The 104,921-nt window shown below is 43.0% G+C and carries 83 protein-coding genes; 66 read left to right on the top strand and 17 right to left on the bottom strand.

Going from position 1 to position 104,921, the window contains the following annotated elements; genetic code table 11:
- Positions 1 to 289: 289 nt before the first annotated feature.
- The 11 genes from CZ434_RS11425 (at position 290) to dgoD (ending at position 18,839) form a co-directional block, all read left to right on the top strand.
- Positions 290 to 1,831: a response regulator transcription factor gene (locus CZ434_RS11425; protein ID WP_077623266.1), complete on the top strand. Its 1,542-nt coding sequence runs from the start codon at positions 290 to 292 to the stop codon at positions 1,829 to 1,831.
- A gap of 11 nt (positions 1,832 to 1,842) precedes the next feature.
- Positions 1,843 to 3,663 (top strand): sensor histidine kinase, encoded by a 1,821-nt coding sequence (locus CZ434_RS11420; protein ID WP_077623265.1) that lies wholly within the window; start codon positions 1,843 to 1,845, stop codon positions 3,661 to 3,663.
- 110 nt (positions 3,664 to 3,773) lie between these two features.
- Complete coding sequence (locus tag CZ434_RS11415) at positions 3,774 to 5,075, top strand: ABC transporter substrate-binding protein (RefSeq protein ID WP_077623264.1); 1,302 nt, start codon at positions 3,774 to 3,776, stop codon at positions 5,073 to 5,075.
- Between the two features lie 239 nt (positions 5,076 to 5,314).
- The gene (locus tag CZ434_RS11410; RefSeq protein WP_245831067.1) at positions 5,315 to 6,160 is read left to right on the top strand and encodes a carbohydrate ABC transporter permease; all 846 of its coding nucleotides are present in this window, start codon (positions 5,315 to 5,317) and stop codon (positions 6,158 to 6,160) included.
- Positions 6,157 to 6,984, top strand: coding sequence for a carbohydrate ABC transporter permease (locus CZ434_RS11405; protein WP_077623262.1), 828 nt, complete (start codon positions 6,157 to 6,159; stop codon positions 6,982 to 6,984). Before CZ434_RS11410 ends, CZ434_RS11405 begins: the two co-directional genes overlap by 4 nt.
- 41 nt (positions 6,985 to 7,025) lie before the next feature.
- Positions 7,026 to 10,145 carry a beta-galactosidase subunit alpha gene (ebgA, locus tag CZ434_RS11400; protein WP_077623261.1) on the top strand — a complete coding sequence of 1,040 codons (3,120 nt, stop codon included), beginning with the start codon at positions 7,026 to 7,028 and terminating at the stop codon, positions 10,143 to 10,145.
- Between the two features lie 305 nt (positions 10,146 to 10,450).
- Positions 10,451 to 13,075: a glycosyl hydrolase 53 family protein gene (locus CZ434_RS11395; protein ID WP_077623260.1), complete on the top strand. Its 2,625-nt coding sequence runs from the start codon at positions 10,451 to 10,453 to the stop codon at positions 13,073 to 13,075.
- 92 nt (positions 13,076 to 13,167) lie between these two features.
- Positions 13,168 to 15,231: a beta-galactosidase gene (locus tag CZ434_RS11390; RefSeq protein WP_077623259.1), complete on the top strand. Its 2,064-nt coding sequence runs from the start codon at positions 13,168 to 13,170 to the stop codon at positions 15,229 to 15,231.
- A 19-nt stretch (positions 15,232 to 15,250) separates the two neighbouring features.
- A complete protein-coding gene (locus tag CZ434_RS11385; protein ID WP_077623258.1) occupies positions 15,251 to 17,005 on the top strand; it encodes a glycoside hydrolase family 35 protein in 1,755 nt (584 codons plus the stop codon).
- Between the two features lie 26 nt (positions 17,006 to 17,031).
- On the top strand, positions 17,032 to 17,688 hold the full coding sequence (locus tag CZ434_RS11380; RefSeq protein ID WP_077623257.1) for a bifunctional 4-hydroxy-2-oxoglutarate aldolase/2-dehydro-3-deoxy-phosphogluconate aldolase: 657 nt from the start codon (positions 17,032 to 17,034) through the stop codon (positions 17,686 to 17,688).
- A gap of 2 nt (positions 17,689 to 17,690) precedes the next feature.
- On the top strand, positions 17,691 to 18,839 hold the full coding sequence (dgoD, locus tag CZ434_RS11375) for a galactonate dehydratase (protein ID WP_077623256.1): 1,149 nt from the start codon (positions 17,691 to 17,693) through the stop codon (positions 18,837 to 18,839).
- Between the two features lie 454 nt (positions 18,840 to 19,293).
- On the opposite strand, the gene CZ434_RS11365 is transcribed toward dgoD, so the two are convergent.
- On the bottom strand, positions 19,294 to 20,052 hold the full coding sequence (locus CZ434_RS11365; RefSeq protein WP_077623254.1) for an AAA family ATPase: 759 nt from the start codon (positions 20,050 to 20,052) through the stop codon (positions 19,294 to 19,296).
- A 150-nt stretch (positions 20,053 to 20,202) separates the two neighbouring features.
- On the opposite strand from CZ434_RS11365, the gene CZ434_RS11360 reads away from it, so the two are divergent.
- The 6 genes from CZ434_RS11360 to CZ434_RS11335 all read left to right on the top strand — a co-directional run bounded on the left by CZ434_RS11360 (position 20,203) and on the right by CZ434_RS11335 (position 26,601).
- A complete protein-coding gene (locus CZ434_RS11360) occupies positions 20,203 to 20,883 on the top strand; it encodes a GntR family transcriptional regulator (RefSeq protein WP_077623253.1) in 681 nt (226 codons plus the stop codon).
- A 222-nt stretch (positions 20,884 to 21,105) separates the two neighbouring features.
- Positions 21,106 to 22,119 carry a zinc-dependent alcohol dehydrogenase gene (locus CZ434_RS11355; RefSeq protein ID WP_077623252.1) on the top strand — a complete coding sequence of 338 codons (1,014 nt, stop codon included), beginning with the start codon at positions 21,106 to 21,108 and terminating at the stop codon, positions 22,117 to 22,119.
- Positions 22,120 to 22,137: 18 nt separating this feature from the next.
- Entirely contained in the window at positions 22,138 to 22,896 is a 759-nt protein-coding gene (locus tag CZ434_RS11350) for an SDR family oxidoreductase (protein WP_077623251.1), read from the top strand.
- Positions 22,897 to 23,010: 114 nt separating this feature from the next.
- Entirely contained in the window at positions 23,011 to 24,360 is a 1,350-nt protein-coding gene (locus CZ434_RS11345) for a GntP family permease (protein WP_077623250.1), read from the top strand.
- A gap of 147 nt (positions 24,361 to 24,507) precedes the next feature.
- Positions 24,508 to 25,677, top strand: a complete 1,170-nt coding sequence (gene trpB, locus CZ434_RS11340; RefSeq protein ID WP_095742917.1) for a tryptophan synthase subunit beta — start codon at positions 24,508 to 24,510, stop codon at positions 25,675 to 25,677.
- A gap of 96 nt (positions 25,678 to 25,773) precedes the next feature.
- The gene (locus tag CZ434_RS11335) at positions 25,774 to 26,601 is read left to right on the top strand and encodes a dihydrodipicolinate synthase family protein (protein ID WP_077623248.1); all 828 of its coding nucleotides are present in this window, start codon (positions 25,774 to 25,776) and stop codon (positions 26,599 to 26,601) included.
- Positions 26,602 to 26,668: 67 nt separating this feature from the next.
- Here CZ434_RS11335 and CZ434_RS11330 read toward each other — a convergent pair whose 3' ends face one another.
- Genes CZ434_RS11330 through CZ434_RS11320 form a run of 3 tightly spaced genes read right to left on the bottom strand, consistent with a single transcriptional unit; the run spans position 26,669 to position 29,573 of the window.
- Positions 26,669 to 28,102: an amidohydrolase gene (locus CZ434_RS11330; RefSeq protein WP_077623247.1), complete on the bottom strand. Its 1,434-nt coding sequence runs from the start codon at positions 28,100 to 28,102 to the stop codon at positions 26,669 to 26,671.
- 33 nt (positions 28,103 to 28,135) lie between these two features.
- Entirely contained in the window at positions 28,136 to 28,852 is a 717-nt protein-coding gene (locus CZ434_RS11325; RefSeq protein ID WP_077623246.1) for a small-conductance mechanosensitive channel, read from the bottom strand.
- Positions 28,853 to 28,874: 22 nt separating this feature from the next.
- Positions 28,875 to 29,573, bottom strand: a complete 699-nt coding sequence (locus CZ434_RS11320) for a DUF5058 family protein (RefSeq protein WP_077623245.1) — start codon at positions 29,571 to 29,573, stop codon at positions 28,875 to 28,877.
- Between the two features lie 339 nt (positions 29,574 to 29,912).
- On the opposite strand from CZ434_RS11320, the gene CZ434_RS11315 reads away from it, so the two are divergent.
- Positions 29,913 to 30,425, top strand: coding sequence for a hypothetical protein (locus CZ434_RS11315; protein ID WP_077623244.1), 513 nt, complete (start codon positions 29,913 to 29,915; stop codon positions 30,423 to 30,425).
- Positions 30,426 to 30,718: 293 nt separating this feature from the next.
- Positions 30,719 to 31,435 carry an HAD family hydrolase gene (locus CZ434_RS11310; protein ID WP_077623243.1) on the top strand — a complete coding sequence of 239 codons (717 nt, stop codon included), beginning with the start codon at positions 30,719 to 30,721 and terminating at the stop codon, positions 31,433 to 31,435.
- Positions 31,436 to 31,537: 102 nt separating this feature from the next.
- Here CZ434_RS11310 and CZ434_RS11305 read toward each other — a convergent pair whose 3' ends face one another.
- Positions 31,538 to 31,867: a hypothetical protein gene (locus CZ434_RS11305; RefSeq protein WP_077623242.1), complete on the bottom strand. Its 330-nt coding sequence runs from the start codon at positions 31,865 to 31,867 to the stop codon at positions 31,538 to 31,540.
- A gap of 130 nt (positions 31,868 to 31,997) precedes the next feature.
- Between CZ434_RS11305 and CZ434_RS11300 the strand changes: the two genes are divergently transcribed.
- Positions 31,998 to 33,251, top strand: coding sequence for an esterase/lipase family protein (locus CZ434_RS11300; RefSeq protein ID WP_077623241.1), 1,254 nt, complete (start codon positions 31,998 to 32,000; stop codon positions 33,249 to 33,251).
- 114 nt (positions 33,252 to 33,365) lie between these two features.
- Here the strand turns inward: CZ434_RS11300 and CZ434_RS11295 are convergent, their stop codons facing one another.
- Positions 33,366 to 34,481, bottom strand: a complete 1,116-nt coding sequence (locus CZ434_RS11295; RefSeq protein WP_077623240.1) for an NAD(P)/FAD-dependent oxidoreductase — start codon at positions 34,479 to 34,481, stop codon at positions 33,366 to 33,368.
- A 151-nt stretch (positions 34,482 to 34,632) separates the two neighbouring features.
- Here CZ434_RS11295 and CZ434_RS11290 point away from each other — a divergent pair, with 151 nt between their 5' ends.
- From CZ434_RS11290 to CZ434_RS11280, 3 genes are read left to right on the top strand one after another with little or no spacing between them, the layout of a single operon-like run.
- Positions 34,633 to 35,478, top strand: coding sequence for an ABC transporter ATP-binding protein (locus tag CZ434_RS11290; protein ID WP_077623239.1), 846 nt, complete (start codon positions 34,633 to 34,635; stop codon positions 35,476 to 35,478).
- 56 nt (positions 35,479 to 35,534) lie between these two features.
- Entirely contained in the window at positions 35,535 to 36,539 is a 1,005-nt protein-coding gene (locus tag CZ434_RS11285) for a FecCD family ABC transporter permease (RefSeq protein ID WP_077623238.1), read from the top strand.
- A complete protein-coding gene (locus tag CZ434_RS11280) occupies positions 36,536 to 37,546 on the top strand; it encodes a FecCD family ABC transporter permease (protein ID WP_077623237.1) in 1,011 nt (336 codons plus the stop codon). Before CZ434_RS11285 ends, CZ434_RS11280 begins: the two co-directional genes overlap by 4 nt.
- Positions 37,547 to 37,662: 116 nt before the next feature.
- Here the strand turns inward: CZ434_RS11280 and CZ434_RS11275 are convergent, their stop codons facing one another.
- Positions 37,663 to 38,280, bottom strand: coding sequence for a DUF3298 and DUF4163 domain-containing protein (locus CZ434_RS11275; protein WP_077623236.1), 618 nt, complete (start codon positions 38,278 to 38,280; stop codon positions 37,663 to 37,665).
- Between the two features lie 232 nt (positions 38,281 to 38,512).
- Between CZ434_RS11275 and CZ434_RS11270 the strand changes: the two genes are divergently transcribed.
- Complete coding sequence (locus CZ434_RS11270) at positions 38,513 to 39,160, top strand: hypothetical protein (protein ID WP_077623235.1); 648 nt, start codon at positions 38,513 to 38,515, stop codon at positions 39,158 to 39,160.
- Positions 39,161 to 39,251: 91 nt separating this feature from the next.
- On the opposite strand, the gene CZ434_RS11265 is transcribed toward CZ434_RS11270, so the two are convergent.
- The 4 genes from CZ434_RS11265 to CZ434_RS22380 form a co-directional block, all read right to left on the bottom strand.
- Complete coding sequence (locus CZ434_RS11265) at positions 39,252 to 40,076, bottom strand: carbohydrate ABC transporter permease (protein WP_077623234.1); 825 nt, start codon at positions 40,074 to 40,076, stop codon at positions 39,252 to 39,254.
- A gap of 14 nt (positions 40,077 to 40,090) precedes the next feature.
- Positions 40,091 to 40,984 carry a carbohydrate ABC transporter permease gene (locus CZ434_RS11260; RefSeq protein ID WP_077623233.1) on the bottom strand — a complete coding sequence of 298 codons (894 nt, stop codon included), beginning with the start codon at positions 40,982 to 40,984 and terminating at the stop codon, positions 40,091 to 40,093.
- Positions 40,985 to 41,047: 63 nt separating this feature from the next.
- The gene (locus CZ434_RS11255; RefSeq protein ID WP_179107248.1) at positions 41,048 to 42,394 is read right to left on the bottom strand and encodes an extracellular solute-binding protein; all 1,347 of its coding nucleotides are present in this window, start codon (positions 42,392 to 42,394) and stop codon (positions 41,048 to 41,050) included.
- 11 nt (positions 42,395 to 42,405) lie between these two features.
- Positions 42,406 to 43,419 (bottom strand): LacI family DNA-binding transcriptional regulator, encoded by a 1,014-nt coding sequence (locus CZ434_RS22380; protein ID WP_281252300.1) that lies wholly within the window; start codon positions 43,417 to 43,419, stop codon positions 42,406 to 42,408.
- A 344-nt stretch (positions 43,420 to 43,763) separates the two neighbouring features.
- Between CZ434_RS22380 and CZ434_RS11245 the strand changes: the two genes are divergently transcribed.
- Positions 43,764 to 44,726 carry a formylglycine-generating enzyme family protein gene (locus CZ434_RS11245; RefSeq protein ID WP_077623231.1) on the top strand — a complete coding sequence of 321 codons (963 nt, stop codon included), beginning with the start codon at positions 43,764 to 43,766 and terminating at the stop codon, positions 44,724 to 44,726.
- A gap of 204 nt (positions 44,727 to 44,930) precedes the next feature.
- Here the strand turns inward: CZ434_RS11245 and CZ434_RS11240 are convergent, their stop codons facing one another.
- Positions 44,931 to 45,731: a helix-turn-helix domain-containing protein gene (locus tag CZ434_RS11240; protein WP_077623230.1), complete on the bottom strand. Its 801-nt coding sequence runs from the start codon at positions 45,729 to 45,731 to the stop codon at positions 44,931 to 44,933.
- A 176-nt stretch (positions 45,732 to 45,907) separates the two neighbouring features.
- On the opposite strand from CZ434_RS11240, the gene CZ434_RS11235 reads away from it, so the two are divergent.
- Positions 45,908 to 48,082, top strand: coding sequence for a glycoside hydrolase family 3 C-terminal domain-containing protein (locus tag CZ434_RS11235; protein ID WP_077623229.1), 2,175 nt, complete (start codon positions 45,908 to 45,910; stop codon positions 48,080 to 48,082).
- 111 nt (positions 48,083 to 48,193) lie between these two features.
- Here CZ434_RS11235 and CZ434_RS11230 read toward each other — a convergent pair whose 3' ends face one another.
- A complete protein-coding gene (locus CZ434_RS11230; RefSeq protein ID WP_077623228.1) occupies positions 48,194 to 48,991 on the bottom strand; it encodes a DeoR/GlpR family DNA-binding transcription regulator in 798 nt (265 codons plus the stop codon).
- Positions 48,992 to 49,335: 344 nt separating this feature from the next.
- On the opposite strand from CZ434_RS11230, the gene CZ434_RS11225 reads away from it, so the two are divergent.
- From CZ434_RS11225 to CZ434_RS11130, 20 genes are all read left to right on the top strand, one after another.
- Positions 49,336 to 50,004, top strand: a complete 669-nt coding sequence (locus CZ434_RS11225; RefSeq protein WP_179107247.1) for an aspartate/glutamate racemase family protein — start codon at positions 49,336 to 49,338, stop codon at positions 50,002 to 50,004.
- Entirely contained in the window at positions 50,005 to 51,498 is a 1,494-nt protein-coding gene (locus tag CZ434_RS11220) for an FGGY-family carbohydrate kinase (protein ID WP_077623226.1), read from the top strand. It begins immediately after the preceding gene.
- A gap of 25 nt (positions 51,499 to 51,523) precedes the next feature.
- On the top strand, positions 51,524 to 52,441 hold the full coding sequence (locus CZ434_RS11215) for a class II fructose-bisphosphate aldolase (protein WP_077623225.1): 918 nt from the start codon (positions 51,524 to 51,526) through the stop codon (positions 52,439 to 52,441).
- A gap of 49 nt (positions 52,442 to 52,490) precedes the next feature.
- Entirely contained in the window at positions 52,491 to 53,144 is a 654-nt protein-coding gene (locus tag CZ434_RS11210; protein WP_245830972.1) for a class II aldolase/adducin family protein, read from the top strand.
- On the top strand, positions 53,141 to 54,448 hold the full coding sequence (locus tag CZ434_RS11205; RefSeq protein ID WP_077623223.1) for a four-carbon acid sugar kinase family protein: 1,308 nt from the start codon (positions 53,141 to 53,143) through the stop codon (positions 54,446 to 54,448). The genes CZ434_RS11210 and CZ434_RS11205 overlap by 4 nt, the downstream gene beginning before the upstream one ends.
- A 20-nt stretch (positions 54,449 to 54,468) precedes the next feature.
- Complete coding sequence (locus CZ434_RS11200; protein ID WP_179107246.1) at positions 54,469 to 55,104, top strand: D-sedoheptulose-7-phosphate isomerase; 636 nt, start codon at positions 54,469 to 54,471, stop codon at positions 55,102 to 55,104.
- A complete protein-coding gene (locus tag CZ434_RS11195; protein ID WP_077623221.1) occupies positions 55,101 to 56,099 on the top strand; it encodes an ROK family protein in 999 nt (332 codons plus the stop codon). Before CZ434_RS11200 ends, CZ434_RS11195 begins: the two co-directional genes overlap by 4 nt.
- Positions 56,100 to 56,124: 25 nt before the next feature.
- Positions 56,125 to 57,198 carry a Gfo/Idh/MocA family protein gene (locus CZ434_RS11190; protein WP_179107245.1) on the top strand — a complete coding sequence of 358 codons (1,074 nt, stop codon included), beginning with the start codon at positions 56,125 to 56,127 and terminating at the stop codon, positions 57,196 to 57,198.
- 24 nt (positions 57,199 to 57,222) lie between these two features.
- Positions 57,223 to 57,978 (top strand): sugar phosphate isomerase/epimerase family protein, encoded by a 756-nt coding sequence (locus CZ434_RS11185; RefSeq protein ID WP_077623220.1) that lies wholly within the window; start codon positions 57,223 to 57,225, stop codon positions 57,976 to 57,978.
- A gap of 33 nt (positions 57,979 to 58,011) precedes the next feature.
- Positions 58,012 to 61,230 carry an FAD-dependent oxidoreductase gene (locus CZ434_RS11180; RefSeq protein WP_077623219.1) on the top strand — a complete coding sequence of 1,073 codons (3,219 nt, stop codon included), beginning with the start codon at positions 58,012 to 58,014 and terminating at the stop codon, positions 61,228 to 61,230.
- A gap of 18 nt (positions 61,231 to 61,248) precedes the next feature.
- On the top strand, positions 61,249 to 63,672 hold the full coding sequence (locus CZ434_RS11175; RefSeq protein ID WP_077623218.1) for an alpha-mannosidase: 2,424 nt from the start codon (positions 61,249 to 61,251) through the stop codon (positions 63,670 to 63,672).
- 323 nt (positions 63,673 to 63,995) lie between these two features.
- Positions 63,996 to 65,081: a LacI family DNA-binding transcriptional regulator gene (locus tag CZ434_RS11170; RefSeq protein WP_077623217.1), complete on the top strand. Its 1,086-nt coding sequence runs from the start codon at positions 63,996 to 63,998 to the stop codon at positions 65,079 to 65,081.
- 22 nt (positions 65,082 to 65,103) lie between these two features.
- Complete coding sequence (locus tag CZ434_RS11165) at positions 65,104 to 65,991, top strand: carbohydrate ABC transporter permease (protein WP_077623216.1); 888 nt, start codon at positions 65,104 to 65,106, stop codon at positions 65,989 to 65,991.
- Between the two features lie 3 nt (positions 65,992 to 65,994).
- Positions 65,995 to 66,879, top strand: coding sequence for a carbohydrate ABC transporter permease (locus tag CZ434_RS11160; protein WP_245830971.1), 885 nt, complete (start codon positions 65,995 to 65,997; stop codon positions 66,877 to 66,879).
- A gap of 102 nt (positions 66,880 to 66,981) precedes the next feature.
- Positions 66,982 to 68,292, top strand: coding sequence for an ABC transporter substrate-binding protein (locus tag CZ434_RS11155; protein ID WP_077623215.1), 1,311 nt, complete (start codon positions 66,982 to 66,984; stop codon positions 68,290 to 68,292).
- A gap of 55 nt (positions 68,293 to 68,347) precedes the next feature.
- Positions 68,348 to 69,652, top strand: coding sequence for an amidohydrolase family protein (locus CZ434_RS11150; protein WP_077623214.1), 1,305 nt, complete (start codon positions 68,348 to 68,350; stop codon positions 69,650 to 69,652).
- Positions 69,633 to 71,771 carry a Sip1-related alpha-galactosidase gene (locus CZ434_RS11145; RefSeq protein ID WP_077623213.1) on the top strand — a complete coding sequence of 713 codons (2,139 nt, stop codon included), beginning with the start codon at positions 69,633 to 69,635 and terminating at the stop codon, positions 71,769 to 71,771. Before CZ434_RS11150 ends, CZ434_RS11145 begins: the two co-directional genes overlap by 20 nt.
- A 35-nt stretch (positions 71,772 to 71,806) precedes the next feature.
- Positions 71,807 to 72,454 carry a YesL family protein gene (locus CZ434_RS11140; RefSeq protein WP_077623212.1) on the top strand — a complete coding sequence of 216 codons (648 nt, stop codon included), beginning with the start codon at positions 71,807 to 71,809 and terminating at the stop codon, positions 72,452 to 72,454.
- Between the two features lie 246 nt (positions 72,455 to 72,700).
- Complete coding sequence (gene betC / locus CZ434_RS11135) at positions 72,701 to 74,161, top strand: choline-sulfatase (RefSeq protein WP_077623211.1); 1,461 nt, start codon at positions 72,701 to 72,703, stop codon at positions 74,159 to 74,161.
- A 50-nt stretch (positions 74,162 to 74,211) separates the two neighbouring features.
- A complete protein-coding gene (locus tag CZ434_RS11130) occupies positions 74,212 to 76,095 on the top strand; it encodes a beta-N-acetylhexosaminidase (protein ID WP_077623210.1) in 1,884 nt (627 codons plus the stop codon).
- 54 nt (positions 76,096 to 76,149) lie between these two features.
- Here CZ434_RS11130 and gtfA read toward each other — a convergent pair whose 3' ends face one another.
- Entirely contained in the window at positions 76,150 to 77,619 is a 1,470-nt protein-coding gene (gene gtfA / locus CZ434_RS11125) for a sucrose phosphorylase (RefSeq protein WP_077623209.1), read from the bottom strand.
- Between the two features lie 585 nt (positions 77,620 to 78,204).
- On the opposite strand from gtfA, the gene CZ434_RS11120 reads away from it, so the two are divergent.
- The 6 genes from CZ434_RS11120 to CZ434_RS11095 all read left to right on the top strand — a co-directional run bounded on the left by CZ434_RS11120 (position 78,205) and on the right by CZ434_RS11095 (position 88,672).
- Positions 78,205 to 79,500, top strand: coding sequence for an ABC transporter substrate-binding protein (locus tag CZ434_RS11120; RefSeq protein WP_077623208.1), 1,296 nt, complete (start codon positions 78,205 to 78,207; stop codon positions 79,498 to 79,500).
- A gap of 467 nt (positions 79,501 to 79,967) precedes the next feature.
- A complete protein-coding gene (locus CZ434_RS11115; RefSeq protein WP_077623207.1) occupies positions 79,968 to 80,888 on the top strand; it encodes a carbohydrate ABC transporter permease in 921 nt (306 codons plus the stop codon).
- The gene (locus CZ434_RS11110) at positions 80,888 to 81,793 is read left to right on the top strand and encodes a carbohydrate ABC transporter permease (RefSeq protein WP_281252265.1); all 906 of its coding nucleotides are present in this window, start codon (positions 80,888 to 80,890) and stop codon (positions 81,791 to 81,793) included. Before CZ434_RS11115 ends, CZ434_RS11110 begins: the two co-directional genes overlap by 1 nt.
- A 121-nt stretch (positions 81,794 to 81,914) precedes the next feature.
- Complete coding sequence (locus CZ434_RS11105; protein ID WP_077623206.1) at positions 81,915 to 84,389, top strand: alpha-mannosidase; 2,475 nt, start codon at positions 81,915 to 81,917, stop codon at positions 84,387 to 84,389.
- Positions 84,390 to 84,437: 48 nt separating this feature from the next.
- Positions 84,438 to 85,244: a DeoR/GlpR family DNA-binding transcription regulator gene (locus CZ434_RS11100; protein WP_077623205.1), complete on the top strand. Its 807-nt coding sequence runs from the start codon at positions 84,438 to 84,440 to the stop codon at positions 85,242 to 85,244.
- A 281-nt stretch (positions 85,245 to 85,525) separates the two neighbouring features.
- Positions 85,526 to 88,672 (top strand): alpha-mannosidase, encoded by a 3,147-nt coding sequence (locus CZ434_RS11095; RefSeq protein WP_077623204.1) that lies wholly within the window; start codon positions 85,526 to 85,528, stop codon positions 88,670 to 88,672.
- A gap of 337 nt (positions 88,673 to 89,009) precedes the next feature.
- Here the strand turns inward: CZ434_RS11095 and CZ434_RS11090 are convergent, their stop codons facing one another.
- The gene (locus CZ434_RS11090) at positions 89,010 to 89,534 is read right to left on the bottom strand and encodes a competence protein ComK (protein ID WP_077623203.1); all 525 of its coding nucleotides are present in this window, start codon (positions 89,532 to 89,534) and stop codon (positions 89,010 to 89,012) included.
- A gap of 28 nt (positions 89,535 to 89,562) precedes the next feature.
- On the bottom strand, positions 89,563 to 89,826 hold the full coding sequence (locus tag CZ434_RS11085) for a helix-turn-helix domain-containing protein (RefSeq protein ID WP_077623202.1): 264 nt from the start codon (positions 89,824 to 89,826) through the stop codon (positions 89,563 to 89,565).
- 506 nt (positions 89,827 to 90,332) lie between these two features.
- Between CZ434_RS11085 and CZ434_RS22645 the strand changes: the two genes are divergently transcribed.
- From CZ434_RS22645 to CZ434_RS11015, 14 genes are all read left to right on the top strand, one after another.
- Positions 90,333 to 92,453, top strand: a complete 2,121-nt coding sequence (locus tag CZ434_RS22645; RefSeq protein WP_281252264.1) for a LuxR C-terminal-related transcriptional regulator — start codon at positions 90,333 to 90,335, stop codon at positions 92,451 to 92,453.
- A 172-nt stretch (positions 92,454 to 92,625) separates the two neighbouring features.
- Positions 92,626 to 92,874 carry a hypothetical protein gene (locus tag CZ434_RS11075; protein WP_077623201.1) on the top strand — a complete coding sequence of 83 codons (249 nt, stop codon included), beginning with the start codon at positions 92,626 to 92,628 and terminating at the stop codon, positions 92,872 to 92,874.
- A gap of 226 nt (positions 92,875 to 93,100) precedes the next feature.
- Complete coding sequence (locus CZ434_RS11070) at positions 93,101 to 93,487, top strand: DUF192 domain-containing protein (protein WP_245830970.1); 387 nt, start codon at positions 93,101 to 93,103, stop codon at positions 93,485 to 93,487.
- Positions 93,488 to 93,508: 21 nt separating this feature from the next.
- Positions 93,509 to 93,700 (top strand): Flp family type IVb pilin, encoded by a 192-nt coding sequence (locus CZ434_RS11065; protein ID WP_077625155.1) that lies wholly within the window; start codon positions 93,509 to 93,511, stop codon positions 93,698 to 93,700.
- A 68-nt stretch (positions 93,701 to 93,768) separates the two neighbouring features.
- Positions 93,769 to 94,275, top strand: a complete 507-nt coding sequence (locus tag CZ434_RS11060) for an A24 family peptidase (protein ID WP_245830969.1) — start codon at positions 93,769 to 93,771, stop codon at positions 94,273 to 94,275.
- Complete coding sequence (locus tag CZ434_RS11055; protein WP_077623199.1) at positions 94,272 to 94,646, top strand: TadE/TadG family type IV pilus assembly protein; 375 nt, start codon at positions 94,272 to 94,274, stop codon at positions 94,644 to 94,646. Before CZ434_RS11060 ends, CZ434_RS11055 begins: the two co-directional genes overlap by 4 nt.
- Before the next feature lie 10 nt (positions 94,647 to 94,656).
- On the top strand, positions 94,657 to 95,577 hold the full coding sequence (locus CZ434_RS11050) for a pilus assembly protein TadG-related protein (RefSeq protein WP_245830968.1): 921 nt from the start codon (positions 94,657 to 94,659) through the stop codon (positions 95,575 to 95,577).
- An 11-nt stretch (positions 95,578 to 95,588) separates the two neighbouring features.
- Positions 95,589 to 96,506, top strand: coding sequence for a Flp pilus assembly protein CpaB (gene cpaB, locus CZ434_RS11045; protein WP_077623197.1), 918 nt, complete (start codon positions 95,589 to 95,591; stop codon positions 96,504 to 96,506).
- A 20-nt stretch (positions 96,507 to 96,526) separates the two neighbouring features.
- Positions 96,527 to 97,390, top strand: a complete 864-nt coding sequence (locus CZ434_RS11040) for a CpaE/TadZ family protein (RefSeq protein ID WP_077623196.1) — start codon at positions 96,527 to 96,529, stop codon at positions 97,388 to 97,390.
- Positions 97,338 to 98,777 (top strand): TadA family conjugal transfer-associated ATPase, encoded by a 1,440-nt coding sequence (locus CZ434_RS11035; RefSeq protein ID WP_077623195.1) that lies wholly within the window; start codon positions 97,338 to 97,340, stop codon positions 98,775 to 98,777. The genes CZ434_RS11040 and CZ434_RS11035 overlap by 53 nt, the downstream gene beginning before the upstream one ends.
- A gap of 5 nt (positions 98,778 to 98,782) precedes the next feature.
- Positions 98,783 to 99,703 (top strand): type II secretion system F family protein, encoded by a 921-nt coding sequence (locus CZ434_RS11030; protein WP_077623194.1) that lies wholly within the window; start codon positions 98,783 to 98,785, stop codon positions 99,701 to 99,703.
- Between the two features lie 2 nt (positions 99,704 to 99,705).
- Positions 99,706 to 100,626: a type II secretion system F family protein gene (locus CZ434_RS11025; protein ID WP_179107244.1), complete on the top strand. Its 921-nt coding sequence runs from the start codon at positions 99,706 to 99,708 to the stop codon at positions 100,624 to 100,626.
- Positions 100,627 to 100,808: 182 nt separating this feature from the next.
- Positions 100,809 to 101,678, top strand: coding sequence for an aldose epimerase family protein (locus CZ434_RS11020; RefSeq protein ID WP_077623193.1), 870 nt, complete (start codon positions 100,809 to 100,811; stop codon positions 101,676 to 101,678).
- A 215-nt stretch (positions 101,679 to 101,893) separates the two neighbouring features.
- Positions 101,894 to 103,483: an ATP-binding protein gene (locus CZ434_RS11015; protein WP_077623192.1), complete on the top strand. Its 1,590-nt coding sequence runs from the start codon at positions 101,894 to 101,896 to the stop codon at positions 103,481 to 103,483.
- A 39-nt stretch (positions 103,484 to 103,522) separates the two neighbouring features.
- On the opposite strand, the gene CZ434_RS11010 is transcribed toward CZ434_RS11015, so the two are convergent.
- Positions 103,523 to 104,035, bottom strand: a complete 513-nt coding sequence (locus CZ434_RS11010; RefSeq protein ID WP_077623191.1) for a DoxX family protein — start codon at positions 104,033 to 104,035, stop codon at positions 103,523 to 103,525.
- Positions 104,036 to 104,921 lie beyond the last annotated feature (886 nt).

The following is a 104,921-nucleotide window of genomic DNA, read 5'->3' as shown; positions in this document are numbered from 1 at the left end:
CCACCCGCCCCACCCAGTCAACCAGCCAAACCACCCGGCCGAAGGCACTGCACCCTGCCCAAATCCACGACTCCGCATCTTCAGAGGTATATACTGCCATTCCCTGCCAAATAAAACAGGTTTACGCCCAGTCCAAAAGTCTTTAAAATATAGGTAACAGTACTCTTCATTTGCTGTCATAATTAAGAAAACACTATTGCCTGTCATAAAATAGGCATTTGCCGGGATGATAGGTTCGATGTCTCCGCTTGTCCAAAGACAATGCGATCTCTTAAGGAGGAAGGTTGTTATGAGCGGTCTGTATGGGGTTTTAGTAGTTGATGATGAAATGTTGATCAGGCAGGGGATCATCAATTATATAGATTGGGAAAAAGAGGGATTCCAAATTCTTGGTCAAGCTTCCAATGGAGATGAGGCGCTGACATTAGTCGAGGAATTAAGCCCTCATATTGTTATTACTGATATTGTGATGCCTGGAATGGATGGAATCGAGTTTGTGAAAATCGTGAAAGAACGTTACCCATCGATAGAAATTATTGTTTTAAGCAGTTTTGAGAATTTTGATTATGTTCGATCCACGTTCCAAAGCGGTGTTGCCGATTATATTTTAAAACCAAAGCTTAACGGGGAAGAATTGATCAAAACATTGCGTAAAGTGGTGCCGGATCAAATGACAGAAATTGAATGGAAGCAAAAGCCGGTTTCTATCGAAGAAGCATTGAAAAAGAGTATCTTGGGATATTCGTTGATTACTAGTGAAAAAGCAGTGCTGGACAGCCTTCCGTATGGTCAATTCAGTATAGTTGGAGTTTGTGGCGTCGATAAGTCCAATATGGATGCTGTGTTCGGAAATATCAATGAGCAGCTGGAGGGGCAGATCAACCAAGTGGAGTCTAGGTTAATACCTGTAATTGAAAGCGATACCATGGTTGTCGTTTTGAATTTCGCTCCGGATTGTCTGGAAGCCGTTAAGCAGAAACTGACCGGGCTGGCTGCTGAGTACCGACAGTCAGGACGTAGCTCCAGCTGGTTAATGAGTATTCCGTTTAAAGCAATCGATGAATTGAATGCTGTCTATGAGGAACACCTTCTGAAGATGAAGGACTACGCGTTTTATCTGACAGAGGAACCAATTTTACTCTATGACAGCCTGCCCGAGCCGGTGAAAACGAATAAGTCCTTTAATTTGGGCAAATTTATGGATTTGTTCAAACAGAGAAAATTTCCTGTGGCGATCGAATCATTAACAGAACACGTTGATTTATTAACGCGTGATTATCAAGAAGATATATTTGAATTTAAATCATGGTTGGAAAATATCATTTTTAATATCACTGTCCTGTTAGGGAACATGGACTTTGATGTAGAGGAATTAGAGGAAGCAAAATATGATTATTTCGCTGATATCAATGAGGCGAAGCATGCCAAAGAAGCGGTTGCCCGTTTTCATGATTTTCTGGAAAAAGTGCAAGCGATTGTGGCAGCGGACGACAGCAGGGCTTTTCCGCCTAACATGCAGCGGTTGCTGACATATATAGAAGAACATTATGCGGAATCTTTGTCTCTTACAACTTTGGCTGAGTATTTTCACTTTAACCCTTCTTACTTATCCAGCAATTTCAAAACCCATTTAAAAGTAGGCTTCAGTGATTATCTCAATCAAGTAAGAATAGCAAAGGCAAAAGATATTCTGGCATCGAGTTCTGCATCGGTCAGTGAGGTCGGTGAAATGGTCGGTTATTCTGAGACAAGTTATTTCTGTAAGGTATTCAAACGATTGGAAGGATCATCGCCAGGCAGTTACCGGAAGGAAACGTCTGCTGCAAAGTGAGGACATTTAAAATGAAAAAGCTTCTGAGGACAATTCAAAACAACAATTTATTCATTAAAATGTTTTTGGTAATGGTAATCAGCATCATTACTGTCTCGGTTCTGATTACTTTCAGTACGATCCGGATGTCGCATAATTTGTTCATGGACACTTTCAGCATTACCAATACGAAAGTACTTCAACAGATTAAACAGCAATTCGAATCATATAGTTATTCTGTCACGTTTACCACTTTAAACGTACAGAACAACGGGACTATCAAACGGATGCTGACACAGGACGATTTGAGTTCAATAGACGCGTCCACTTCTTTTTATACAATCACAGAACAAATGGATCGGATTTATTCAGACAATCCGAATGAAGCGAATATGATCGTATTGGGCAAAAACAGGCGTTTGTTCAATATGAAATATATTAACTGGCCTGTCGACGCTGACACCTTGATCAACCATCGGATTACGCAGAATATGAATGAAAATCCGAATGAAATCCTGTATCAATATGTCAAAGGCGATGACATCACAGGTGGCAGGCCGATGATCGTGGCCACGAAGGCATTGACGGAAAGGTCGTCCGATTATATTTACGGATACGTATATATCCCCATCCGGGAACGCGATTTAAGGGCGTTTTATGAAGGCTATACGAGTGAAGGAAACAGTGTACTCATTGTAAATGGCAATGGAGAGATTATTTCCAGCAATGACCAGGGTCTGATTGGTCAAAATGCTCCGGAGATCCTGAAATTGGCGAAAGAAACGGAAGAAAGCAGTCTTGACTATCAAGATGTCCATGTGCTTGATAAAGATTATATGCTGCTGTCGGCTTCCTTGCCGGCACTCGATATGTATCTTGTCAATCTTGTCGATAAAGACATGGTTATCGGAAACATGATCAATACAAAAGTGATTGTCCTGATTAGTATCGCCATTGTCTTGATTGCAGTTATTATAGTCTTCATGATATCACGAAGAATGACTAATTCGTTAAGCAGGCTCATCAAACAAATTTCGGATATGGCGAAGTATGATTTCACCAAACCGATCGATGAGAATGGCGGTTATGAGGCAAGGAAAATCGCCCATGCATTCAATTACATGCTTAATGAATTGCAAGAATATATGAATGAACTGGTGAAAACACAACGGAAACAGAGAAAATCCGAATTGGAAGCTCTTCAGCACCAGATCAACCCGCATTTTCTCTACAATACACTTACTTCTGTGAAATTTCTGGTCAAAGAAGGGAAAAAAGAGGCGGCATTCGATACGATCGATGCCCTGATTCCTTTGTTGCAGAATGCTCTGGGCAACGTCGATGAGACGATAACGGTGGATCAAGAAGTGACGAATATCAAAAACTATGTGCTGATCAATCAGACAAGGTATGGGGACCGAATTAAAGTCAACACGCTCATTTCTCCTGATTGTCTTCATTACCATTTGCCGAAACTGGTCATACAGCCGTTTATCGAAAATGCTTTTTTTCATGCATTTACGGAAAAGAAGCGGGGTTTTATTCAAATTTTGATTGCCCGGCGGGATGAAAAACTTATTTGTGAAGTAGTCGATACCGGTGACGGCATTACAGTGGACAAGAAGCAGAACGATAAAGGGAGGAAACAGCTGTTCAGCGGAATTGGCGTGCGCAATGTCCATGAGCGGATCCAGTTGTTGTTCGGTCAAGAATACGGAGTGGATCTATCAAGCGAACCAAAAAAGGGGACCAAAGTGAAAATCAGTTTACCTTTGATTGAAGATGACCCTAAAAATAATATCATTTCTAAAAATAATACAAATAATCGTTCTGTCGGCGGAGAGAACTTCTAAAAATAGTTAAATAAATTTCTAAAGATCGTTCTAACGGTCTTTTTTTTCTGGGTGTTATGATATAACCAAGCGATATGATAACGCTTACAAAAATAGAGGGGGTTTTGGTTATGAGTTTTTTCAAGCGATTCAAAAAGAACTGGCTGCTAATGGCAGCGCTTGTCTCTGTCCTTGTTCTGGCTGCTTGTTCTTCGGATGATGCAAGCGGAGGATCCGGTGACGGGGGAGAAGAACCCGATAAATTAACAGCTTGGGCATGGGATCCACATTTTAATATTGCGGCACTGGAAATCGCCAAGGAATCTTATGAAGGAGATTTGAACCTGGAAATCATCGAAAATGCACAGGATGACATTGTACAGAAGTTGAACACAGGGTTAAGCTCCGGCAGTATGAAAGGGATGCCGAATATCGTTTTGATTGAAGATCAGCGTGCACAAAGCTTTTTGCAATCTTATCCAGATGCTTTTTATCCAATTGATGACTACTTCAATACAGAAGATTTCGCTCAATACAAGCTGGCGCCTACCAGCCTTGACGGAAAACAATACGGCCTGCCGTTTGACACAGGTGTAACTGGTTTGTTCTTCCGTACAGACTATCTTGAAGAAGCTGGATATACAATGGAAGATTTAACGAACATCACGTGGGAAGAATACATCGAAATCGGTAAAGATGTAAAAGAAAAAACAGGAAAAGATATGATTTCCCTTGATCCAAATGATTTGGGACTTCTTCGTGTCATGATTCAAAGTGCAGGTTCCTGGTATGTGAAAGAAGATGGAAAAACTGTAAACCTGGTTGACAACGAACCATTGAAAAAAGCCTTCGAAAATTATAAGGCAATGATTGAAGCAGACTTCGTAAAAGCTAACTCTGACTGGAGCCAGTTCATTGCTGCCTTCAACAGTGGCGATATTGCAACTGTTCCAAGTGGTAACTGGATTGCTGCTAGTATCGAAGCAGAAGAATCACAAGCAGGTAAATGGGCGGTTGCTCCGATTCCGAAACTAAACATGGAAGGTGCTGTAAACGCATCCAACCAAGGTGGAAGCTCCTTCTACGTTCTTAATGTCCCTGGTAAAGAAAAGGCAGCTGAATTTCTTGGTGAAACGTTCGGCTCGAATGAAGAGTTCTATCAAAATCTAGTAAGCGAAGTCGGTGCCCTTGGAACATACACACCAGCTACCGATGGAGAAGCTTACCAGTCTGAGAATGAATTCTTCAACAATCAAAAAGTTACTTCTGACTTCTCGACATGGATGGAAGAAATTCCGCCTGTAAACTATGGTTTGCATACTTATGCTATTGAAGATATTTTGGCAGCTGAAATGCAAAACTACCTAAAAGGCAAGCCCCTTGAGGATGTCTTGGCAGATGCCCAGGCACAAGCAGAAGCACAACTTAAATAACACTGCTGTAACAATAAGAGCCGCAACCTCTTATATGGGCAGCTAAGTTACTTGAAAAATGTTTCAAAAGATAAAGGGATTCTGCGAAAGCTGAAACTTTCAAAGAATCCCTTTCTTTCAAAGACGGGCTTATCTTATCTGTGAGGAGGAGTAGAAAATTGAGTAAAGTCTTGAATAGATCAAATGCCTCTTATACAACCGAGAAAAAATCGCTCGGCAAACGACTAAAGAACAACTATATTGGATGGTTATTTATCCTGATAGCTGCTGCCGGGATTTCTTTGTTTTATTTCTATCCGATGATTAAAGCCTTGCTTCTTTCGTTCCAATCCGGAATGGGGGCAAATCTTGAATACGTCGGTTTACAAAACTATGCACGACTATTTAATGATCCAACCTTTATTGCAGCACTTACGAATACGTTCATTTATTTGCTGGTCCAAGTTCCAGTGATGATTGTTCTGGCATTATTCTTTTCCGTGCTTTTGAATGATGCAACATTGAAATTCAAAGGTTTCTTCCGTACAGCTATCTTCTTACCTTGTGTAACTTCTCTTGTAGCTTACGCGGTTATTTTTAAATACTTATTTGCAGTTGATGGATTGGTTAACAAGTTTCTTCTTAATTTGTCGATTATATCGGAGCCGCTCGATTGGCTGGCCGACCCTTTGCTGGCTAAAATAACGATTATCCTGGCTATTACGTGGAGATGGACAGGATACAATATGATTTTTTATTTATCTGCTTTGCAGAACGTCGATAAATCGATGTATGAGGCAGCAAAAATTGACGGAGCGTCCGCTGTACAGCAATTTTTCTACATTACGGTTCCGATGCTTAAACCAATTATCTTGTTTACTTCCATTGTTTCCACAATCGGAACTTTGCAGTTATTTGATGAAGTAATGAATATCACGAATGGCGGACCTGGAAATGCGACACTTTCCATTTCCATGTACATTTACAACCTTTCGTTCGAATATAGCCCTGATTTCGGATACGCAGCAACCGTATCTTACGTGATTGTTATCCTGATTGTAATTCTATCTCTCATTCAATTTAAAGTGGCAGGTGATGACAAATGAAACAATTAAAGAGAATAGGCACGTACACGTTCCTGGGCATTGCTTCATTTGTGTCGATTTTCCCGTTCTTGTGGATGCTCGTCAGTATGACCAATAAATCAGTGGATGTTACACAGGGCCGCTTGTTGCCGGGTGGACATTTGATTGAAAATCTAAAGGGATTGTTTGCAACCGTTGACATGATGACAGCTCTTGCCAATTCAATGATCATCGCCGTGATCACGACCGTGTTGACACTGTTAATCGGATCCCTTGCAGGTTATGGCTTTGAAATTTACCGCACACCTGGGAAAGACCGGGTCTTTAACATTCTTTTGTTATCGATGATGATTCCTTTTGCAGCGATCATGATTCCTTTATACCGCTTGTTTGGCGGCATTTCTGGAAGTGCACCTTTCCTTGGGATCGATACATTGGCTGCTGCGATCTTGCCGACTATCATAACAGCGTTCTTTATCTTTTTCTTCCGTCAGAACACCAAGATGTTCGCAAAAGACCTGGTGGAAGCAGGCAGAATTGACGGTCTAAGTGAATTGGGAATCTTTTTCCGTATTTATTTGCCAACCATGAAAACAACCTATGCGGCAGCTGCGATAATCGCCTTTATGAACAGCTGGAACAACTACTTATGGCCATTGGTAATCTTGCAGTCACCAGACAAACAAACAATTCCATTGCTTATTTCCAACCTTGGTGCCGGCTATTCACCAGACTATGGTCTGATCATGACAGCGATTGTAATCGCGACCCTCCCAACAGCAATTGTGTTCTTCGTGATGCAGAAACATTTCGTAGCAGGAATGATGGGATCGGTCAAAGGCTAATCTTTTTAGTAAAATTTGCACTTTTATAGGAGGTAGGAACCTTGGGACGAAATACAAACGACTGGGAAAACTTACAAATACTGCAACGTAACCGAAAAGCAGCACGTGCGCACTTCATATCTTTTGCAGATAAGCAGAGTGCGCTGACATTCGACCGTAACAATGCTGCATCTTTTAAACTATTGAATGGAATATGGAAGTTTCACTATGCGGAGAGTCCAAGCCTTGCGCCGGAAGCGTTCTATCAGGAAGACTATCAAACAAGCAGCTGGGATGATTTATATGTCCCGTCTTCCTGGCAAATGCACGGCTACGGCAAACCTGCTTATACGAATGTCGTCTATCCTTTTCCGATAGATCCGCCATTCGTTCCTAGTGAAAATCCGACCGGCTCTTATGTGAGGGAATTCTGGATCACGGAAGAATGGCTCGATAAACAAGTGTCGGTGAAATTCGAAGGAGTCGACAGTGCCTTTCATGTTTGGGTGAACGGAAGGGAAGTAGGCTACAGCCAGGGAAGCCGTATCCCATCCGAATTTGACCTTACCGATTATATTAAGGAAGGAAAGAACCGGATTGCCGTTCAAGTCTATCAATGGTCAGACGGGTCTTATATTGAAGACCAGGATATGTGGTGGTTAAGCGGTATTTTCCGGGATGTATATTTGCTGGCAGTTCCAAAGGTAAATGTGGAGGATTATTTTGTTAAAACTAGTTTTGACGAAAACTATGAAAATGCCACCCTCCATGTGGAGACGATTCTGGAAAACAACAGTGATACGGACGTAACAGATTACAAGCTTGAATATTTGCTCAAGCAAGATAATGGAGACGTTGTTTTTAAAGAAGAGAGTAAGAAAATCTCCATTGCTGCGGGCAGCAGAGAAACAATCGTACAGACCTTCCAGGTGGAAACTCCGAATAAATGGTCTGCTGAAGATCCCTATTTATATGCATTGCTGCTTTCGTTGAAAGAGGGAGCAGGCGAAAGTACCGAGGTAATTCCGACCAGAGTCGGGTTCAGGCACGTGGAGCTCAAGGATGGTTTATTCTATGTCAATGGCGTTGCCATCAAGCTGAAGGGTGTCAACCGCCATGACCATCACCCTGACCTGGGCCGCGCTGTTCCGATGGAATGGATGGAGGAAGATGTGAAGCTTATGAAGCAGCACAACATCAATGCCGTTCGTACTGCCCACTATCCGAATGATCCACGCTTCTATGATTTATGTGACAGGTACGGCCTGTATGTAATTGATGAGGCAGACTTGGAAACGCATGGATATGCTGTCATCGATGAGTGGAGTAAGCTCAGCGATGACCCGGAGTGGGAAGAAGCTTATCTGGACAGGATGAAGCGCATGGTGGAACGGGATAAAAACCATGCTTCTATTATCATGTGGTCCCTTGGGAATGAGTCCGGCTACGGAAGGAACCATTTGGAAATGGCTGAATGGGCGAGGAGACACGATGATACAAGGTTGATCCACTATGAAGGGGAGTGCCGTGCGATCACTAGGTCGGAAAGCGACTATGACCCGCAGCGTGATCCGGAAGCTTCCGATGTATTTACGACAATGTACACTGCAGTGGAAGTGATGGACAGACTCGGACAGCGGAATGATCTTACCAAGCCGCATATCCTTTGTGAATATGCTCATGCGATGGGCAATGGTCCTGGAGGGCTAAAAGAATATTGGGACACTTTTTACAAGCATGACCGCTTGCAGGGCGGATTTGTCTGGGAATGGCTCGATCATGGCATCCGTCAGCAGACAGAAGATGGGGAAGAGTATTTCGCTTATGGCGGGGACTTTGGAGAGAAGCCTCATGACTCCAACTTTGTCATCGATGGGCTTGTCATGGCAGACCACACTCCGTCACCTGCCCTGACAGAATACAAAAAGGTCATCGAGCCAGTGTTGATCGAATCGGCAGACTTGGAAAGTGGAAAAATCAAGGTAACCAATCGATATGACTTTGTATCGCTTGATCACCTGCAGGCGTCCTGGTCGATTAAGTCAGGTACTTCAATTGTCGATAGTGGCACAGTCCAGCTCAGCGGTGTGGCTGCCCATAGCAGTAAAGAGATTACATTGCCGTATGATCTGGAACGCTATCACGGTGCTGAGGAAGATTACTGGTTAACGGTTGAATTCACCCTTACGAATAACACGGCATGGGCGAAGACAGGACACCAAGTTGCATGGGAGCAGTTCGAACTGCCGGTACAAAAGGCCGAAAAAGTGGAACCGATTTTGTCTGGAAGGCCGCTTCATGTCGAAGAAGGCAGGAACAGCCTGTTTGTGGAAGGCGGAGATTTCCTTATACGCTTCGATACGATTACAGGAAGGCTGGCCGAGTGGAAATACCAAGGGGTCGAGTTAATCAACACAGGGCCGTCGCTCCATTTATGGCGGGCACCGATCGATAATGATCTGTGGGCGCAGGAACATTGGAAAGCAATACCATCGATCAAGGAATGGAAAGATCATGGCCTGCATTGGCTGCAGGAGCGCACCAAATCAGTCAGCTATCAGACATCTGGAGAACACCGGGTGGAAATAACCATTGAAACACGAGTGGCTCCGCCAGTTTTATCATGGGGCATCAAGACTACTTACACTTATTCCATCGATTCAAACGGAACCATTGGAATCGATGTTAAAGGTAAACCATATGGAAAGCTGCCGCAAACTTTCCCTCGGATTGGGCTGAAAATGGAAGTACCATCACTGCTTGATCGGGTGAAATGGTATGGTCGCGGACCAGGAGAGGCCTATGTCGACAGCAAACAAGCCAATCCAGTCGGGGTTTGGACGAAGAAAGTAGAAGATTTCTATACTCCGTATGTCTATCCGCAGGAAAACGGAAGCAGACATGAGGTCCGCTGGGCGGAACTTACTGACGAAAACAGTGTCGGCATCAAGTTCCAAGGTAAGCCAGTGTTTGACTTTAATGCTCAATACTATACGCTGGAAAACCTGGAAAAAGCACAGCACACGTATGACCTCGTCAAACAGGATTTCGTGACGGTTCTGCTTGATCATAAACAGCATGGACTCGGCTCGGCAAGCTGCGGTCCTGACGTACTGGAGAAATACCGGTTGAAAAGCGGGGCCTTCCAGTTTGGCCTTGAGCTTGGGCCGAGTTTGAAATAACGGGTCTCGAATAAAAGGCAACCATCTTCATCTCTGATTTTCAAAAGTTCATAGTGGCTTGATACTCCAGGTGCAGGAACAGGTATGAAACCTTCACCGCTGATTGAAGCATATAGCACTAATGACCAAACTGCCTGTTCCCTGTCCCGTTACAGGGCAGGCGGTTTTGTTGTTTGAAAGGTTAGCAGACTTCCCTAAGGAGGTGAACATGCAGCTTTCAAGAGTGAAGGAGAAAATAAGAGGGTTTTCACCTTTCCAAACAAGTGACAGGAATTTAACCATTTTTGTAGAAGGAGATAAGAGAAATGAAATTGGGTAAAGTACTAAGCTTGATAATAGCCTTGGTGATGTTGTTTGCGCTAGTTCCTCCGGTATCAGCGGCTGCATCGCCTGTTGCCATCAAAGGCGGCGACTTCACGATGGTTCCTGGTGATTTTTCTGTATTGCAGTTCACTACGGATGAAGAAGTAACGATTAAAGATTATAGCTGGCAAGTAAGCAATGAAAACGTGGTAGAACTAGACTCGAAGACTGGCAGAATCGATGCCATAGGTACGGGGAAAGCCACTATCACCTTAAATGCAGTGGATGAGAAAGGACAGGAATACCAGGCCAGCAGTGAAGTGGCCGTTACAGGTGGCCCAACGCCAATAGTGGAGCCTATTCCTGAACTGCAAAACAACAACAGACCCGACTTCATGATGGGAGCAGATGTTTCTTCCTTGTATCAAATCATGAAGGAAGGTAAAACGTTTTATGATACGGATGGGCAGGAAGCCCACTTATTTGATGTTTTGGAGGAAAACGGTGTCAACTGGGTACGTCTTCGAGTTTGGAATGACCCGAATGATGAATTCGGCAACCAATATGGCGGCGGTAACAGCAACTTGGCATCCACCATATCGCTAGCAAAGCAGGCAAAAGAAAGAGGTATGAAGCTGTTTGTCACTTTCCATTACAGCGATTTCTGGGCTCACCCAGGTCAGCAAATCAAACCGAAAGAATGGGCAGACCTGACAGGACAGGAACTGGTTGATGCAGTAAGCGAATTTACGACAAAGTCTTTAGAAAAAATGAAGGATGCCGGGGTTTACCCGAATATGGTAGGAATCGGCAATGAAACAAACACAGATATTTTGGAGCAGCAATTCAACCTTGACGGTAAGGGGTACATGAATCCTGTTGCAGTGGACATTTTCAAAGCAGGAGCGGCAGCGGTGAGAAACACGGATCCGAATGCCGGTAACCCTTCGAAGGAAACGCTGGTTTCTTTCCATCTTGCCAATGGAAACAACACATGGCTTTATAACAGTTTTGCTTCCGCTTTGGAAAAAAATGATGTCGACTATGATGCGATCGGTGCATCTTATTATCCATCATGGCATGGTACTTACGATCAAGTGCTTGATAATTTGAACGATATAACCGAGAAATACGGGAAATATGCGTTCATCGCCGAAACAGCTTATCCATGGACAATCCAGGAAGATGCCGGTGATGATACGCCGCAAAACTTTAAGCATGGCGATGTTAGTACGGTTGGTTTGGCTGCTTCCATACAGGGACAAGCAACCGCTCTCCGAGAAGTGCTCAATGTGGCCGCAAACATCGACAATGAAAAAGGGCTTGGAGCATTTTACTGGGAACCGGCATGGCTGCCTGGCAATACGACAGGATGGGCAGCTCCTTATGGTACAGGTTGGGAAGTTGCAGGTCTATTTGATATTAATGGCTATGCGCTTCCATCCTTGAAAACATTCGATCTTGTAAGGGGAACTCAATCTGTCCCGGCAGATGCTCAGGATTACAGTTATGGTTGGGAAACACAAGTGGTAGTGGAAAAAGGAAACAGACTGAACATGCCTGAAGAAATCGTTGCAGTGAAGAACAATGGCATGATGGGTGATACCAAACGTACCATTACCAAGCAGCCGGTTGTCTGGAACGAGGAAGATGTCACGGCAGTTAACGTCCAAGTTCCGGGCGAATACATCGTCTTTGGAAGTGTCGCAGGTAAAGAAGACAATGCATTTGCCCATGTAATTGTCAGAGAATCCCCTTCTGCCGTGGCAGAAGCCCCGACTTTTAGTTTGCCGGCCGACAGTGAAGTGAATGTTGTCGACGGGGATGGCTATTCTTACTCGACTAGACATGTTGCCGAAGGCGGAGAGTACATTGAATTGGATACAGGAACTGCCAATGCAGGGATTTACTTTACACTTGATGGAGCAAATCCGGTAACTGGAGAGGGATCGACAAAAGAGCTCGTAGGAGCGCCGTATATTAAAGCTTATGATTCGATCCGTGTCTATTCCGGCCCAATCCAGATTTCCCGAAACGTCCAAATCAAAGCGACTGCCAAGCGTACCGGCTATCAATATGCTTCAGGCTCATGGGGATCGGAAAGGACGTTGCTGAGCTACAGTCCAATAGTAAACGCAAGCTACAAAGCTGTGTACGATTACAGTGACGACTTGCTTGAAAACGGCGGGTTTGAAAGTGGTGACCTTGCTGGCTGGAAATTGAAAACGAAATCTAAAACAGCCGGTGTTATCTCGCCGGAAGATTACGTGACAGAAGCTTATGCGGGTGACAACTCGTTCAAGTTCTCGCTTGATCCAGGAGAAAGCGTGAATCTCAGACAGAAAGCGAAGAAGCTACCGGATGGTGTATATACATTGTCCCTTTACGCACGAGGCGATAATCAGACAACAGGCGAAACAGAAATGGAATTGTCTGCCTTTACCCAGGGCAGGGAATACAGCAGTGCCGTGAAAACCGTCAAAGTTCCGGATGGCAAAATGATCTGGCGGAAATACACAGTCGAAGACATAAAAGTCGAAAACGGCAATCTGGAGATCAACTTCGATGCAACAACAAGCGGCTCCTATACCGGTTATCTCGACCATGTAGTTTTAGAAAAACAGTAATATCCATATCTCCCCCTTGTTTTCCGTGCAGGGGAACAAGGGGCTTTTTACATATCGGCCATGCAAATAAGATGGAAAGACAGGTGATTCCTATGACAAAGAAATACGAACCCGTAAGCGCAAAAATCCCAAAAATGCTGCACGGAGCGGATTATAATCCGGAACAGTGGGAGAAGTATCCAGGCATATTTGAAGAAGATATCCGATTAATGAAGAAGGCAAAATGCAATGTCATGTCGGTTGGCATTTTTTCCTGGACAAAGCTTGAGCCGGAGGAAGGCGTTTTTCGCTTCGAGTGGCTTGATCATGTCCTTGATACGCTGGCTGAGAACTGGATCTATGCATTCCTTGCCACCCCGACAGGAGCACGTCCGGCATGGATGTCCGAAAAATACAAAGAAGTGCTCCGGGTAGGCCCGAACCGGGTCAGAAACCTGCATGGGTTAAGGCATAATCATTGTTACAGCTCTCCTGTATACAGGGAGAAAGTGTCAATCATGAACAGCAAACTGGCCGACAGATATTCGGAACACCCGGCAGTAATCGGCTGGCATATATCCAATGAATATGGCGGCGAATGTCATTGTGATTATTGTCAGGAAGCATTCCGCGACTGGCTCGAGCAAAAATATCAAACATTGGATAACCTGAACGATGCCTGGTGGACGACGTTCTGGAGCCATACATACACCTCCTGGTCACAAGTCGAGTCGCCGGCACCGCACGGAGAATCGATGGTCCATGGGTTGAACCTTGACTGGAAGCGGTTTGTGACAGACCAAACGCTCGATTTTTATCAACATGAAGTCAAACCTCTCAAGGCAGTCAACCCAGATCTGCCTGTCACCACCAATTTTATGGAAGCGTTTGAAGGGCTTAACTATGCCAAATTCGCCGATGCCCTCGATTTTGTCTCCTGGGATTCCTATCCGACCTGGCATGATGCGGAAGGTGATGTCAACCAGGCCGCATGGGTGGGGATGAATCATGACATGTTCCGTTCCATCAAAGGCGGCAAGCCATTTTTACTGATGGAAAGCACACCGAGCCAGACAAACTGGCAGCCGGTCAGCAAGCTCAAGCGACCTGGCATGCACTTGCTTTCTTCCATGCAGGCTGTGGCCCACGGTTCCGATTCTGTCCAGTACTTCCAGTGGCGGAAAAGCCGGGGGTCGAGCGAGAAATTCCATGGTGCGGTCGTCGATCATGTCGGGCATGAGCATACCAGAGTGTTCAAAGATGTCACCGAAGTCGGCGCTATCCTTGAACAACTCGATTCCATTGTCGGCACGACGGTGGAAGCGGAAGTGGCAATTATTTTTGATACCGAAAACAGATGGGCGGTCAAAGATGCACAAGGACCGCGCAACCAAGGTGTGAAATATGAAAAGACGGTTGCCGAACATTACCAGTCGTTCTGGAAAAACGGCGTCCCTGTAGATGTGATCGACATGGACAGTGATATTTCCAAATATAAATTAGTCGTTGCACCGATGCTGTATATGGTCCGACCTGGTGTCGGCGAGAAAATAGAAGAATTTGTGAACCAGGGCGGCACATTTGTGACCACCTATTGGTCTGGTATCGTCAACGGGAATGACTTGACCTTTTTAGAGGGCTTTCCAGGACCGCTCCGTAAGACACTCGGTATCTGGTCGGAGGAAATCGACGGACTGCATGACGGCCAGACGAACAGCATCAAAACGGGGGCAAATGCTTTGAATTTGAACGGTGAATTTACAGCCTTTGAGTTATGCGATTTGATTCATTTAGAAGGGGCAGAAGCAATAGCTTCTTATCAGGATGACTTTTATGCAGGGCGGCCGGCGCTTACGGTCAACGAGCACGGGCAAGGCAAAGCCTATTATATCGCTTCAAGGAATAAGCAGCCTTTCCATGACGAATTTTACAGCAGGCTTATCGAGGATATCGGCATCAGGAAAGCCATCGATGCCAGCCTGCCGGAAGGGGTATCCGCCCAATCCAGGACAGATGGCCGCAATGATTACATCTTCCTGATGAATTTTACGGAAGAAAAACGGACAGTCGCATTGCCCGGGGCGGGTTTTACAGACTTGATAAACGAAGCAAAGGCGGAACGGGAAATCGTACTCGAAGCTTTTGGGCTCGTAATACTGAAACAGGAAAAACAATAGGTGAATCGGAGGGAGAACCATGCTGCAAGCGAAGAATGGGCAATTTTATCTAGATGACGAAGTCTTTCAAATTCTGTCCGGTGCGGTCCATTATTTCCGCACCGTGCCGGAACATTGGGAAGACAGGCTGCAGAAACTGAAAGCATTGGGGTTAAATACTGTTGAGACGTATATTCCATGGAATTTTCATGAACCGAAAAAGGGAGAGTATCATTTTGACGGGATGGCGGATGTCGAGCGGTTCATCCAGCTTGCCCACGAATTGGGATTATATGTGATTATCCGCCCTTCCCCTTATATTTGTGCAGAATGGGAAATGGGTGGACTTCCGGCCTGGCTGCTGAAGGAAGATGACCTTGTACTGCGCAGCAGCAATCCTGCTTATTTAAAACATGTCGAAGAATATTATGACGTGTTGCTTCCTAAATTCCGTCCGTATTTGTCTCAAAACGGCGGTCCGGTCATCGCGATGCAGATTGAGAACGAATACGGAGCATACGGCAACGACCAGGAATACTTGGCCTTTTTCAAAGGGCAGTATGAAAAACATGGCCTCGATACTTTCTTGTTTACATCGGATGGTCCTGAATTCATCCACCAAGGTTCCCTGCCTGACGTGACCACTACCTTGAATTTTGGTTCCAAGGTAGAGAGTGCTTTTGAACAACTGGAAAAATTCAAGCCCGGTTCCCCGAAGATGGTTGCCGAGTTCTGGATCGGCTGGTTCGATTATTGGACCGGTGAACATCATACAAGGGATGCCGGAGATGCTGCGGATGTGTTTAAGGAACTGCTGGAAAAGGGAAGCTCCGTCAATTTCTATATGTTCCACGGCGGGACCAATTTCGGTTTCATGAACGGCGCCAATCATTATGATATCTATTATCCGACCATCACCAGTTACGACTATGATAGTCTGCTTACGGAAAACGGCGAAATCACGGACAAATACCGTGCTGCCAAAAAAGTGCTCAGCGAATATAGACAAGTGCCGGAAGACTATGTGAGTACGATTTCTTCTAAAAGTTACGGGGCTGTTGCCTTGGAGGAATCGGTGAGCCTTTTCGATACTTTATCCCAAATCAGCAGGAAGGTCGAGGCGATTGTTCCGCAGTCGATGGAAGCGATCGATCAAGCATATGGTTATACGCTCTACAGGACCGAGATAAACAGACAAGGCGATTTAGGAATGAAAATCGATGATATCCATGACCGGGCCTTTATTTATATAAACGGAAAATATCAGTCTACTATCTATAAAAATGATGAGGAACGAAAGATAACACTCCATTTCCCTGACCAGATCAACACGCTGGAAATCCTGACAGAGAACATGGGAAGAGCAAATTATGGCGAACATTTATCAGACAAAAAGGGAATCACCCGCAACATCTGGCTTGGGAATCAATACTTTTTCAACTGGGAAATGTATGCGATCGAACTTGATCGATTGCCTGAAGACTATGAGGTGGAAGGAGATTCCCGCTACCCGAAATTTTTCCGAGGCACTTTCGATGCCGACGGCTTGCACGATACGTTTGTCGATAGTACTGGTTTCACAAAAGGGAACATTTTCATCAACGGCTTCAATCTTGGAAGGTATTGGAACACAGCTGGTCCCCAGCAGCGGCTGTACTTGCCGGGGCCATTATTGAAAGAGAAGGATAACGAAATAGTTATTCTCGAGCTGGAACACACAACAACACATGAAGTTCAACTGCTTGATCAGCATAAATTGGACGGTGTTGATATAACGGACAGTCAGGCAGTGTAGTACAAGGCTGAAGGGAGAGAAGTGAAGTGGAAAAATGGACGAACCTTATCAAATTGAAAGAATCCGGACTCGTAGCGGTAATCCGGAAACCGAAGGAAAACCAGGCCGTTCCTATTGCTGAAGCACTTGTCGAGGGTGGTGTCGGTGCACTGGAAATCACTGTAGATACAAAAGGTTCTTACCAGCTCATCGAGCGCATAAAAGAGAAGTTTGGTAAAGAGGTGTTGGTCGGAGCAGGCACCGTATTGGATGCAGAGACAGCGAAAATGGCAATCGACGCGGGAGCGGATTTTATTTTTTCTCCAAACTTCGATGAACCAACGGTAAGGATGGCCAATCGCTACGGGAAAATTTCCATACCCGGCGTGATGACACCGACAGAAGCAGTCAACGCTTACACGGCCGGAGCCGATTTGTTGAAGGTGTTCCCGGGGGACTCGCTGAACCAGAACTTCATTAAAAACCTGCAAGGACCGCTCAGCCATATTCCGGTCATGCCGACTGGCGGAATCACGGTGGATAATGCGGAATTTTTCATTCGAAGCGGAGCAGTGGCATTAGGTGTCGGCGGCTCTCTAGTAGACAAGAAGGCAATCAAAGCAGAGGATTATGGCAAATTGACAGAAATCGCCAGACATTTCAAGGCGGCGATCGAGCGCGGCCGATCAAATGAGGAGGAATAGAAATGAAAATCACCAGCTTTGAATTATTTCAAGTCCCGCCGAGATGGCTGTTTCTGAAAATCGAGACAGATGAAGGAATCACCGGCTGGGGAGAGCCGGTCATCGAGGGCAGGGCGCATTCGGTAAAAGCGGCAGTAGAAGAATTGATGGAAGGACTTGTCGGAGAAGACCCGCTCCCGATTGAAGATCACTGGAACAAGATGTACCGGTCTGGCTTTTACAGGGGCGGCCCGATTTTGATGAGTGCGATTGCCGGCATCGATCAGGCGCTCTGGGATATCAAAGGGAAATATTACAATGCCCCTGTCTACGATTTGATGGGCGGCAAGTGCCGGGATACGATCAAGGTATATTCCTGGATTGGCGGAGACCGTCCGGCAGAAGTGGGACAAGCGGCCAAAGAAGTAGTCGGGGCCGGGTTTACAGCCGTGAAAATGAACGGGACCGAAGAATTGCAGTATATTGACTCCCTGGAAAAAATCGATGAGGCGGTCAGCCGGATAGCTGCTGTCAGGGAAGCAGTCGGCAACAGCGTCGGCATTGGCATCGATTTTCACGGCAGGGTCCATAAACCGATGGCCAAGATTCTGGCAAAAGAGCTGGAAGCTTACCGGCCAATGTTCATCGAGGAGCCCGTATTGTCCCAAAATAATGAAGCCCTGAAAGAAATCGCGCAGCACACTTATATTCCAATCGCGACTGGTGAGCGGATGTTCTCGAGATGGGATTTCAAAGGCGTACTTGCAGGAGGCTATGTTGACATTATTCAGCCTGACCTCTCGCACGCCGGAGGCATCACCGAAACGAAGAAAATCGCTTCGATGGCGGAAGCATACGATGTGGCACTTGCTCCGCACTGCCCACTCGGCCCGATCGCACTCGCGGCTTGCCTGCAGGTGGACGCTACATCACACAACGCGTTCATCCAGGAGCAAAGCCTTGGCATCCACTATAATCAGGAAAACGACATCCTTGATTACATCAAAGATCGCAGCGTATTTGCCTACAAAGACGGTTATGTAAAGATACCGGATGGCCCGGGACTCGGCATCGAAATCGATGAAGAGTATGTCCGGGAGAAAGCAAAAGACGTCAAGCACTGGCGCAATCCGATTTGGAGGCATCAGGATGGCAGTATTGCAGAGTGGTAGATTAGTGTTGGCTCTGGGCGTCGCGACGCCGGCCTAGGGTGCCGCGGGGCTCCGGTGGCGGCGCGGTTCGGGGAGAAAAATGAGTGTTTGCGGGAAATTAATCCTGTTTTTGGGGAGATTATCGCCATGAACGGGGCGATTCACCTTGAAAAAGGGGAGATTCGGGGTTGTTTGGAACGATTAGGTAGTCGAAGGGGAAATTCCCGCTTTCTGAGACAGTAGGACGCCGGTGTTTTCTCTCATGATGGGCGTCGGGGAGAAAGATGAGTGTTTGTGGGAAATTAATCCTGTTTTTGGGGAAATTTTCGTAATAAACGGGGCGATTCACCTTGAAAAAGGGGAGATTCCGAGCCGTTCGGAACGATTCTTAGTCCGTAGGGGAAATCCCCCTACATATCACGATGCAACAACCGCATCATAAAAAAAGTGGCATGCATACCAGCACGCCACTTTTCTACTGAAAGAGGTGGTGCAGCAATCGGCCTCTGTCTTCAAAAAACTGTTTCATAAGCGAATAATGGCTGGTATCTTCCAATGCCGACTCGCTCATTCCATCTTCAGTCAACTGGATGATTTTGGCATGGGGGTATGCCATCAGAATCGGTGAATGGGTGGAAATGATAAACTGGGATCCTTGATGGACGAGCTCATTGATTCTGGCGAGCATCGACATTTGTCTTAAAGGAGATAAAGCGGCTTCCGGTTCATCAAGTATATATAAGCCTTCTCCCTGGAATCGTTCCATGAACGCAGCAAAAAAAGACTCACCATGGGACTGTTCGTGCAAGGACTTCCCACCGAAAGAATCGATTATTTTTCCGCCGCCCAATACCTCTTTGTCTAATTCCTCGATGTTTGTTGCGACATTGTAAAATGTTTCAGCCCGGAAGAAAAAGTGATCTTTTGCCCGAAATACTCCTTTGACCAGACGCAGGTACTCGTCCAGTTCTGAGTGTGAATCATAGCTGGAAAAGTTGAAATTCAAGGTGCCACCTTCAGGGTTAAAACCAAATGCGATAGCAATCGCTTCCAGCAAAGTGGATTTTCCCATTCCGTTTTCTCCGACAATATATGTCACATTTGGATGAAAGGTTATCTTGTCGAAGTTTCTGACGACTGGGAGATCAAGCGGAAAATGATTGTATGATTTAATTTTCTCTTTTTTGAGATCGGCGGCTCTGATATATTGCAAGTCTTCTGTTAACATAACCATTTTTCAAGCCCTCCATTGGAAGAGTACTATATTTTAAACTTATTATAAGGGATGGGTATTAATACAGGCTACAATCCAACGCATTTCTTGCCAAAAAATAGTAACTAAGGTAATATAAACACAAAATTCAGCTTAGAAAGTAGGTGTGTTATGGAGGATCATTCATCATGGTTTATCGGTGGGACCCTCGGTGAAAAGATTGCCTATAACCTCCGGTTTAAAATCATCAATGGGACGATAAAAAAAGGTGTTACTCTTTCTGAAAACCAAATTGCCAAAGAGTATGGGACGAGCAGGTCTCCTGTAAGAGAGGCATTGAAAACCCTGGAAAACGAAGGCATTATCCAATTGGAGCGTATGGGAGCGATAGTGCTGGGGCTAACAACTAAAAACTTACACGAACTCTATGATGTCAGATTATTGATTGAGAATTTTGCAATTATGCGACTGGGCAGCTCTGATTGTGAAGAAATTGCGAAAAGACTTCATATGATTATCGATAAAATGGAAATGGCAGCAAAACACAAGGATTCCGAGGAGTTTTCCCGATATGATCTTATTTTTCATGAAACAATCATCAGGGAGTCTGAACATACAAGAATATTTCATTTATGGAAAAGTATTAGGCAGATTGTGTTGGCAGCTTTGATGGTTGCAACAGAAAAACGATTTTCCAGTAAAGCACATCAAATAGATCCTCTCATTCAAAAACACAGAGTAATAGTGGAGGCACTAGTAGCCGGAAAACAAGAAATGATGGAGGAAGCGGTTAATGAACATTTTGAGGACACCAGAAAAACTGTCGATGAGAGCATTTCAAAAGGGGATTGAAGCTATTTGAATTATGTGTTGACAGATTGTTTTTTTGGTGATATAAAAAAGATAGTCCGATGAAAGCGTAATCAAAATTCAGGTCGAGCTTTAATTTTGTTACGCTTTATAAAATTAATAACTTGTCGACAAGTACACAACCTAGATACGGTGATTTTGTCCGAGGTTTTATTTTTAACTAACTTGTCGACAAGTATACAAACAAAAAGAGGTGCTGTAAAAATGAGAGCAGGCATTTATCAAGCTGCTGCTAATATAGCAGTAGGAGAGTTGGAAAAGCCGGCAATTCACGAGGGAGAAGCATTAATCCGAGTTGTCAAGGCAGGCATTTGTGGAACAGATATGATGATTTATGCCGGGAAGCACCCTAGGGCAAAAGCCCCGCTGGCAATGGGGCATGAATTTAGCGGTGTAATTGAAGAAATCAAGGGTCAAGGCTTTCAAATTGGTGACAGGGTAGTAGTAGAACCGACTTTGAGTTGTGGGCAATGCGAAGCATGTAAAAGTGGACAGACTCATGTTTGTAAGAATCTCAAATTGATCGGGATTGACCGGCATGGGGGTTTTGCTGAATATGTATCGGTACCTGTAGATCGGTTACATAGGGTGCCAGATGAATTATCGGACAGCCATGCTGCTCTTGCTGAACCTGTAGCAGTTGCTGTCCACACAGTTAGACGTTCCGATTTAAAGGTTGCTGATAATGTAGTTATTTTGGGAGCTGGCCCGATAGGATTGCTCATCGGATTGATTGCAAAAGAAGCAGGAGCAAGCCAAATAGTCATTTCTGATATAAGTCCGTATCGTCTTAAAGTGGCAAGAGAGATGGGTTTCACCGCCATCGACGCTAAAGGAGAAAATGTAGAAGAAATAGTAGCATCACTAACAGATAATGTGGGAGCAGATATTGTATTCGAAGTAGCTGGCAGTCAAATTACAGCCGATCAAATGGTCAATATTGCAAGAATACAAGGCCAAATTGTTGTAGTCAGTGTCTATAAAACTGCTCCGAAAGTAGAATTGTCTGCAATGCATTTTAAAGAACTTTCTCTGACAACGACTAGATGTTATTCACATGAAGATTTTAAAAAGGCCATTCAGCTAATGGCCGGGCAAAAAATCGATGTTAGTCCATTAATTTCTCATGAACTGCCCATTGAGGAAATAGAAGAAGGATTTAAATTAATGGAGAATCCTGATGAGTCACTCAAAGTGTTATTTCAACCTAATAATTAGGAAAGGGGATGTTTTCTCATGAGAAATCTATTCGACTTGACTGGAAAAATTGCAGCGATTACTGGAGCAACAAGAGGAATTGGGAAATCAATGGCAATAGCTCTTGCCGAAGCAGGGGCTGATATAGCCCTGTTGCAAAGAGATGGGTCAAATACTGAAGTGAAAACAGAAATCGAAGGATTAGGCAGAAGATGTGAGATAATTGCTTGCGATTTGGAAAAGATGGACCAAGTTAAATTAGCTGTACCGACCGTTGTGGAAAGGTTTGGAAAGATTGATATTTTGGTGAATAATGCCGGTATCCAAAGAAGAGCGCCATCTGTTGATTTTCCTGAAGCAGATTGGGATGATGTTCTCCATGTCAATTTGAAAACTGTATGGATTCTTTGTCAGGAGGCCGGTAGGTATATGGTCGAACAAGAATCAGGGAAAATCATCAACATGGCTTCTTTACTTACTTATCAGGGTGGATTTACTGTTCCTGCTTATGCAGCTGCTAAAGGTGCAGTTGGACAATTAACAAAAGCCTTATCCAATGAATGGTCTAAACATCATGTTAATGTGAATGCAATTGTTCCAGGGTATATTGCTACAGACATGAATACGGCATTAATCAATGATCCTGTAAGAGGTAGACAAATATTAGAGCGCATTCCTGCCGGCCGGTGGGGAAACCCTGATGATTTTAAGGGAACAGTAATCTTCCTAGCTTCAGACGCTTCCAATTATGTCGATGGTCATCTGCTGGCTGTTGATGGAGGTTGGCTGGGACGATAGCAATTGAATCAAAGTTGTTGGGGCGGTGTATCGTCAGAGACGCGCACCGTTCCACAAACAATTATATGAAAGCGCTTTTAAAGTGAAATACTTTTCTATATAGGAGGAATTTATGTGTCTGGTGTTGGTTTAATTCTAGTAACCGTTGTGTCGATCATTTTCTTGTTATTTCTAGTAATTAAATTAAAGGTTCAAGCATTTGTCGCATTATTGTTGACAAGTATCTTAGTTGGTTTGATGGCAGGTATGCCGTTTTCTGATATCATCGAATCGATTGAGTCTGGAATGGGTGGAACATTAGGATTTGTTGCTACAGTAGTCGGTTTGGGTGCTATGTTTGGTGCGATGCTAGAGGTTTCAGGCGGAGCAGAGCGGATTGCACAGACGCTGTTGAAAAAATTTGGTGAAGGTAAAGCTCAATGGGCCCTTGTTTTGACAGGGTTTTTAGTTGCAATTCCTGTTTTCTTTGATGTCGGCTTTATTATTTTGATGCCGTTGGTTTACACAATAGCAAAAAAAGCCAAAAAATCTCTCTTGTATTACGGCATTCCTTTACTAGCGGGACTATCTGTCACCCACACATTCATCCCTCCCACACCAGGACCAATTGCAGTGGCAGATTTATTAGGTGCTGATTTGGGGTGGGTTATTTTATTCGGTACCTTTGCAGCCATTCCAGCTGCGATAGTGGCAGGTCCCGTCTTCGGTAAGTACATAGCAAAAAAAATATACGTGGAGCAGCCGGATTACATGGCTTCCATCTCCCAAGAAGCAAAAGAGTACGATAAAGACCTACCGAAATTCTCATTGATCGTTTCAATAATTTTAATACCATTGGTCCTCATTCTTTTGAATACTGTTTCCGGATTAGTCCTGCCGGAGGGAAGCCAAATTGCTAGTATCTTAGGATTTCTGGGTAATCCGATCGTGGCATTGATCATCACTACTTTATTCGCTTTTTATGCCTTAGGAAAACTGAGAGGTTATACCAAAGAAGACGTTCAAAAGATCGCGACCAAATCACTGGAGCCTGCCGGAATTATCATTTTAGTCACAGGGGCCGGTGGCGTGTTTAAACAGGTGTTAATTGACAGTGGGGTTGGTGACTACCTTGGTGGTGTCATGGCAGAATCCAGTTTACCTCCTGTCATCCTAGCTTTTTTGATATCGGCAGCAGTTCGGATTATTCAAGGATCGGCTACAGTGGCCATGATAACGGCAGCTGGTTTGATGTCGCCAATAATCCAGACATTCGGTATGGATGGTGCAGAACTTGGATTGATGACGATAGCAGTTGCCTCCGGCTCTTTAATTCTGTCACATGTAAATGATTCCGGATTTTGGCTGTTTAATAGATACTTCGGAATGAGTGAAAAAGATACATTGAAATCCTGGACAATAATGGATACATTGATTTCCTTGGTCGGCTTTGCCGCGGTACTCGTTATGAGTATTTTTGTCTAGAATTAAGATAACACTGTGGTCTGTCTTCTTAACTTTCAAATTGCATTGAACTCTAAAATTGAGAATTTTGTTTATAAATCTATCAATTTTCTGGTAATGAAATGTTAAAATAAAGAAAGTTCAGATTTAAAGGAGATGAGCATAGTTATGACAGAAAGAGCAGAGAGAGTAGAGACAGGATTGTTTGGGGAATTCGGCGGGAGTTATTTGCCGGAGGATCTGCAGAAAGTTTTATCCATGCTAGCGGATGAATTCGAAAAGTACCGGAACGATCCGGAGTTTGAAGAAGAATTCCGTTTTTATTTAAAAGAATATGTCGGACGCGACAATCCGTTGACGTTTGCCGGCAATTTGACTGAAAAGGCCGGCGGGGCCAAAATCTATTTGAAACGTGAAGACTTAAATCATACAGGAGCTCACAAGATTAATAATGTCATCGGCCAAATATTGTTGGCCAAGCGGATGGGAGTAAAACGCGTCATTGCGGAAACGGGAGCAGGACAGCACGGTGTGGCAACTGCGACAGCGTGTGCCATGTTTGGAATGGAGTGTACGGTTTACATGGGGAAAGTCGACACTGAAAGGCAAGCCCTCAATGTTTTTCGGATGGAATTATTAGGTGCCAATGTAGTTGCAGTGGAAAAAGGGCAGGGCCGCTTGAAAGATGCTGTCGATGAGGCATTGAACGACCTGGTCGAAAACTACGAAAACACTTTTTATCTGTTAGGTTCTGCGGTAGGGCCTCATCCGTTCCCGACGATGGTCAAGCATTTCCAATCCATCATCAGTGAAGAATCGAAACGCCAGATCATGGAAAAAGAAGGAAAGCTGCCAGCAGCTGTAGTTGCCTGTGTCGGCGGCGGAAGCAATGCGATCGGCGCATTTTCTCACTATATAGACGAGCCTGATGTTCGCTTGATCGGTGTAGAACCGGAGGAAGCCGCCACCATCACAAACGGTGTGCCTGCTGTCATTCACGGGTTCAAGTGTTTGACATTGCTAGATGAAAATGGCAATCCACAGCCGACCAACTCGATTGCAGCCGGCCTGGACTATCCTGGCGTAGGACCGGAGCACAGCTACCTGAGCACGAGCGGCAGGGCAGAATATGTAACGGTTTCCGGGCAAGAATCGCTTGAGGCATTCCAGGAGTTGTCCAAAACTGAAGGGATTATTCCAGCTTTGGAGAGCGCACACGCTGTTGCACATGCCACCAAGCTTGCAAAAGTACTGCCGAAAGACGATGTGATTATCGTCAATCTTTCCGGCCGCGGGGATAAGGATGTCGCCCAGGTCTATGAAATGTTGAAGAAATAAAAGGAGGAGAGGTACGATCGCAAGCCGGTTGTGCCTCTTTTTTGTAGAGTTGTAGGAAAGTCATTTTATTTCAGAAAGAGAGTGGAGGTAAAGATTATGTTAAAAGAACCCTTTCATGTAGCAGTGCCGACAGGATTTTTTGAAGATGAATCTCTGAATACCGAAGCAACGATAGAGCATATAAGAAACCTGTACAAACAGGGTGTTAAATCTGTTCTTGTCTCTGGAACTACAGGAGAACAGCATAGCTTGACTCTTGGCGAGAAATTACATCTCCTCGATCGATTAGTAGCCGAAGACGAACTGCTCGATAATATGGAAGTCCTTTTTGGCGTGTCGTCGATCAGGCAGTTGGAGGCGGAGGAGTTGGCAAAAAGTATCGGCCAAACAAAGGTATCGGGAATTTTGCTGGGGTATCCGCCCTATGTCCTTCCATCTCAGGAAGAGGCGTTAGCATACACCACAAAGATCATTGATCTATCTGGGAAACCTACCATCCTTTACAACAATCCTGCAAGAACTGGTTTTGACTTGTCCTTTCACAGTGTTATTCAATTAAGTAAAAGGAACCTGGTAATTGGTTTGAAAGAAGCAGGCAGTAAAGAAAGAGTGCCGATGCTTAAGAATGAAGTGGACAGGCGGGACTTTTATTTTTATGCTGGAGGAGAAGTGGGATTGGAAGAAAAAGCAGCCAAGGATTTTAACCGGCTTTCTTCCATCGCTGGAAATGTATCCCCCGTTGAAATAAAACAATATTCTCATAAGGTTTTTACCGGCCAAACAATAACGACGCAAGAGAGAACGAATATAGAAAAAATCATAAAACAAATCTATCAGGGTTCCCCTTTAGTCAATCTGAAAAAATGCATCAATCAAAAAGGCATTTCGATTGGAAGTTGTCGCAGTCCGATCGGAAATAGTTAATTTGTTATATAGGATAAAAAGCGCTTGTTGAAAAACAAGAAGCTTTTCAACAAGCGGAGATTCTTTTTTATGACGTCATCACAACGGGATCTTTCACCCTTTCTGCTCCATCGGGCTTCACGTTCTCCGGAATACCTGGAACATATGGTTTGCCTTTTGTCTTTTCTGCGAATTCCTTCTTGGCTTTTTCCAATAATTCTTCGTTCTCTAATAAGTCCAATGCGGTCCAGGCCATTGTTTTGGCGGCAAGATGCATCCCTTTAAATCCGATGGAAGAACCAAATGATGCGGTGGCCTGCCATGAATGGACTTGGACACCGACTGGGGCGCACGTTGTCATCACTTGGCCCATCGGGGTAATCCAGCTGACATCGCCGATATCGGATGAGCCGCCCATCGTTTTTCCGAACAGGCTTTTATCGTTTTCGACGGAAGTAGGCAGCATTTCATCGATAGGCTTACCAAACATCTTCTTGGACATCTCGACTACCTTCGAATCGACCGTATCTACTAATGCCTGGGCAAATGACTGTTCATCGGGTGTGAATGGTTCGAGACCCAACTCGTTCATATTTTCATACATCGCATCATTCAATGCTTCATTCGGAAGTGTTTCATATGCGAAGGCGAGGATTTCCGAATCTACTTGAGTTTCCGTCATTAAAGAAGCTCCCTCAGCAATCTTTTCTACTCGTTGGAGCATATCTTCTACTTGGTCCTTGGTAGCCGCCCTTAAGTAATACCAGACACTCGCATCATCTGGAACAACGTTAGGGGCCAAACCGCCGTTTGTGATCACATAGTGAATGCGCGAGCCATCCAGAACGTGTTCGCGAAGATAATTAGCTCCGACGTTCATCAGCTCTACTGCATCAAGAGCACTTCTGCCGGCATGTGGAGCTCCAGCCGCATGTGCTGTTGTCCCTTTAAAATGGAATTTCACGGAAACCATCGCTTGCATGCTTAAATTGACCGCCATGTTGGAGGTGCCGGGGTGCCAGGTTAAAGCACAGTCCAGGTCATCGAACACCCCTTCACGGGCCATGAATGTCTTACCTGACAACACTTCTTCCGCAGGACATCCATAGTAACGGATGGTACCTTTAAGTTCTTCTGAATCCATAATGTTTTTCAGTGCAAAAGCCGCTTCCACTCCTGCCGTCCCTAATAAATTATGCCCGCAGCCATGTCCCGGGCCGCCTGGAACAACTTCGTCATGGGTGGTGCTGACGGTTTGTGACAACCCTGGCAGGGCATCGTATTCTCCCAATATACCAATAATCGGTTTTCCAGAACCATACTCTGCGACGAAAGCGGTTGGTGAATCCCCCACAGGTGTCTGGATGGCAAAGCCTTCTTCTTTCAAAGCGGACATTTGCAACTCGGAGGCAAATTGTTCTTCATAGGCAATTTGCGGATTCTCCCATATTTCTTTTGCCATTTCCGTGAATACAGACTGGTTGTTTTCCATCCATTGAGAAATAGTTTGTTTACTATTCATCAATCATCACTCCTTTAAATAATATAGGGTTGCTTATGACTTTGCTTCTTTCCATTTTTCCATATACATACATATCGTGATGGTCAAGGCGATGGTGAGAAAGGCTTTCAGCAATATGGTGATAGGGGCAAGGTTTACCGTTATACCCAGGATTATTGCAATCACAGCATAGCTTGGTTTTTTGACGGCAAATTGAGCAAGGATTCCTCCAAAAATGGCAGGGACAATAAAGGTGAATACCTCTTGAACCGGTTCAGGGATCAGAGAAACAATGAAAGATCCGCTTAATATAATCGGAATTAATATGGCAATGTTGACAAGTGAAGCTGCTGCGATGCCTAGCGTGGCGGCAAGTTCCCCTTTTTTCGTGCCAGGCTCGGCGTTGATTGCATTCTGGGCTGCTGCAGATGATGGTAGGCACATGTTAGATATGTTTCCGGTAAGAAAACTGATATAGGTTCCGGATATTCCTAAACTTGGATAGTAGGAGACAGGTTCGATGATCCAGGCAAAGCCTACTAATGCCGCGTAGGCTGTGTAACCGGCTATAATGGGTCCCCAGCCTGGATGGTATCCCAGGACAAAGGATAGATACAGAGGAAGAGAAACGGAGATTAATATAGCAATCCATATCGTCAGGCGTCCCCAAAAATGCGCTCTGTTATGGAACTCTCCCATCGTAAGAGCAGGGGATGAAGCAACTTCAAATTCCAATTCTTTCTGTTTAACGGCTTCTGGACTCATTCCCATTGAACATCATCTCCTTGTTTTTTTATAATAAAAAGTAACCTACGCATAAAGAGGCAAGTATTGATATGCCAAGCGACCATTCTTTTAACCAATTCATCTTCCATTTGTTGGCGATGAGCAAGATGATGACCATCGTAATGCCGGAAGCAATAATGACAATCGTATGGCCCATACCTTTGATCATTTCACTTCCTGAAAAGTAGCCGAACGCGCCCAGCATAGCCGCGGTGGCGACAATAGACATTAATTTGGGATTTGAGGTTTTTGTGGAAGCTTTATGATGTATCTTTCCAAGCGATTTTGTGAAAAGGGCCGTGACAATTAACCATCCCATACCGCCAAGACACAATGTCCAAACGACAGTGGTAAATGCTTTTTCCGTAAATTCCTGAGAACCTAATTCTGCTCCAAAGGCATCGGCAGCAAGGCTTGCTCCCATTGATTCGGTCGGTGCTGAACCGATAATGCCGATTCTCATTAACGTTAACGGATCACCAATCAATGTAATGAGGGAGACTGCCACAATCATAATGCCCAGCGATGGACCGATAGCGGATATCGCGCCGGTTTTCAGGGCGCTTTTTGCTTCTTCCCCGGTCATCCCGGCACTTGGCAGGGTTTTTAAGGTTATCCTGATGAAAGTGATACCTTGGAAGACAACAACTGCAACAATTGACAGGGCGAATATCCATATTGCTGTGTGACTAAACAATTCGAGCAATGTAAATCCCTCCTTTTGATAATGGATAGAAATAAAAATAGTTGCAGGAATAGTAATTTGATAGTTTTCAGAATAGTTAAAATTATTTTCTTCATCAATGTTTTTGTCAAAAAATATTACGAACAAATTTGTGATATACTAGATTGATAATTCGTTTCTTGGCAATATCCGTTATAGAAACAACCGCCATACCAGCACAGAAGATAGGGAAAGCAGTCTTTTGTAAAATTACGTCGATAAATGCAAAACGATTCTAACAGGGATTTTGTATGCTTTTAGCGAATTGATAGTTAAGATACTTGATCACCAAAAAACATAACGAAAAGGAAGGTGAAGGGTGTGCTCAAGAATATTTTTAAGAGGATCCCATACAAAGAACAAAGCATGTGTGAAAGAAAATTGACCAGGGTGATGAAGGGATTAAAAGTAGAGGAGTACACGTTTAACTGGGACCGCAATAGCTGCTTCATCGAATTCCATTACCAGGATCAAGTGTACAGGCTGGACCACTCTATTGACGAAGCGAAAAAGAGGGGAATCATTTTAAGGAATGGGCTGGATTGTCTGGCCGAGCTGACTCAGTCCCTTGAAGATCTTTGCAGTATCATTGATCGGGGCACATATAAATTGGAGACATGGATATCCGGTATGAAACGGATATCAGATGAAGAAGAGGTTCCTGAATATGAAGAAGAATTCCATATCAGATACAAATCATCGGGAAGACAGCATCACTTTGATCCTGAGGAAGAGTTTGGTCCATTTGCACAGGAATCTGAGTCAAGGGATATGGAGATAGATTACCCAAGTCAGTTCCTGAGACAGAGAGAGCGACAACGGCAACGAAATTAGCGTATCTCCAGGCCATAGGATTCTTCATCGTTCCCTCACAACCAATCTAACACTACTAATCACGACAAATACTCCAGCCGGGAAAAAAAGCTTCTAATTACTCAACTGTATTGTAAATAACATAAATCAATCCCTAAAACCCCGAAAGGAATACAACTCCTTTGCGGGGTTTCCCTTTTATGGCTGCTTGTTTTTTTGGCTCTGAGCAATTTATTCTTGCCATATATCGTCATAGTCTTCCGTTTCCTGACATGATATGATAGTAGCACAACATACGAAAGAGGCTGATAGATATGGATACAATCATCTTTGATGTTGATGATACATTATATGATCAAGCACTGTCCTTGAAAAAGACGATAAAAAGAATGATCTCACAACCACTTACCGACGAGGAAATGGACCAGTTCTATATCATAAGCCGGCAGTACAGTGATTCCTTATTTGATAAAAGCGAAGATGGGGAGGTCTCTAAACAAGAGATGCACATTCGCCGGGTGACGGGAGCTTGTGAGGCATTCGGCATTCCGATGACGCGTGAACAGGCAATTGAGTTCCAGGAAGCGTATGTGGAGGAACAACAGCGGATAACCTTGTTTGAAGAAGTGGAAGAATTGTTGGAATCTCTTCATAATCAAAACAAGCAGCTGGCTATCCTCACGAATGGGGAAGAGAACCATCAGTCCATGAAAATAAAACAGCTCGATCTGGCCAGATGGATACCGGAGGAAAACATTTTTATTTCGGGAGCGCTTGGAATTGCCAAACCGAAACGGGAAGTTTTTCAAATTCTTGAAGACAAGCTGCAGCTGGATAAAGAAAAAACAGTCTATGTAGGAGATTCTTTTGATAACGATATTGTAGGAGCGAAGCAGGCAGGCTGGAATGCATACTGGATGAATCACCGCAAAAGAGACATGCCTGATACCCCGTTCAAGCCGGACAAGACGTTCTATGATGCAAAAGAACTGTTAGACACATTGATTCAAGATATTTCATATTCTAAATAGACACAATCACACACCTTCAGACTGCCGGAATGTCCCGGCAGTCTCTTTTTTACGGATACGGTTTGTAGCCCCTTCTGCGAAATTGATTAAGTTGCTGACTAGTCAAATATCTCTAATAACAGAACTGTTCATTTGCTGTTGAAGGACTTTGAATTTAAAAAGCGTTTCCCTTGCTGCATGTGCCTCTTTTTTTGGAACTTTTATAATGAATTTACCTTCCCGGTATTCATGGAACGTGAGCGAAAGGTTCATCGGATTCATTTTATAAGAGTAAGAGGTTTTGATGTTATTTCCTTTAAAAAGGTAATAGATGGTTTGGGCGTCTCCGACGTTGGTTTCGTTCGTTTCATAAGCGACTACCCACTCATCATTTTCCAAATACATCAAAATAAAGGAAAGAAGCAGCCCGACAACTAATACAACACTTATCATAAAAATTCTCCTCCCCACATTTATAGATAGCGCTTACAAAAATCGGTTAATAGATGAATTAAATAAATGATACTATAGAGAAAAATGAGATGGAAGTAGTAAAAAATACTATTTTAGGAGGAGCAAAGCGGTGTATATCTTTATTAATGGAATACCGCATGAAGCCGACAATAAAGAAAGCTCGCCAATCCGGGTGAAGCAGGAAAAAATCGATAGTCATATGTTCATCACAACCAATCCGACACTTATACAGAAATACACGGTAGAAATCGAGTCTGAGTTCCTCAGTCAAAACGAGGTGGAATTGGGGTTGGAAGTAAAGGAAGATGAGATAGCCTTTGCAATGGAAAAAGATTTTTATGAAAATGATTTACGACAAGCCATGGAAAACTTTCAGGAAGAGGGCATCATTCCGAAAAATCCTCCGTTTTTCTTGTTTAAAAACAAGACTGATATGGTACGGCTTGATATAAATGCAAAAGGAAACAGGCTGACAGACTGGATACGTGACAAGTTGGGTGATTTTCATGAAGTTGCCGTTTTCGTTGCTAAGTTGCTGGGGTTAAAAGATGAACTCCTTGTCCCACAGGTAAATATGGTACGTCTGAACAACGGAAGTATCGATTTGGTAGAGGGCGAATTGGATTTGAGACCGGACAAGAAGACTGCAGTGCTTGTGCATGGTTTATGTTCGGTGGTCGGGGATAACTTTGTGGAATTGTACGGCTTGCTGGAGGCTGAATTTAATGTTGTGGCATTTTCCTATCCGACTGTCCGCCCGGCAATAACAGAAAACGCCAGTATCCTAGCTGAAAAAATTGCTGAAATAAACGATGGAAGTGAAGGTGTTATTGTCTTTGCCCATAGTATGGGCGGTATTGTGTCCAGAAGCGCGATTGTCGAAGAGGAAGCAGATATCTCTTCCTTAATCATGGCAGGAACACCAAACAATGGATCCTTCCTGGCGAAGAGTATGGTCAATCAATTTGAAGATAAGTGGTTTTTTATGGCCATACTCGATGAATTCAACCCGAAGAACTGGCGCATGGCCGATCTGGCCGATTTAAAGTACGAGTCGAATCAAGGCATCCTAGATCTATGCCAGGAAAGTCCGTTTATTAAAGAACTGAATGAACTTGAACAAAGCTATCATCATGTAAATAAGTATTTCGTTTTGGCTGGCAATAAATTTTGGGGCAGGTCCGACTATATAGTATCAGCTGCGAACGTTACAAGTTTGAAGGCAGGCGATTCTGCAATCAACCTGCCAGGCATGACCTGTGCTTGGCACCATTGGGGTTATTATTCTGACACGGATTATCTAAAGACATCGATCAAAAATGCTTTTCAATACTTGAATGTTCCCGTCCAGTCAACTTTGTGAGGAGGATTTGTTCCCTGAGAAAAGTACAACTCGCACTAGCTGCCGCGCTCAAGTATATGTCCCCGGCGCCCGAGTTACTCTCTCCCCCCGCTCTAGTGAAAGCATATATTAATCTTAACAGACAATAAACACTTCCCAACGACCGGCAGTTACCAACTGGCGGTTTAATTTTAGCCTGGATTTTCTGACAATACCTTTAACCAATTTCTTGTTTCTTTCTGCAAATATTTCATTATGGGAGGAAACCATGCCATATTCAGTTGCTTCCGGCTCGATAAACTGCTTGGCTTTGTTGACTGCATTGGCAGCATCTTGAAAGGCACCTGCAATCAGATGGAGTTTGCCGTCGTGCTTCAGGATATCTCCCGCCCCGTATAAACCCGGTATGGAAGATTCGCCCATCGGACTGGCGGCAATAAAATAATCGTCAATTAATTGGATGTCTATCCTGCTGTTTTTCATCAACGAGGAATCACGATCATATCCATGGTTGATGACGACATCATCAACAGAAAGGTAACTAATATCACCTGTCCGGGTATTGGCTAATTCTATACTTTCAATTTTTTTGTGGTTCTTGTCGGCTACTAACTTTGTAATGGTTGTATGGAAACAGCAGGTTACAGAACTGTTCATTAAGCGGGATATCTGGGCCTCGTGGCCGGTGAACTGGTCCTTGCGGTACGTGATATACACTTTCTTTGCAATAGACTCCAGCTCGTTTGCCCAATCAATGGCAGAATTGCCGCCGCCAGATATGATGACCGTCTTGTCTTTAAATTGTTTCAATGATTTGACCGTATAATGCAAATTGGTGATTTCGAATTTTTCTGCACCTTCTATTGGCAGTTTTTGAGGTTTCAATATCCCGCCACCCACGGCCATAATTACAGTACGCGAAAGATGCTTTCTGCCGGAAGGCCCTCTTAACTCGAATATTCCTTCTTCGGTCCGGCGGATCGATTCGATTTTTTCGTTGAGAATTACTTCCGGGTCAAAGGTAAGTCCTTGTGCGACCAAATTTTCCATCAGTTCAGCCCCCGGGACTGGGGGAAGCCCGCCGACATCCCAGACGATTTTCTCCGGATAGACATGCACTTTTCCGCCTAGTGTTGGCTGGTATTCAATGATTTTGGTCTTCATTTCCCTCAACCCGCTGTAAAATGCCGAAAAAAGCCCGGCAGGTCCACCACCGATTATGGTCACATCAAAGCATTCTATTCTATCCACTTATAGTTCCTCCCCTGTATAAGTAATTCTGTTTATTTTCTGAAAATAGTTGACACGATTATGATACTCGATTATATTGTCAATGTAAATGATATTGAAAATCATTCTCACTTAATTGCGCTCAATAGATAAATTCATGGGAGGCTGAAGAATGGTTCGTCTATATACAGAAGATTTGACTGTTGGTTACGGAGAGAAATCGATTATAAAAGAAATGACATTGGAAATCCCCGACAACAAAATTACCACTATTATTGGTGCGAACGGGTGTGGAAAGTCGACGTTATTAAAGGCTGTTACCAGAATTCTTACACCACATGGAGGCTCAATCGTATTGGACGGGAGAAGTATATCCAAGGAAAATACCAGACAGCTTGCCAAAAAGATGGCCATCCTTCCTCAATCTCCGGAGAGTGCAGGGGGATTGACTGTAGCCGAATTGGTGGCATACGGACGGTTTCCTTATCAGAAAGGATTCGGCAGAGTAACCAAGCAAGACAGGCGGATTATTGACTGGGCTATGGAAGTTACCGGCATTTTAGCGTTTAAATACCGCTCTGTCGATGATTTATCAGGCGGTCAGCGGCAGCGGGTCTGGATTGCGATGGCGCTCGCCCAGGAAACGGAATTGATTTTTCTTGATGAACCGACGACATATCTGGACATGGCCCATCAATTGGAAGTCTTGGAGCTCATCGATCAACTGAATAAACAAGAAGGTCGGACAATCGTCATGGTCCTTCACGATCTAAACCAGGCGGCCCGCTTTGCAGACCATATCATTGCCTTGAAGGATGGGAAAATCGTAAAGAAAGGGTCCAGCAATGAGGTGATTCAACGGGACGTTTTAAAACAAGTTTTTCAAATCGACGCAGAAATCGGCCGAGACCCTCGGACAAACAAGCCGATGTGCATTACTTACAATTTATTGCGCAAGGAGACTGGCGGGAAAAGCGCGGTTGATTCTATGTCTCGACTCACTAGCGGGATTTGCTGATGTTAGGTAGGTTATGGAGAGCCTGAAAATTTCTATTGAGAAAGAATTGGTGCAACATGAAATCTGTAAGCAATATAACATTTATATATAAGATGACAGCGGCTATGCTGGTTTTGGGTGCTACGTTTGCAATGGCTCTGGTGCTTGGCGCCGCTGATATCAGCTTACGGGATGTATGGCTGGCACTGTCATCAAGTATGACGTCGGATGCGGCTGATATTATCCGTGACATCCGTCTGCCTCGTGAAGTTGCCGCTGTATTTGTCGGAGCAGGACTTGCGGTTGCAGGTGCGATCATGCAGGGGTTGACGCGTAATCCGCTGGCGGATCCCGGACTCCTGGGCCTGACTGCCGGTGCCAATGCTGCTCTAGCACTGACGCTTGTATTCTTTCCAGTTGCTGGCTTCATGGGGTTAATGATTTCCTGCTTTATAGGGGCCGCAGCAGGCGCTGCCCTAGTATTTGGGATCAGTTCGATGAAAAGAGGAGGATTTTCGCCTTTCCGGATCGTTTTGGCAGGTGCGGCAATCACCGCATTCCTCCAGGCAGCAGCAGAAGGACTTGGCTTATACTTTCATATCTCCAAGGATATCTCGATGTGGACGGCGGGTGGAATGGTTGGTACATCCTGGAGTCAGTTGAAAGTCATCATCCCATTTATTTTGATAGGCATTATCGTTTCTACATACTTTTCCAGACAACTGACGATTTTAAGCTTGAATGAAGAAGTGGCAATCGGGCTCGGCCAGAAAACAAGGATGATCAAGGCGATTCTGTTCGTGGTCATTATTTTCCTTGTGGGTGCTTCCGTGGCTCTTGTCGGAAATATGACATTCATAGGGCTTATGATTCCACATATTGTCCGGTTCCTAGTCGGGACCGATTACCGGTTCATTTTGCCGATGTCTGCTGTTGTCGGGGCAAGCTTCATGTTGATTGCCGACACGCTTGGCCGAACCATCCATGCTCCATATGAAACGCCTGTTGCTGCGATTGTTGCCATGCTCGGCCTGCCTTTCTTCCTGTTTATCGTAAATAAAGGAGGGAAAGCATTCTCGTGATACATCCTGCTGTTATCAGAAAACAACGGATTACCATCATTGTTTTAGTCCTCCTAGTTCTTACAACAATCATTACAGGTATGGGAATGGGATATTCTTCTGTTTCCTATGATCGGATTATTCCGATCCTTTCCGGCCAGGGAACGTTCAAAGAGGATTTTGTTCTTTTTACAATCAGGCTTCCCCGTATTTTGATTACCCTTCTTGCAGGAATGGCACTCGCTGTAGCTGGTGCTGTTTTGCAAGGAGTGACAAGGAATGAACTAGCTGACCCGGGCATCGTTGGAATCAATGCCGGGGCAGGAGTAGGTGTTGCCATTTTCTTTTTGTATTTTCCGATTGAGGTCGGGTCTTTTGTCTATGCAATTCCGATTGTAGCCTTTATTAGTGGATGTCTCACAGCTTGCCTCATTTATGTGTTTTCCTACAGCAGAGCAAGCGGATTGCAGCCGGTCAAATTTGTCTTGACTGGTATTGGGTTTTCCATGGCTCTTTCCGGGATCATGATCATCCTTATTTCCTCTGCAGAAAGGGAGAAAGTCGATTTCATTGCCAAGTGGCTCGCGGGAAATATATGGGGCACCGACTGGCCGTATATTTGGGCGGTCCTCCCATGGCTGGTCATTTTGCTTCCTGTAGTCTTTTATAAAGCAAATCGTTTAAACCTTCTGGAATTAAGTGATTCTGTTTCGATTGGCTTAGGTGTCTCGCTTGAAAAAGAAAGGCTTACGCTTATCCTTACTGCCGTCGGGCTGGCTTCTGCCGCTGTTTCCGTTACCGGCGGAATAGCGTTTGTGGGTTTGATGGCTCCACATATTGCAAAAAGGCTTGTCGGTTCCAGACATCAATTGTTTCTGCCGGTTTGCCTGCTTATCGGCGCCTGGTTATTACTGGTTGCGGACACGATTGGCCGGAATGTCGCAGATCCGGAGGGTATTGCTGCCGGTATTGTAACAGCACTGATTGGAGCACCTTATTTCATTTATTTATTATTGAAAAAAGCTTGAGAGCTTACAATGATGCTAGTAAGCTCTCTTTCTGCTTCAAACCTGGACGCTCAAGTTTCATCAAGGGCCGATCCAACGCTCCATTCTTGCCATCTGGCCGTCTTGCGTCGAGCCCTTTAATTGTTCTCGGCCATTCTTCCGAGCGGGCCGTCTTCCCTGATAATGTCCTGTAAATCATAGACAGAAATAGGGAACATCGGAAAACCGTAAACATAGGGGGTCAGATCATAAAGCTGAAAATAAATAACCAGACACTTATCTGCGATATAAAAGTCCTGATCAGGTTTTATTCCTGGGAAATCTTCCAAAAGCGGGACGTCCCGCTCAATGATCTGTTCACTGATCAGGGTGTTCAGCCGTTCTTCGTAATTGCTTCCAGGTGTAAATAAGTCAGATAACGAATCAAGCTTACCTTCTTTCAAATCAAATGTCAGTGATTTAATAAAAGTCATGCCATGAGCGGCTTGATAGTGGTACGTATAGTTGGAAAGAGACAGGCTGAGGACTTGACGCTGATTGTTTTTTAGTTCGTAAGTTCCGAGCATTTCCTCCACCGTTGATGGCATATTGCCTACCTGGAGATCAATGAGCTGCTGGGTTTGAGACTCGATGGCTTGGTTGATATACCGCTCCAATCTTGTGTCGGCCATATTAACTGCCCTTGGATAAAAAACTTGTATCGGTTCTTTGCCGACCTTCACGGTTTCAGTACGGACCGGGAATGAAATAGGCATATTCCTCCCCCTTTATCGATTTTTTTCTATACTATTCACCCGGGTATGGAGAAGTGCGTGAAAAACCCTTACGCAATTGCATAAAGGGGAGGGGGAAGAGCCATTCTTACCGTGCCTCTTCTGGAATCCTATTTTTACATTCCTACATAATATAATTCATCAACTTGACTCCAGTGCTTATAATAGAAATAGAACTTTTGCTTCATGTATGAAGAGGCGGCGGGGTTGCGAAATGAAAATTTACCAAAATAAACAAAAGAAAGAAATAGTTTATGAAATATTTATGATCTTACTTGCTTCCTTTTCTGTCGCTACGCTATGGAAAAGTACCGGATATGACGGGGTCATTGTTTGGGTTACCTGGGGAATATTTTTCATAGACTTTCTTTACCGCTTTGTCAAAAGTGACAGCAAACTTGATTTTATCAAGCAAAATCCTTTTCTGGTGATTGCCGTCATTCCGTTGGATGCGGTTTTCCAATTTGCAAGGTTTGCGCGGATCCTTCACCTTCTCCGGCTGAAGACGATTACCAAGTACTATACGATGCCGTTTATCAAGTTTTTTAAAAGACAGCATTTGGGATTGGTAGCATCGATAACAATGCTTGTAATCTTTCTATCTATTATTCCGTTATACTTGCTTGAGCCGGAACTAGACAGTTATTGGGATGCATTTATCGGCAGTTTGATGACTATCACTTTTTTCGGCCAGTCTGATTTTGATCCGACAACAGGAGCAGGGCATGCGATTACGGTATTGTTGACCATTTTCGGAGTGGTTTTGCATGGGTTGATCATTAGTACGTGTATTGATTATGTGTATCAGTCCAGGTTGTTTAAAGTGGCTGTGACCAAGTTAAAGCGGAAAGCAGGGGGGTAAGCTTTAATAGACTTGTTCAAAAGAAAAGCATTTTACCCACTAAAAACAGCGAGCAGATACACATAAGTGTCCTGCCCGCTTTGTCTCTTGTCTAACCTTTAGCTGCCCCGCCCATGGTGAAGCCCTTGGACATATGGTTTTGGGCGAAGTAATATAGGATGAACGTGGGAAGCATATACAAGATAGAGTATGCTGCAAGCTGCCCGTATGCTGCATAACCATACTGTCCGAAAAATTGGAATATGGTTACAGATGCCGGCAGCTTTTCAGGAGACTGCAGCAGGATATATGGAACGAAGAAGTTCCCCCAGCTTCCGATGAATACAAATATGCTGACCGTGAATATCCCCGGTATCATCAGGGGAGCGACTACTTTTCGCAGTCCAGTCAAGAGGGAGGCGCCATCAATCCAGGCAGCTTCTTCCAATTCTACCGATACTCCGTCGATAAAATTTTTAATAATCCAGATACCAAATGGAAGTTGGGATGCAGTAAGAAAAAGAAGCGTCCCAAACAAGGAGTCTTGCAGATTCAAAAAGGTGAACAATTGATAGACTGGTACCATAACAGCTGTAATGGGCAGTGAAGTCATAAACAGGATGGCCAGTAATATCTTTTGTTTGTTTTTCATTGGGAATCTCGACAATGGATATGCCGCTAACAAGGAAAAGATGACAACTAAAATCGTCTGCCCGCCGGACAAGAATATACCAATCAGAAAAGCCCGCTGATTGACCGGGTTCATGATTACTTCCTTGAAATTATCCAGTGTTGGGTTTTCAGGCAGCTTGATAACCTGTGTTGCATTGGCATCAAATGAAGCAAAAATAACCCATAACAACGGGATAATAAATAATATACCGATGATTGCCAAAACTGCATAGGCAAGGAATGTTTCGAATTTATTATTTTTCACTTTTCAGCCCTCCTTTAATCTTCTGCCTTCAGTAGTCTGATATAAGCTAAACTTAGTACTATTCCGATTAAGAGAATGACTAGTGAAATTGCTGTACCATAACCCAATTGATAATTAACGAATGCCTGCTCGTACATAAACACAGGTAAAGTCGATGTCGCTCTGGCAGGGCCGCCGCCCGTCATGGTATAGATCAAAGTAAACACGCCGAGAGTACCTAAAGTAATGATAACCAGGTTCGTAAAAATCGTGTTCTTTATCATTGGAATAGTTATTTTACATAAACGCTGCCATCGATTTGCCCCATCTATTTTTGCTGATTCCTCGACGCTGACAGGCACGTTGTCCAGTGCAGCCTGGAACATCAACATAGACAGTGCGGACCCTTGCCAAATGTTGGCGATAATCACAGACACCATTGGAAAAGTAAAAAGCCAGGATATAGGTTCTATTCCGATGGTTCCAAGGATTTGATTTAATGTCCCATTATCGTGTAAAAAAGAGACAAAGGTGAAAGCGACAATGATTTCCGGTGTTACCCATCCAGCCATGACGGTGCCTCCGACAAATTTCCGGAAGGTTTTATTTTTCTGCTTCATTAAGAATGCAAGCAAAAACCCGAGAACCTGCTGTCCGATGACTCCCGAGAATATCAAAAATATCATGGTGGCAGTAAAGGATGTTTTGAAGTTTGGATCCTTGAACATCTGTACGAAGTTTTGAAATCCTACAAATTCAATATTTTGTGCCGCGGCGCCGGTCAATGACATATTAGTAAAGGCGAAAAAAAAGGTCATGAAAATGGGACCAACAAAAAAGATCAATAATAGAATGATGGTTGGCGCCAAGAATAAAAGTGCTTTTTGAAAATTATTGTTATTTTTTGCAGCTTGTGTGTTTGCCAACATGAGTTCTTGCCCCCCCGATGGAAAGTGAGAGACCAAAACCGGTCAGGAATTGGTCTCATTAAGTTATTTTGTCATCACGTTTTCTTCACCGACAATCCGCTTCAATCCTGTTTCGTAATTTTTGACTGCTTCTTCCGGTGACAGACTGCCGGAAGCGACACTTTCCATCACTTCCTGAATATGTGTAGAAACAGCTGGATAATCATCCACAGCTGGTCTGAAATTCGTGTACTTCAAAATCTCTCCAGCTTCCCGGTAGTTGCTGACAGGCTGGTTCAGGTATTCTTCCTTTTCCGCTACATCTGTACGAACAGTCATGTCACCGGTTTGTTTGACATAATCAAATTGGTGCTCTTCATCAACGGCCATTTTAATAAACTCAGCCGCTAAGTCTTGTTGATCGGAATGTTTAGGTATGGATAGTGCCCATCCCCCAGACATAGAGGTATAGCCCGGTTCCTGCCCATTTTGTGTTGGGAATGGGATGAATCCCCATGTATCCAGAGCTTCTGGCCAAGGCGTTGCCCGTCCTTCTCGCCAGCTTCCTGCAACCCAGTTTCCATCCATCACCATCGCAACTTTATTATTGATCATCAAGTCTTCAGATAACTGATTTGCCACCTGGCTGTTCGAAGCAACACTAAGGGAAGGGCCTATTTCCTTTTTAAAGACCTGGTCAATAAATCCAAAAGTATCCTTAAGTGCATTCGGATCCACTACCCATTTTTTCTCGTCAAAATTGTATAGTTCAGAACCAGTACCGTTGTATAAAACTTGGAAGCTTCTCATCGAAGTAGCCTCCCCGGTTGCTTTGGAAACATAAGTGAAAAGAGGGATGACATCTTCTGCACTATCCCCTTTTATAGATTCAGCAGCATTTAAAACATCATCCCAGGATTGTGGATCGAAAGGCACTGGCAGGCCTGCACTTTCAAACAACTCTTTGTTGTACCATAATCCTTGGACATCCGTGCTGAATGGAACACCGTACACTTTACCATCAACAGCAGTAACCCCTTGTTTTGTAGTAGATTCGAAGTTATCCCATTCATCCCAGGCCTCTAACATGTCATCCATAGGTGACAGATAGCCTGCGTTGACATCGGAATTCAGGATAAAGGTATCCTCGACGGCAACGTCCGGGGAGGTTTCTGCTGACTTCATCATCATAGCTTGTTTGGTTGTCACATCGTCGTGAAGAGGTATGAGTTCGACATCGATATCTTCATGTTCTGCTTCAAAATCTTTTTCCAAGTCTTTGAACCAGTCTTCCCACCATGTAGGATAGGTTACTTTCAAAATTTCTCCGTCTCCGCTTGAATCAGCAGATGAACTCGGAGAATCACTGCAAGCTGCCAAGGCAGCGGTTGTAAGCAATGCCATACCTGCAATCCCTATTTTTTTTAGCATTTCCATTCCTCCTATTGATTGTAGTTAGGTTTTTCGACATCATTCCATGATTTTGTGCTCTCCCTGACAACTAATCGAAATGGAATATAGTTTCCCTTAAACGGTATCGGCCGTTCTTTAATTTGATCGATTAATAATCGTGCTGCTGTGGTTCCTATGTCTACAGGATTTTGCTTTATGGTTGTCAACTTGGGCTTGAAGACGCTGGCCAAGTCAATGTCGTCGAATCCGACAACAGAAATATCGCCAGGAACATCATAACCATGTTCATGTAAATAATTGATTGCTCCTAAGGCTTGCTGATCGGAACATGCAAAAATGGCTGTGGGTCGCTCTTGTTGGGACATGATCTGTGCTGCTGCCTGGTAGCCATCCTCGATGGTATGGTATCTTCTTGTCTGCCATCTTGGATTGATTGGCAAGTTGGCCTCCTTTAGTGCTTCCAAGTAGCCTTGCAGACGATTGTCACCCGTCGCGATATCGAAGTCAGGACCTGCTAGAATAGCTATCTTTTGGTGTTTTTGGTTAATTAAGAATCTAGTAGCCTCACAAGAAGCCTTTACGTTGTCAATGGTGACATAAGGGTATTTCCCTTTATCAAGCTGCTGTCCCATAAACACGGTTGGAATAGTTGTCTTTTCAAAGAATGACTTGTGTTGGTCTGAGAAGTCTGTTACAGCCAAAATAATGCCATCAAGTTGTCTGTCTACGAAGATGTTTAGATACTCCAGTTCTTTCTGAAGATTGTTGTAAGAGGTGCTAAGTAGTATATTGTAGCCGTAATTTTCCGCTACTTCATTGATGCCTTCAATTAACTGGGAAAAAAAGTTGTTGGAAATTCTCGGGATAAGGACCCCGATTAAATTTGTTTTTTTGTTTACAAGTCCTCTGGCAAGCAAATTTGGTTTGAAATTTGTTTCCTCTACAACAGAGAGGACTCGCTCTTTCAATTCCTCGCTTACATGCTTACTATTGTTGAGGACCCTTGACACAGTTGAAACGGAAACATTTGATCTTTTCGCAATATCCTTGATGGAAACTTTTATAATAATCCTCCTCTCTCCGAACTTATGCTTGAAAACGTTTTCCTGAAAAAGGTAAAAAAAGCTTTGTAGTATGGAAATCCAGGTGCTTAAAGCTTTGATGTAATGGGTTTTATGTATTGTTCATTCTTCGTTGAGGAACATAAGCTGAAAACGCTTTCCTTGAATAAACCAGATTATACATACGCTATTCTATCTAGTCAATGTATAAAATTACCAATAACGAGGACTTACCAAAGGGATGTTGCTTAAAAAGATGGTGTATGTTTAAGATATTAAAAAGTGTTTTATGAAATCGTTTTTTCTTAAAAAGGAGTGAACAGTTAATGGAGCAAACCAATTCACCCAGTCCTTGCTGTGTATCAAGTCGGTCATCATTTGAATCAAAAACAAATCAATACGAAAGAAAGGTTGTGACCGCAAAAAAAGAATTGAAGTTTACAAAAAAGATGACTTATGTCCCTGGAGGAGAATTTTTCATGGGAACGGATTACCCGGATGGTTTTCCTGCTGACGGAGAAGGGCCTGTAAGAAAGGTTAAAATCAATTCTTTTTATATGGATAAATATTCGGTCACCAATTCGGAATTTAAACAATTTATTGATGAAACCGGCTACGAGACGGATGCGGAAAGATTCAATTGGTCTTTCGTATTTCATCTGTTTGTACGACCAGAGTGGAGAATTGCTGAAAGGCGGCTGCCGCAAACCCCGTGGTGGTATGCAGTAGAAGATGCGAACTGGTTTCAACCAGAGGGACCGGGCTCATCAGTCGAAAATAGAATGAATCACCCTGTAATACACGTGTCTTGGAATGATGCTGTTGCTTTTTGTAATTGGGCCGGCAAAAGACTGCCGACCGAGGCAGAGTGGGAGTTCGCTGCCAGAGGCGGTCTGGAGAAGAAAAAGTTTCCGTGGGGGGAGGAGTTAATGCCTGATGGAAAGCATTTATGCAACATTTGGCAAGGGCATTTTCCTTGTGAGAATACAGAGGATGACGGTTATCTTGGTACAGCACCGGCCCAATCTTTCCCGCCGAATGGGTATGATTTGTATAATGTAGTAGGCAATGTATGGGAATGGTGTTCAGATTGGTTTACCAAGAATCCTGGTAAAAGCGGGTATATGAAACAGCGCGGTCCTGCACGGGGCCAGTCAAAGGTCATTAAAGGGGGATCTTATTTATGTCATGACTCTTACTGCAACCGATACCGTGTGGCAGCAAGGAGTTCCAATACAATCGACAGTTCGACGGGGAACATGGGGTTCCGATGTGTAAGAGATGTCTGAAGTACTGAGTGTGGCTTTTTTAAAGAAAGCAGTATCTAACGGCTTGCTGGCGGAAAATTAATCGGACCTCTTAGACATTTATGCTGACAATGGGGAAGCTTATACAGGGAATTACCTGGCTAAACACATACAGAGAAACCTCCGATGCTTTCCTGTTTAACAGGATTCCCTGCAACCTGAAAGAAGCAGGCCAGTAATTCTTTCTTAAGTTGCGTCAATAGAAAATCTTCCAGGCGACTGGCCATGATGCTTTCGAAATACCCTGTGAAAGTATGTATAACTCCCGAAACCGGATATCTCTGCAATTTGTTCCAATGGGATATCGCTGTACTTTATCAATTTCACTGCAGTATTCAATCTGATTTCAACGGCATATTCGATGATTGTTTTTCCGAATCTTTCTTTAAAAAGGTGGGAAGCACGCGACACGCTGAAACCGGCATGATTTGCTACATCTTGAATCTTAATGGATTGAGTGGCATGCTCTTCAATGTATCTTTTCATCGCAAGAACCGGAGATGTCAGCCGGTTTTGATAAAGATGAGTATCCTTAATGGCTATATCAACGGAAAGACACAAAGAGCGAGTCAAATAATCTAACAACTCCGCGTCTTTATCATAGATTCTGCGTTTCTCCAGGATTATTTCTTTCCAGAGGACGGTAAGTTTTTTTGTATCATGAATGTGCTGGATGGTTGGTCGGTCCTCCCTTTTCCACCACTCATCCAGCCAAATTCCTCTGGCAAGGAGGAAATAGTCCCCGCTGCTGATGGACCTTTCTCCTGATTTGTCTGTATATTCTTCAATAAACAATTCACATCTGTCTTCGGGTTTGCATAACAGCAGATCGCCTGGGTAAAGTTGTTTTGTTATCCCGTTCAGCTTTACCGTGCAATTTCCTTCTGTCTGTAACCGGATAAAATAGTAATCTAATCCATCCTGCCAGCTGACGTGCTTTTTTTCGGCGTGATAGGAGTATTCACAAAGCAAGATATCACTCTTCATTAAATCCCTCCTTCATTTGTTTAGCAGAATTGTATATTCATATTTTACATCATTTATAAGGAGAAAAGACAAAATAATTCATGATTACAGCAAAATAATTCATGTGAAATTGTAACCCCTTCCACTAAAATGGATTACAAAGAAATTTCTAAACTATTGATTTAGGAGGCAGAAAAATGCAGGAAAAACTGGATTATATGGATGATAGTCTTAGTTTCGAAGATCGTGCAAGAGATCTTGTTTCCCGGATGACCGTCAAGGAAAAAGCATCACAATTGATACACAAGGCTTGCGCGGTCCCGAGGCTTGGCATTCCTACGTATAATTGGTGGAATGAGAGTCTTCATGGAGTTGCCCGTGCAGGTGTTTCGACTATGTTTCCCCAGGCAATTGGGATGGCTGCTACATTTGATGAGGAGCTTATCCATCAAGTGGCCGATATCATTTCAACAGAAGGACGAGCCAAATACCACGAATTTGCCAGGAAAAATGACCGAGGTATTTACAAGGGACTCACTTTCTGGGCGCCGAATATTAATATTTTCCGTGATCCGAGATGGGGACGAGGACATGAAACTTATGGAGAGGACCCTTATTTATCTGGAAAGCTCGGTGTTGCTTATATCAAGGGATTGCAGGGAGATGACCCGAAGTATATGAAGGCGGCAGCATGCGCGAAACACTATGCCGTGCACAGTGGCCCGGAAGAAGAACGACACTCATTTGATGCAATAGTAAACAAGAAAGATCTTTATGAAACTTATTTGCCTGCTTTTCGAGATAGTGTCAAAGAAGCCGGGGTCGAGTCGGTTATGGGGGCATACAATCGTGTGAACGGGGAGCCGTGCTGCGGGAGTGAAACACTGCTAGAACAAATTCTGAGAGAAGAATGGGACTTTAAAGGGCATGTTGTTTCGGATTGCTGGGCAGTCGTTGATTTTCATGAAAGCCACGGCGTAACACGATCAAAGGTGGAATCCGCAGCCCTTGCACTGAACAATGGCTGTGATTTGAACTGCGGTTCGATGTATAAGTATTTAGTGCAGGCATTTGAAGAAGGATTGGTTAAGGAGGAAGCATTGGACAAAGCAGTTACACGATTAATGATGACAAGGTTCAAGTTAGGGATGTTCGATGATCCGGAAAAGGTGCCGTACACCAAAATTCCGTATGAAATGAATAACTGTCCGGAACACAAAGAGGCGGCCCTTGAGGTGAGTAAGAAAAGCATGGTTTTGTTAAAAAATGAAAACAACTTCCTTCCATTAGACAAAGAGAAAATCCATAATATTGCTGTTATCGGTCCGAATGCTGACAGTAGGGCTGCTTTGACAGGCAACTACGAAGGAACGGCCTCTGAGTATGTAACGGTACTGGAAGGAATCCGGGAAGCGCTGAAGGACGAAGTAAGGGTTTATTATGCCGAGGGGTGTGAATTATACAATAAGAAAAAAAGCAGTCTGGATGATCCGAAAGATAGATTCATTGAAGCCGTCTCTGCCGCTGAACGAGCCGACGCTGTAATATTGTGCTTAGGCTTGGATGCGACGATCGAAGGGGAAGAAATGCATGAATCCAATGCATTTGGAAGTGGCGACAAGTCGGATTTGAATCTTCCCGGCCTTCAACAGGAATTGTTGGAAACCATTTACTCGACAGGCAAGCCGGTCATTTTGGTTCACTTATCGGGAAGCGCAATTGCATTAAACTGGGCAGATGAACATCTTCCGGCTATAGTACAAGGTTGGTATCCGGGAGCCCAAGGGGGGAGGGCTGTTGCTTCCCTGTTATTTGGAGAATACAGCCCATCCGGTAAACTACCTGTGACTTTTTACCGGTCGACAGAAGAACTTCCAGACTTCCGGGATTATTCCATGAAAAACCGCACCTATCGTTATATGGAGCAGGATGCCTTGTACCCATTTGGTTATGGTCTTAGTTATACGACATTCACTTATGAAAAAACAGGTTCATCGTCTTCTGCAATAAGTGCTGGTGAGTCAATCACGTTGAAAGCAAAAGTGAAAAATTCGGGAAAACGGACATCTGAAGAAGTAGTGCAAATGTATGTGAAGGATACCGAGGCTTCCTTGGATATACCTAAATGGCAGTTAAAAGGAGTTGAAAAAATTTCCCTTGAAGCAGGGGGAGAAAAAGAAGTGAGTTTCACCGTTTCTCCAAGGGACATGGCTCTCATTGATGAAAATGGAAAGTGTATCGTCGAACCTGGAAAGTATAAAGTTTTTATCGGAGGCTCTCAGCCTGATCAAAGGAGCCTTGAATTAACAGGAACCGATATTATAGAGTTTGAGTTCGAAGTAATCGGCAACAGATTGGAAGTTGAGTATTAAGAACGTTTATGAGTTTGGGGAGGAAATCTTGTAAACGCATAACCAATACCAATGGGTAGAGGCTATTATAAAAGACACAAAAAAGACCCCGAAGGAGTTCGGGGTCGATGATTAGCTGGGTGAATCTGCAGGTTCTTTGGTGGATACGACCAATACTTCTACACCAGCCTGCTCTATCTGACGAAGGATGCTTTCGTCAGCCAGGTCGCTTGTGATGAAAATATCAACCTGGTCAAAGTCACAGAACGAAGTAAGACCGGCTTTTTGTAATTTGCTGTGATCAGCAAGCACCACAATTTTTTGTCCAGCCGACACCATTGCCTTTTTCATTTCCGCTTCATACAAGTCGGAACTCGTGAATCCCTGACGAATGGAAATTCCTGAAGTGCCTAAGAAAACATAATTTGCATTATATTTTTTCAGCTCCATTTCAGCCTGTGGTCCAACGGTACTCAGTGTGTTTCTTCTCAGTTTGCCACCTAAAAGATAAATGGAGGCAGCTTCGTTTTTGGTGCACTCCTCTGCAATGTTCATAGCATTGGTAATAACCGTTAATTTGCCAGCTTGTTGTAAACCTTTAGAGACATGCCATGTTGTAGTGCCAGCATCAAGTATCACGGTTTGTTCCGCACTGATTAACTCTGCCGCTTTTCTGCCGATTCGCTCTTTTTCTTCATAAAACTGCTGATGTCTCTCATGGATAGGGATAATCTGATTAGGCGATTGCTTTTCAATCAAGATAGCTCCACCATAATTTTTTTCGAGGACCCCTTCTTTCTCCAGCTGGTTTAAATCACGGCGGATGGTTTCCTCCGAAACATTGAATAAGTTAACTAGCTCCGAAACTTTGACACTCTTATTTTTATACAATAACTCTTTTATTGTATTTCTTCTTTCTGCTGCAATCATCTATCCGTACCTCATTTCCAGTTAGTAAATGTACCTGGGATCAACCTATCGTCAAATGTTGTTTTGTTGTTAGTTTTTGAAATAGAGTACTTTGTATATTCATCATTATTCCAACTAATACCATAATAATATTCAAGTTGAAGTGTTTTCAACTAATAAGATTGATTTTCTGTAGTTGATTGTTAAGGATTATAACAGAAATGGAAGTTGGTTATCATGCATATATTTCGGGAAACTGGTTGACTGGTTGGTGGTTTTACCTCATAATATAGTGAAAACAACAGAAATGTTCAAAAAACCACAATATACCACTAATGGGTGATGCAAATGAAGGAGAGGGTAACATGAATAAGAAATTGGCTATAGTTCACACCACCCCTTTGACGGTTGAACCTTTAAAGGCGCTTGCAAAAGATTATATACCGGACTATCAAATCGTGAATTTTGTGGATGATTCTATTTTACCCCAGCTAAATGAAAACGGGGGAAACACGGAAGAGGTAGAAGAACGGCTCATTCAATACATGAGGTATGCAGAACAGGCTGGGGCGGATGTTATCTTGAATGCCTGCTCATCGGTAGGTGAGGTCGCCGCCAAAGCACGTGAACAAATCAATACTCCAGTCGTAAGAATAGATGAACCGATGGCAGAGTTGGCGATTGAAAAAGGAGAAAAAATTGGAGTTGCGGCTACGCTTGCCACCACACTGAACCCGACGATTGCTTTGTTGAGGTCTAAGAGTTATGAATTGAATAAGCAAGTAGAATTCCAGTCACGTATAGCAGGAGAAGCTTATCAATGTTTGCTTGCAGGCGACAAGGATGGCCACGACGAAAAATTGAAAGCGGTTTTATCGGATTTGGCGAGTGAGTCAGATGTCGTAGTTCTGGCACAAGCTTCCATGGCCCGGGTCGTGACGAGTCTTCCTGAAGAAATGCAAGACAAATTTCTATCTAGTCCTGCTTTAGGCATGCAACGTGTGAAGGAGACGATAGAAGGGGCCAAGAGTTAAATGAACCTGTTAGGAATCGATATTGGTACAACACATATAAAAGCCGGTTTGTTTCATGCTGATGGGGAACTGATCCGGCTTGCAATCAGCAACAACCATTCATTTGAAAACGAGGACGGCTGTCATTTCCGCCCCGATGAAATGTGGAAGACTGCTAGACAGGTTATAAACGAGGTGACAGTCGATTTTCAGGACGAAATAGCTTCTATCGGGATAACCAGCATGGCTGAAAGCGGATTGCTTCTGAATAAAGATACTGGTGAATATCTTTCTGAGATTATACCGTGGTTTGACAGGAGGACGGAAAGGATTTCCGAAGAAATTGGTAAAGAGATAGATTCATTGAAACAATTTCAAAAAACCGGTCTCCGTAATAACTATAAGCATGGATTGGCAAAAATTCTGTGGCTGAAAAAGAACAGACCCAATTGTTTAACGAATGCAAAATGGCTGTCGACTTCCGACTTCCTTGCTTACAAATTGACAGGTGAAATCGGGACCGATTATACACTTGCAGCTAGAACGTTTGCATTTCGAATGGACAAAAAGGAATGGGATATTCCCTTGATCCGCCACTTCGGCTTGGATAGTTCCCTTTTTCCTGATGCGAAGCCTTCCGGAACAAAAATGGGAGTATTATCGCCTGAGGCTGCTGGGATGCTCGGTTTGAAACAAGGAGTTCCTGTAGCTGTGTCTGGACATGACCATGTATGTGCAGCCCTGGCAGCAGGAGCTGTAAAGCCGGGGATTGTGCTGGATTCGATGGGGACCGCAGAAACAATCGTAGGTTCACTAGAGGAGAAGAAATTGACACAGGAGGACTATGAATCCGGTTTCAACTTTGGCTGTCACGTACTGTCCGGCCGTTACTTTTGGATGGGAGCGATTCAATCTTCAGGCGGGTCCGTGGAATGGATAAGAAACCAGCTTTCAGATAATCAATTGACTTATGATGCCATTGCTTCATATCTTGATCAGTTCCCAAGTGAACCTACAGGAATTCTGTATTATCCATATCTTGCAGGCAGCGGTTCACCACAGCCAGATGCACAAGCTAAAGGAGCCTTTATTGGATTGAAATCGACCCATCGAAAGGGTGAACTACTAAGAGCCGTTTTGGAAGGAACTGCTTATGAATTTGAACACATGAAAAGAACTGCTGCAGCGCTTGGAATATCAAGGGTTTCTGAATTAATCGCTGTAGGTGGCGGCAGCAAAAACAAGCATTGGTTAAAGATAAAGGCAGATGTATCCAATTGCCCATTGAGCATTCCTTCTTTAGAAGAAGCGTCCTTGTTGGGGGCGGCTGCCATTGCAGGACTGGGCTGTGGGATATATAAGAATGAAGATGAATTGTTGAGCCAGCTGAGCCGGGAAGATGTCCGCTTTGTCACCCCGGATGTCGACAATTATCACAAGTATCGGATTATATTTGAAGAAGGATATATGTCTCTTCAACAACCATTAAGAACCTTTTATCAAAAGAATTTATAAAACCATGAACAAAGGAGCAATCTTTATGACTAAAACAAAATCCAAAAACATTATTACGCTTAAGCAAGCATTAGAACAAGCGGAGAAAGGCAAGTTTGCCATCGGCTCTTTTTCTCCCAGATATACTGATATGATTCTTCCAATTGTAAGGGCAGGTGAAAAAACTAAATCTCCTATTATTGTCCAAATTTCACAAAAAGAATTGGACCGATATGGTATTACTCCAGCAGAATTTGGCGATGTATTCTATCAAACTATGAAAGACGAAAAGATTACGGTGCCCACTGTCCTGCACCTCGATCATACAAAAGAGCTTCAAGTAATCAAGAACGCGATCGAGGCGGGATTTACTTCTGTCATGATGGATGCTTCCGAACATCCGCTTGATAAAAATATCGAAATCAGTGCCGAGGCTGCCGAATTTGCACACTCCAAAGGGGTTTCGATAGAAGCGGAGCTTGGCATGATCGGTACAACCGATTATATCGAAACAGACCGGGATGAGGAGTTGTACACAAATCCTGAGGAGGCTTTGGAATTTGTGAACAGAACTAAGATTGATGCATTAGCTGTGTCAGTCGGTACCGCTCATGGGGTGTACAATGTCAGAAAGCCAACCGTAGATCTGGATCGATTAAAAGCCATCCGATCTTTGACTCCAGTTCATCTAGTACTGCATGGTGGCTCTGGTGTTCCGGCGGAAATGATCCAGGAAGCGATGAAACTGCCAAATGGCGGAATCAGCAAGGTTAATATTGCGACTGACTTGGAACTGAGCCTGCTCAAAGCGCTTAATAGGGAAGAAAGAATGACCAACAAGGAATGCAAAAAACTACCAGCTTTAGAACGTGAGGTAGGGCAATACGCCGTACAACAAACGGTAATCGATAAAATTGAGAATTTCCTGGCTAGTGCAAATCATGCGGAAGATTTTCAATTGTAATCAAGGGCATTGATAGAGTCGATTCTGGAGTGAGGAGTATATGTCGGAAATGAGAATAGTTAAGGAACAACTTTGTAACGTCGGCCGGTACATGATGGACAATCGCTTGGCTTGGGGAAATGCTGGTAATATTAGCGCCAAAACGGTAGATGACCGGTTTTTGATAACAGCAAGCGGCACGTATTTAGGAGAATTGGAACAAGATGATTTGGTGGAATGCCGAATCGGCGGGAAAAAAACGACAGGGGGGAAGAAACCCTCCAAAGAAGTCCCCATGCATCAGGCTGTTTATGAACAGCGGTCCGATATAAAAGTGATACTGCATGCTTCCCCTTTTTACAGTACGCTCGCCGCCTGTTCCAATTTGGAAATACCATCTGACTGGTTTGTGGAATCTATGTACTATCTGGAAAGAATCGAGCGTGTAGGCTATCATCATCCCGGTTCTGAACAACTCGGAGAAGCTGTTAAGGAAAAGGCATCTAAAGCCAATATTTTATTGTTGGAAAACCACGGCGTCCTAGTCTATGACACTAGTATAAAAGAAGCGAGAATGGCATTACAGACGCTGGAATACACATGCCGGATGCTGCTGACATCCAGAAGCAGTTCTGTGGAGATGAACAGTCTGCCAGAAGATAAGGTGGATGATTTTCTGCACCATTCTGGCTACAAACCAAGAAGAGAGTGGGATGAACAATGATCGGAGTTATCGCAGACGATATTACTGGCTCCAATGACATAGGAGCCATGTTCAGTAAATCTGATTATCTTGTAGACATCTACAGCTACCACCCTTCCGTAGGAAGTCAAATCACCGGGGATAAGCCGGATGTGTTAATATTTGACACCGATTCCCGCCTTGATAATGCTGATACGGCCTATCAAAAGGTTTACGAAGCCACTAAAGATATTCAAAAGGCCGGGGCAAACCAGTTTATCAATAAAACGTGTTCTGTGTTCCGAGGAAATATTGGAGCGGAGTTTGACGCAATGCTTGATGCGTTGAATGAAGAATTTGCCATTGTTGTCCTGGGTTTTCCGAAAAACGGCAGAACAACGGTCAATTCGGAACATTATGTTTATGGAGAAAAACTGGAGGACTCGCAATTTAAACAAGACCCGGTTCATCCGATGAATCGGTCCAATTTGGTGGAAATTTTACAGTCGCAAACAAAACGTCGTGTTATCGGGATTCCATACCCTGTTATCAAGGAAGGTGCCGGAGCTATCAAAAGCAGGTTACACCAATTAAAGAAAGAGAAATCTGTCCAATACGTGATTTTGGATGTTACGGAGCAGGAAGATTTGTATGAGATCGCCCAAGCTGTACACGAGGAAAAAGTGATTTGTGGCAGTTCGGCGTTAGGAGAAGAGATTCCAAAAGTAAAAGACGCTCTTAACAAAAAAGAAAACAACATTCCATTGCCAGTTAACATTATGGAGAAGGGGATTTTTTGTGCAGCTGGAAGTCTGACTCCGCAAACATCAGAGCAAATAGAGTATATGAAAAAAACTGGAAATACCGTGTTGGAATTAGATACGGCAGTAATAATCGGGAAAGAAAATAAGGAAGAAACAGTCCGGAAATTCATCCGCCTGATTGTTGATGAAATGAACAAAGGGAGTAATGTTATTCTACATTCTTCAAATACCCCGGAAAAAGTGAGAATCACCAAAGAATTGGGAGGAAGCAGGGGCTGGACCAATACAGAAATTTCGCGTTTTGTCTCGGAAACGATTGCAGGAATTACAGCTGGTGTACTTGAACATACAGGTCAAAGGCTGTTTGTGGTTGCAGGTGGAGACACCTCTGCAGCAGTATGTAAGATGCTAGGTATTAAAGGAATGAGAGTGTGGAAAGAGATTCAGCCAGGATTGCCTTCATGTCTATCACAGACAGATCCTTCTTACCTGTTTGTGTTAAAGTCAGGTAGTTTCGGAGATCGCACATTCTTGGAAACAACATTTAATCACTTGCGAGAGGAAGCTGCAGCTCATACTTAAACAAAAAAGGAGGGATTATAGTGAATAAGGAAACGGATAAACTCATTAACAAATACCCGGAATTGGATGTTTGCGGGAAAGATATAGAAAACGCATTCACAATCTTAACAGAAAGCTTCAGAAAGAATGGTAAGCTGTTATTGTGCGGAAACGGCGGGAGTGCTGCCGACTGTGAACATATAGTCGGCGAATTAATGAAAGGGTTTACGCTTCAGCGGCCGGTGGATGCTGAGTTCAGAAAGCAACTGAGTCACGTCGATTCATTGGAAGCCGATTATATTGCCGATAACCTGCAACAAGCTTTACCGGCTATATCCCTTGCCAGTCAGTCCGCTCTCATGACGGCGTTTGCGAATGATGTCGCCGCTGACATGGTGTATGCCCAACAAGTATACGGCTATGGAAATAGCGGGGATGTGTTGATAGCTATAAGCACTTCAGGCAACTCGAACAATGTGCTAAAAGCTGTCAAGGTAGCGAAATCACTGGGGGTGAAGACGATCGGATTGACTGGGGAAAGTGGTGGCAGGATGAAGGATGTTTGTGATGTCACGATTTGTGTTCCGTATCAGGAGACTTTGGATATTCAGGAAAGACATCTACCAATCTACCATACCCTCTGCATCATGCTGGAAAAGGAGTTTTTTAAACAATGACCATAATAGCTGGATTGGATATTGGCGGAACAAAATGTGCGGTGTTGATCGGCGAGTTGTCTGGCGATGAGGTGAATACGGTCGAAAGAGTGGAGTTCCCGACACCGGATACTCCCGAAAAGGCCATCAAAAGCATGACTGACACACTGGATCAACTGTTGGAGAGGCATCAGATTCATACATTGGCTTCCATCGGAATTAGCTGTGGAGGCCCGTTGAACAGTAAGAAAGGTCTAATTGTAGCACCGCCGAATTTGCCTGGTTGGGAAAACATTGAAATAGTCAAAATGCTGGAAGAGATATACCATATTCCGGTCGCCTTACAAAATGATGCAAATGCCGGTGCCATGGCTGAATGGAAGTGGGGCGCGGGTAAAGGCACCGAAAACATGATTTTCCTCACATTTGGAACGGGAATGGGGGCTGGGCTCATCCTGAATGGCCAGTTATATTCCGGGACTAATGATTTAGCAGGTGAAGTAGGCCATATCAGGCTTGCGGAGGAAGGTCCGGTAGGGTTCGGGAAGGCAGGCTCTTTTGAAGGCTTCTGTAGTGGAGGCGGAATCGCCAGGCTCGCTGCAATAATGGCTGAAAAAGCCATTGGAGAAGGAAAAACACCCTTATTTTGTCCGAGGCTCGATGAGCTTGGGAACATAACCACCAAAAAGGTCGGTCTCGCCGCTCAAGCTGGTGATGAACTGGCATTGGAAGTTTTCTCTATTGTAGGATTCCGGTTAGGAAGGGGACTTGCTCTACTGGTGGATATCTTGAATCCGGAAAAGATTGTGATCGGAAGTATCTATGGGAGACAGCAAAAGATATTAGAGCCATTGGTCCTTCAAGAACTGGAAAAGGAAGCGATTGGCTTGTCTTTGTCAGTATGCGAAATAACGCCTACAGGTCTTGGTGAGCGAATAGGTGATTTGGCTAGTTTTTCTGTCGCTCTTCTGGCATTAGAGAAAGCAGCTAATATAAAGCCTGGATTGGAATTATAACTAATTGCATTTATGGAGGTATATTATGGAAAAAATGAAAGTTGGAATTATCGGCTGTGGAAATATTAGTACGATTTACTTTAACAATTGCAGAACATATGGATCACTGGATATTGTAGCATGTGCTGATTTAGATATCGAAAGAGCGAAGGAGAAGGCGGAAGAATACGACGTGAAAGCATACACAGTCGATGAACTGCTGTCAGATAAGGATATCGATATCGTGTTAAACCTAACAATACCAAGCGCCCACAGTGAAGTGGCATTAGCGGCACTTGAAGCCGGGAAGCATGTCTATACAGAGAAGCCATTGGCTGTATCGTTGGAAGAAGGAAAGAAAGTAATCGGAACAGCTAATAAAAAAGGTCTTCGGGTAGGAGGAGCCCCTGACACATTCTTGGGTGGAGGAATTCAGACAGCAATTAAATTAATTCAAGACGGTTGGATCGGCCGGCCAGTTGCAGCAAATGCTTTCTTTATGAGCAGTGGTATGGAAGAGTGGCACCCAAATCCGGATTTCTTTTATCAAACTGGGGGCGGTCCGATGTTTGATATGGGACCTTATTATCTTACTGCACTTATTTCGTTGATTGGTCCGGTGAAAAGGGTTACAGGGTCGACTAGCATATCTTTCCCTGAACGAGAGACACCTGAAGGACGTAAAATTCCAGTCGAAGTACCTACACATATATCTGGTGTGCTGGATTTCGAAAATGGAGCTGTGGGAACCTTGGTAACAAGCTTTGACTCCTGGGGAAATACTTTGCCTAGGATCGAAGTGTACGGAGAATATGGAACATTAAGCATTCCTGATCCGAACACATTCGGTGGTTCTGTAAAATATCGTCGAAAAGGGGAAAAAGAATTTGCTGAAGTGCCTCTTACTCATGGATATCGGTCAAACAGCCGCGGAATCGGACTTGCCGATATGGCGAAATCGATACTGGAGGAGCGCGAGCATCGAGCGAATGGTAACTTGACTTACCACGTATTGGAGATCATGCATGGATTCCATTTGGCCTCATCAGATGGAAAACATTATCAGCTGACAAGCTCTGCAGCTCGTCCACCAGTATTAGACATGATGGAAAAATTTTAATTAACGAGAGGGAAAGGTGATTCTATGACTGAAATAGGACTTCAATTATTTTCTGTAAGGGAAAAGACAGAGAAAGATTTGGTCGGTACGATTCGCAAACTTGCCAGTTATGGATATGACAGCCTGCAGTTTGCCGGCTTCTTTGAGACCCCCGCAGAAGAATTGAGAGCAGTGTTAGAGGAAGAGAAAGTGAAAGTTGCAGGCGTACATACAGGTTTGCACCAGCTGCAAGGCAGTGAGCTCGAACAAACGCTTCAGTTTAATGAAACTATAGGAAATGACCTGTTGATCTGTCCTGTCCTTCCTAAACAGATGCGTGGGACTGGTGATGATTATAAACAGACAGCAGAACGTTTAAATGAAGTAGGTGAAGAATGCAGGAAAGCTGGTTTTACATTTGGGTATCACAACCACAACTGGGAATTCGAACAGTACGGCGGGAAAACAGGATTTGATCTGTTGTTTGAGAACACCGATCCAGAACTGGTAAAAATGGAGTTGGATTGTTACTGGGCTTCCTATGCCGGTCATGATCCAGCAGAAATTATGGAAAAATATAAGAACCGGTGTATTTCCCTCCATCTAAAAGACATGAAAATGGAAAGCGGCAACAAAACAAGTACAGAAATTGGAACAGGTATATTAGATCTAAACCAATTTATTGAGACAGGCAAAAGGAACGGGGTTGGCTGGTTCATCATAGAACAAGAAGATTATGATCGCAATCCGATGGATGTAGCAAAGGATAATTTGGAAAACCTGAAAAAACAACTAAAATAAAATGGGAACGTTCCCGTCGAAAAGGATGTTTATATGACTGTAAACGAGTCTGGATCTGACTATTTGAACCAACAAAAGGAAGTCCAAATCCCCAGTCGGGAGTTGCCGATTTTGTTTGATGTAGATGTGGCGATTGTGGGTGGTTCTTTTGCGGCAGTATCTGCAGCATTAAAACTGGCTGATGCAGGAAAACAAGTTGCCATCATAGAATCGAGGACATATTTAGGTCGGGAAGTGACAGCGACCCTCCGTCCATGGCTGGACGCTTCTAGACCGTTTAATTTCAATGAGTTGCCGGAAGTTCTTCAAGCTGTGGCAAGCCGGGGGACGAAAAGGGACGGAGAGATTGCCCTCTATATGGATCATGTTAAGACCACTTTGGAAAACTTATTGCTAAATAAAGACATTAAACTTCTCTATGCAAGCAGTGCAACTGGTTTTTATACTGATGAGAACGGAAGGAAAATGGTTGTCACAGGTAATAAATCGGGGAGGCAGGTTATTAAATCGGATATAGTCATCGATGCGACTGAGTCTGCAAGTGTGTTGAAATTAGCTGGTGAGCAGTTTGAACAGGCCGATGCTTCCTGGTATAGTTTCTGGAAAACGATCGAGTTATACAGGGCTGAAGAAATAATAGGTAAAGAAGTAAAGCTGCCAGAAGAAGTTGGGATTGAGAACAATACAGCTTATGTCCATCAAGGATATGCGGAAAATGGTCATGTATTTTTGGAATTTAAACTTAAAATGGATAAATCTGATAAGGAAACTGTCTCAGAGCAAGTGATGGATTACGAGGTTGCTTCAAGACATACGATGATGCGGTTGGCTGAATATCTTCTGCAGGAGCACAAAGCGTGCCAAAATGCTTACTTAGCCGCCTCCTCCTATGAACTTCAGTCTGAACAAATTCCTCGGTTGAAGCTTGATCTATCTGAAACATCCGCTCAAAAAATGAATCATGGAGCAAGGCTTGACGGTTTTGCTTCCACTGATCAAAGATTATGGTGCTTGAATGAAGCGGCAAGACTTGAGGACGCTGGTTTGCTATTTGCTAACCCCATCACCTCAAGTCAACTTGGTATAGAATTGGCGGAATTATTGATCAGTAAGTGGGAAGATTTCATGCGATTCTGCGGAGAACCGTCACAGCAAAAGCTTCCTGATAAAGCTGAAGTTAAGTACCGGATTTCTGAGTTGGAACAGCCCCAACAAGGCCGGCAATACCAAAAACACATGGTCCCTGGCCAGGGTGTTCCGATTGTCCATCAGACAGAGGTTTTAGTGGTAGGCGGCGGTACAAGCGGGGCTACAGCCGCTATCACATCTGCTAAAGAAGGGATGGAAACACTTTTGCTGGAAATGAATCCAGGTCTGGGTGGAACTGGGACTTTAGGTGCGGTGGACAGTTATTGGTTCGGCCGTCGGGTAGGGTTCAATCGTTTTGTGACGGAAAAAGTAAATGAAGTTCAAAAGAAAATCAATCATCATAGTCCAAAATGGAATATTGAAGCAAAAATGTATGCACTTTTAAAAGAAGCAGAAAAAGCTGGCGTTCAAACGTATTTCAATACGAAAATAATCGGAACGATCATGGAAGAAAACAGAGTCAGAGGAGTAGTGGCAGTAAACGCTTATGGACCGTTTGCCGTGATGGCAGATGCAGTAATCGATGCGACAGGCGACGGGGACGTAGCAGCTTTCGCCGGGGCAGAATATATCTATGGATCTGAACGCGATCATATTGTGATGTGGTATTCACTGGCTCAATTTGCGAAGCCGGGCAGGTCGCAAAACAATTTTACAAGCATGGTCGATATCTCCAATGTCGAGGATTATACACGGGCTATTCTCGACGGCCGAAGAAGAAAGCGTAAAAGGGATGTCCATGACCATGGCATATACGTTGCTTCAAGGGAAACCAGGCATGTATTGGGAGAAGAAGTGCTGACTTTGACAGACCAGCTTAGGTACCGGCAATGGGATGATGTGATTAATATACACTTCAGTAATCATGATATGAAGGGTAAAAACGGAGCGGATTGGATGCATTTAGGACTGATTCCTCCGAATTTGGAAATTGAAATTCCATACCAGATCTTACTTCCGAAAGGTCTGGAAGGGATTTTGATCGCCGGTAAAGCAGTTTCAGCTACTCATGATGCATTTGCGGCAATCAGAATGCAGTCGGATCTAGAAAACTTGGGTGGTGTAACTGCAATTGCTGCGGCACAAGCCGTTCGCACTCGACAACTGCCAAGAGATATTGATATCAGAGCACTGCAGAAGCGCTTGATAAAAGAGGAGTTGCTTCCTGAAGCCGTCCTGTCGCGCACCGTTGAAACGAAACAATATGAAGGGCATGAACTGGAAGCATTAGTGGAATCGTTGACTGGAGAAGAACCGCTGTATATGTATGCAGACATGGAAATGGATGAAGTCTTTACGGAACGAATCCCGATTGTGGAAGTATGCACTGCAGGACCAGCTATTATTCCATACTTGGAAAAAGGTTTAGACAAAGCGCTGGAGAATGGCGATACCAACAGACAAGTCGTCCTAGCACAATCCCTGGCGATGTACGAATCATCTTACGGGTATGGTGTATTGGAAAGAGAGATTGAGCGAGAGTTATCGAAGGACTACTTACCGGTAAGAGATAATATAATCCGTCATACACAGCTTCCTCCGGACCAAGGAGCGATGCCTGATGTTGTTTATTTAATCTATACAATTGGTATGACAAGAGATAAACGAAGTCTGTCAATTTGGGAAAAAGTTGCAGACAGGATAAGACCTACCGAGGATAATTTAAAAGATATGCTGAAGGGGACTTTCTATTATGTAGACGCCGTCTGTTACGGGGCTGAGCGATTGGCTGATCCAGACTGTATCCCTATTTTGGAAAAACTCTATCAACATGATAACTTAAAAAGCCAGTTGCGAAGCTCTGGTGTGGAGCCGGATTATTTTAAAGAACGGCAGGCGATGCTTGATTTAAGTATAGCTCGTGCTCTTGCACGATGCGGAGGGAAAGAAGGATATCAAGTATTAATTGATTACCTGGAAGATTCTCGTGCCCTTTTGGCCGAACAGGCTCATACCGAATTAAAGCGGCTCACGGAGAAAGATTTCCAGAAAAACAAGCGGCAATGGTTGTCTTATTTAGAGGCAATTGCACATAATCTCGAACCTCGACCGCTAACACTTAAACTAGATATAAAAGATGATGTCACAGCAAATTTCATATAACCAGGGGAGGAATTCACAATGAAAGATAAATCGCTTCATATGATTGGGAATGCACATTTGGATCCAGTGTGGCTATGGCAATGGCAGGAAGGGTTTCAAGAGACAAAAGCAACTTTCCGTTCTGCACTTGATAGATTAGCAGAATATGATGATTTTGTTTTTACTTCCAGTTCTGCTGTCATGTATGAATGGGTAGAAAAAAACGCTCCTGCCATGTTCGAGGAGATCAAAGAAAAAATCCAAGAGGGAAGATGGGTTATTTGCGGGGGTTGGTGGCTTCAGCCGGACTGCAATATACCTAGTGGGGAATCGTTTGTAAGACAAGGCTTGTACGGTCAGCATTATTTCCAGGAAAAGTTCGGTGTTACTGCAAAGGTGGGATATAACGTAGACAGCTTCGGGCATGCGGGTATGCTGCCGCAGATTTTGAAGAAAAGCGGGATGGATCACTACGTATTCATGCGGCCCGGCCCTCACGAAAAAGGGCTTCCGGGACGTCTGTTCTGGTGGGAGTCTGATGACGGTTCAAGAGTGACGACTTTCCAAATTCCTTTTGAATATACAACATGGGGGCAGGATCTGGAACAGCATATCAACAGGTGTTCGAAAGAGATAAAAGAACCATTTAATGATTTGATGAGTTTTTACGGAGTTGGAAATCACGGTGGTGGACCGACAAAGGAAAATATTGAAAGCATTAAACGGTTGAATGAACGGGAAGATATGCCGAATTTAATTTTTAGTTCGCCAAATCAATTCTTTGAAGATGTCAAGAAGCAGGAAGCTCCTCTTCCGACAGTCCATCATGATCTTCAAAATCACGCCAAAGGTTGTTATTCTGTCCACTCTGGTATCAAAAAATGGAACAGAGAGGCAGAGAACCTACTGGCAAAAGCAGAAAAAATGTCTGTAATAGCTAAAAAGACAACTGGTCAGCCTTATCCGGCAGACTTCAAGGAAGCTTGGAAAAATGTCATGTTCAATCAGTTTCATGATATTTTAGCTGGAACTAGTTTGGAAGATGCGTATGAAGATGCCCGTAATATGCATGGAGAAGCGATGTCAATAACCGAACGGGGCCTTAATTATGCTGTTCAATCCTTGGCTTGGAATATCCATATAGAACAAGATGAATCCATGCTGCCGATTGTCGTTTTCAATCCTCATTCATGGGAGATCAACACGAATGTAGAAGTGGAATTTAAAAAGTGGAAAGAGGACCAAATACTTACCGATGAAAAGGGAAAACAGATACCTGTTCAGGTAGTTCAGTCCAAGGCCACAGCAAATGGACGAAACCGGTTAAGTTTCATGGCAACAGTACCTGCAATGGGGTACCGGGTCTATAAAGTAGTTTCTAACGCTGCACCAGAACAGTTTGAAACCATAAAGGCCAATGATTATATCATGGAAAATGCCCGCTACCGGCTTGAAATCAATCCAGACAATGGATTTATAAGCAGTCTGTATGATAAAGAAAAACAATATGAATTGTTTACTTCTGATGCAGCTAGACCTGTAGTCGTTAACGATACAAGCGATACCTGGTCACATGATGTCGTCCGATATGCCGATGTAGCGGGAGAGTTTAAGGCGAAGAGTATCCAGCGTATCGAACATGGGCCAGTGAAGTCTGTTATTCGTGTCGTTAGCGAATACGGATCGTCTAAGCTGGTTCAGGATTTTGCCATGTACAAGGATGAAAATCATATTGATGTGGATGTAATGGTTGATTGGAGAGAGAAGTTCAAAGTATTGAAATTGAAGTATCCTGTCAATTTAGTACATCGCAAAGCTACTTATGAAATACCTTACGGGCACATCATCCGTGAGGCTAATGGTGAAGAACAGGTCGGACAAAGCTGGATCGATGTATCAGGAACAGTCAAAGCGACGGGCGGCAGATATGGACTGAGTATCGCCAATAATGCAAAATACAGCTATGATGTCGATGGCAATGAATTAAGCCTTACGGTATTAAGAAGTCCGATCTATGCCCATCATGATCCATTAATTCCAGATCCGGACGGACATTATTCCTTTATTGATCAAGGTATCCAACGATTCAGATACAGTCTGCTTCCACATGAAGACAGCTGGGAGGAAGCTTTGACAGTCAAACACGCAGCTGAATTGAACCAAAGTCCAGTAGCTTTGATTGAAACATACCATGAAGGAGTACTGCCGCAAGTGGATTCTTATGTTTCAGTTGACCAGGATAATATCATCATAAGTGCCATGAAACAAGCGGAAGACAACGAAGATATCATCATCAGGTGCTATGAGACGAATAATAGGGCAGTAAAAGCATCTATCAAACTCTCAAACTGGGACAGGATAATAGATGCGGACTTCGGCCCTTGTGAAATCAAAACATTCAGAGTTCCATCCGACCCGTCAAAACCAGTCACTGAAACCAATCTACTTGAATGGGAGCAGTAAAGCCCCCGTTACCAAATAAGGAGACCCTAAAATAAAGGGTCTCCTTTATTTTTTCTCTGATAGGCACTCTGATAAACAAATTAATCCCAACCTTCAATTTATTACATTTATTGGACTTTTAGTTTTTTTTAGATTTATATTGTTGTTTATTTGCTTTAAATATTATTATTGTGACCAATTTATGTTGTATTTTTGACCGATTATGCAAAAATGTTGTTGATTACATAATGAATATGAGGTAAAATTTAACCAAGTTAATAAATAGGAACGTTCCCGAAATGAAATGAGCTGATAATGGGAGACTTAACCAGAAGAAAGAGGTATTGTACCTGGCCGGAAGTGGGAACGGTTCGATTTTGATTAAACGGAAAGCGTTTACAGATAGTGTGAAGGTAGGAGATCACATGGGAAACCCGACAATCAATGATGTTGCCAGAGTTGCTAAAACGTCGAAGAGTACAGTCTCGCGCTTCTTGAATGGCTATACCGTGAAAAAAGAGACAGAACAGGCTCTAAGGTCAGCCATTAAAGAACTGAAGTATCATCCCAATGTCAATGCAAGAAGGCTGGTGAAAAACCACACGAGAGCCATCGGTATTGTTGTAGATGACATTGCCAACAATTTTTACTCCGATATTTTAAGAGGGATAGAAATGGTGGCTAACTCACATGGTTATCAGTGCATCTATTACAGCAGAACGTCCAACTATCAAGGGGAGTACGGCTTTATGGATTTAGCTCAGGAAAGGCAGGTCGACGGATTAATTCTGGTCAGCTTCTTAAAACGTTCGCGCGGGTTGATAGAAAAGGTCAAAGCGTTATCTACGCCTATCGTTCTCATAGGTGACACGAACAAGAACGACAGTGTGTCTTCCGTCGATGTGGATAATGAGTTTGGTATTAGAGAGGTTGTCCATTATCTGCACAGAATCGGCCATAGGAAAATTGGTTACATAAGCGGCCCGGAAGAGTTCTCTTCTACTTATTGGCGCAGAAAGGGTTATGAAGGAGCATTGGAGAATCTGCACCTCAAAAGCGATCCATCTTGGATTGTAGCCTCCAATTGGTCCGAAGAAGGCGGGCACCGGGCGATGAGAGAACTGCTTAATATAAACGGGATTACTGCAGTGATTGCTTCTAATGATGAAACTGCTATCGGAGCATTACTTTGTGCCAACGAACTGGGATATCAGGTCCCTTTGGATATTTCCGTTGTAGGCTTTGATGATATTCCCGTGTCGAAGTGGGTCTATCCGCCTTTGACCACTGTCAAACAGCCTCTCTATCAAATGGGGGAAAAGGCCGGGCTTGAATTGATTAAGAAGTTGAATGGTGAGAAAGAAAGACTTCCAGAACGATTGTTAATAAAGCCTAAGTTAATCGCACGGCAATCATGCAGGAATTTATGATTTTCGAAGGAGGATACATTGTATGTTTAAAAGCAAGATAGATAAAAATCCACATGGATATTTATTCATTGCCCCATTTTTTATCAGCTTTTTCGTTTTCGGACTCGGTCCTATCTTATATTCCTTTTACTTAAGTTTTACGAATTGGGAGGGTTTTAATGAGCCGGTATTTGTCGGTCTTGCCAACTATGAAAGGTTGATACATGATGGACTTTTCTTTAAGTCTATTTGGAACACATTAATTATTTGGATATTTTCCATCATTCCCCAGTTGACGATAGCACTTACGCTTGCGCTAGTACTACATGAAAAGTTTATCAAAGGAAGACACTTATTCCACGCAATCTTTTATTTTCCAAACATTATCACCCCGATTACCCTAGGTGTAATGTTCGCCTTGATGTTTGATTGGCAGACAGGAAGCATAAACAAATTTCTGGAAACAATAGGACTGATCAATGAACCTGTATACTGGCTTAATGATCCATGGCTGGCGAGAATAATTGTAGCACTTACGATGATGTTTCAAAACTTCGGCTTTAACATGTTAGTCTTTTTAGCAGGATTGCAAGCGATTCCAAATGATTTGTATGAAGCGGCTGAAATTGACGGTGCTTCCAAGTTTCAAACTGCAATCCGGATAACGATTCCATTGATAAGACCTGTACTGATATTTACCTTAATTACCTCTGTAATTGGCGGGCTGCAAATCTTTGATGCCCCATTAATGATCGGTAAAGGTCCGGATAATTCTACACTTACCATGATTATGAATTTATACGAAGCTGCGTTTGTTCGTTATGACTATGGTTATGGAGCAACCATCGCTTATGGTACATTCGTCGTCATAGCGATTGCCACGGTTATCACCTTTTTGATTCCTGGTGTCAGAAAGAAAAAGGAGGCATAAAACATGAAAGATTCAGTGGATATGAAGCCGTCCCAAATAACTGAAGACGACATAAAGAGAAACCGCCGCAATGGTTTAATCATTAAAACGATCATTTGGATCATGCTAGTAATTGCGGCAGTAATCTGTTTAATCCCTTTTTACAGCATGATTATAACATCGACCCATCCAAACTCGGAGATTACGCGGAGATTATTGTTATTACCTGGCGATAAATTCATGGCCAACTATCAAAGATTGATAGATGTTGTTCCTATTTGGAGAGGTTTTATGAACAGTCTGTTTATTACGGTTGTTTCTACTATTCTCGGTTTATACTTTTCCGCTTTAAGCGGCTATGGATTTTCCAAGTATCAATTTAAAGGGAACTCGATTCTATTTGCAGCTGTTTTAGGAACGATGATGGTCCCTGGCCAATTAGGAATCATTGGTTTTTTTCGGTTGATGAACGAAGCTGGTCTGATCAATACTTATTGGCCGATCATTCTGCCATCAATTAGTAATGCGTTTGCTTTATTCTTCTTTAAGCAAGTAGCTGATAACTCGGTTCCTAAAGAAATGCTCGAAGCTGCCCGGATTGACGGCAGCAGTGAACTTACCATTTTTCACAGAATCGGCCTGCCTTTGATGGGGCCTTCTCTGGCAACTTTGGGAATCTTTCTGTTCATTGGAAAGTGGAATGAATTCTTACAGCCTATGATTCTATTGTTCGATAATGAACTTCAAACACTTCCAGTAATGATCGCCAGTGTCCGGAGTCAGTTCAATGTCGATTATGGCGCGCAATATGTAGGGATTGTCATCTCGATTATCCCAATTCTGATAGTCTTTGCTATATTTTCTAAGCAAATCATCGGCAATGTTATGGCAGGGGCTGTGAAAGAATAATTTTTCCCGGATTGAAAGGGGTGATTGCAGAGAGAGTGCCGGCTGAAGTGAGGAAATGACTGATTTATCATGTGACTATTATATATTCAAGGGGGATTTAATGTGAGACATTGGAAAATATTCAGTTTGTTGCTAACAGCAATTTTGCTTAGTGGAGTTTTGGCTGCTTGTTCATCAGATTCAGAAACCAGCTCAGATGAATCTGATATTTCAAATAAGGGTTCAGAACCAGCATCACCTGAAGAAATGGAGGGAGAACTGAACATTTGGACATTCTTTGGGGACGTTGAAAAAATGGGAGAAAAATTTGAAGAAAAGTACCCGAATGTCAATGTGAATGTAAGCGTGTTCCCTGGCGATCAATATCAGACTAAATTAATGAATGCAATCAACACTAAGACAGATGTACCAGATATTTTTGACCTTGAAAGAAGTTATATGGGCAAATTCATCAACCAGCCATTTGTAGCAGACCTTTCTGCCATGGGGGCGGATGAATTAACGGAAGATTATGTACCGTATGTGAAAGAATTGGGGATGGGGGAAGATGGATCGATTCGTGCAATATCCGATCACTCTTCACCAGGTGCTTTTTGGTACCATCGTGACTTGGCTAAAGAATATCTAGGAACCGATGATCCGGAAGAAGTTTCGGAAATGGTCAGCAGTTGGGACAAAATTGTGGAGCTCGGGCAAAAGGTACAGGAAGAGAGCAATGGGGATGTACATCTTATTTCCCATTTTGGCGATGTATTTAATACTGAGAAATCTAATCAGGAAATGTGGGTGCAAGACGGCAAACTGGAAATCGATCCTCAATGGGAAGATGTTTTTAACAAGATGAATACTGTGAGAGAAGAGGGTGTTGATGCGAAACTCGGATTTATGTCAGGCGGATGGGGAGATGCACTAAATGACGGCGGCGTGATAATGTTTGCCAACCCTGCATGGGCAGGTTTTATGGTGAATAATGAAGACGGTGCGGCAGAAGGAAAGTATGGTCTCGCCAAGACTCCAAGCGGTTATTTTGAAGGTGGAACATACCGTGCGATTTATGAACAATCAGAGAACAAAGATTTGGCATATGAATTCGTGAAGTTTATTGCTAGCGAAGAATGGCAGCAATACAACCTTGAGGAGACCGGAAATATGCCGGCGCTCAAATCGATTTATGAAGAAAACGGTGATTCATTTACACATCCATTCTTCGGAGATCAAAAAATCCTGAACACTTATTATGACTTAGTAATGGATATTCCTGCAAAAAGGGCGACAACCAATAACAATGATATAACCACCCTTTGGTATGATGCAGCAGCTGAAGCAATCGACAGTGGTGAAGACTACCAGCAAGCCTTGAGTGAATTTAAAGCTTCTGTTCAGAACGGTTATCCGGAAATTGAAGTAGAGTAATCCAGTGGACGGCTGCTAATTCTGCAGCCGTCTGCTCTATAAAGGAGAATGTACTTTGAATGCAATTTCAGAACACATACAAAATCTTCGTATCATCGATGGGCATGAACATTTAATTCCACAGAAAGACCGTAAAGCGATGGATGCTGGTTTTTTTGACCTTCTGCATTATGTCAGTTCAGATCTGATAACCGCCGGTATGGACCCAGCTTTTTTTAATAAAAACAATAATCATATATCTGTGGAAGAGAAAGCTAAGATCTTTCTTCACTACTGGAAGGAAACCAAAAATACTACTTACGCACAAATGCTCAGGTGGGCGGTAGAAGATCTTTATGGCATGGAAGATTGGTCTGTAGAAGGGATTTGTGCTCTTAATGAACGGATCAAGGAGGCTTCCAGCGATCCAAACCTTTATCAAAAAGTGCTAAAAGAACGTTCTGGGATTGATCTCGCCTTTACGCTTATCTTTACTACTAAGGTAGACTTTCAATTTTTCAGGCCGGTTATGTGGATGGACCATACATATAAACTCAGGTCTCTAAAGGACATCGAGTCGTTAGAAAAGGAATCTGGACGGAATATTTACGAATTTGATGACCTCTTGCAGACGGTCGATCTCATTATAGAAAAGTATGTAGCAGAAGGTATGGTCGCCACAAAAATCGGGGCAGCTTATTGGAGGACCTTACATGTAGAGAAACCGACTAAGGAAGACGCAGCAAAAGCATTTAATAAAATGAAAACGTATTACCTGGGTGAGTCTTTATCCCAGCACGAGGCCAAGCCCTTGCAAGACTTCATCATCCACCGTGTAATCAGGAGATCGGCGGAATGCGATATTCCGATTCAGATTCATACCGGCCATCAGGAGCCAAGTGTTTCTTCCAACGGAAACCTGGTCACGAACTCCAAGGTGACAGACTTGATTCCATTATTGCTGGAGTATAAGAGTGCTAAATTTGTCCTTTTGCACGGAGGATATCCTTACAGTAATGAATTTATGTCTGTGGTGAAAAATTTTCCCAATACCTTTGCCGACTTGACCTGGTGTTATATCTTGACTCCTACAGCAACAAAGCAAATGATTGCTCAAATGATAGAAATGATTCCTCAATCAAAAATCATTGGCTTTGGCGGGGACTACAGCCAAGTCGAGGGAACATATGCTCACGCCAAATTGGCACGCAAAGTGCTTTCAGAGGTTTTGGCAGAGAAGGTAGCCTGTGGGGATATGGGTGAGTCCGATGCAATCGATTTTGCCAGTAAAGTACTTAGAAATAATTTAATAGATCTATATAAACTAGATTTAGAACCAGTCTCTTTAAGGGAGGATATCTATGCAAAGCAATCTGAATAATGATTTCGTTCAACTTTTTCTTGGTGGAGAAAAAATATTCAGCGGAGTATATTTGGAACTCCATTTGGCTCAAGCAGGTAAAATTGACTTAGAATTCGTCGAGTTGAAGAAAGACAGTAAAGAGAATCAGTTTGGGGAGTATGAGCGACTCGAATATCTATATAAGCATGGTGACATGGTTGACTTTTCCTTCATTTTGCATTGCTTCGATAATTCCATCCATGCTTTTACAGATATTACTGTTCATAGTGAACGACTTTTTGGCAGGAATGATTATCTTTTATCGGAAAAGAGTGTACTTATCAAGATAAAGAACGAAGAAAGTGTGAACGGACTTGTTTCTTATTACCGGCATAAGGACTGGTGGACAAGACCTCATTTCTCCCATGATTTTTCGACCATTCCATCCAGTACGCAGGCATTAATTTGGAAGGGCGATGGCTCTTATTATTATTTGGTTCCAGTGACTGGGCCAGTGTTTAAATCGGAAGCAGCAGGGACAGATAATGGGTTTCAACTATCTGTTTCTTCCTATGACGACAGCAGAAACGAGTGCAAGACGCCAGTATTTGTCATGGGAAAAGACCAAAACCCATTCCATCTCTCCAATCAAGTGACAAGTGAAGTGTTGAAATTAAGTGGAAAAACAAACCGAACGATAGCAGGTAAGCAGTATCCCGAGAAGTTGGATTACTTAGGATGGTGCAGCTGGGATGCCTTTTATCAAAAAGTTAATGAAGATGGCATTCTGGACAAAATGAAAGAACTGAAAGAAAAGAAAGTTCCTGTTAAATGGTTAATGATAGACGATGGCTGGTCGCAAACAAACAATGAACGGTTAACTGGATTAGAGCCGGATACTGTTAAATTCCCCAATGCCTTTAAAAATTTAACAAATGAATTGAAAGATGAGTATGGGGTCCTTTCAGTAGGTGTCTGGCATACACTGGCAGGCTATTGGGGTGGAATCGATCCAGAAAGTCCACTGGCCGGAGATTTGGCGCCAAACTTGTACAAAACGAAGAGTAATAAACTTATTCCGTATCCTGACAAAGGGAAAGGGTTTGGATTTTGGGATGCATGGCATTCTTATTTGAAGGAACAAGGCATTGACTTTGTAAAGGTAGATGGTCAAAGTGCGATAAACAATTTCATGATGGGTGATATGAGTGTGGGGGAGTCATCCATCGAGACACATAAAGCGTTGGAAGCTTCTGTAGGTATTCATTTTGACCAATGTATGATCAACTGTATGGGGATGGCTCCGGAGAATATATGGAACAGACCCGCATCCTCTCTATCAAGGAGCAGTGACGATTTTGTGCCGGAAGATGAAAATGGCTTTTCTGAGCATGTGATGCAAAACGTTTATAACTCTTTCTATCATGGAGAACTGTATTGGGGAGACTGGGACATGTTCTGGACGACTCATCAGGATGCAAAGCGGCACGCCTTATTAAGGGCGATTAGCGGAGGCCCGATTTATACAAGCGACCCTGTCGGCCAGACTGATGAAAAAATTCTATGGCCTCTTCTTTATAATGATGGCCGTATCCTGCGGTGCGATCAACCTGGCAGGCCTACTGCAGATACATTGTTGGTAGATCCCACCAATGGGGAGTTTCCGCTCAAAGTCTGGAATACTAGTAACGGGATTGGTCTTTTGGCCGCTTTTAATATATCAGATGGTCGGGCTAACGGGACAATTAGCCCAGCTGACATCGAAGGGATTTATGCAGAGAATTTCTATGTGTATGATTATTTCAATCAAACAATCGCATCCCTGGAACCACGGGAATCGATAGAAATTTCCCTTAACGAAAGGGAAGATGCTTTATATTTCATTGTTCCGCAAAACAATCCTATTCAACCTATTGGCCTCCTAAATAAATTTGTTTCACCTGCTTCATTTGCAGTGCAGTATAGGACAAAAGATAAAATTGCGGTTAGTTTAAGGGAAGGTGGCCTCTTTAGTTTTATATCGGAAGAAGTGCCGGGAAAAGTAACTGTTAACGGTGAAGAAGTACCTGTAGACAGGTTGGATGACAACGGTTCTGTATATTCAATTGATTGCTCGGATGTTCAAGATACAGCGAGTTTAATAGAAATAAGCTGCTAGAATTATAGCTAAATGAGAAAAAGGAGTGGTTTTTCATGCAGCAAGGATGGAAAAGCGGACTGGCGAGATTTGCAGACTGGTTCTCGAGAATGGCTTATATTAATTTGATGTGGATTGGCTTTACCATAATGGGACTGGTTGTCTTCGGCTTTATACCGGCTACGACGGCGATGTTTTCGGTGATGCGGAAATGGATCAAAGGAGATCTTGATTCCTCAGTCTTAAAAACTTTCTGGGGCTATTACAGGCAAGAGTTTATTAAGTCCAACCTTGCTGGTGTTGGAATGCTGATTATTGGTTATGTGCTGTATGTCGACTTATTCTTATTTGAGCTCGGATCTATGCCGTTGATCCAAATCCCTGTCTACATTCTTGCTGTTTTGTATTTATTGATGTGTGCATTCTTTTTTACTATTTATGTGCAGTTTGACCTGAAGTGGTACCAGTATATGAAAATGGCTTTCTTGATGGCTTTTGCTGCTCCTTTTCGTGCTGTTTCGATGTTGGTATCAGGTTATCTGGTATTCTTTCTTATGACAAAAATGTCGGTAGTGATGATTTTCTTCCTGGGCAGTTTTATCAGTTACCTATGGCTGATGATCTCTTTGCCGACATTCAGCAAACTGGAGAATCCCCACTCCAAAGGTCATCAGAGTAAAATGGACGCGAAATCATCTGCCTGACTTGCGTTTTCATAAAAGCTTCTATACTCAACACCGCTTCGTCAGCATACTTGGATTTCCGCGGCCCGTGCTAATGGAAAGTAAAGTGTTCTTCCGAAGTAAGTGCATGCACTAGAAAAGAAGAAATTGAATTGTCGCTATGCGTTAAATGTAGAGGCTGGTGCGGTGCTTTCGGTGATGAGTGTTTCGGATTGGGCGAGTATTTAGATAGAAATCTTAAATAAAAAAGGAAGGTGACGGCAATTTATGACATATGCCAAACCAAACATTGTCGTGGTTATGGCGGATCAAATGGCTTTTGATGTGGTAGGTGCTTTAGGGCATCCGGCTGTAAAAACGCCAAATATCGACAAACTAGTCCACGAAGGTGTTGCGTTTGAAAATGCCTATTGTAACTCCCCTATATGCGCCCCCTCGAGAGCTTCATTTGTCGCCGGTCAGTATCCAAGTAATATAGGAGTCTATGACAACGGATCAGAGCTGTCCGCAGACACACCTACTTTTTTGCACCATTTAAGGCGTGGAGGATATGAAACAGTCCTATCAGGTAAAATGCATTTTATCGGGCCTGATCAATTGCATGGATTTGAACGTCGGCTGACCAAAGATATTCACACAACTGCTTTTGATTTGACGCCGGATTGGAGTGAAGGAGTTTACCATAATCCTGGTACTGGGGTTAAGAGATTAAAAAAACCTGGAAAAATGGAGCTCAATAATAACTTAGATTACGATGAAAAAGTATTAAACCGGACGTTGGAACAAATCCGGACATTTAAAAGAAGAAAAGAGGAGACTCAGAGACCCTTCTTTTTATGTTCATCCTTCTTTCATCCGCATGATCCATTTCATATAACCGAAGAGTATTGGAACATGTATGAAGATACCCCAATTCCCATGCCTGAAGTAACTGGGGAAGAATTAGAAGACATGCATCCTTTTAATCAATGGATTCAAACCCATCATGAGCTGGATATTTGTCAGTTGTCCGAGGAGGAGATACGACAGAATCGCCGTGCGTATTATGGCATGGTTACATACTTCGACGATAAGGTGGGCCAAATTGTCAAGGAACTGGAACGGTTGGAAATGAGAGATAGTACCATTATCGTGGTGACAAGCGATCACGGAGAAATGCTTGGAGAACATGGGATGTGGTTTAAACGGACATTCTATGATCCAGCTGCAAAAATCCCGTTGATCATCTCTCATCCCGAGCGGTTTCCGGCTGGCAAGAAGGTGAGCGAATCCGTATCACTGGTTGATTTAGCTGCCACATTCATGACAGTGGCTGACGTCCCGGAATGTGACAAGTGGCTGGCAAAAATGGATGGAGATAGCTTTGAAGCGCTATTGGCTGGGGAAGAAGCAGACTGGAAAGATGAAGTGATTTCGGAATACTATGGCGAGGGCCCTGTACAGCCGATGATCATGCTGAGAGCTGGAAACTTCAAGTATGTATATGTCCATGAACATGATTCTTTATTGTTTGATTTGAAAAAAGATCCTAACGAAATAAAAAATCTAGCCCAGTCGCCAGAATACAAACAGCTTCTCAGTAAGTTTGAAGAACGGATACTATCAGAATTTGATATGGAGCAAATCAAAAAAGATACTCTTCAGAGCCAAGAGGAAAGAATAGTGCTCTCTGAATCATTGAAAACCGGCATTGTAACTGACTGGAACCAAGATGGAACAGATCTTTGAATGGCAGCAGACGGAATCGAATGGAAAATTCGTCAAAAGGGGAGTTTATCATGAACATACATTTTACGGGAGAGACAAGCGACTTTAAAAAAGGGTTATCCATCTTAGCGGAGGAACTCGGGATAGAAGAAAGTGCCCATGGCTTCCCTGTGAAAGTGGAAAAACGGACAGGGCCTATTCGTGTCGTTTCTACTAAAGATGGGGCTGTAATTTCTTGTGAGAAAAAGATCCACTTTTTCCGGGCGGTTGGTTTATTTTTGGAAAAAATAAAGGTGGAGACCGAGTTTGAGTTAAAGGAGACACCCCAATTTGATATGAATGGAGTTATGATAGATGCTTCAAGAAACGGAGTCATGAGAGTTGAAACTATTCGCAACATGCTAAGGAAAATGGCGCTGATGGGTCTTGATGTGGTAATGCTCTACACTGAGGATACTTATGAGATCAAAAAATACCCATACTTTGGTTATATGCGGGGCCGTTATACGGAAGAAGAGTTAAAGGATTGTGATGAATATGCAAGTGAACTGGGTATCGAAATGATTCCTTGTATCCAAACCTTAGCCCATTTGACAGAAGCTTTGAAATGGAATTATGCCGGTGATATCAAAGACACAGATGACATCCTTCTCGTAGGGGAAGAAGAGACATATGCCTTTATCAAGGAAATGATTCAGGCAGCGAGCAGACCGTTTAATTCGAAGCGGATTCATATCGGAATGGACGAAGCTCACAGACTAGGATTGGGGAGGTATTTGGACAAACACGGATACAGGCACCGGTTCTCCATCATGAATGAGCACTTGCAGAGGGTGGCCGGTATTGCGGAAGAGTGTGAATTAAGACCGATGATCTGGAGTGATATGTATTTCAGGCTTGGCTCGAAAAAGGGTGGGTACTATGATTTAGAGGCTGAAGTCCCCAAAGACGTCGTGGATACCATACCGTCTAATACCCAATTGGTTTATTGGGATTACTACCATACTGACGAAAATTTCTACCGGCAATTTATCAACAAACATAAAGAGTTTGGATCAGCTCCAATATTTGCTGGCGGAATATGGACCTGGAATGGAATTGCCCCGAATTATGGTATTACTTTTGCAACTACAAACGCAGCGTTGGCTGCCTGCAAGAAAACTGGTGTCAAAGAAGTATTCGCCACCATGTGGGGGGACAACGGTGCGGAAACGAATCCACTGGCGGGGCTGGCCGGTATGCAGTTGTTTGCTGAGCACGGATATGCGAAGGAAGTGAACCAAGAACACTTGGCTGAGCGTTTTTCTTTTTGTGTAGGAGGTAATTTGAACGACTTCCTGGCTTTAAATGATTTCGACGAAACCCCTGGCGTTTCAAAGAATAATTTAAAGGAATCTCATCCATCCAAGTTTTTGTTATACCAGGATGTATTGCTGGGTCTGTATGACCAAAATATTATAGGGCTTTCAATGAACGAGCATTACCGGAAATTAGCAGAGCGACTGGAAAATGTTCAATTCGACAATACAGATTGGGGTCCTTTGTTTGATTATTATTTACAGTTAGCCCGTGTGTTAAGTATTAAATCAGAATTAGGCCTTAAACTGAAAGAGGCATATGACGATAAGGACAGAAAGCTGGTCGAAGATTATAAGGAGCAGCTGCTCCCGTTAAGAGATATGGTCGATCAGTTGCGGATAAATCATCGAAGGCTTTGGCTTGCTACTAACAAGCCGTTCGGATGGGAAGTTTTGGATATCCGTTATGGAGGGATTATCACCCGACTTAGCACGGCTCATGACAGGTTGACCGATTGGCTGGGAGGAAAGATAGACAAGATAGAAGAGTTGGAGGAAGCCAGACTTTATCATGATGCACCATGGGTGATGCCGGAAGGTGCTCTTGGCAGAAATGCTTATCATCGCATCGTCACTGCTGGGGCATTTTCCAATTAAACCGGGCAAGAAAAAATACCGAGCAGCCTTGAGGGCCCTCGGTATTTTTTCTTGTTAAACGTTATAGGAAGTCAGATTGCCTTGATCATCTGTGTATTCGATGACCGTCCTATTGGTATGTAAGTCAACTTGCAGTATGCAGTGTTTGTTATCCTCCTCCCAAGAAAGCTTAATCTCTTCATTAGTGGAATTCATCACGGAAAACTGTCCGTCGAAGGCAGGATATTCATTCCGGAATTCAATCAGTTTCATCAGCCTTTGGACAACATCCTTTGCCAAAGATTCGTCGATTTCTTCTAAGGTGAAATTGTGACGGTTGATTTCCCGATTTTCTCCCGTATCTTTCACAGCCTGGTAATCATTTTCCCCCGCCAGCAACCCTGCATAATAAACTTGTGGCACCCCGGGTACGAAGAATTGAACTGCTCGAGCTGCTATATATGCATCGTCATCCCGTCCAAGCAAAGAGTAGATGGTGCCATTTATCTGATGAACATCAAAACCGTCTTCTGCCTTGTGTTCATCAGACAAAATCAAACTGAGGCTGGCTCCTCTTTCCAAACACGTGTCGACTACATTCCTAGCTTCTTGTGTATCTATTAAACCTTCCATATCCGGTAATATAGGAATGCCGTCATGACAGTCCAGCATCGTGAATTGTTTTTGAGGCCGCCCTTTTAGATATTCACGTAAAGCCTTGCTCGATTTGTTTATAAATGTATCGAGGATAGTGTAGGGCAAAATGAAATCGTAAATCCAAAAACCATGTTCGGCCAGTTTGTACTGTGTTGTGTAGTGTGCATGCACTTCTGGAAGCAGTTCTATGTCCAAGGAATCTGCCAATTCTTTCATCCAGTCAAGGAAGTTGTATATCTCAGGTTCTACAAAAAAACAGCTTGTTCCCAGTTTTTTAATAACATAACCCACCGCGTCCAATCGGACTATCTTGATGTTGTTTTCATGGAATTTATGGAAGAAATCGGTGAAAAGCTGTTTCACTTTTTCTGAATGAATATCCAATTCTACTTGTTCGGAGGGGTCTTCTTTTCCAAAGGTCGTCCATACTAGCTCAGGTTCTCCAGTTTTCTCAATTACATAGGAAGAGTAAGGTCTTTCCCTTCTAAGGAATATTTTATCCACGTCTTCCTGAACAGGGGCGCCATCTTCCCAAACTTTATCGAGAGTAATGAACATGTCCGCATACTCGGATTCCCTGCCCTCTTTTAAAAAGCTCCGAAAAAATACCGATTGTTTCGAAATATGGTTAACCATCAAATCAACCAGCACATCAAAGTTCTCCCCGATCAACTTTATGTCATCCCATGTACCGAAATCAGGCTCAATTTCTAAGTAGGTAGTTGGGGCAAAGCCTCTGTCGCCAGAAGAGGGGAAAGGCGGCAGGATATGTACTCCACCTTTAAATAAATCAGAAAAATTTCTGGTAAGTACTTTGTGGAGTGATTTCAAATTTCCACCGAGTGAATCAGGATAAGTAATGAGTTGTACTTGATTTTTTACTGTCATGTATTTTTCCTCCTACAAGTTAGATAGGCAGAATAGTCTTTGAATCTCTAAGAAGAGAAGGTGGTGTGGAAACCCTTACAACAAAGGAGATGCAAAGAATATGGAAGATTGGTAGAGCAAATGAATTGCTCTGTGGTTTTTTGTTGATTTGTGAATAATGTTAACTGAACGATTTTGTAATGTCAATTGTCAATTACTTATTAAATAAATCGCAACTAGAAATAAGACTTATTGATTTTCCTTTTAAAAGCTATGTAAGTAATACATTTTTAAGCTGTATATATGATTATGTGAGTTTTTGCCGGATACAGTTAGGGAGTTAGTTGTTTCAAATGATTATTTAGACTTTTCTGAATTCAACTTTGACTTTTGAATGTTTTTGTTGTAAATTACTTTATGAGCAGTCAACAAACCACAAAAATAAGTGGTGTTAGTTGTTTTTTATTTTTAATTACTTTTAATGAAAGCGTTTTATTCTATGGTGTTGGCTGATTTACTCACAAGCTTCATTGACGCAATCTGGCGGAGGGGAGGTTTCCTGTTTAATTTAACAATATCCAAAGAATATCAAAGGGGAGAAATAGTGTGACTAAAAGATTTTTTTCTATTTTGCTGTTGGTAGTAGTAGGTGCGATAATTGCCGGTTGCAGTGGAGGAGATTCATCAAATGCATCTTCCGGTGATTCCGAGGTAGTAGAGTTAGAGTTTTGGACATTTTGGGGCGGTGGGGCCAGAAATGAGTTAATCGAAGGCCTGGTAGAAGATTTTAATGAATCACAAGATGAAATTAAAGTGGACCACTTATTTGTACCATGGGATGATATTTGGACGAAAAACTTAGCTCAAATAGCTGCTGGTAACCCGCCCGATGTGATTGTTAATGATATCAGAACGGTCAGCCAGCGGGCTGAAAAGAATCAGAACACTAATCTATCTGAATATGTCGACGAGGAAATGAAAGATAGCTTCTTCCCTAATCAGTGGGAGACAGTTGTACATGAAGGAGAGCCGTATGCACTGCCATTTACCACTGATACACGATTGCTTTATTACAATAAAGACCTATTTGAGGAAGTAGGACTTGATCCGGAGCAGCCTCCAACTACTTGGCAGGAGCTTGAAGAGTATGCTGCGAAACTGGACAAGAAAGAAGGAGACAGGTATGAACAAATCGGTTTTTATCCACTATACGGAAACAGTGGACCGGATGTCTGGCTGACAAGTGGGGATGGAGGTCGCCATTATACAGATGAGAATGGGGACGCCTTCATAAACACGCCGGAAAAGGTGGAAGCCCTCGAGTGGCTGAGGGGATGGTCGGAGAAGTATGGACAGCGGAACGTTGATGATTTCCAAGCCAACTTCAATGGCGGCGGAAGCGATCCATTCTTAATGGGACAGCTTGGCATGATGGTCCATACCGGAACATATTATTCCGATGTGTTGGAAGTTGCGCCTGATATGAACATTGGAGTAGCACCGATTCCGGAAAAAGAACCTGGCTCTGGACACTGGAGTCAAGGTGGTGGTTTTGTCATGGAAATTCCTTATGGAGCAAAACATCCTGAAGCATCCTTTGAGTTTATTAAATATCTGACAAGTGAAGAAGTGCAGAAGAAATATGCAGTGGAAACGTTTGATAATATCGCCCATATCGAAGCTTCTCAGCAGGCAATAGAAGAGTTATCCGGTCAGCAAAAAGACGTCTATGCACTAACAGTAGAAAACTTGGATTCTACTGTATTGTGGATGCCGCCTTTGGAACTCCCGAGGCCTGAAGATATTGTTAATCCCCTCGTGGAACAGGCTGTTCGGGGAGATTTAACCCCGCAAGAAGCCTTAGACCAGGCGCAGCAAGAAGTCGAAGCAGAATTAGAATAATAGTCAAAGGGAGTGGTTTTTACCGATGGTAGAAACCACTCCCTAATTGGCAGTATGTCTTTCACAATGATAAAAAGGAACACCTGAAAGAATGAGTATGAAGAAAAAGGCTGATCTTTGATGGGTAACGATACTTTGCCGCTTCCCACGGGCGCTGCCTCAGCCTTTAGAAGCATTCCCTACGGAAGCAATATTTTTCCGCAACGTTTTATTACTGCTCATCCTGAAAAAAATGGAAGAAAGCCGTATTAAAGTTAGTAAGAAGTTTATAAATTTTGTGTTTAATGTCCTATCTCTTAAAAAACAATTTATTTAGTTACCTGTTATTTGTTGATACTCAACTTGGTTAAAAATGGCGAAGGTGCAGCATTTTTGGTTTTCTCATCGAAAAAAATGGAGCTTTTCCAGAAAATGTTGGAGGGGCTTGTTTCCGATAGATTAGTTCAGGAATGAGAAAGGGGAACAATATGTTTAACAAAAAAAACAAGCTTTCTAAAATGCAGAGAAGAGAAGCGTTACAAGGTTATGTGTTTGTTTTTCCATGGGTATTTGGTTTTATCGTGTTTATGGCTGGTCCAATGTTGTTTTCCCTGTATGCGAGTTTTACAGATTACGATGTTACCTCCAGGATGAACTTTATCGGATTAGCGAACTTCAAAGAACTATTCACACAGGATTCTTTTTTCTGGGTCTCGCTTTATAACACTTTGTACTATGTGATCTGGACTGTACCTATCACAACAGTCGGTGCTATTCTTTTGAGTGTTTTCCTGACTGGAGGAGTTCCAGGGATGCGCGTATTCCGGACGTTGTATTATCTCCCGGCAGTACTGTCGGGTGTGGCCGTGTTTTTACTATGGATGCAGTTATTAGCCCCCTCGGCAGGTTTAATTAATATTGTACTTGAATGGTTTGGCATCAGAGGTCCTTCCTGGCTGTTTGATCCGGCCTGGACGAAACCAGCCTTAATATTGATGAAAACATGGGCCGTGGGCGCTTCCATGCTGCTTTATTTAGCTGTGCTTCAAAATGTTCCCGATCAATTATATGAAGCGGCTGAATTGGATGGTGCAAATGCGTGGCATCGATTCCGCCATATAACTTTACCGATGATTACGCCGGTTATCTTTTTTGATATCGTCACGACTACTATTGGCGGATTTCAAGTTTTTCAAGAAGCGCTGGTAATGTCGCCAGAGGGAGATGGCGGTCCGCAAAGTTCTATGTTGTTCTATAATTTTTACATGTATAAGCAGGCCTTTGAGCAATTCAATATGGGATATGCCTCTGCAATGGCCTGGATTTTATTCATGGTCATCATGGTGATCACTTTGCTGAATCTCAAAGTTGGCAAGAAATGGGTCTATTATGAAGGGGAGGATAAATAATGAGTGTGAAAAAAGCGAAAGTATTGTTGCCCCAACCGTCAAAGACAAAAGATACCTCTTACATGCAAAAAATGCAATTTAAGAAAAATATTAAAAAATGGATTATTTTTATCATTCTGGCAGTCGGCAGTCTAACCATGTTGTCTCCGCTGTGGTGGATGGTTTCCACAGCTTTGAAACCAATGGATGAGATCATGAGCGGGGCTCCTACATTTATACCGGAAACCATTAAGTGGTCAAACTTTGTCGAGGCTTGGCAATCCGCACCGTTTACCCGTTATTTATTCAACTCTCTGTTTGTTACTTCTATTACAGTAATAGCGAATGTTCTTTCCAATGCCTTTGTCGCATACGGTTTTGCCAAGATAAAATTCCGTGGCAGAAATGTGCTGTTTGCTATTTTATTGGCGACAATGATGATTCCTGGATTTGTCATGATGATTCCTCAATATATATTGTTTGCGAAAATCGGCTGGGTCAATACTTATCTACCGCTGATAGTACCACATGTATTTGGAAGTGCCTTTTTCATCTTTCTGTTGAGGCAGTTTTTTATGACAATTCCCAATGAATTAATTGAAGCAGCCAAAATGGATGGAGCCAACCATTTTTACATTTGGTCGCGATTGATGCTTCCTTTAATTAAGCCGGCCCTTGCTACAGTTGCTATTTTCGCATTCAACGCTTCTTGGAACGACTTGATCAATCCATTGCTGTATCTAAGCGATGAATCGAAATACACCCTGCAATTGGGTTTGGCTACATTCCAGGGCAGAGTCCATACACAATGGAATTACCTGATGTCTGCTTCCGTGCTCGTTATGCTGCCGGTTCTGATTATCTTCTTCATCTTCCAGAAATATTTTATCCAAGGAATGAACTTAACTGGAGGATCGAAGGGTTAATAGGCGCAAAAGGGATGATGAGGAAATTATCGCTGCAGTTGGAAGAGCTGATAGTGGCATCGTGATGAAAGACTGATTGCCCGTCAATGAAATAAAAAGGCTCAAGTAAGGGGGACTAAATATGGAAAAACCAACTTTGGAAAAAGACCGACGACACGTGCCAAAGTCGAGGAAAAAGGCATTACACATGATAGGGAACGCTCATCTGGATCCTGTATGGCTTTGGCAGTGGCAGGAAGGATTTCAAGAGACAAAGGCTACATTTCGGTCAGCGCTTGATCGTATGAAAGAGTATCCAGAATTTGTTTTTACAAATAGTTCTGCAGCGAATTATGAATGGATTGAAAATAATGAACCAGAAATGTTTGAGGAAATTAGGCAACGGGTTGAGGAAGGTCGCTGGGAAATTGTTGGCGGTTGGTGGGTTCAGCCTGATTGCAATATTCCCGGAGGTGAGTCTTTTGTTCGTCAAGGATTATATGGTCAGCGTTATTTCAAGGGAAAATTTGGGGTCACCGCTAAAGTCGGTTATAACGTAGACAGTTTTGGCCACCATGGTATGCTTCCGCAAATCCTGCAGAAAAGTGGATTGGATTACTACGTGATGATGCGCCCAAGCCCTCAGGAGAAAGGATTGCCTGGACGTTTGTTCTGGTGGGAGTCGGATGATGGATCCAGGGTGCTCACTTACCGTATCCCATATGAATATTGCACCTGGGGACGTGATATTGAGAAGCATGTCAACAGGAATGTAGGAGAACTGAAGGGTCTGGATAATGAGTTAATGTGTTTTTATGGAGTCGGAAACCATGGCGGGGGACCGACTAAAGAGAATATTGAAAGTATAAAACATCTAAATGATGATGCCGCTTACCCCAATCTCGTTTTAAGTACGCCAAACCGCTTTTTTTCTGGTGTACTCGAAAAAGAACTGCCTTTCCCGGTTGTTCATGATGACTTGCAACATCATGCAAGTGGCTGTTATTCAGCTCATTCCGGAATTAAAAAATGGAATCGGGAGGCGGAAAATGCCTTGTTGAAAGCTGAGAAATTCTCAACTTTCGCAAACTGGACTACTGGTCAAAAGTATCCGTTGCATGAGTATAAACGGGCCTGGAGAAATGTCCTGTTCAATCAATTCCATGATATTCTGGCTGGAACTTCACTGAAGGAAGCTTATGATGATGCCAGAAACATGCATGGAGAAGCAATGTCCATTTCAGACAGGGGATTAAATTATGCCCTTCAATCCCTGTCTTGGAGGATAAATATTGAAGAAGAAGAGGGCATGAGACCAATCGTTGTCTTCAACCCTCATTCATGGACCAGCAAAGTAAACGTTGAGTTGGAAGTGGGAGGGTTATCTGAATCTGCTATTCTTACAGATGAAGAGGATAGAGCGGTTCCAATGCAGACAGTTCAGTCCCATGCAACTGCAGAAGGGCGAAACAGGATAAGCTTCATAGCCGATATTCCATCCATGGGTTATCGTGTGTACAAAATATTTAAAAGGCCATCGACACGATCATTTTCGACAGTTGAAGCGGATGATACAACTTTGGAGAACGAAACATACCGGGTTGAAATAGACCCGCAAACAGGATTTGTGATAAGTCTGTACGATAAAAAGAAACACCTGGAATTATTGGGAGGGCCCGGTGCACGTCCTGTTGTTATGGAAGACGAGAGTGATACCTGGTCACACAATATCTTGCGCTATGACAAGAAAATCGGTGAATTCAAAGCAAAATCTGTCCGTTTGGTAGAGCATGGACCGGTCAAATCGGTCATCCGGGTGGAAAGTGAATATGGTAAGTCTGCCATTATCCAGGATTTTACCATGTTCAAAGAACTTAATCAGATTGAAGTACACGTAACAGTCAATTGGCAGGAACAGTTTAAAGTGCTCAAATTAAAATTCCCTGTCGACCTTATCTTCCGAAAGGGTACTTATGAAATCCCGTACGGAACAATTGTAAGAGAGTGCAATGGAGAGGAAGAGCCGGGTCAGAGCTGGATTGATCTATCAGGCACCCATCCTTCAACAGGTGAAATGTATGGTTTAAGCATAATTAATAATGGAAAATACAGTTTCGACATGAACAATAAAGAGATGAGTTTAACCGTTCTGCGCAGCCCTATTTACGCTCACCACGATCCGAAAGAACCCCAGGAAAAAGAGCATTATACGTTCATCGATCAAGGTATTCAGACGTTCAGCTATTCTTTGTTACCCCATGAAGGAAATTGGGAAACAGCCGGAACAGTAAAAAGTGCCGCTGAACTTAATCAAAAGCCTGTATCGATAATAGAAACATACCACAAGGGTGAACTGCCACAGAAGGATTCCTTTATGGAAGTCGAAGGAGACAATGTGATTGTCTCTGTTGTGAAGCAGGCAGAAGATAACGAAGATCTTATTATCCGTGCATATGAAACAAACAATGATGAAGCTGTGGCAAGCATCAAACTAAAGAAATGGAATCGTGTCATAGAGGCAGAATTCAAGCCATCAGAGATTAAGACATTCCGAATATCCAAAGACCATGCTATACCAGCAACGGAAACCAATTTACTGGAATGGACGGAATTTTAATGGGATGTTATCGGAAAATGCAAAAAGCATTAACAGGGGGGTTAAGTCATGATCGTAGTAGAAAGAAGAAAAAGAATTAAGGAAGTAATTGTCAAAGAAAAAAGCGTCAAAGTATCGGACCTTGTAAAAAAGTTCGGGGTATCCGAAGAGACGATAAGGCGTGACTTAACTCACTTGGAACAGGAGGGGATTTTACAAAAAAACTATGGCGGCGCCATTTTGGTTACCGAATTAAAAAAGAGCCTTGATTTTGTATTGCCCGTACAACAAAGGAAACATCAATTCCATTTAGAAAAAGAATTAATCGGGCGAAAAGCCGCCGAGCTTGTCCGAGAAGATCAAATCCTGATTCTCGATGCGGGGTCTACTACATGGCATGTTCCCCGATATTTAAATGGTGTAGAGGATTTGATGGTCATAACCAATGCGTTGAACATAGCGGAGGAATGTGCAAAAAATGAAACAACGTCCATTTACTTACTTGGGGGTAAACTGCGTAGGAACTCGATAAGTACTGTTGGCCCTCAAGCTGAAGTGGAATTGAAGAACTATAATGCCGACTTCGTATTTTTAGGGACTTCAGGAATTTCACTGAGACAGGGATTTACCAGTTCGGACTTATACGAATCAGAAATGAAACGGGCGATGGTGAATGCGGCTCAGAAGATTGTAGTACTTGCCGATCATAGTAAATTGCAGAAGGCGGGCCTCACTTCGTTTTGTGACTTTGAACAAGTTGATATTTTCATTACCAGTGATCTTGCAGATAAGAATGTGCTTGCTGAAATTGAAAAGTGGGGTGTCGATGTAATTGTTGTATCTACAAAGGAAGAGCAGCTGGAAGGTATCGATTAAAAGGAGGTGCATCGGGAAGACGTCTAACTATTCATGAATATAAAGGTGAGAAACTTGAATGGTTGCTATGAAAAATGGATAACTTTTTAAAATTTAACCGGCAGATAGGTCTCTAAATGTAGAAGGATTTACATATAACCAAGAGCCGATCATTGATTCAGAGTTCGGTGGTATTGCCTATAAAAAAAGTGACCGACAGGATGGAGATACACAGCTGCTGAACTGGAAACGGAAAACCTATGAAAACGGAATATGCATTAATAAATTGCGGGGTGGTTCTTATGTATTTTACTGAGGAGAAAATCAAAAGTCACTTACAAGATATAAAAGAAACTATTTATCGAGATACACAGGATATTCAGGCATTTAAGTATCAGGAAACGGATTTTGGTGCAGAAGAAAAAGAGGCACATAAACCCTCTTTTGATGATTCGAGTTGGAAAGATTTTTTTATCGGTGATTCGTGGGGCGGGTATGACAAGGGGGCCTGGTTCCGTACTACTGTTCCCATACCCGAAGACTGGAAAGATCAGAAGTTGGTGCTCCAATTCCATGTAGGTCCCCGTGATGGGGCTGGGTCTACTGCCGAGACATTACTTTATGTAAACGGTAAGCCTCTGCAAGGGATCGATATCTGGCATGAAGATGCTTGGCTCCCGCATGAGTATAAACAAGGTGGTACTATCCATATCGCCTTGAAAGCATGGAGTGGTGTCTTGAATGTGCCGGACTATAGACGCTTCAAGCTCGCCCGATTGGCAGTAGTCGATGAGCCTGCCGAGCGTTATTTCTATCAAGCAGATACAGTACTGAAAGCGATTGAAGAACTTGATAAAAACGCCTTCCGGCGGTCCAGGATACTTAAAGCTTTGAATGAGTCTATGCAGCGGGTGGACTTTCTAAAACCAAAATCCGATATGTATTATCGTTCCATAGAAGAAGCTGCTGATTATCTAGAAGGAAAAATAAAAGAAATGGCAGAGGTCGAAGAAATGAAACCCAAAGTGGTTACCCTGGGTCACTCCCATATTGATATGGCATGGCTCTGGCGGCTTGTTCATTCCAGGGAGAAGGCTTCCAGAACCTTCTCAACCGTGTTGAACTTAATGCGTCAATATCCAGAATACCGGTATATCCATACCTCCCCGCAACTTTACAAGTATTTAAAAGAAGATTATCCGGAGATTTATGAACAGATAAAAGAAAGAATCTCTTCAGGCGAATGGGAAATCACAGGAGGGATGTGGATAGAGCCGGATACAAACATACCAAACGGTGAATCCTTGATCCGTCAGATCTTGCTTGGAAAACAATTCATGAAACAAGAATTCGGCGTCGATACCAAAGTAGTGTGGCTGCCGGATGTATTCGGATATTCCTGGGCGCTGCCGCAAATCATGAAAAAAAGCGGAATCGAGACATTCATGACCACCAAAATAAGTTGGAGTCAGTACAACCGGTTTCCGCATGATACATTCAATTGGCGCGGTATGGATGGCACCGAGATTTTGACGCACTTCATCACAACCCCGGAAAGAGATTCACATCCTTATACATACAACGGAATGGTGGAACCATACAGCGTAAAAGGAGTCTGGGATTCCTATAAGCAAAAGGACATTAACGATGAACTGCTCATTGCGTTTGGATGGGGCGATGGGGGCGGAGGTCCTACCAAAGAAATGATCGAATCCGCCCGTGCCATGAAAAACCTGCCTGGCATTCCCAAGGTGGAAATGGGTAAAGCGGAGCCATATTTTAAAAGGTTGCACGACAGGTTGAAGGAGAAAAAAGTGCCGGTTTGGGATGGCGAACTTTACTTGGAGTATCATCGTGGTACCTATACTTCCCAAGCATCGTTAAAACGGGCGAATCGTAAAGCTGAAATTACTTATCATAATGCAGAATGGCTTGGCGTGGTCAATCATTTGCAGAATGGTTATAAACCAGCTTCTTCTACATTAAGAGAAGGATGGGAAATGCTGCTGTTGAATCAATTCCATGATATCCTTCCGGGTTCTTCGATTCGTCAGGTGAATGAAGATGCCAGGAAAGATTATCAGACGGTTCAGGAAATCGGCGATCAAGCGCTGGTTGAGTCTCGCGGTTCTATTACGAATGAAATAAAGGCCGACCACGATAGTTTAGTAGTTTTTAACGGTCTATCATACAACCGGGATGGCATAATCGAAGTGCCGGTTTCCAATAGTTTTACAGAATCAATGACAGTTGAGGATGGTTACGGGAACAAAGCTCCGGCACAATTAATGGAAAGCGGGGACGATCGAAAGTTGGCAGTTGAAGCAAAAAACGTGCCTGCTCTCGGTTATAAAACGTTTAAGATTACGGAGAGAAACAAGAAGCAATCCAGCCTGGTGATACAGAAGGATTATCTGGAAAATGATTATTATGCTATTCGACTAAATGATCATGGTCAAATGACTTCCATTTATGATAAGCGTGCAGAGAGAGAAGTGCTCTCCGGGGGTACCTGCGGAAACGTCTTTCAAGCATTTGAAGATAAACCAATGAAATTCGATGCATGGGATGTTGACTTGTTCTATCAGGAAAAAATGCGTGAGGTTACCGACCTGATCGGTGTTAAAGTTGTAGAGAAGGGTCCGCTGCGAAGTGTTCTTTGTTTGCAATGGTCCTTCTATGACTCGTTGATCACCCAAAATATCATCTTATATAAAAATTCATCAAGGATAGATTTCCAAACGGAGATTGATTGGCAGGAAAAACAAACATTATTGAAAGTCGCCTTTCCGGTCAACGTCCGGTCCACAAAAGCAACGTACGATATTCAATTTGGAAACATCGAACGCCCGACACACTGGAACACCAGTTGGGATTATGCAAAATTCGAAGTGGCCGGCCAAAAATGGGTGGATGTTTCAGAAGGGAACTACGGAGTTGCCTTGTTGAATGATTGCAAGTACGGACACGATGTGAAGGACAGTGTCATCAGGTTAACATTGATCAAATCTTCCATCAGTCCGGATGAGACGGCTGATCGCTGTAAACATCAATTTACTTATAGTCTCCTTCCACATCAATTTGACTGGAAGAACGGCCATGTAATCGAGGAAGGGTATAATCTGAACAACCCATTGCTGGCAGCGGAAGTGAGGGCTAATAAGACCGGAAAACTGGATGATACTTATCAATTTGCATCGATAGACTCCGATCACATTATACTGGAAACTGTTAAGGAGGCTGAACAGGACGGTGCTGTAATTGTGCGTCTTTATGAAACTAAACAATATCGCAGTAAAAATGTTAAGTTATCGTTTGCTCATCTTGTAACAAATGCAGTGGAATGTAATCTCATAGAAGAAGAAGAGAAAGAGCTGTCTTTTGATGGCAAGACGGTAACATTCGATATCAATCCATACGAAATAAAAACATTTAAACTATGGTTCTAATCGAACCGTCAAAAGGGGGCTTTTCAGTAAGGCATCATTCTTTCCGATGGATATCCCACCAGATCAACTAACACGATTTTGATACATGGAAAGAAGATTAAAAGGGCTTGGGTGACAGGTTTACTAGAAAAAGAATTACAGGCAGCAAACTTAGATAATAGTAATCTTTTGACAGTCAAAGTACATGGCATGGGGTTTAACCACTGTACGCTTGATTTGATTTTGAATTGAGTATCTAAAGGGAAGTGCGGATTTGAATCGCCTTCTTCCCTTTAGATAGAGTTTTAATCATAGATTTTAGATCTAAGCCAACTCCTTTTTGTATAGTGTCTTTATATTAAAACTGGTAATTCGGTTTCAAAATGGTCTGGATGAAACTTGGATAGTCTGATTGCAGTTTATATGTCAATTGGCTTGCTGCCAGGGCTGTCCGCTGCCTTTGATTCTCGAGAACGAAATGGGATTCCTGTAACGGAAGCTTAATCCCGTTGTCAAAGATGATCATCGATTTTTCTGTTGGTTTATTAGCAAGTGGTTTGATCGATAGAATGTGGTGATAAAAAATCCACGCACAGGAAAATAGTGATGGGGATTGTGTAGGAAAGGCATAGATGTGTTTCCCCGGGTTAATCGGGATCGGAGTTTTTCGTTTACTGCCAGTTTGATACATGACTGCTTTCCGCCGCCCATCATAGCTTGCGCCAGCTTCCAAACAAGCTGTTTTAATCAGTTGGAGTGGTGTTTGACTGATATGAAATGTTTTGTCTCCTTCTAATACGATCGTAGCATAGTCGATATGTGCTGCTGGTAATAAAGCCAAGGTTTTTTCGTTGATTTCATAATGGTTTAGTACCTCATTCATTACTAAAGTCACTCCTCTTATTCACTGATTATTTTATTTGTTTACTAAGATTAGGGATATTACATTGGTTTTTGATTTCTTTCGCAACATAGTCAAAACTAATACCTAAATGGATATGAAGTTTAATGAACAATTGAAAGGATGGGAATTTCTCCCCGCGTTCAATTTGGCCTATGTACTTCTCACTAGTCCCCACGATTCGTGCCAGTTCTCCTTGTGTCATGTTATTCTCTTTTCGGTTTGATCTGATATATTCTCCTACATGGAATTTCATTTGATCTTTTTCTTCCATTTATGCACCTCCATTCTTTAAATTTACATTAATTATATAGTAGAAAATGGAAAAGAAAACACGCTAATGGTATCTTTTTGTAATTTTTTGAATTTTTTTACAAAAATATAGGGATATTTGCTGATGTGTGTCAGAATTACTTGTTTCCCTTATTTAGGTCTGTGTTCCTGTTTTATATTTGTAGAAAAATCAAAGGTGGAAATAAGCGGAAAGTCCCGGAGTTTTGACGATATAGATACGGGGAAAGGAGGCTATATTATATATTGGCAATTTTTTGTCTTCTTGTTCAATATATTGAACATGATTTCGTTTTCAGCTCAGACTTTACACCAAACCGGATTACTTCACAGCATTGACCCTTTAATAGTTAGCATTCAACATACTAGGAAATATCATCCTTGTCAGTTAACAGGACACTACATAAAACAATAGATCAGAATAAAGAGGGGGAGTAAAGAAATGAGTGAAAAGGGGACGTTAAAGCCCAAAAAGCGTGGTGAGTCAAATTGACTCAGGCCATAGAGCTTTTAGCAGACTTGCAACAAATGTATGCTTCGCAATTTGATTTGACGGTTATGTTTACAGACAGTTCCGGGGAGTTACTATTACCGGCTGAGGGAGAAAATCTATTATGCAATACCCTGCTCCAGCAGGAAAAGATAAATTTGCTGGATGAAATAAAGAGGAGTTTGAGAGAGGAATGGAAGATTTCCAAGCCAGTCGTCTATGATGTTCTGCCCGGCATCCATATAATCGTTGCGCCTGTTCCAGGAAGTGGGTCCACGTATTTTTTGTGGGCAGGGGTAATGATCGAAGAGCAAACACAGAATCTTGTCAAAGAACTGCTCCTGAAGAAAATCGAAGTACAAACCTCCTTGGAGGAGATATTCAAACAGACGCCAAGAATAACGAAGGAACGTAAAAAACAATGGATTCAGCGTACAGGGAAACTAGCTGAATTGGCGGGAATATGCCTTCAGGAAGAGGAGAAGGAGTTTGTATCCGGTCTTCCAGGCGAACTATTGCAAGAAGCGGTAGACCAAGACGGGATGAATACTTCAAGCCTCCTTTCACGCTTTTTTGCAAATAGTGAAGAGTTTGATTTTTTGGGGATAGCAGAACCACTGGATGAAGATACATACAAGGTAACAAAAATGGTGGGGAAGGGAACGGAATCATTCCTCAGCGCCACGTTTTCTCCTGGTGAAGGATTTCTCGGCCGGACACTACTTACTGGTCAGCCTGCACACTGGGATAATGTCGAAAAGGATCCACGCTCACAGTTCTTCCGTTCTTTTGACTTATATCCTATGTCATTGTTTTGTGAGCCAGTCAAACACAAGCGTGATTCCTTATCTGTTTTGTTTGGGGGAAGCATGGTCAATAAGAGGCTGTCCGGGAAAGAAAAGGCCTTAGGTAAAACACTGGCGATTCTGTTAGAAGTCAGTATGTCGGTTCAAACATTAAGACTTGAAAATAATCAACAGCTGAATCGTCTCACTTCTTTGGTGGATATATGCAAACTGATGGCTTCTACTCCTGATTTGAAAAGAATCCTGTATATCCTTGTTGACATCAGTATAAATCTCGTGGAAGGCCCTTTTTCCTTTGTCTTGTTGAAAGAAGGGGAGAAAGTAAAGCTGGTATCACGAGGCTCCGGCAAAGGGGACCTTCAACAATACGCGAAAGAGATACATGAACGGTATGAGTATTTCTCTAAACCCATCTTCTCGGAAGCACAGGCGCCCAACTTGTTTACGACAAAAGCTGGGGATGAAGTGATTGAATGCCCGCTTTTTCACGGGAAAGAACTATTGGGTATTCTATGTGTTGGCATCCGGAAGCAGTCTGCCGGCCAGCTTAAAGAACACCTTGCCTTTTTGCATACTCTTTCGATTATTGGCGGTGTTTCGCTTCAGTTAACTCGACAGGGGGATATTGGAACGCATGAAGAAAAAGTGGAAGTACTGCACCGTGCGGTCGGGCAATTTGATCCCGACATGTTTGCAGTAGCGGAACAAGTCGCTAACCTTTCCGCCGAATTTACGACCAACTTAGGTCTGAAGCCTGCCCTTGTAAAAGATATCATTCAGGCCGGTCAATTGTCGTTTTATTGTCCTGATTTTATTAGAGAACATTTTCCTGGTAGTAAAGTCCCAGAAATACTGGAGAAAGGGAAAGCTTACGGTGAAAAAGCTACTTTTCAAGAGAGTAGCGGTGAGGAAGGAGCAAGAATTTATGCCCTTATCTATACGTATGTAATGAATGAACATAATCTTCAAGCAATTAATCACTTGAAGGACTTGGATAAGGAATTGTATGAACAATTTGTCTCGTTTGTTCAGGATAAACAAATAGTCGAACAGGAATTCACTCCATCCACCAACATGAACAGCAGGGAAATTAATTCTCTGACGACTGCGGTCAAGGAGCGGGTAAAGCTGTCACCACGGGAACAAGAAGTACTAATGCTCGTAATGGAAGGACTAAATAACAAGGAAATAGCAGAAGAACTGTTTATCAGCGATCATACAGTTAAAAATCACGTCACTAAAATTTTTCAAAAACTTGGCGTTTCGGACCGCGCCAACGCCATCTCAAAAGTCTATCAGCTGGTGTATCAATAGAAAAAATGCTAGGTAAATAAGAAGGGAAGGGGATATCTATTTGCCATCATTTTTTATATAGTATACCTGTCCTCTCCGACATGGACAGGAGTTTTGAGTAAGATGAACGGTATTAATATTTGATTTAGATGTGAGCAGGAATAGTCGGAATTTGGTATGGGGAGGAAGAGGTGTGGGCAAGAAAAACTTGCAATTGGAATGTATGTTTCTATTCCAAGCGAATCCAAAGTTGAAGCTATCTGCTAACGAGATAGGTACTAAGTTAGGCAGGAACAACGAGGAAGTTCAGCAAATTCTGGAGATATTAATTCATCAAGGGATTATTGAACAATCCAAAGATGCTGACGGCGCGGTGTTCTGCTATAAGGAGCCGGCCACAATTGTTGAGTTTGGAGTAAATAATAAATTAGAGAAGTTGTGAATCAGCGAAAACCTCCCATGATGGGAGGTTTTTTTGTACTTTTATGGATAATTAGGAAGGTAGTAGGAACTACTCCTACTTTTCCTAGTCTCTATAGGAACGCATTCTTATTGATGGTACCAGCTTGATAACAGGAATGCCGGGGGATATTCTTTTCCCGCCGCCCAAGGCATAATAGGGACTGTAAGTTGCACAGCACCGAAACACAAACGAAGCCGGGAGGTGCTTGAGACTGAAACTGATCAACGACTTAACGAAGGAAGTCATCGCGGAGGATGTGAAAGAAGCTTATCGGTTCTGGCCGAGATTCAAAGGCCTGATGCTTACCAAAAGCATGCCGGACAACGCAGCCTTACACTTAGCTCCTTGCAGTTCGATTCATACGTTCTTCATGAAATACAGCATTGATATTCTATACCTTAATAAACAGAACGAAGTCGTAGGAATCGAGGAAAACTTGGAGCCAGGTAAAATTGGCAAAAGGTTTCCGAAAGTACACTCAGTGATTGAACTTCCAGCCGGAAGAGCGAAGAGCACCTCGATCACCGTCGGACACACTGTAACTATTGTTGATGCAACTAAGCAAACAGAAATACAACAAAATTTCATATAAACAAAGGGAGAGATTTACATGTTGGTAAACAAAATTAAAGGTCTATTTATTGAAGAAGAAGGACAAGGTATGACGGAATATGGGTTGATTCTTGGGTTGATTGCTGTTGGGGTAATTGGCATACTAGTAACCCTAGGCGGAGAAATTAAAGGCGTGTTTGAAAATCTAACTGGTAGAATCCCGGGCGTAGGTAGTACGAATGGAACTGATTAATAAAAAGAGGACCCTACTATTAGGGTCCTTTTATAACAAATCAAAAACCCAATGAAAGGATGGTTGCTGTGATTAACGTTTTTCTTCTTACCGTTCTACTAATCTGTGTCGTCACCGACCTGAAAAGCCGGAAAATCTATAACAAGGTGATTTATCCGTCTCTACTTTTAGCTTTCATCTTCCATTTTGCAGTAGCCGGCTGGCAGGGCCTTTCCCATGCTTTCATTGGTTTTTTGATAGGATTCGGTTTGCTGCTTATTCCATATTTTATGGGTGGAATGGGAGCGGGAGACGTAAAACTGATCGCGTTGATCGGAGCATTAAAAGGCGGAGCGTTTGTTTTTCAGTCGTTTTTATATATTGCGATCGTCGGAGCTTTAATGGCCCTTAGCATCTTATTTGTCCGGCGTGGAATGTTTAAATCTATCGTTTATTATGTTGCTAGTTTGAGAGGTGGCGTGAGACTTCCGGGTGGAATCTCCAGAGGCTCTCTAACCGCAACATACCCTTATGGAGTGGCAATAGCTGCTGGAGTGGTACTTCATATGATTACGGAAGGCTGGAATGTTCTATGATTCGTAAGGAGGACGGCCAGTCTTTGGTAGAGTTTGCCCTTGTTCTCCCGCTATTGTTGATGCTGGTAGTTGGTGTGATAGATTTCGGGAGGGTGCTTTATACTCATTTGAATCTTGAATTGATCACCCAGGAATCGGTAAGAAAGGGTGGTCTTGGCCAAGGGGACGCTGAGATACGTTCTTATGCAGCAGATCGATTTAACGGTGATGATTCCAAGTTGAATGTGGCAATTAGCCCGGCGGAAGGGAGCCGAGCTACCGGAGATTATGTAACAGTAACGATTACTTATCCAGAATCATTTATGAACATTCTGGGTGATCATGCCATTCCTTATAAAGTGGAAACAAGCTCGACCATCAGAGTAGAGTGAGGAAATGTTAATGAGAAAGCTACTATACAAATTAACAAAAAAAGAAGATGGAAACGCCCTTGTCCTCACAGCACTTGCGATGGCAGGTATGCTTGCGATGGTCGGCCTTGTCATCGACGGCGGCCATTTATACATGACGAAAAGCCATCTGCAGAAAACGGCGAATGCAACAGCGCTATCAGGTGCTCAGGAAATACCCAATACTCAAGCATCGGTCAACCAAGTGGTCAATGAGGTGCTTACAGCACACGGGGAAAAGGCAAGCCTTCTAGGTGAGCCAGAGGTTATAGACGATCAGTTAGAAATAGTTTTACAAAAAGATGTCCCAGTCTTCTTTTCTTCCATTTTTGGTGTCGAAAGTGTTCCTATCGAGGCAAAAGCCAAGGCCGGACTCAATCCTCTAGCGGAAGCAGCTGGAGCAGTCCCTCTAGGAATAGATGAATCTGTCGAGCTGAACTATGGTCAGCCATACACCTTGAAAGTAGATGCAGGAGATTCAACTTCTGGAAACTTTGGTGTACTTGCGCTCGAAGGTCCGGGTGCAAAATTATATGAAGATACCTTGATAAATGGATTTGATGAAAGTTTGAAAATAGGCGATATCGTTAATACGCAGACAGGTAATATTGCTGGAAAAACAAGTGTGGGTGTCAATACTCGAATAGCCAATTGCCCATATCCTGACGGGGAATATCAGCACCGTGACTGCTCTAGAATTATGCTGATCCTTGTCTATAAACCAACCAATCCGACAGAAAATCAAATGAAAAGCGTGGAAATCACCGGTTTTGCTTACTTTTATCTGACAGAGCCAATGGGCAAAAGTGACGACTCCATTAAAGGGATTTTTATTAGGAGAGCCGGCTCCGGTACCTCTAGCGAAAACAACCCACCCGACAAAGGTGCATACGCCATCAAATTAACAGAGTAGGTGAAAAATAGGTGAAACCGAAAAAAATATTATTGCTGGCATTGATGTCTGGACTTATTACAACCTTTATTTTTTATTTTTCCATCGACCAGCTGCGTCCTACTGCTGCCGAGGAACCAGCAATGGTCTCTGTCGTGACAGCGAGTCAGGATTTGGAGGAAAACCAGCAAATCAATGAAGAAAGCATTGCTTTGGTGGAAATGCCGGAAGAGCAGGTGCATCCACAGGCTATAAAAGATTCAGAAGCAGTGATAGGAAAATTTACTGCTACAGCGATTAAATCGGGCGAGACCATCATGACACACCGCCTTCAACAGCAAGAGGAAGCTGCCATGATATCGAAAAAAGTCCAGGAAGGCTTCCGGGCTGTTTCCATCAGCGTGGATTTTGTGAAATCTGTTTCCAACCTGATAGAGCCAGGTGACTTTGTCGATGTCGTCCTGACAGAAGAAGAAACGGCTGAAACAGAGGTCGTCCTAGAAGATGTAAAAGTACTGGCAGTTGGGCAGCGGATGGTCGAAAAGAAAGAAGGAGAAGCCCCGGTCGAATATGCAGCTGTCACGCTCGAGTTAAAACCGAAAGATTCGGTCGAAGTAATTGAAGCGAGCAGTAAAGGCATCCTTCACTTGGTTCTTCACAGTAAACTACTGCCTGCAACAGAAGCAGACGAATCCGAAGAAACGGAAGAAGGGGAGGAAGTCCTGACAACCACGGATGCCAACATCATCGTGACACCTACCCACTCTTTGATTCGAACCGAACCTGATTTAGCTGCAAATATCGTCACAGTAGTGGATAAAGGAACGTCTTTACATTACTTGGAGGAAAAAGAAAAAGACGAAGATGACAGACTTTGGCTGCGGGTTGAAACACCGGATAAAAAACAAGGCTGGATCAGCAGCCGCATCGTAAAGCAAGAAAATGAATGACGTAAGGAGAGAGATTAACAGTGGATGATAAAGCGAAAATGATTGTTATTTGTAGTGCTGCCGGGGGAGCTGGACGAACAACTCTAACTGTTAATCTCGCAGCGCTCCTGGCCGAACGGAAGTTGAAAACGGTAGTAGTGGACGGAGATTTACAGTTCGGTGACCTGGCACTTGCCTTAGATCTTAAGCCGAAGCTGACTCTCAAAGAATTGGCCGAAAGAAACGAAACGGAATATGTCAGAGATTACTATGCTAGACACGAATCAGGTGTTCAGCTATTGGCTGCCCCTGTTCGCCCTGAATATGCGGAGCTGGTGACTATAGGCCTCTTGGATGCTATTACCGATTCTATTAAACAAAGTTCAGATGTACTGTTGGTAGATACGCAACATGGCTTGAATGAGCAAAACCTTTCCTTAATGGAAAAAGCTGACGAAATCTTGGTCGTTTCGACGCCAGGAATGGCGGCATTGAAAAACACCAAATTGATGCTTGAGACACTCGAAATGTTAGGGCTGAAAGACAAAGCCAGCCTGATTGTAAATAAAGCAACTGCCTCTTCTGTTATAAAGGCAAGTGAAATTCCGGAACTTACCCAAATAGAACAGGCTTACTTTTTACCGGAGGATTCCAAAAACGTGCCAAACTCACTGGATGTAGGAAAACCGTTAGTAATCAGCCAGCCGAAACTCGACTTTTCAAAAGAGATTTCCAAAATCGGTGAATATCTATTTCCATTTGAACCTCCTGCTTCCAACAAGATGGCTGCCGGAGGTTTCCTTAAAAAAGTCGGCATTAAAGCCAAAGGGTTAAAAATAAGAGGTGAACGAGATGAGTTTACTAGCCAGATTGCAGTCGAAAAACCAGCCGGAAAATACAGTTGAACAACCTATAGTAAAAGAGCAGCCAAATACAGATAAGGCTCTTGAAGCAAAAATCGAACAAAAAACAGAAAAAATCACTGCCATCCCGCCGAAGAAAACGGCAGCTCCTAAAAAGAAGGAAGCTCCTCAAGTTTCGGACGAGTACAATGAGTTAAAAACCCTTACTTTTAAACACATTATCAAGGAGCGGCAAAGCGAGGATGTCGAAGCGATCGTCGCTGATCTCGATACCATTATCGAGGAAATCCTAAAAGAAAATGAACACCTTGATGGTGCGGGTAACTTGGACAAGCTGAAGGCAGAGCTTACCAATGATTTGACCGGCTATGGACCGATCAACCCTTTGCTTTTGGATGAAAATGTTTCTGAAGTAATGGTCAACGGACCGAAACACGTCTACGCCGAACGCGGTGGGAAATTGGAATTGACCGATGTAACCTTCCGTGACAACGACCATGTCATGGCTGTGTTGGAAAAAATCGTTGCACCGCTCGGCAGACGAATCGATGAAAGCAGCCCGATGGTGGATGCTCGTCTCCAGGACGGTTCCCGTGTAAACGCGATTATACCTCCGCTTGCCTTAAACGGGCCGACTATCACAATCCGGAAATTTTCCAAGGATCCATTTACAATTCATGACCTTATCCGGTTCGGAACGTTGACAGAGGAAATGGCCGAATTTATCAAGGCGTGTGTCGAAGCGAAACTGAACATGTTTGTCAGCGGTGGTACGGGATCAGGGAAAACAACAACACTTAACGTATTGTCTTCTTTCATCTCCAATAAAGACCGGATCGTTACCATCGAGGATGCTGCTGAGCTCCAACTCGGACAGGACCACGTCGTCTCTTTGGAAACACGGCCGCCAAACATCGAAGGAAAGGGAGCCATCTCAATTCGAGATTTGGTAAGAAACTCGCTGCGTATGCGCCCGGATCGAATCGTAATCGGAGAGGTTCGAAGCGGCGAAGCTTTGGATATGCTCCAGGCAATGAACACTGGTCATGACGGTTCTTTGGCAACAGGACATGCCAACAGTCCGCGTGATATGATCTCCCGTCTGGAGACAATGGTTCTGATGGCTGGTATGGAACTACCGGTAAAAGCAATCCGTGAACAAATCGCCGGCGCTTTGGACGTGATTATCCAGCAGTCCCGCTTGAAAGACGGAACACGCCGAATCACCAACATTACCGAGGTACAAGGTCTGGAAGGGGATATCATCGTGCTTCAGGATATTTTCACTTTCAAGCAATCCGGTGTCGACGATAATGGAAAAATCATCGGTAAATTGGTCCCAACCGGTATCCGTCCGCAGTTTTACGAACGCATGGAACATGAAGGGATTCACCTTCCTGCATCTATTTTTACCGAAAAGGAGGAGTAAGCTGAATGACAGGAATATTGCTGGCCGCTGTCTTTGTCTCGGTTTTTTTATTGCTTTTATATATCAGTACACTTGGTCAGTCTAAGTCTGAAAACAGAGAACCGGTTACGTTGAAAGGGCTGCTGAAAAAAGCCAACGACCAGCTGAAGGTGCTGTTAGTACGAAAGAAAAAGTCGGGCAAGAAAAAAGACAGCCTGGAGCAGTCCCTTAATGCTGCAGGCGTGCCGATGAAAGCTGAAGAATTCGTTGTTTTTCAAGGATTCGCAGTGATTATCGGTGGCGGGCTTTTATATCTTTTATCCAATCAGTTTGTCTTGTTCCTGTTCGGCACAATGCTCGGATTCCTTACACCAAAATTATGGCTGAAGAAAAAACAGCAAAAACGGATCAAGCAGTTCAATGAAGGACTTCCTGGTATGATTACATCGATCAACGGTTCGCTAAGGGCTGGTTTCAGTTTGCTCCAGTCCTTGCAAATGATAGCAGAAGAAGCTTATTCCCCGATCAAAGAAGAAGTTCAATATGTGTTGAAGACGATGCAGTACGGCACAAGCCTGGAAGATGCATTGGTAGACTGGAAGCGCAGAATGCCGAGTGAGGATTTGGATTTGCTTGTAGAAGCAGTGTTGATCCAGCGGCAGGTCGGCGGGAACCTTGCTTATTTGTTGGACAAAATCCTGGAGACCACCAGAGAGCGTACGCGTATCGAAAATCAAATCAAGACGTTGACCGCCCAAGGCAGATTATCCGGTATCGTCATCAGTCTTTTGCCTGTCGGACTTGGAGCAATGATCTATTTTATTAACCCGGAATACATCACCGTTCTTTTTGTGAATCCGATTGGGAAAATGATGCTCGCCGTCGCACTCGTCGGTGGAATCATCGGCTTTATCTTTATCCGTAAAATTACGACAATCGAGGTGTAGACATGCTTCTGTTAAGTCTCAGTTTCTTTCTCACGATCAGTTTACTTTTTTATGCGATCATGGCTGTCCCGGCGGCAAAAAAAGCGCATATCCAAAAGAGAATCCAAACGTATTTTACCGCTGAACCATCAGCTGCCATACCGGAAGAAGAAGGGGATAACCGTTCTTTCATGGAGCGGATGGTAAAGCCGGCTTGGAAAAAGGTGAAGAAAAATTATCAAAAGAAATTAAATAAAGAAAAAGCCGATAAGCTGGAGATAAGGCTGTTACAGGCAGGTCAGCCGTTCGGATACAGCCCGGTCGAATTCAAAATCCTCCAAGTTGGCCTAATGGTGGGACTGCCACTAATTTTCGCTGGACTTGCATTTTTGTCCCACAGCTCCTTGATGATAGGAATGTTAATGGTTTTGGGAGCGCTAGGAGCCGCCATCATGTTTCCAAAGTCATTCTTGAAAATGAGAGCACAAAAAAGAATGAACGCTGCTCTTAAGGAACTTCCCGATACACTTGATTTGCTCACGATCAGCTTGGAAGCAGGACTAGGATTCGACGCTGCTTTGAGCAAAGTTACTTCCAAGAAAAATGGCGTTCTTTCCGACGAATTCAAGGTTTGCCTGGAGGAGATCCGGTTGGGGAAAACACGAAAAGAAGCACTTAGTGCCATCAATCTCCGACTGCCATTAGAAGAAATAAAGGCTTTGACTTACAGCATCATCCAGGCAGAGAAACTGGGAATCGGCATGGTGACTGTCTTAAAAGTACAGACAGAGGACATCCGTGAACAACGGAAGCAGCGGGCAGAAGAAAAAGCGATGAAAGCCCCGATCAAGATGCTCTTCCCGTTGGTCATGTTCATTTTTCCGACATTGTTTATCGTTTTGCTGGGTCCGGCAGTACTGCAGTTTTTGGATGCGATGAAATAGAAGAATCTCTCTGCTCTTTCTTCAATAAAGCGTTTCTCTCATCACAAAGAAAAGGCTTGCTTATTATTTGGAAGAATTTGTTTGTAAACTTAGCGTAAATTAGCCCTTTACCTTAGCTCCCGAATTATGTAGGATAAAGGAGAAGTTCTTTTTTCTACATATTTAATATAGAGGAGCCTGTTATGTATAAAATTGAAACGTATGAAGAACAGTCGTTTACGATGTATCGTTTGAGTAATGAGGAGGCTGATTCATGGATTACGATTTGTCCGGAGCGCGGCGGAATTATTACTGGGTTTGGTGTTGATGGCGAGGAGCAGCTCTATTTAAACAAAGAGACGCTTTACGATCGATCCAAAAATATCAGAGGCGGCATCCCGATTTTATTTCCGATTTCAGGTCAATTGGAACAGGGTAAATATGAATGGGAAGGGAAAACCTATGAGATGCCAAATCATGGTCTTGCCCGAATTCATCCATGGGAAGTTATTCATACAGATGCACAAGAAGACGGGGCTTCCGTAACAATCAGGTTTGCAAGCAGCATTGGCACGAAAGAATCTTTCCCATTTGATTTTGAGGTTTTGTTTACATATAAGCTTACAGGAAACCAATTGACTATCGAACAAAACTATCAGAATCTCTCCAATGAAGCAATGCCAATTTATTCTGGTTTTCATCCGTATTTCAAATCAGAAACAAAAAAAGTTACGTTAAAGACCGATGCCACCAAGTATTTTGATTACAACGATGATACAGTAAAAGAATTTACAGGCTCTATCGATTTGGAAGGTTTGAAAGAATCGGTAGTACTGCTTGATGCAGAAGAAAGAAGTATGACTTTCCAATCGGGCTCGCCTACCCAGATCGAGCTGGAAGCCGGATCCGAATTCGCCTATACGGTTCTTTGGACAGAACAAGGAAAAGAGTTTATCTGTATCGAACCATGGATGGCGAAAACCGACGAATTGAACAAGAAGGAAGAACTGCAGTTGATACCACCTCAAGATACAATGCAGACTTTTGTTTCATTGAGGGTAGTACGCGATTAATGAGTTTTTCGGAAATTATATATTTTCTATTTTTACGATAAGCACCTTTATGAGGTGCTCTTTTTTTATGGAGAAGCAAATTATTTATAGCCGGGATGTACGCCGTGAATTCCATCGCCTCGTAGAGGTTGTTACAACTTTATACCTATAAGTCCTTGTCTTAATCAATACTTATCCTTTATAATTTCTTAGACTATCATCTAGGAGGAAGTCGTTTGGAAGATTTTGCTTCATACATTAAAGAGTCTAAAGCAATATGCCGAGATCTTTATCAAATGGATCCAGGTGAAATACCTTATTTAAGGGTAGGACTCACGCGAGAACAATTGAGTAACAAAAAGCACAAATTCGCGAAAGTGTTAACCATCTCTAAGCATTTCATGCAAAAGCTGATTCATTTTATGGAGGGGACTCCTGTTTTAGTTGTAACTACCGATAATGACGGATATGTTTTGGATGTTTACGGTGATCCGGAGATAAAAGAAATGATAGACTCGCTCGGTATTACAATCGGAGTCAAGTTCGATGAAAGAGATGTCGGCACCAATTCCGTTTCAATGGCCCTTAAATCAAAGCAGCCGTTTGCGGTTGTTGGCAGCGACCATTTTCATCATTTTTTATCAAGTGTTGCTTGTTATTCAGCTCCTTTCTCTTATAGTGTCGGGGGAAATTTGGCAGGTACAGTTTCCGTGATGACCCTTATTGATTATGCAAGTCAGTTCTACGTTGGGTTGTTATCGTCAGCCGTAGATTCAATCGAGAGAGAAATCCATCTTCAGGAACAGAACCATCAATTACACTTGTTAAATGATGTACTGGTTGATTCGACACCTCTAGGAATCATCAGGACAGATGTTTGCGGTAATATTGTCGAAAGCAACAGTAGTGCAGAGGAAATTACAGGTGTAGATAAAAATGAGATGGTGAAACTTGGTTTGGAACGGATGCCGTTAATCGGAAATTATATTCGAGAAGTTCTGAAAAAAGGGGAAAAAATTGAAAATATGGAGTTGTTTTGTAAAGAAGTGACGAAAAACATTCTCCTTGATGTGTTTCCGTTATTTGATGGTCCGGGTAATATGGTAGGGGCGTTCGCCCAGTTCAGAGATATGACAAATTTTCATGAACTTCAGCAGCAGGTCATCGAGGCTGAAAAGCTGTCTGCAATCGGTAAACTTGGAACAGGGCTCGCGCATGAAATCAGAAACCCGCTTACTTCCATCATTGGTTTGACGGAGTTACTTAAACAAAACAACCATCAAAACAAATATTTAGAGATCATCACTAGTGAGTTAGAGAGAATGAAAGGTCTTCTAAATCAATTCGTTTCGTTGGGAAAGCCAACCAAAATCGAGTTGGAAAATTGCAATTTGGATGAATTGATCGAAGACACCGTCGAGTTAATGAAAAGCAATGCCAAGCTACAAAATGTGGAAATCGAATACCGATCCTTCAGTACCGACATGAACATATATATCGACCAGCCCAAAATTAAACAAGTCTTGATCAACTTTATCAAAAATGGGTTCGAAGCAATGCCGGATGGCGGCAAGGTTACCGTCAAACTGGAGCATGACCCGGACAAAAAGGAAGTGCACATTGCCATTAGAGACAGAGGCAAAGGGATGACTGAGCAAGAAGTAAATAGTTTGGGTACGCCTTTTTTTACGACAAAAGAAAGCGGGCTTGGACTCGGCCTTCCCATATGTTTCGACATTGTAAAATCTCACCACGGCCACATTAAAATTGACTCGCAAAAAGACAACGGGACTATTGTTCATTTATATCTTCCCCAATATCAATAAAAAGAACCGACTCTAACTGATAGAGCCGGTTCTTTTTATTTATGCTGCTGCAACCTCTTTATGTTTTCGGATTTGTTTAGGTGTGTGTGCTTTCAAGAATGGAATCACCCATCTGTCCAAACCGAACTTTCCTGCATTGTACCCTGCCACCAACAAGAAGATTGTCAATAGTACCATTTGTGCATTGGTGCTTACAGTGCCACTGAATAAGAAGGCGAAGTTCATCGTTATTCCCATAAGTGCTGCAAAGTTAGTGAAAATACCAAGAATAAGTGCGATACCTACCAAGAATTCTCCCCACATTACTAAGAATGTGAATAGCCCGGCATTCGGGATAGCAACAGCTTCCAGGAAAGCTGCCCACCAGCCTTGTACTGCTGGGTGATCTCCGGCTGCACCGGCAACAGCTCCTTGGAGGAACCCTCCTGCATCAAACTCACCACCGGTTATTTTGCCAAAACCAGCCGTCATCCATTGATATCCGATATAAACGCGGATAAATGCTAATACACCGGCTACTACCTTGTTCTTTCTCAACAATTCTACAAACATGGTTTCCATCTCCTTTGATTTTCATTTAACCTTGTTCAATGTTTCACATGTTGTTTTAAAGGATCCTTTGTCTTACTACACTTATATCTTATCACGTCTTTTCTTGAAATGAAGGACTTTGTTCAATGATTCACAAATTAGAAACAAAGTTATGGCTAAGTTGTGAAGGGCTAATAATGCAAGAGATATATATAAGGTTGTTTCTATATTAATTAATAATCCTTTCTTTATTTAAGGGAGTTCAATGTAAGATGTCTGGTTAAACTGTTTATGACAATGATAGAGTGAACGATGAATTTCCTGTCTAATATAAACTTTAAGTTGCTCATAAACAGTATGGCTTGATTCTGCTGCATAGGACATATATTAAGGAAAAAGTTGAATAGAAATCGTCGGGTTTCCTGTATTCTGATATGAGCACTTACTATCTTTATAGAATGAACAGAGAATGGAAATAATTTCATTCCTTAAAAGTCTTGTCATCGAAATTCAACCATGGTATATTATAAATCCCTCGCGAAAACAGAGGGAAAACAAAAAACGACAATAACTTCTTTTGAAAAAAGTTATTGACTTTCATTTTGATAATATGATATATTAATTGAGTCGCCAAAAACGGCGCTTAAACAAATGAAAAAAGTTGTTGACGGAGATTGAGCGAAATGTTATGATAGTTAGGTCGCCTTTCGGACGATAACAACGAAATTTGATCTTTGAAAACTGAACAAAACAATCATTATGTCAAGCAAGAAATGCTAGTCAAGTTTTCGAGCAAGCAAGCTCACATTTTATGGAGAGTTTGATCTTGGCTCAGGACGAACGCTGGCGGCGTGCCTAATACATGCAAGTCGAGCGCGGGAAGCAAGCAATCACCCTTCGGGGTGTG

Origin of the sequence: Sediminibacillus massiliensis, assembly GCF_900156915.1 — a bacterium.
GTDB classification, from domain to species: Bacteria; Bacillota; Bacilli; order Bacillales; family Amphibacillaceae; genus Sediminibacillus_A; species Sediminibacillus_A massiliensis.
The sequence above is the reverse complement of the archived record's forward strand: the minus strand, read 5'-3'. Positions and strand labels throughout refer to the sequence as shown.

Excerpts from the sequence above, each read along its gene's own strand:
- CZ434_RS11425 (WP_077623266.1), top strand. The coding sequence starts at position 290 with ATGAGCGGTCTGTATGGGGTTTTAGTAGTTGATGATGAAATGTTGATC.
- CZ434_RS11420 (WP_077623265.1), top strand. The coding sequence starts at position 1,843 with ATGAAAAAGCTTCTGAGGACAATTCAAAACAACAATTTATTCATTAAA.
- CZ434_RS11415 (WP_077623264.1), top strand. The coding sequence starts at position 3,774 with ATGAGTTTTTTCAAGCGATTCAAAAAGAACTGGCTGCTAATGGCAGCG.
- CZ434_RS11405 (WP_077623262.1), top strand. The coding sequence starts at position 6,157 with ATGAAACAATTAAAGAGAATAGGCACGTACACGTTCCTGGGCATTGCT.
- CZ434_RS11395 (WP_077623260.1), top strand. The coding sequence starts at position 10,451 with ATGAAATTGGGTAAAGTACTAAGCTTGATAATAGCCTTGGTGATGTTG.
- CZ434_RS11390 (WP_077623259.1), top strand. The coding sequence starts at position 13,168 with ATGACAAAGAAATACGAACCCGTAAGCGCAAAAATCCCAAAAATGCTG.
- CZ434_RS11385 (WP_077623258.1), top strand. The coding sequence starts at position 15,251 with ATGCTGCAAGCGAAGAATGGGCAATTTTATCTAGATGACGAAGTCTTT.
- dgoD (WP_077623256.1), top strand. The coding sequence starts at position 17,691 with ATGAAAATCACCAGCTTTGAATTATTTCAAGTCCCGCCGAGATGGCTG.
- CZ434_RS11365 (WP_077623254.1), bottom strand. The coding sequence starts at position 20,052 with ATGGTTATGTTAACAGAAGACTTGCAATATATCAGAGCCGCCGATCTC.
- CZ434_RS11360 (WP_077623253.1), top strand. The coding sequence starts at position 20,203 with ATGGAGGATCATTCATCATGGTTTATCGGTGGGACCCTCGGTGAAAAG.
- CZ434_RS11355 (WP_077623252.1), top strand. The coding sequence starts at position 21,106 with ATGAGAGCAGGCATTTATCAAGCTGCTGCTAATATAGCAGTAGGAGAG.
- CZ434_RS11350 (WP_077623251.1), top strand. The coding sequence starts at position 22,138 with ATGAGAAATCTATTCGACTTGACTGGAAAAATTGCAGCGATTACTGGA.
- trpB (WP_095742917.1), top strand. The coding sequence starts at position 24,508 with ATGACAGAAAGAGCAGAGAGAGTAGAGACAGGATTGTTTGGGGAATTC.
- CZ434_RS11335 (WP_077623248.1), top strand. The coding sequence starts at position 25,774 with ATGTTAAAAGAACCCTTTCATGTAGCAGTGCCGACAGGATTTTTTGAA.
- CZ434_RS11330 (WP_077623247.1), bottom strand. The coding sequence starts at position 28,102 with ATGAATAGTAAACAAACTATTTCTCAATGGATGGAAAACAACCAGTCT.
- CZ434_RS11325 (WP_077623246.1), bottom strand. The coding sequence starts at position 28,852 with ATGGGAATGAGTCCAGAAGCCGTTAAACAGAAAGAATTGGAATTTGAA.
- CZ434_RS11310 (WP_077623243.1), top strand. The coding sequence starts at position 30,719 with ATGGATACAATCATCTTTGATGTTGATGATACATTATATGATCAAGCA.
- CZ434_RS11305 (WP_077623242.1), bottom strand. The coding sequence starts at position 31,867 with ATGATAAGTGTTGTATTAGTTGTCGGGCTGCTTCTTTCCTTTATTTTG.
- CZ434_RS11290 (WP_077623239.1), top strand. The coding sequence starts at position 34,633 with ATGGTTCGTCTATATACAGAAGATTTGACTGTTGGTTACGGAGAGAAA.
- CZ434_RS11285 (WP_077623238.1), top strand. The coding sequence starts at position 35,535 with ATGAAATCTGTAAGCAATATAACATTTATATATAAGATGACAGCGGCT.
- CZ434_RS11275 (WP_077623236.1), bottom strand. The coding sequence starts at position 38,280 with ATGCCTATTTCATTCCCGGTCCGTACTGAAACCGTGAAGGTCGGCAAA.
- CZ434_RS11270 (WP_077623235.1), top strand. The coding sequence starts at position 38,513 with ATGAAAATTTACCAAAATAAACAAAAGAAAGAAATAGTTTATGAAATA.
- CZ434_RS11260 (WP_077623233.1), bottom strand. The coding sequence starts at position 40,984 with ATGTTGGCAAACACACAAGCTGCAAAAAATAACAATAATTTTCAAAAA.
- CZ434_RS11255 (WP_179107248.1), bottom strand. The coding sequence starts at position 42,394 with ATGCTAAAAAAAATAGGGATTGCAGGTATGGCATTGCTTACAACCGCT.
- CZ434_RS11245 (WP_077623231.1), top strand. The coding sequence starts at position 43,764 with ATGGAGCAAACCAATTCACCCAGTCCTTGCTGTGTATCAAGTCGGTCA.
- CZ434_RS11240 (WP_077623230.1), bottom strand. The coding sequence starts at position 45,731 with ATGAAGAGTGATATCTTGCTTTGTGAATACTCCTATCACGCCGAAAAA.
- CZ434_RS11235 (WP_077623229.1), top strand. The coding sequence starts at position 45,908 with ATGCAGGAAAAACTGGATTATATGGATGATAGTCTTAGTTTCGAAGAT.
- CZ434_RS11230 (WP_077623228.1), bottom strand. The coding sequence starts at position 48,991 with ATGATTGCAGCAGAAAGAAGAAATACAATAAAAGAGTTATTGTATAAA.
- CZ434_RS11225 (WP_179107247.1), top strand. The coding sequence starts at position 49,336 with ATGAATAAGAAATTGGCTATAGTTCACACCACCCCTTTGACGGTTGAA.
- CZ434_RS11220 (WP_077623226.1), top strand. The coding sequence starts at position 50,005 with ATGAACCTGTTAGGAATCGATATTGGTACAACACATATAAAAGCCGGT.
- CZ434_RS11215 (WP_077623225.1), top strand. The coding sequence starts at position 51,524 with ATGACTAAAACAAAATCCAAAAACATTATTACGCTTAAGCAAGCATTA.
- CZ434_RS11210 (WP_245830972.1), top strand. The coding sequence starts at position 52,491 with ATGAGAATAGTTAAGGAACAACTTTGTAACGTCGGCCGGTACATGATG.
- CZ434_RS11205 (WP_077623223.1), top strand. The coding sequence starts at position 53,141 with ATGATCGGAGTTATCGCAGACGATATTACTGGCTCCAATGACATAGGA.
- CZ434_RS11195 (WP_077623221.1), top strand. The coding sequence starts at position 55,101 with ATGACCATAATAGCTGGATTGGATATTGGCGGAACAAAATGTGCGGTG.
- CZ434_RS11190 (WP_179107245.1), top strand. The coding sequence starts at position 56,125 with ATGGAAAAAATGAAAGTTGGAATTATCGGCTGTGGAAATATTAGTACG.
- CZ434_RS11185 (WP_077623220.1), top strand. The coding sequence starts at position 57,223 with ATGACTGAAATAGGACTTCAATTATTTTCTGTAAGGGAAAAGACAGAG.
- CZ434_RS11180 (WP_077623219.1), top strand. The coding sequence starts at position 58,012 with ATGACTGTAAACGAGTCTGGATCTGACTATTTGAACCAACAAAAGGAA.
- CZ434_RS11175 (WP_077623218.1), top strand. The coding sequence starts at position 61,249 with ATGAAAGATAAATCGCTTCATATGATTGGGAATGCACATTTGGATCCA.
- CZ434_RS11165 (WP_077623216.1), top strand. The coding sequence starts at position 65,104 with ATGTTTAAAAGCAAGATAGATAAAAATCCACATGGATATTTATTCATT.
- CZ434_RS11160 (WP_245830971.1), top strand. The coding sequence starts at position 65,995 with ATGAAAGATTCAGTGGATATGAAGCCGTCCCAAATAACTGAAGACGAC.
- CZ434_RS11145 (WP_077623213.1), top strand. The coding sequence starts at position 69,633 with ATGCAAAGCAATCTGAATAATGATTTCGTTCAACTTTTTCTTGGTGGA.
- CZ434_RS11140 (WP_077623212.1), top strand. The coding sequence starts at position 71,807 with ATGCAGCAAGGATGGAAAAGCGGACTGGCGAGATTTGCAGACTGGTTC.
- betC (WP_077623211.1), top strand. The coding sequence starts at position 72,701 with ATGACATATGCCAAACCAAACATTGTCGTGGTTATGGCGGATCAAATG.
- CZ434_RS11130 (WP_077623210.1), top strand. The coding sequence starts at position 74,212 with ATGAACATACATTTTACGGGAGAGACAAGCGACTTTAAAAAAGGGTTA.
- gtfA (WP_077623209.1), bottom strand. The coding sequence starts at position 77,619 with ATGACAGTAAAAAATCAAGTACAACTCATTACTTATCCTGATTCACTC.
- CZ434_RS11115 (WP_077623207.1), top strand. The coding sequence starts at position 79,968 with ATGTTTAACAAAAAAAACAAGCTTTCTAAAATGCAGAGAAGAGAAGCG.
- CZ434_RS11110 (WP_281252265.1), top strand. The coding sequence starts at position 80,888 with ATGAGTGTGAAAAAAGCGAAAGTATTGTTGCCCCAACCGTCAAAGACA.
- CZ434_RS11105 (WP_077623206.1), top strand. The coding sequence starts at position 81,915 with ATGGAAAAACCAACTTTGGAAAAAGACCGACGACACGTGCCAAAGTCG.
- CZ434_RS11100 (WP_077623205.1), top strand. The coding sequence starts at position 84,438 with ATGATCGTAGTAGAAAGAAGAAAAAGAATTAAGGAAGTAATTGTCAAA.
- CZ434_RS11095 (WP_077623204.1), top strand. The coding sequence starts at position 85,526 with ATGTATTTTACTGAGGAGAAAATCAAAAGTCACTTACAAGATATAAAA.
- CZ434_RS11090 (WP_077623203.1), bottom strand. The coding sequence starts at position 89,534 with ATGAATGAGGTACTAAACCATTATGAAATCAACGAAAAAACCTTGGCT.
- CZ434_RS11085 (WP_077623202.1), bottom strand. The coding sequence starts at position 89,826 with ATGGAAGAAAAAGATCAAATGAAATTCCATGTAGGAGAATATATCAGA.
- CZ434_RS11055 (WP_077623199.1), top strand. The coding sequence starts at position 94,272 with ATGATTCGTAAGGAGGACGGCCAGTCTTTGGTAGAGTTTGCCCTTGTT.
- CZ434_RS11050 (WP_245830968.1), top strand. The coding sequence starts at position 94,657 with ATGAGAAAGCTACTATACAAATTAACAAAAAAAGAAGATGGAAACGCC.
- CZ434_RS11035 (WP_077623195.1), top strand. The coding sequence starts at position 97,338 with ATGAGTTTACTAGCCAGATTGCAGTCGAAAAACCAGCCGGAAAATACA.
- CZ434_RS11030 (WP_077623194.1), top strand. The coding sequence starts at position 98,783 with ATGACAGGAATATTGCTGGCCGCTGTCTTTGTCTCGGTTTTTTTATTG.
- CZ434_RS11025 (WP_179107244.1), top strand. The coding sequence starts at position 99,706 with ATGCTTCTGTTAAGTCTCAGTTTCTTTCTCACGATCAGTTTACTTTTT.
- CZ434_RS11020 (WP_077623193.1), top strand. The coding sequence starts at position 100,809 with ATGTATAAAATTGAAACGTATGAAGAACAGTCGTTTACGATGTATCGT.
- CZ434_RS11010 (WP_077623191.1), bottom strand. The coding sequence starts at position 104,035 with ATGTTTGTAGAATTGTTGAGAAAGAACAAGGTAGTAGCCGGTGTATTA.